This window comes from Pantoea sp. PNT03 (assembly GCF_014852515.1).
Classification (GTDB): domain Bacteria; phylum Pseudomonadota; class Gammaproteobacteria; order Enterobacterales; family Enterobacteriaceae; genus Pantoea; species Pantoea leporis.
Genome location: NZ_JACVBT010000004.1, coordinates 114,081 through 229,423 on the forward strand (window position 1 = coordinate 114,081; position 115,343 = coordinate 229,423).

General features: G+C 53.5%; 113 protein-coding genes, 1 tRNA gene and 1 riboswitch (2 of these 115 cut by a window edge). Of the genes, 75 read left to right on the top strand and 39 right to left on the bottom strand.

Annotation, left to right across the window (positions count from 1 at the left end; genetic code table 11):
* From IB226_RS15095 to IB226_RS15115, 5 genes are all read right to left on the bottom strand, one after another.
* Positions 1–299: the 5' portion of a DUF1090 domain-containing protein gene (locus IB226_RS15095; protein ID WP_146001298.1), read on the bottom strand. The gene continues 73 nt to the left of window position 1, outside the view; the window shows 299 of its 372 coding nt (coding positions 1–299); the start codon lies at positions 297–299; the stop codon falls past the left edge of the window.
* A gap of 174 nt (positions 300–473) precedes the next feature.
* Entirely contained in the window at positions 474–842 is a 369-nt protein-coding gene (mzrA, locus tag IB226_RS15100; protein ID WP_101762907.1) for an EnvZ/OmpR regulon moderator MzrA, read from the bottom strand.
* Complete coding sequence (locus IB226_RS15105) at positions 839–1,516, bottom strand: DedA family protein (protein ID WP_110867399.1); 678 nt, start codon at positions 1,514–1,516, stop codon at positions 839–841. The genes mzrA and IB226_RS15105 overlap by 4 nt, the downstream gene beginning before the upstream one ends.
* Before the next feature lie 334 nt (positions 1,517–1,850).
* Positions 1,851–2,624 carry a transcriptional regulator ExuR gene (gene exuR, locus IB226_RS15110; protein WP_008103503.1) on the bottom strand — a complete coding sequence of 258 codons (774 nt, stop codon included), beginning with the start codon at positions 2,622–2,624 and terminating at the stop codon, positions 1,851–1,853.
* A gap of 88 nt (positions 2,625–2,712) precedes the next feature.
* Positions 2,713–4,014, bottom strand: coding sequence for an MFS transporter (locus IB226_RS15115; RefSeq protein ID WP_101762910.1), 1,302 nt, complete (start codon positions 4,012–4,014; stop codon positions 2,713–2,715).
* A gap of 372 nt (positions 4,015–4,386) precedes the next feature.
* On the opposite strand from IB226_RS15115, the gene uxaC reads away from it, so the two are divergent.
* The 3 genes from uxaC to IB226_RS15130 are packed head-to-tail and all read left to right on the top strand — an operon-like array spanning position 4,387 to position 8,748.
* On the top strand, positions 4,387–5,802 hold the full coding sequence (gene uxaC / locus IB226_RS15120) for a glucuronate isomerase (RefSeq protein WP_192236172.1): 1,416 nt from the start codon (positions 4,387–4,389) through the stop codon (positions 5,800–5,802).
* A gap of 2 nt (positions 5,803–5,804) precedes the next feature.
* Positions 5,805–7,253, top strand: coding sequence for a tagaturonate reductase (locus IB226_RS15125; RefSeq protein WP_192236174.1), 1,449 nt, complete (start codon positions 5,805–5,807; stop codon positions 7,251–7,253).
* 4 nt (positions 7,254–7,257) lie between these two features.
* Positions 7,258–8,748 (top strand): UxaA family hydrolase, encoded by a 1,491-nt coding sequence (locus IB226_RS15130; protein ID WP_110867394.1) that lies wholly within the window; start codon positions 7,258–7,260, stop codon positions 8,746–8,748.
* A 44-nt stretch (positions 8,749–8,792) separates the two neighbouring features.
* Here the strand turns inward: IB226_RS15130 and sstT are convergent, their stop codons facing one another.
* The 3 genes from sstT to IB226_RS15145 all read right to left on the bottom strand — a co-directional run bounded on the left by sstT (position 8,793) and on the right by IB226_RS15145 (position 12,502).
* Entirely contained in the window at positions 8,793–10,040 is a 1,248-nt protein-coding gene (sstT, locus tag IB226_RS15135; protein ID WP_101762914.1) for a serine/threonine transporter SstT, read from the bottom strand.
* Between the two features lie 232 nt (positions 10,041–10,272).
* Positions 10,273–11,244, bottom strand: a complete 972-nt coding sequence (locus tag IB226_RS15140; RefSeq protein WP_008103489.1) for a TerC family protein — start codon at positions 11,242–11,244, stop codon at positions 10,273–10,275.
* A gap of 271 nt (positions 11,245–11,515) precedes the next feature.
* Positions 11,516–12,502: a Gfo/Idh/MocA family protein gene (locus tag IB226_RS15145; RefSeq protein WP_192236532.1), complete on the bottom strand. Its 987-nt coding sequence runs from the start codon at positions 12,500–12,502 to the stop codon at positions 11,516–11,518.
* A 139-nt stretch (positions 12,503–12,641) separates the two neighbouring features.
* Here IB226_RS15145 and IB226_RS15150 point away from each other — a divergent pair, with 139 nt between their 5' ends.
* Positions 12,642–14,330: a chloride channel protein gene (locus IB226_RS15150; RefSeq protein WP_137386575.1), complete on the top strand. Its 1,689-nt coding sequence runs from the start codon at positions 12,642–12,644 to the stop codon at positions 14,328–14,330.
* Here the strand turns inward: IB226_RS15150 and IB226_RS15155 are convergent.
* On the bottom strand, positions 14,327–14,827 hold the full coding sequence (locus IB226_RS15155) for a M48 family metallopeptidase (RefSeq protein ID WP_101762916.1): 501 nt from the start codon (positions 14,825–14,827) through the stop codon (positions 14,327–14,329). The genes IB226_RS15150 and IB226_RS15155 overlap by 4 nt on opposite strands.
* Positions 14,828–14,908: 81 nt before the next feature.
* Between IB226_RS15155 and rlmG the strand changes: the two genes are divergently transcribed.
* Entirely contained in the window at positions 14,909–16,027 is a 1,119-nt protein-coding gene (gene rlmG, locus IB226_RS15160; protein WP_110867387.1) for a 23S rRNA (guanine(1835)-N(2))-methyltransferase RlmG, read from the top strand.
* Here the strand turns inward: rlmG and IB226_RS15165 are convergent, their stop codons facing one another.
* From IB226_RS15165 to IB226_RS15175, 3 genes are all read right to left on the bottom strand, one after another.
* The gene (locus IB226_RS15165) at positions 16,028–18,031 is read right to left on the bottom strand and encodes an NADPH-dependent 2,4-dienoyl-CoA reductase (protein ID WP_192236176.1); all 2,004 of its coding nucleotides are present in this window, start codon (positions 18,029–18,031) and stop codon (positions 16,028–16,030) included.
* Positions 18,032–18,353: 322 nt separating this feature from the next.
* Positions 18,354–18,977 (bottom strand): response regulator transcription factor, encoded by a 624-nt coding sequence (locus IB226_RS15170; RefSeq protein WP_101762919.1) that lies wholly within the window; start codon positions 18,975–18,977, stop codon positions 18,354–18,356.
* Between the two features lie 99 nt (positions 18,978–19,076).
* Complete coding sequence (locus tag IB226_RS15175; RefSeq protein WP_192236178.1) at positions 19,077–22,709, bottom strand: ATP-binding protein; 3,633 nt, start codon at positions 22,707–22,709, stop codon at positions 19,077–19,079.
* 481 nt (positions 22,710–23,190) lie between these two features.
* Here IB226_RS15175 and IB226_RS15180 point away from each other — a divergent pair, with 481 nt between their 5' ends.
* From IB226_RS15180 to IB226_RS15195, 4 genes are all read left to right on the top strand, one after another.
* Positions 23,191–23,892 (top strand): response regulator transcription factor, encoded by a 702-nt coding sequence (locus tag IB226_RS15180; protein WP_101762921.1) that lies wholly within the window; start codon positions 23,191–23,193, stop codon positions 23,890–23,892.
* A gap of 170 nt (positions 23,893–24,062) precedes the next feature.
* On the top strand, positions 24,063–25,094 hold the full coding sequence (gene idnD, locus IB226_RS15185; protein ID WP_110867381.1) for an L-idonate 5-dehydrogenase: 1,032 nt from the start codon (positions 24,063–24,065) through the stop codon (positions 25,092–25,094).
* Between the two features lie 9 nt (positions 25,095–25,103).
* Positions 25,104–25,868 (top strand): gluconate 5-dehydrogenase, encoded by a 765-nt coding sequence (gene idnO, locus IB226_RS15190; RefSeq protein WP_192236180.1) that lies wholly within the window; start codon positions 25,104–25,106, stop codon positions 25,866–25,868.
* Between the two features lie 78 nt (positions 25,869–25,946).
* Positions 25,947–27,266 (top strand): gluconate:H+ symporter, encoded by a 1,320-nt coding sequence (locus IB226_RS15195; protein WP_008103467.1) that lies wholly within the window; start codon positions 25,947–25,949, stop codon positions 27,264–27,266.
* A 30-nt stretch (positions 27,267–27,296) separates the two neighbouring features.
* Here IB226_RS15195 and IB226_RS15200 read toward each other — a convergent pair whose 3' ends face one another.
* Positions 27,297–28,016, bottom strand: coding sequence for a polyphenol oxidase family protein (locus tag IB226_RS15200; RefSeq protein ID WP_101762924.1), 720 nt, complete (start codon positions 28,014–28,016; stop codon positions 27,297–27,299).
* A 109-nt stretch (positions 28,017–28,125) separates the two neighbouring features.
* Here IB226_RS15200 and IB226_RS15205 point away from each other — a divergent pair, with 109 nt between their 5' ends.
* Positions 28,126–28,935, top strand: coding sequence for a 5'-nucleotidase, lipoprotein e(P4) family (locus IB226_RS15205; protein ID WP_192236533.1), 810 nt, complete (start codon positions 28,126–28,128; stop codon positions 28,933–28,935).
* Positions 28,936–29,617: 682 nt separating this feature from the next.
* Entirely contained in the window at positions 29,618–31,093 is a 1,476-nt protein-coding gene (locus IB226_RS15210) for a SulP family inorganic anion transporter (RefSeq protein ID WP_192236182.1), read from the top strand.
* 129 nt (positions 31,094–31,222) lie between these two features.
* On the opposite strand, the gene IB226_RS15215 is transcribed toward IB226_RS15210, so the two are convergent.
* On the bottom strand, positions 31,223–31,480 hold the full coding sequence (locus IB226_RS15215; protein WP_192236547.1) for a hypothetical protein: 258 nt from the start codon (positions 31,478–31,480) through the stop codon (positions 31,223–31,225).
* On the opposite strand from IB226_RS15215, the gene IB226_RS15220 reads away from it, so the two are divergent.
* A complete protein-coding gene (locus tag IB226_RS15220) occupies positions 31,388–32,812 on the top strand; it encodes a GGDEF domain-containing protein (protein ID WP_192236190.1) in 1,425 nt (474 codons plus the stop codon). The genes IB226_RS15215 and IB226_RS15220 overlap by 93 nt on opposite strands.
* A 16-nt stretch (positions 32,813–32,828) precedes the next feature.
* Here IB226_RS15220 and ddlA read toward each other — a convergent pair whose 3' ends face one another.
* Complete coding sequence (gene ddlA, locus IB226_RS15225; RefSeq protein ID WP_192236192.1) at positions 32,829–33,923, bottom strand: D-alanine--D-alanine ligase; 1,095 nt, start codon at positions 33,921–33,923, stop codon at positions 32,829–32,831.
* A 266-nt stretch (positions 33,924–34,189) separates the two neighbouring features.
* Between ddlA and IB226_RS15230 the strand changes: the two genes are divergently transcribed.
* From IB226_RS15230 to IB226_RS15255, 6 genes are all read left to right on the top strand, one after another.
* Positions 34,190–36,490: a type I secretion system permease/ATPase gene (locus IB226_RS15230; RefSeq protein ID WP_192236194.1), complete on the top strand. Its 2,301-nt coding sequence runs from the start codon at positions 34,190–34,192 to the stop codon at positions 36,488–36,490.
* Positions 36,487–37,728 carry an HlyD family type I secretion periplasmic adaptor subunit gene (locus IB226_RS15235; RefSeq protein ID WP_137386563.1) on the top strand — a complete coding sequence of 414 codons (1,242 nt, stop codon included), beginning with the start codon at positions 36,487–36,489 and terminating at the stop codon, positions 37,726–37,728. Before IB226_RS15230 ends, IB226_RS15235 begins: the two co-directional genes overlap by 4 nt.
* A gap of 5 nt (positions 37,729–37,733) precedes the next feature.
* A complete protein-coding gene (locus tag IB226_RS15240) occupies positions 37,734–39,617 on the top strand; it encodes a TolC family protein (protein WP_192236196.1) in 1,884 nt (627 codons plus the stop codon).
* 341 nt (positions 39,618–39,958) lie between these two features.
* Entirely contained in the window at positions 39,959–40,663 is a 705-nt protein-coding gene (locus IB226_RS15245; protein ID WP_110867369.1) for an MgtC/SapB family protein, read from the top strand.
* A gap of 745 nt (positions 40,664–41,408) precedes the next feature.
* Positions 41,409–42,626, top strand: coding sequence for a hypothetical protein (locus tag IB226_RS15250; protein WP_192236198.1), 1,218 nt, complete (start codon positions 41,409–41,411; stop codon positions 42,624–42,626).
* The gene (locus tag IB226_RS15255) at positions 42,626–44,782 is read left to right on the top strand and encodes a hypothetical protein (RefSeq protein WP_192236200.1); all 2,157 of its coding nucleotides are present in this window, start codon (positions 42,626–42,628) and stop codon (positions 44,780–44,782) included. The genes IB226_RS15250 and IB226_RS15255 overlap by 1 nt, the downstream gene beginning before the upstream one ends.
* An 85-nt stretch (positions 44,783–44,867) precedes the next feature.
* On the opposite strand, the gene IB226_RS15260 is transcribed toward IB226_RS15255, so the two are convergent.
* Together IB226_RS15260 and IB226_RS15265 are read right to left on the bottom strand one after the other, a co-directional pair.
* On the bottom strand, positions 44,868–45,884 hold the full coding sequence (locus tag IB226_RS15260) for a tyrosine-type recombinase/integrase (protein ID WP_192236202.1): 1,017 nt from the start codon (positions 45,882–45,884) through the stop codon (positions 44,868–44,870).
* A gap of 9 nt (positions 45,885–45,893) precedes the next feature.
* Positions 45,894–46,499, bottom strand: a complete 606-nt coding sequence (locus IB226_RS15265) for a phage repressor protein CI (protein WP_192236204.1) — start codon at positions 46,497–46,499, stop codon at positions 45,894–45,896.
* 89 nt (positions 46,500–46,588) lie between these two features.
* Between IB226_RS15265 and IB226_RS15270 the strand changes: the two genes are divergently transcribed.
* The 12 genes from IB226_RS15270 to IB226_RS15325 all read left to right on the top strand — a co-directional run bounded on the left by IB226_RS15270 (position 46,589) and on the right by IB226_RS15325 (position 53,037).
* Positions 46,589–46,825 carry a hypothetical protein gene (locus tag IB226_RS15270; RefSeq protein WP_061720369.1) on the top strand — a complete coding sequence of 79 codons (237 nt, stop codon included), beginning with the start codon at positions 46,589–46,591 and terminating at the stop codon, positions 46,823–46,825.
* A gap of 34 nt (positions 46,826–46,859) precedes the next feature.
* Positions 46,860–47,369, top strand: a complete 510-nt coding sequence (locus tag IB226_RS15275; RefSeq protein WP_192236206.1) for a phage regulatory CII family protein — start codon at positions 46,860–46,862, stop codon at positions 47,367–47,369.
* A 2-nt stretch (positions 47,370–47,371) separates the two neighbouring features.
* Complete coding sequence (locus IB226_RS15280) at positions 47,372–47,563, top strand: phage filamentation protein Fil family protein (RefSeq protein WP_192236208.1); 192 nt, start codon at positions 47,372–47,374, stop codon at positions 47,561–47,563.
* Entirely contained in the window at positions 47,527–47,865 is a 339-nt protein-coding gene (locus IB226_RS15285) for a DUF5347 domain-containing protein (RefSeq protein WP_009127565.1), read from the top strand. Before IB226_RS15280 ends, IB226_RS15285 begins: the two co-directional genes overlap by 37 nt.
* 66 nt (positions 47,866–47,931) lie before the next feature.
* Positions 47,932–48,159: a DUF2732 family protein gene (locus tag IB226_RS15290; RefSeq protein ID WP_105088566.1), complete on the top strand. Its 228-nt coding sequence runs from the start codon at positions 47,932–47,934 to the stop codon at positions 48,157–48,159.
* A complete protein-coding gene (locus IB226_RS15295) occupies positions 48,159–48,386 on the top strand; it encodes a TraR/DksA family transcriptional regulator (RefSeq protein ID WP_105088565.1) in 228 nt (75 codons plus the stop codon). Before IB226_RS15290 ends, IB226_RS15295 begins: the two co-directional genes overlap by 1 nt.
* Entirely contained in the window at positions 48,383–48,700 is a 318-nt protein-coding gene (locus tag IB226_RS15300; protein ID WP_192236210.1) for a DUF5405 family protein, read from the top strand. The genes IB226_RS15295 and IB226_RS15300 overlap by 4 nt, the downstream gene beginning before the upstream one ends.
* Positions 48,693–50,702, top strand: a complete 2,010-nt coding sequence (locus tag IB226_RS15305; protein WP_192236212.1) for a replication endonuclease — start codon at positions 48,693–48,695, stop codon at positions 50,700–50,702. Before IB226_RS15300 ends, IB226_RS15305 begins: the two co-directional genes overlap by 8 nt.
* Positions 50,703–50,803: 101 nt before the next feature.
* Positions 50,804–50,992 (top strand): hypothetical protein, encoded by a 189-nt coding sequence (locus IB226_RS15310; protein WP_049850574.1) that lies wholly within the window; start codon positions 50,804–50,806, stop codon positions 50,990–50,992.
* A gap of 112 nt (positions 50,993–51,104) precedes the next feature.
* Positions 51,105–51,362 (top strand): hypothetical protein, encoded by a 258-nt coding sequence (locus IB226_RS15315; protein WP_061720362.1) that lies wholly within the window; start codon positions 51,105–51,107, stop codon positions 51,360–51,362.
* A 626-nt stretch (positions 51,363–51,988) separates the two neighbouring features.
* Positions 51,989–52,228 carry a hypothetical protein gene (locus IB226_RS15320; RefSeq protein WP_192236214.1) on the top strand — a complete coding sequence of 80 codons (240 nt, stop codon included), beginning with the start codon at positions 51,989–51,991 and terminating at the stop codon, positions 52,226–52,228.
* Positions 52,228–53,037: a hypothetical protein gene (locus IB226_RS15325; protein ID WP_192236215.1), complete on the top strand. Its 810-nt coding sequence runs from the start codon at positions 52,228–52,230 to the stop codon at positions 53,035–53,037. Before IB226_RS15320 ends, IB226_RS15325 begins: the two co-directional genes overlap by 1 nt.
* A 29-nt stretch (positions 53,038–53,066) precedes the next feature.
* On the opposite strand, the gene IB226_RS15330 is transcribed toward IB226_RS15325, so the two are convergent.
* Positions 53,067–54,107 (bottom strand): phage portal protein, encoded by a 1,041-nt coding sequence (locus IB226_RS15330; RefSeq protein ID WP_192236217.1) that lies wholly within the window; start codon positions 54,105–54,107, stop codon positions 53,067–53,069.
* The gene (locus IB226_RS15335; protein ID WP_049850579.1) at positions 54,108–55,874 is read right to left on the bottom strand and encodes a terminase ATPase subunit family protein; all 1,767 of its coding nucleotides are present in this window, start codon (positions 55,872–55,874) and stop codon (positions 54,108–54,110) included.
* 142 nt (positions 55,875–56,016) lie between these two features.
* Here IB226_RS15335 and IB226_RS15340 point away from each other — a divergent pair, with 142 nt between their 5' ends.
* The 11 genes from IB226_RS15340 to IB226_RS15385 all read left to right on the top strand — a co-directional run bounded on the left by IB226_RS15340 (position 56,017) and on the right by IB226_RS15385 (position 61,477).
* Entirely contained in the window at positions 56,017–56,847 is an 831-nt protein-coding gene (locus tag IB226_RS15340) for a GPO family capsid scaffolding protein (protein WP_192236219.1), read from the top strand.
* A 46-nt stretch (positions 56,848–56,893) separates the two neighbouring features.
* The gene (locus IB226_RS15345) at positions 56,894–57,955 is read left to right on the top strand and encodes a phage major capsid protein, P2 family (RefSeq protein ID WP_192236221.1); all 1,062 of its coding nucleotides are present in this window, start codon (positions 56,894–56,896) and stop codon (positions 57,953–57,955) included.
* 2 nt (positions 57,956–57,957) lie between these two features.
* A complete protein-coding gene (locus IB226_RS15350; protein WP_192236223.1) occupies positions 57,958–58,608 on the top strand; it encodes a terminase endonuclease subunit in 651 nt (216 codons plus the stop codon).
* 98 nt (positions 58,609–58,706) lie between these two features.
* On the top strand, positions 58,707–59,171 hold the full coding sequence (locus IB226_RS15355; RefSeq protein WP_192236225.1) for a head completion/stabilization protein: 465 nt from the start codon (positions 58,707–58,709) through the stop codon (positions 59,169–59,171).
* Positions 59,171–59,374, top strand: coding sequence for a tail protein X (locus IB226_RS15360; protein ID WP_192236227.1), 204 nt, complete (start codon positions 59,171–59,173; stop codon positions 59,372–59,374). The genes IB226_RS15355 and IB226_RS15360 overlap by 1 nt, the downstream gene beginning before the upstream one ends.
* A 3-nt stretch (positions 59,375–59,377) precedes the next feature.
* Positions 59,378–59,590, top strand: a complete 213-nt coding sequence (locus IB226_RS15365; protein ID WP_009127601.1) for an HP1 family phage holin — start codon at positions 59,378–59,380, stop codon at positions 59,588–59,590.
* Positions 59,571–60,086: a lysozyme gene (locus IB226_RS15370; protein ID WP_192236229.1), complete on the top strand. Its 516-nt coding sequence runs from the start codon at positions 59,571–59,573 to the stop codon at positions 60,084–60,086. Before IB226_RS15365 ends, IB226_RS15370 begins: the two co-directional genes overlap by 20 nt.
* Positions 60,083–60,511, top strand: a complete 429-nt coding sequence (gene lysB / locus IB226_RS15375; RefSeq protein WP_192236231.1) for an Rz-like lysis system protein LysB — start codon at positions 60,083–60,085, stop codon at positions 60,509–60,511. Before IB226_RS15370 ends, lysB begins: the two co-directional genes overlap by 4 nt.
* The gene (lysC, locus tag IB226_RS23270) at positions 60,402–60,644 is read left to right on the top strand and encodes an Rz1-like lysis system protein LysC (protein ID WP_255526500.1); all 243 of its coding nucleotides are present in this window, start codon (positions 60,402–60,404) and stop codon (positions 60,642–60,644) included. Before lysB ends, lysC begins: the two co-directional genes overlap by 110 nt.
* Positions 60,607–61,038: a phage tail protein gene (locus tag IB226_RS15380; protein WP_192236233.1), complete on the top strand. Its 432-nt coding sequence runs from the start codon at positions 60,607–60,609 to the stop codon at positions 61,036–61,038. The genes lysC and IB226_RS15380 overlap by 38 nt, the downstream gene beginning before the upstream one ends.
* On the top strand, positions 61,031–61,477 hold the full coding sequence (locus IB226_RS15385; protein WP_192236235.1) for a phage virion morphogenesis protein: 447 nt from the start codon (positions 61,031–61,033) through the stop codon (positions 61,475–61,477). The genes IB226_RS15380 and IB226_RS15385 overlap by 8 nt, the downstream gene beginning before the upstream one ends.
* 33 nt (positions 61,478–61,510) lie before the next feature.
* On the opposite strand, the gene IB226_RS15390 is transcribed toward IB226_RS15385, so the two are convergent.
* Positions 61,511–62,185: a DUF6216 family protein gene (locus IB226_RS15390; RefSeq protein ID WP_192236237.1), complete on the bottom strand. Its 675-nt coding sequence runs from the start codon at positions 62,183–62,185 to the stop codon at positions 61,511–61,513.
* Positions 62,186–62,266: 81 nt separating this feature from the next.
* Here IB226_RS15390 and IB226_RS15395 point away from each other — a divergent pair, with 81 nt between their 5' ends.
* Genes IB226_RS15395 through IB226_RS15420 form a run of 6 tightly spaced genes read left to right on the top strand, consistent with a single transcriptional unit; the run spans position 62,267 to position 66,572 of the window.
* Positions 62,267–62,845, top strand: a complete 579-nt coding sequence (locus tag IB226_RS15395; protein ID WP_192236239.1) for a phage baseplate assembly protein V — start codon at positions 62,267–62,269, stop codon at positions 62,843–62,845.
* The gene (locus IB226_RS15400; protein WP_192236534.1) at positions 62,845–63,198 is read left to right on the top strand and encodes a GPW/gp25 family protein; all 354 of its coding nucleotides are present in this window, start codon (positions 62,845–62,847) and stop codon (positions 63,196–63,198) included. Before IB226_RS15395 ends, IB226_RS15400 begins: the two co-directional genes overlap by 1 nt.
* Positions 63,185–64,099 (top strand): baseplate J/gp47 family protein, encoded by a 915-nt coding sequence (locus IB226_RS15405; RefSeq protein ID WP_192236241.1) that lies wholly within the window; start codon positions 63,185–63,187, stop codon positions 64,097–64,099. Before IB226_RS15400 ends, IB226_RS15405 begins: the two co-directional genes overlap by 14 nt.
* Complete coding sequence (locus IB226_RS15410) at positions 64,096–64,701, top strand: phage tail protein I (protein WP_192236243.1); 606 nt, start codon at positions 64,096–64,098, stop codon at positions 64,699–64,701. Before IB226_RS15405 ends, IB226_RS15410 begins: the two co-directional genes overlap by 4 nt.
* The gene (locus IB226_RS15415) at positions 64,698–66,155 is read left to right on the top strand and encodes a phage tail protein (RefSeq protein WP_192236245.1); all 1,458 of its coding nucleotides are present in this window, start codon (positions 64,698–64,700) and stop codon (positions 66,153–66,155) included. The genes IB226_RS15410 and IB226_RS15415 overlap by 4 nt, the downstream gene beginning before the upstream one ends.
* Before the next feature lie 9 nt (positions 66,156–66,164).
* The gene (locus IB226_RS15420; RefSeq protein WP_192236246.1) at positions 66,165–66,572 is read left to right on the top strand and encodes a tail fiber assembly protein; all 408 of its coding nucleotides are present in this window, start codon (positions 66,165–66,167) and stop codon (positions 66,570–66,572) included.
* A gap of 32 nt (positions 66,573–66,604) precedes the next feature.
* Here the strand turns inward: IB226_RS15420 and IB226_RS15425 are convergent, their stop codons facing one another.
* Entirely contained in the window at positions 66,605–67,195 is a 591-nt protein-coding gene (locus tag IB226_RS15425; protein WP_192236535.1) for a tail fiber assembly protein, read from the bottom strand.
* Positions 67,196–67,203: 8 nt separating this feature from the next.
* Positions 67,204–67,599, bottom strand: coding sequence for a hypothetical protein (locus tag IB226_RS15430; RefSeq protein WP_225608325.1), 396 nt, complete (start codon positions 67,597–67,599; stop codon positions 67,204–67,206).
* Between the two features lie 135 nt (positions 67,600–67,734).
* Here IB226_RS15430 and IB226_RS15435 point away from each other — a divergent pair, with 135 nt between their 5' ends.
* The 9 genes from IB226_RS15435 to IB226_RS15475 all read left to right on the top strand — a co-directional run bounded on the left by IB226_RS15435 (position 67,735) and on the right by IB226_RS15475 (position 75,586).
* On the top strand, positions 67,735–68,349 hold the full coding sequence (locus IB226_RS15435) for a recombinase family protein (protein WP_192236248.1): 615 nt from the start codon (positions 67,735–67,737) through the stop codon (positions 68,347–68,349).
* 45 nt (positions 68,350–68,394) lie between these two features.
* Entirely contained in the window at positions 68,395–69,564 is a 1,170-nt protein-coding gene (locus IB226_RS15440) for a phage tail sheath protein (protein WP_192236250.1), read from the top strand.
* Positions 69,565–69,576: 12 nt separating this feature from the next.
* Positions 69,577–70,092 carry a phage major tail tube protein gene (locus tag IB226_RS15445; RefSeq protein WP_049850600.1) on the top strand — a complete coding sequence of 172 codons (516 nt, stop codon included), beginning with the start codon at positions 69,577–69,579 and terminating at the stop codon, positions 70,090–70,092.
* Between the two features lie 54 nt (positions 70,093–70,146).
* Positions 70,147–70,449 (top strand): phage tail assembly protein, encoded by a 303-nt coding sequence (locus tag IB226_RS15450; RefSeq protein ID WP_009127631.1) that lies wholly within the window; start codon positions 70,147–70,149, stop codon positions 70,447–70,449.
* Positions 70,450–70,463: 14 nt separating this feature from the next.
* Positions 70,464–70,583: a GpE family phage tail protein gene (locus IB226_RS15455; protein WP_071531062.1), complete on the top strand. Its 120-nt coding sequence runs from the start codon at positions 70,464–70,466 to the stop codon at positions 70,581–70,583.
* On the top strand, positions 70,576–73,725 hold the full coding sequence (locus tag IB226_RS15460; RefSeq protein ID WP_192236252.1) for a phage tail tape measure protein: 3,150 nt from the start codon (positions 70,576–70,578) through the stop codon (positions 73,723–73,725). Before IB226_RS15455 ends, IB226_RS15460 begins: the two co-directional genes overlap by 8 nt.
* Positions 73,722–74,207, top strand: coding sequence for a phage tail protein (locus IB226_RS15465; RefSeq protein WP_192236254.1), 486 nt, complete (start codon positions 73,722–73,724; stop codon positions 74,205–74,207). The genes IB226_RS15460 and IB226_RS15465 overlap by 4 nt, the downstream gene beginning before the upstream one ends.
* Entirely contained in the window at positions 74,204–75,304 is a 1,101-nt protein-coding gene (locus IB226_RS15470; protein WP_192236256.1) for a phage late control D family protein, read from the top strand. The genes IB226_RS15465 and IB226_RS15470 overlap by 4 nt, the downstream gene beginning before the upstream one ends.
* 63 nt (positions 75,305–75,367) lie before the next feature.
* On the top strand, positions 75,368–75,586 hold the full coding sequence (locus tag IB226_RS15475) for an ogr/Delta-like zinc finger family protein (protein ID WP_013510553.1): 219 nt from the start codon (positions 75,368–75,370) through the stop codon (positions 75,584–75,586).
* A gap of 37 nt (positions 75,587–75,623) precedes the next feature.
* On the opposite strand, the gene IB226_RS15480 is transcribed toward IB226_RS15475, so the two are convergent.
* The 3 genes from IB226_RS15480 to IB226_RS15490 all read right to left on the bottom strand — a co-directional run bounded on the left by IB226_RS15480 (position 75,624) and on the right by IB226_RS15490 (position 77,331).
* Complete coding sequence (locus IB226_RS15480) at positions 75,624–76,109, bottom strand: hypothetical protein (protein ID WP_192236258.1); 486 nt, start codon at positions 76,107–76,109, stop codon at positions 75,624–75,626.
* A 176-nt stretch (positions 76,110–76,285) separates the two neighbouring features.
* Positions 76,286–76,361, bottom strand: a tRNA-Ile gene (locus IB226_RS15485).
* 187 nt (positions 76,362–76,548) lie between these two features.
* A complete protein-coding gene (locus IB226_RS15490; RefSeq protein ID WP_192236259.1) occupies positions 76,549–77,331 on the bottom strand; it encodes an SDR family oxidoreductase in 783 nt (260 codons plus the stop codon).
* A 134-nt stretch (positions 77,332–77,465) separates the two neighbouring features.
* On the opposite strand from IB226_RS15490, the gene IB226_RS15495 reads away from it, so the two are divergent.
* Together IB226_RS15495 and mug are read left to right on the top strand one after the other, a co-directional pair.
* The gene (locus IB226_RS15495; RefSeq protein WP_110867321.1) at positions 77,466–78,053 is read left to right on the top strand and encodes a TetR/AcrR family transcriptional regulator; all 588 of its coding nucleotides are present in this window, start codon (positions 77,466–77,468) and stop codon (positions 78,051–78,053) included.
* Positions 78,050–78,565, top strand: a complete 516-nt coding sequence (gene mug / locus IB226_RS15500) for a G/U mismatch-specific DNA glycosylase (protein WP_192236261.1) — start codon at positions 78,050–78,052, stop codon at positions 78,563–78,565. The genes IB226_RS15495 and mug overlap by 4 nt, the downstream gene beginning before the upstream one ends.
* 63 nt (positions 78,566–78,628) lie before the next feature.
* On the opposite strand, the gene rpoD is transcribed toward mug, so the two are convergent.
* The 3 genes from rpoD to rpsU all read right to left on the bottom strand — a co-directional run bounded on the left by rpoD (position 78,629) and on the right by rpsU (position 82,929).
* Positions 78,629–80,470 carry an RNA polymerase sigma factor RpoD gene (rpoD, locus tag IB226_RS15505; RefSeq protein ID WP_064738465.1) on the bottom strand — a complete coding sequence of 614 codons (1,842 nt, stop codon included), beginning with the start codon at positions 80,468–80,470 and terminating at the stop codon, positions 78,629–78,631.
* A gap of 379 nt (positions 80,471–80,849) precedes the next feature.
* The gene (gene dnaG / locus IB226_RS15510) at positions 80,850–82,595 is read right to left on the bottom strand and encodes a DNA primase (RefSeq protein ID WP_192236263.1); all 1,746 of its coding nucleotides are present in this window, start codon (positions 82,593–82,595) and stop codon (positions 80,850–80,852) included.
* 118 nt (positions 82,596–82,713) lie between these two features.
* Complete coding sequence (gene rpsU, locus IB226_RS15515) at positions 82,714–82,929, bottom strand: 30S ribosomal protein S21 (RefSeq protein WP_008103436.1); 216 nt, start codon at positions 82,927–82,929, stop codon at positions 82,714–82,716.
* 281 nt (positions 82,930–83,210) lie between these two features.
* Between rpsU and tsaD the strand changes: the two genes are divergently transcribed.
* Positions 83,211–84,224 (top strand): tRNA (adenosine(37)-N6)-threonylcarbamoyltransferase complex transferase subunit TsaD, encoded by a 1,014-nt coding sequence (gene tsaD, locus IB226_RS15520; protein WP_192236265.1) that lies wholly within the window; start codon positions 83,211–83,213, stop codon positions 84,222–84,224.
* 30 nt (positions 84,225–84,254) lie between these two features.
* Here the strand turns inward: tsaD and plsY are convergent, their stop codons facing one another.
* Positions 84,255–84,854 (bottom strand): glycerol-3-phosphate 1-O-acyltransferase PlsY, encoded by a 600-nt coding sequence (plsY, locus tag IB226_RS15525; protein ID WP_101762983.1) that lies wholly within the window; start codon positions 84,852–84,854, stop codon positions 84,255–84,257.
* Between the two features lie 107 nt (positions 84,855–84,961).
* Here plsY and folB point away from each other — a divergent pair, with 107 nt between their 5' ends.
* Both folB and bacA read left to right on the top strand, forming a co-directional pair.
* Positions 84,962–85,321, top strand: a complete 360-nt coding sequence (gene folB, locus IB226_RS15530; RefSeq protein ID WP_101762984.1) for a bifunctional dihydroneopterin aldolase/7,8-dihydroneopterin epimerase — start codon at positions 84,962–84,964, stop codon at positions 85,319–85,321.
* A gap of 191 nt (positions 85,322–85,512) precedes the next feature.
* Positions 85,513–86,331: an undecaprenyl-diphosphate phosphatase gene (gene bacA / locus IB226_RS15535; protein WP_101762986.1), complete on the top strand. Its 819-nt coding sequence runs from the start codon at positions 85,513–85,515 to the stop codon at positions 86,329–86,331.
* An 18-nt stretch (positions 86,332–86,349) separates the two neighbouring features.
* On the opposite strand, the gene IB226_RS15540 is transcribed toward bacA, so the two are convergent.
* Together IB226_RS15540 and IB226_RS15545 are read right to left on the bottom strand one after the other, a co-directional pair.
* Positions 86,350–87,582: a multifunctional CCA addition/repair protein gene (locus tag IB226_RS15540; protein WP_101762987.1), complete on the bottom strand. Its 1,233-nt coding sequence runs from the start codon at positions 87,580–87,582 to the stop codon at positions 86,350–86,352.
* A gap of 142 nt (positions 87,583–87,724) precedes the next feature.
* Positions 87,725–88,348, bottom strand: coding sequence for a TIGR04211 family SH3 domain-containing protein (locus IB226_RS15545; RefSeq protein WP_101762988.1), 624 nt, complete (start codon positions 88,346–88,348; stop codon positions 87,725–87,727).
* A gap of 204 nt (positions 88,349–88,552) precedes the next feature.
* Here IB226_RS15545 and IB226_RS15550 point away from each other — a divergent pair, with 204 nt between their 5' ends.
* From IB226_RS15550 to hldE, 3 genes are read left to right on the top strand one after another with little or no spacing between them, the layout of a single operon-like run.
* Complete coding sequence (locus IB226_RS15550) at positions 88,553–89,863, top strand: inorganic triphosphatase (RefSeq protein ID WP_192236267.1); 1,311 nt, start codon at positions 88,553–88,555, stop codon at positions 89,861–89,863.
* Between the two features lie 25 nt (positions 89,864–89,888).
* On the top strand, positions 89,889–92,747 hold the full coding sequence (gene glnE, locus IB226_RS15555; protein WP_192236269.1) for a bifunctional [glutamate--ammonia ligase]-adenylyl-L-tyrosine phosphorylase/[glutamate--ammonia-ligase] adenylyltransferase: 2,859 nt from the start codon (positions 89,889–89,891) through the stop codon (positions 92,745–92,747).
* A 59-nt stretch (positions 92,748–92,806) separates the two neighbouring features.
* Positions 92,807–94,231, top strand: coding sequence for a bifunctional D-glycero-beta-D-manno-heptose-7-phosphate kinase/D-glycero-beta-D-manno-heptose 1-phosphate adenylyltransferase HldE (gene hldE, locus IB226_RS15560; RefSeq protein ID WP_101762991.1), 1,425 nt, complete (start codon positions 92,807–92,809; stop codon positions 94,229–94,231).
* A 37-nt stretch (positions 94,232–94,268) separates the two neighbouring features.
* Here hldE and IB226_RS15565 read toward each other — a convergent pair whose 3' ends face one another.
* Positions 94,269–94,574, bottom strand: a complete 306-nt coding sequence (locus tag IB226_RS15565) for an accessory factor UbiK family protein (protein WP_008103418.1) — start codon at positions 94,572–94,574, stop codon at positions 94,269–94,271.
* 171 nt (positions 94,575–94,745) lie between these two features.
* Positions 94,746–94,895, top strand: a riboswitch (FMN riboswitch).
* A gap of 105 nt (positions 94,896–95,000) precedes the next feature.
* Here IB226_RS15565 and ribB point away from each other — a divergent pair.
* The gene (ribB, locus tag IB226_RS15570) at positions 95,001–95,657 is read left to right on the top strand and encodes a 3,4-dihydroxy-2-butanone-4-phosphate synthase (RefSeq protein ID WP_008103416.1); all 657 of its coding nucleotides are present in this window, start codon (positions 95,001–95,003) and stop codon (positions 95,655–95,657) included.
* Between the two features lie 59 nt (positions 95,658–95,716).
* Here the strand turns inward: ribB and IB226_RS15575 are convergent, their stop codons facing one another.
* A complete protein-coding gene (locus IB226_RS15575; RefSeq protein ID WP_110867311.1) occupies positions 95,717–96,100 on the bottom strand; it encodes a cell wall hydrolase in 384 nt (127 codons plus the stop codon).
* Positions 96,101–96,373: 273 nt separating this feature from the next.
* Between IB226_RS15575 and ygiD the strand changes: the two genes are divergently transcribed.
* On the top strand, positions 96,374–97,159 hold the full coding sequence (gene ygiD / locus IB226_RS15580) for a 4,5-DOPA dioxygenase extradiol (RefSeq protein WP_192236271.1): 786 nt from the start codon (positions 96,374–96,376) through the stop codon (positions 97,157–97,159).
* A gap of 38 nt (positions 97,160–97,197) precedes the next feature.
* Here ygiD and IB226_RS15585 read toward each other — a convergent pair whose 3' ends face one another.
* From IB226_RS15585 to tolC, 3 genes are all read right to left on the bottom strand, one after another.
* Positions 97,198–98,361, bottom strand: a complete 1,164-nt coding sequence (locus tag IB226_RS15585; protein WP_101762994.1) for a glutathionylspermidine synthase family protein — start codon at positions 98,359–98,361, stop codon at positions 97,198–97,200.
* A gap of 8 nt (positions 98,362–98,369) precedes the next feature.
* Positions 98,370–99,044, bottom strand: coding sequence for a DUF1190 family protein (locus tag IB226_RS15590; protein WP_061720467.1), 675 nt, complete (start codon positions 99,042–99,044; stop codon positions 98,370–98,372).
* Between the two features lie 140 nt (positions 99,045–99,184).
* Positions 99,185–100,657, bottom strand: a complete 1,473-nt coding sequence (gene tolC, locus IB226_RS15595) for an outer membrane channel protein TolC (protein WP_192236273.1) — start codon at positions 100,655–100,657, stop codon at positions 99,185–99,187.
* A 213-nt stretch (positions 100,658–100,870) separates the two neighbouring features.
* On the opposite strand from tolC, the gene nudF reads away from it, so the two are divergent.
* From nudF to parE, 5 genes are read left to right on the top strand one after another with little or no spacing between them, the layout of a single operon-like run.
* The gene (nudF, locus tag IB226_RS15600) at positions 100,871–101,506 is read left to right on the top strand and encodes an ADP-ribose diphosphatase (RefSeq protein WP_192236275.1); all 636 of its coding nucleotides are present in this window, start codon (positions 100,871–100,873) and stop codon (positions 101,504–101,506) included.
* Positions 101,503–101,928, top strand: coding sequence for a DUF1249 family protein (locus tag IB226_RS15605; RefSeq protein WP_192236277.1), 426 nt, complete (start codon positions 101,503–101,505; stop codon positions 101,926–101,928). Before nudF ends, IB226_RS15605 begins: the two co-directional genes overlap by 4 nt.
* A 44-nt stretch (positions 101,929–101,972) precedes the next feature.
* Positions 101,973–102,800: a 3',5'-cyclic-AMP phosphodiesterase gene (gene cpdA, locus IB226_RS15610; protein ID WP_192236279.1), complete on the top strand. Its 828-nt coding sequence runs from the start codon at positions 101,973–101,975 to the stop codon at positions 102,798–102,800.
* 3 nt (positions 102,801–102,803) lie between these two features.
* The gene (gene yqiA / locus IB226_RS15615; RefSeq protein ID WP_101762998.1) at positions 102,804–103,385 is read left to right on the top strand and encodes an esterase YqiA; all 582 of its coding nucleotides are present in this window, start codon (positions 102,804–102,806) and stop codon (positions 103,383–103,385) included.
* Between the two features lie 46 nt (positions 103,386–103,431).
* Entirely contained in the window at positions 103,432–105,327 is a 1,896-nt protein-coding gene (gene parE, locus IB226_RS15620; protein ID WP_110867305.1) for a DNA topoisomerase IV subunit B, read from the top strand.
* Between the two features lie 29 nt (positions 105,328–105,356).
* On the opposite strand, the gene IB226_RS15625 is transcribed toward parE, so the two are convergent.
* Complete coding sequence (locus IB226_RS15625) at positions 105,357–106,832, bottom strand: tetratricopeptide repeat protein (protein WP_192236281.1); 1,476 nt, start codon at positions 106,830–106,832, stop codon at positions 105,357–105,359.
* A 92-nt stretch (positions 106,833–106,924) separates the two neighbouring features.
* Here IB226_RS15625 and IB226_RS15630 point away from each other — a divergent pair, with 92 nt between their 5' ends.
* From IB226_RS15630 to IB226_RS15645, 4 genes are all read left to right on the top strand, one after another.
* A complete protein-coding gene (locus IB226_RS15630) occupies positions 106,925–107,824 on the top strand; it encodes a LysR substrate-binding domain-containing protein (protein WP_101763001.1) in 900 nt (299 codons plus the stop codon).
* 266 nt (positions 107,825–108,090) lie between these two features.
* Positions 108,091–110,295 carry an Ig-like domain-containing protein gene (locus IB226_RS15635; RefSeq protein WP_192236283.1) on the top strand — a complete coding sequence of 735 codons (2,205 nt, stop codon included), beginning with the start codon at positions 108,091–108,093 and terminating at the stop codon, positions 110,293–110,295.
* A gap of 67 nt (positions 110,296–110,362) precedes the next feature.
* Positions 110,363–111,235: an OmpA family protein gene (locus tag IB226_RS15640; protein WP_101763003.1), complete on the top strand. Its 873-nt coding sequence runs from the start codon at positions 110,363–110,365 to the stop codon at positions 111,233–111,235.
* Between the two features lie 239 nt (positions 111,236–111,474).
* Complete coding sequence (locus IB226_RS15645; RefSeq protein WP_225608326.1) at positions 111,475–114,576, top strand: Ig-like domain-containing protein; 3,102 nt, start codon at positions 111,475–111,477, stop codon at positions 114,574–114,576.
* A gap of 83 nt (positions 114,577–114,659) precedes the next feature.
* On the opposite strand, the gene IB226_RS15650 is transcribed toward IB226_RS15645, so the two are convergent.
* Complete coding sequence (locus IB226_RS15650) at positions 114,660–114,968, bottom strand: putative quinol monooxygenase (RefSeq protein ID WP_008103384.1); 309 nt, start codon at positions 114,966–114,968, stop codon at positions 114,660–114,662.
* A gap of 31 nt (positions 114,969–114,999) precedes the next feature.
* On the bottom strand, positions 115,000–115,343 hold the 3' portion of the coding sequence (locus IB226_RS15655) for an NAD(P)H-dependent oxidoreductase (RefSeq protein ID WP_008103382.1). It continues 235 nt past the right edge of the window; the window shows 344 of its 579 coding nt (coding positions 236–579); its start codon lies off the right edge, out of view; its stop codon occupies positions 115,000–115,002.

Sequence of the window (115,343 nt, forward strand, 5' to 3'; positions counted from 1 at the left end):
TTGTCCTTGTCGCCATCCTGACGCTCTTCTTTCAGCTCACGCTCACGTTCGGCGATTTTGTGCTTCTGCTCAGCGATGCGTTCGCTATGTGCAGATTTCAGCTTCTCATCGGTGCAGCCTGCGCGGACTTCGGTCAACGCGCGCTCCAGCCCGGTAACGCGGCGCTGGTTGTCGTGCTGTTTCGCCATATCGATCTCGCGTTGAATATCCTGCTCTTTTTGTTGGCAGAGCGATTCAGCCGCCAGCAGCGAACCCGAGAGTGAAAAAAGAATAGCACCTAGCAGTAATTGATGTTTCATCAGGTTGTGACCTTCCATTGTTGATGACCTGCCCGAGAGCAGACAGGAGAAGCTTCCCAGCATGTCTTAGGCTTACGCTATCTCTAAGGATAGACAGCAGACGAAAAAATTCAAAGAAGACGCGGGGATAGCGAGGATTAGCTCACCGCCTGGCTTAACGTCAGGCGGTGAAATTTAGCTAAAAATTGGGCGACTGGCGTCAGGATATTGCTGCGAAGCCTGCGGGCCAGCGGCGACGACAAAGCCTTGTGGCAACAGGCGCTTCAACACTTTTTGCGCCGCCAGGCTCTGTTCTTCATTCTCAAAATGAATTACCAGCGCATCGCCGGAGGGCGTAATACTTTTGATACGCACGCCCTGCGCAGAAAGTTGCTGATAAAGATAAAAACCATCGGGCAGATTGGTGCCGCTGTTGGCGACGCGGATCTGCACCACGGTTTCATGCTGCATCAAGGTCGGAACGAAACAGATCGCCAGCAGCGCCAACGCGCCACCCAGCGCCCAAGGCAGGAAACGCCTTGGGAATCCACGGAATGTGATCATGACTGTGAATTCCCGCTACGCGCTGACTGACGTTTACGCCAAATCACTACTAAAGAACCGACCAGGCCAATCACCAGCAGCACCAGCGGCAGCAGCATCAGGCACAACATCAGCTCATCTTCGTAACGACGGAAAATCGGTGTTTTACCCAGCGCGAAGCCCAGCACGGTAAGGATCAGCACCCACAGGAAGCCACTTACCCAGTTGAAGAACTGGAAGCGCGCATTACTCAGGCCAGAAAGCCCGGCGATGGTAGGGAGCAAGGTGCGAACGAAGGCAATAAAGCGACCCACCAGCAGTGCAGACAAGCCATGCCGATGGAACAGCCGATGGGCGCGTTGATGATATTGCGCGGGCAAGTGTGAAAGCCATTTTTGTACGGTAGGCGTATTACCGAGCCAGCGGCCCTGAATGTAGCTCACCCAGCAGCCGAGGCTGGCGCCTGTGGTCAGAATCAGCAGCGTCAACGGGAAACCCATGGTGCCTTTGGCAATCAAAACGCCGACCAAAATCAGTAAACTATCGCCCGGCAGAAAGGCGGCGGGCAGCAGTCCATTTTCCAGAAACAGAATCATGAACAACACGCCATAAATGGCCCAAACCAACGTCGGGTCGGAGAGCATTTCGTAATCCTGCTGCCATAAGGCATGCAGCAATGCTTGCAAAATATCCATCAATCATTCCTGAACATCATTGTTAAACGTGCCCGTGAGGGGCTTAGGCGCAGACTGGCGTTGGTTATACATTTTAGATAAGCAGCCTGAGCAGGAGTTTCCGGATCCTTCCAGAATTGATTGTTAAATCAGCGACTTTTTAAAGCCCTGTCGCAAAGGGTAATAAAAGGGCGATAACTGTAACAAAAATAACGTTATCCAGACAGGGGAAAGTGCCTGCCGCACAGGAGTTTTACCTTTAGACGCAGGTGGTCAAAAGGAGCTTTACATGAGCTGACACTATTGCAGACTAACTGACTTTTTCAGCAACAAAACGCCTGAAAAATAAGCAGGATCAGCGTGGGTTTTCGCTACCTTCAGGCAGGATGACCGGATTTTCAGCAAACATGTAACGATCAACGTTAAATTCGAAATCATCGGTGGTGGCGTTAAACAGCATCTGCTTAGTATTTTCCAGATGTTGCCACATTGCCAGCTTACTGGCGGCGGGATCTTTGCGGATCAGGGCTTTGAGAATCTGGTCGTGATCGTCACACCAGCTGGTGATATTTTTGGCATCAATATGTTCGTGCAGCTTTAACCAGTAAGGATTGTGCAGACGGTGCAGCCACATCTTCTCGACAATCGCTGCTAAGGCGCTGTTCTGCGTCGATTGCGCAATGCGCACGTGAAACTCCATATCCCACGCCGAATCGCGCGAATGATCTTCCTGACGCGCTTTCTCCTGAATTGCCATCAATGCCACGATATCCTGGCGTGTCACCTGCGTGGCGGCAAACTCAGCCACGTTGCTTTCAATCAACTGGCGCGCCTGCAATAACTCGAAGGGGCCGAAATTAGCGAACTCCAGCTGGCTGGACGTTACCACGCGGTTCTGCTGCTGGCTGCTGATGACGTGAATGCCGGAACCTTTCCGCACCTCCACGTAACCTTCCACTTCCAGCATGATGATCGCTTCACGCACCACGGTACGGCTCACCTGCATCTCTTCCGCAATCAGACGCTCGGCAGGCAGTTTGTCGCCGACCCGGTAGTCGGCAGCTTCAATGCGGCGTTTGAGTTCGCTGGCGAGCTGTTGATAAAGGCGTCGTGATTCGGTCAGGTCCATTGCGCGGTCCGCTGTGGGAGAAAGTTGAGTTGTTATACCACTTCAGCCGAACAGAGGAAATGGGCTGGCCGATGCCAGCCCGAGAAGGTTAGGTGCGTACTGCAGCGGACTGCACCGCAGGCTGATCGTCGAGTTCAGAAACCGGCTGGTTTTTCAGCACTGTCCAGATAACCACCGCGCCTAGCAGATCAAACACCGCCAGCGCCGCGAACAGCGGGCTGAAGCCCAGCGTATCGGCCAGCGCACCGACCACCAACGCAAACAGGGTGCTCGCTGTCCAGGCCGCCATGCCGGTTAAGCCATTGGCGGTAGCCACTTCGTTACGGCCAAATACATCCGAAGAGAGGGTGATCAGCGCGCCTGAAAGCGCCTGATGGGCAAAACCCCCGACGCACAACAACCCAATCGCCACATACGGGCTGGTAAACAACCCGATGGTGCCTGGCGCAATCATTAACACCGCGCCCATGGTCACCACCAGTTTGCGTGAGACGATGAGATTGACGCCAAACCAGCGCTGAAACAGCGGCGGCAAATAGCCACCGACGATGCAGCCGAGATCGGCGAACAACATCGGCATCCAGGCAAACATGGCGATCTCTTTCAAATTGAAGCCGTACACCTTAAACATAAACAACGGGATCCACGCGTTAAACGTTCCCCACGCGGGTTCGGCGAGGAAACGCGGCAGCGCAATGCCCCAGAACTGGCGATTGCGCAGGATCTGGCGTGCCGACATCTTCTTATTATTACCGGTTTGATGCTGCAACTCCTGGCCGGCAATGATGTAGTGACGCTCCTCATCGCTCAGCTTGGTTTGTTGTTTAGGATGCTTATAAAACACTAGCCAGCAGAGGGCCCACACCATGCTCAGCACGCCAGTAATAATGAACGCCATTTGCCAGCTGTGCGCCATGATCGCCCACACCACCAGCGGCGGAGCCAGCATTGCGCCAATTGACGAGCCCACGTTGAAATAGCCCACCGCCACCGAACGCTCTTTGGCAGGGAACCATTCGCTACTGGCTTTCAGGCCTGCGGGAATCATTGCTGCTTCGGCGGCACCCACCGCGCCGCGTGCTAGTGCAAAGCCGCCCCAACTGCCCGCCATCGCGGTTGCCGCACAGAAGATTGCCCACAGCACGGCAAACACCGCATAACCAATTTTGGTGCCGAGCATGTCCAGCACATAACCGGCTACCGGCTGCATGATGGTGTAGCACGCCGAATAGGCGGCGACGATATAAGAATATTGTTGCGTGGTGATACCCAACTGCGTTTCCAGCGTGGGCGCAGCGACGGCAATGGTATTGCGCGTCAGGTAACCGAGCACGGTGCCCAGCGTCACCAGCCCAATCATGTACCAGCGTAGCCCTTTGATCTTACGCATTATTAACCTCGTCCAGTCTGTCGTTGCGGTTTACCGCTGTAGTTATCTGGAGCGGGAAGACGTGAACAGTGCTGTTCACTCCCGCAGTTCCTTGCCTGTGCCATTAATCCCGTTAGCAACGGAGCGAGAGGTTAACTTGTTATACCGCTTTAAAAGTTGAATGCCATCACATAAACCTTGCGGCCAGTGTGTGTTAGGGCTAAAGATCGTTAAAACAGCCATTTAACGCATTATCCGCAACATAATCGTCCATATACCCACAGTGAAACTGTCATTATTGTGAGTCGGATCGCAAATAATTTTGCCGCCCGTTTAAATTGGTATGATAACTTTTAGTTAAAAGCCATCTGGCTACAAAATGAGGAAGCAGGTATGTCGCGTTTTATGAGTGAGGATTTTCTACTCGACACCGAGTTCGCCCGTCGTCTGTACCACGACTACGCTAAAGACCAGCCGATTTTCGACTATCACTGTCACTTACCGCCGCAGCAGATTGCCGATAATTACCGCTTCACCAACCTCTATGACATCTGGCTGAAAGGCGATCACTACAAATGGCGTGCGATGCGCGGTAACGGCGTGCCGGAAGCGTTATGCACCGGCGATGCCAGCGATCGTGAGAAATTTAACGCCTGGGCGCGTACCGTGCCGCATACCATCGGCAATCCGCTCTATCACTGGACGCACCTCGAATTGCGCCGCCCTTTTGGCATTACCGATGTGCTGCTGAATGAGCAGAGCGCAGATCGCATCTGGCAGCAGTGCAATGAACTGCTGGCGCAGGACGCCTTCAGCGCGCGCGGCATCATGCAGCAGATGAAGGTGAAAATGGTCGGCACCACCGACGATCCGCTCGACGACTTACAGCATCACCGCAAGCTGGCGCAGGACAGCAGCTTTGACGTCAAAGTGCTGCCGAGCTGGCGTCCAGACAAAGCCTTTAACATTGAGCTGGAGAGTTTCCTACCGTGGATTCAGCGCTTAGCGCAGGTCGCGGATGTTAACGTGCAGCGCTTTGACGATCTGCGCCGCGCCTTAAGCCAGCGACTCGATCACTTCGCCGCGCATGGCTGCAAAATTTCCGATCACGCGCTGGATGTGGTGGTGTTTGCGGAAGCGGATGACGCCACGCTGGATGGCATTCTGGCGCGCCGACTGCAAGGTGCAGCGCCTTCCGCTGAAGAGACGGCCCAGTTTAAAACCGCCGTGCTGGTGTGGCTCGGCAGCGAATATGCGCGTCGCGGCTGGGCGCAGCAGTATCACATTGGCGCGCTGCGCAACGCCAATCGCCGCCAGTTCGATATCCTCGGGCCGGATGTGGGCTTCGATTCGATTAACGATGCGCCGTTGGCGATTCCTCTGGCGCGTCTGCTGGATGCGCAGAACCGCAATAACGCGCTGCCCAAAACCATTCTTTACTGCCTCAACCCGCGCGACAACGAAGTGCTGGCGACCATGGCAGGCAATTTCCAGGGTGAAGGCGAACCCGGCAAGATGCAGTTTGGTTCGGCGTGGTGGTTTAACGATCAGCTGGATGGCATGCAGCGGCAGATGACGCAGCTGGCGCAAATCGGCCTGCTGAGCCGCTTTGTCGGCATGCTAACCGACAGCCGCAGCTTCCTCTCTTACACACGTCATGAATATTTCCGTCGTCTGCTGTGCCAGATGATCGGCAATTGGGTGGCGCGGGGCGAAGCGCCTGAAGACGAGGCGTTGTTAGGGCAGATGGTACAGAACATCAGTTTCAACAATGCGCGCGATTACTTCGGCATTGAGCTGGGAGCCTGATAATGCAGCGACTCAACCGTCACGATTTTCCTGGCGCACACTACAGCGAGCGCGTTATCCAGTTTGGTGAAGGCAACTTCCTCCGCGCCTTTATCGACTGGCAGCTCGACTGGCTTAATCAGCATCACAATACCGATGCGGGCGTGGTGGTGGTGCGGCCGCGCAACCGCGTGGTGGAAGAGACGCTGAATCAGCAAGATGGCTTATACACCACGCTGATTCGCGGACTCAATGCGGCGGGCGAACAGGTGAGTGAAGCCCGCCTGATCCGCAGCGTGAATCGTGAAATCCAGCCGTATCAGCAGTTTGATGCGTTTCTCGTGCTGGCACGCGCACCGCAGATGCGCTTTGTCTTCTCCAATACCACAGAAGCCGGCATTGCCTTTGCGGAGCAGGATCGGCTGGACGACACGCCCGCCTCATCCTTCCCCGGCAAGCTGACGCAGCTGCTGTGGGCGCGCTTCAACCATTTTGCCGGTGCCAGCGATAAAGGTTGGCTGGTGGTGCCCTGTGAATTGATCGATTACAACGGCGACACGCTGCGTGAGCTGGTGCTGCGCTACAGTCAGCATTGGCAGCTGCCGCCGGCGTTTGCCCGCTGGGTGCAGGATCACTGCGCGTTCTACAACACGCTGGTGGATCGCATTGTCACCGGTTATCCCGCGGATAGCGCGGCGATCGAAGCGTCATTAGGCTACGAAGATCGCTATCTGGTGGCGGGCGAAGTCTATTACCAGTTTGTGATTCAGGGACCAAATGCACTGGCGCAGGAGCTGCAGCTGCACGCGCTGGCACCAGAAGTGAAGCTGGTTGACGACATCACACCGTACAAAGCGCAAAAGGTGGCGATCCTTAACGGCGCGCACACCGCGCTGGTGCCGGTGGCATTTCAGGCCGGGCTGGAGAGCGTGGGAGAGGCGATGGATGATGCGCAGATGGCTGGCTTTGTCGATGCGCTGCTGCGCGATGAGGTCATCCCCACGCTGGATCTGCCGCGCGACGAGCTGCACGCCTTTGCCGACGCGGTGCAGCGTCGCTTCCGCAATCCCTTTATCCGCCATGCGTTGCTCTCCATCGCCCTTAACGGCATGACCAAATTCCGCACCCGTTTGCTGCCGCAATTGTTGTTGTCGCAGCAGCAAAACGGGCAATGGCCTGTGCGGCTGACCTTCGCCTTTGCCGCGCTGCTGGCCTTTTATCGTGGTGCAGAGGGCAAACGTCACTGGCCGCTGCAGGACGACGAACAGTGGCTGCAGCGTTTCGCTGAACTGTGGTCAGCAGTAAATAACGATAAACAGACTCCAGAACAGTTGGTGCGTGCGGTACTCAGCGACGCCAATCACTGGGGCGAAGATCTCACTCAGCAGCCCGGATTAGTGGCTGCGGTCAGCCAACACCTGCAAAACATCATCGTCCACGGGATGCGGACGGCGTTGACACAACTGAGATAACGCTATGCAAGATGCCATTAGAATCCATTCACGCGACAACGTTGCTGTGGCGTTGCGCGATTTGCCAGCCAATACCCAGGTCGAAATCAATCAACAGGCGATCATCTTGCAGCAGGAGGTTGGGCGCGGCCATAAGTTTGCGCTGCAGCCTTTAGCCACTGACGCGCTGGTGATCAAATACGGTTTGCCGATCGCGCACGCCACTCAACCGATCGCTGCCGGCGAAATCATTCACTCCAGCAATGCGCGCACCAACCTAAGCGACGTAGATGAGTATGACTATCAACCCGATTTTCTCGATCTGCCGCCGCAAGCTGGCGATCGCGACGTGCAGATCTATCGTCGCGCCAGCGGAGAAGTGGGCATCCGTAATGAGTTATGGATCCTGCCCACCGTGGGCTGCGTCAACGGCATCGCGCGGCAAATCCTGACGCGCTTTATGAAAGAGACCAATGACGCCGAAGGCATTGACGGCGTGCATCTGTTCAGCCATCCGTTTGGCTGTTCGCAGCTCGGGCAGGATCACGAGAACACCCGCACCATGTTGCAGAACATGGTGCGTCATCCCAATGCCGGCGCGGTGCTGGTGATTGGGCTTGGCTGCGAGAACAATCAGGTTGATGTGTTTCGTGAAACGCTTGGTGGCTTCGATAGCGATCGCGTGCAGTTCATGGAGTGCCAGAAGCAGGATGATGAAGTGGAAGCGGGGCTGGAACGTCTGCACGAACTCTATGGTGCCATGCGCGCGGATCAACGCCAGCCGGGCAAACTCAGCGAGCTGAAGTTTGGCCTGGAGTGCGGCGGTTCGGATGGTTTTTCCGGCATCACCGCCAATCCTATGCTGGGCTGTTTCTCTGACCAGATGATTGCCAACGGCGGCACCACGGTGCTGACCGAAGTGCCGGAGATGTTTGGCGCAGAGCGCATTTTGATGAGTCGCTGCCGCGATGAAGCCACCTTTGAAAAAACCGTGGCGATGATAAATGACTTCAAGCGCTACTTTATCGATCACCAGCAGCCGATTTATGAGAATCCATCACCCGGCAACAAAGCGGGCGGCATCACCACGCTGGAGGAGAAGTCGCTCGGCTGTACGCAGAAGGCCGGACAAAGTCAGGTGGTGGATGTGCTGAAGTACGGTGAGCGCCTGCATACACCGGGACTGAATCTGTTAAGTGCGCCGGGCAACGATGCGGTTGCAACCAGCGCGCTGGCGGGCGCTGGCTGTCATATGGTGCTGTTCACCACCGGACGCGGCACGCCGTACGGCGGTTTTGTGCCGACGGTGAAAATCGCCACCAATACGCAGCTCGCCGAGAAGAAGCCGCACTGGATCGATTTTAATGCCGGGCGTTTGCTTGAAGGAATGAGTATGGCGGAGATGCTGGCGGACTTCGTCGATATGATTGTGGCGATTGCCAATGGCCAACCCGCGCGCAACGAAACTAACGATTTTCGCGAGTTAGCCATCTTTAAAAGCGGTGTGACCTTGTAAAACCAGGTCGCCATGGATGGCGACCCATATTCAAAAACCTTACTTTACTCCGACTCTGACACCGTACGACGCGGTTGGCGCTCGGCTTCGGCCTGGCATACGGCCGCGGTAAACAGAATATCCGTCGAGGAGTTCAGCGCGGTCTCGGCGGAATCCTGCAGCACGCCAATAATAAAGCCCACCGCTACTACCTGCATCGCCAAATCATTTGGAATACCAAACATGTTGCAGGCTACCGGGATCAGCAGCAGCGAACCGCCGGCCACACCGGATGCGCCACAAGCACACAGTGACGCCACCAGACTCAACAGAATGGCGGTTGGAACATCCACCGCAATACCCAGCGTATGTACTGCCGCCAGCGTCAACACCGTGATGGTGATGGATGCGCCAGCCATGCTGATGGTGGCACCCAGCGGGATCGACACGGAATACGTGTCTTCATCCAGATTGAGACGTTTCGCCAGCGCCATATTGACCGGAATGTTAGCCGCTGAACTGCGGGTGAAGAACGCGGTGACGCCACTTTCACGCATGCAGGTAAACACCAGCGGATACGGGTTGCGGCGAATCTTCTGGAACACCAGCATTGGGTTGATTACCAGCGCCATAATCAGCATGCAGCCGAGCAGCAGCGCCAGCAGATTGGCGTATTCCCACAGCGCGTCAAAGCCGGTTGAGGCGAGAATAGAGGCCACCAGACCAAAAATTCCCAGCGGCGCACAGCGGATCACACAGCGCACGACCCAGGTCGCGGCATTGGACGCGTCATTAAGAAACGCTTTGCTGCTTGGGCTGGCATGACGAAACGCCAGCCCCAATCCCAGCGCCCACACCAAAATACCGATGTAGTTGGCGTTCATCAGTGCTTCAATCGGGTTCGACACCATGCTCATCAGCAAACCGTGCAGCACTTCGGTAATACCCGACGGCGGCGTAATTTGCGTGGCGCCGACGTTCATCGACAGCGTCTGAGGGAACAGATGGCTGAAGATCACCGCCACAACCGCAGCAAAGAACGTGCTGAGCAGATACAGCATGATAATCGGGCGGATATTGGTTTTCTGTCCCTGCTGATGGTTAGCAATCGAAGAGATCACCAGCACCAAAACCAGAAGCGGCGCGACGGCTTTTAGCGCACGCACGAACAGCTCACCCAGCAAGCCAACGGCCAGTGCGGCATCGCGTGAGAACCACGCCAGCGCCACGCCCGCCACCAGGCCGATCATGATTTGTTTTACCAGGCTTCCTGCGAACAGTGCGCCCAGACGTCCAATAAAGTTGTTTTGCATATCACAGTCTTTTTATATTCGCGGTCATGAGTATTGTGCGCGGTTCCACCACGCACAACGGTTTGCCCGGCGGAGTATAAGGAAAAGAGCTTATGAGGAAAGAGATAATTCTGTGCATGCGCAGCAGATCGGTTTTTTGATCTGCTGATGATGGGAAGTGTGACAGATATATAAAAGGTGAAGGTTGCCACTGGCGAAACAAAGCAGGGGCGATTAGCGCCCCTGCAGAAGATTATGGTGAGATCTTCTTCTGGTCGTTTCTGTGGTTTACCCAGGCGTTGATCAGCAGCGTACCGCCAAGAATTACACCCACCACCGTCAGCGAGATGCCGACGGGAATGTGATAGAACTCGACAATCAGCATTTTGATACCGATAAACACCAGCACAATTGCCAGGCCATATTTCAGCATCGAGAAACGCTCCGCGACGTTAGCCAGCAGGAAGTACATGGCGCGCAGGCCAAGAATCGCGAACAGGTTGGAAGTCAGCACAATGAACGGATCGGTGGTCACCGCGAAGATCGCGGGAATGCTGTCCACGGCGAAAATCACATCGCTCAGTTCAACCATGATCAGCACCAGCAGCAGCGGCGTAGCAAACAGCACACCGTTTTTGCGGGTGAAGAACTTTTCGCCGTCCAGACTATCGGTCATGCGCAGATGTTTGCGCAGCCAGCGCACCACCGGTTTGTCGCCCACCGTGCTGTCATCTTCCTCTTTCGCCAACGCCATTTTCAGGCCGGTGAACAGCAGGAAGGCGCCGAACACGTAAAGGATCCAGCTGAACTGAGTAACCAAATAGCTGCCAGCAAAGATCATGATGGTACGCAGCACAATTGCGCCCAATACGCCATAAATCAGCACGCGGCGCTGCAGGTTGGCTGGTACAGCGAAGTAACTAAACAGCATCAGCCAGACAAAGACGTTATCCACCGCCAGCGCTTTCTCTAAAACGTAGCCAGTGAGGAAGGCGAGGGTTTGCGCGGTGGCAACTTCGCGCCCGGCGGTGCCGTCGAGATACCACCAGAAGGCGGCGCTGAACAGCAGTGAAACTGACACCCAAATCAGCGACCAGACCGCTGCTTGTTTGAATGACATGGTTTGTGCGCCGCGTCGGCCCTGTAATAGCAGGTCGATCGCCAGCATGATGAGCACTACGACAGCGAAGCTGCCCCAAAGTAACGGTGTGCCAACTGAGTGCATAGTCGTATCCTTTTCCAGAAATAAAAAAGCGGCTGAAGTCAGAAGACGTCAGCCGCTTTGATCGTGCTGCAAGCAAACCTCGCCTTCCGGCAAGGTCTCACTTACAACTCAGAATAGATTCCGGGTTGCCTGACGACCGGATGCGTAACGCATATTGCGTGGCGCATCGTAATGACGATCAATCAGCGTAGAAGTTACTCCCCTTTGCAGCGCTAAACATACGGAGTTCGATAATCGCTTTCAAGAGGGCTCTGGAAATGTTTTGCAATATTTACACTTCAGCCTGATCCGCCGGGAATACCACGCCGGTCTGGCGACGGATTTCCGTGAGCAGTTGCGCCGTAATACGTGAGTTTTCTAACCCCGCATGCTCAACTTCACCGGCTTCCACCAATTTGGCGAAGGTTTCGGCTTCATACAGCATGGTATTGATGTGCTGCGGCTGCGTCAGGTTTTGGCTCTCGCCACCGCGCGGGATAAAGCGCAGTTGCTGGCACTCGGAGATCTTTTCAATCACCAGCGATCCCGCTTCGCCCTGAATTTCACTCGGGATCAGTGAATCGCTGACCTTTGAGTGCAGCAGCGTGACATCAAAATCGCCGTAGCCCAGCACCACCACGCCATGCGCATCAACGCCACTTTCCAGCAGGGAAGCTTGCGCCTTGACCTGCTGTGGCGCCCCCCACAAGGTGACAGCGGCGGCGAGGCAGTAAAAGCCGATATCCATCATCGAGCCATTCGACCAGCGAGGATTAAAGGTATTCGGGTTCTCACCATCCAGATAGCGCTGATAACGCGAGGAATACTGGCAGTAGTTGATCAAGGCTTTACGCAGTTTGCCCAATTGCGGCAGCGTTTTTTGCAGTTGCAGGAAGGTGGGCAGGCTGGCGGTTTTAAAGGCTTCGAACAGCACCACCTGATGCTGGCGCGCGCAGGCAATCATCGCCTCGGCTTCACGCAGGTTAGACGCCATCGGCTTCTCGCAAATCACATGCTTGCCATGCGACATAAACAGTATCGCCTGCTCACTGTGCAGCGCATTCGGACTGGCGATATACACCGCATCGATCTCACTGCTGGCGGCAAGCTCATCCAGAGAGGTGAAGGTCAGCTTACAGGGATAATCCACCACAAACGCGTCGGCCTGCTGCTGACTACGCGAATAGACGCCGCTCAGCTTCATCTTGCCGGTTTCATGCGCGGCGTCGATAAACTGGCGGGTAATCCAGTTGGTTCCCACGATGGCGAAACGAATCACGTGCTGCTCTCCTGCTAAAGTAAAACGGCAGAGTAACATGTTCATCTGAGCGCCAGGCAGGCGAAATTTGATCCTGAGATCCGCATTCCAATATGATGATGCCGCACAACTTTTTAACCGACTTAGCGGGGACGCGCGGGTGAGTGGAAGTAAACATGCTCTGAACTGGACCACATTACTGATCGCCATCCCCGTTGGATGTGTGGCCTCGCTGGTGACGCTGGCCTTTCGCGGCGTAATTGAATTGATCAACCATCTGCTGTTCAACAGTGACAGTGAAATCACCGTGGCGATGCATGTCTGGCCGTGGATCTTCTGGCCGCTGCTGGTGGGCGCGGGCGGCGTATTGGCCGGTTTTTTCCTGCGCTATGCGGTGGCGATTGAGAAACAGGAAACGGTGCAGACCGATTATCTGGAGGTGATCAACGCGCGGCTCGATGCGGTACCAACCAAAACCTCGCTGTTCCGTGCGCTGTCATCGATGGCCAGCATCGGCAGCGGCGCGTCGATAGGTAAAGAGGGGCCGATGGTGCAGCTATCGGCGCTGAGCGGCAGTTTAATCGGGCGCTGGCTGCCGAAATCGCTGAATCTGCGTAACAGCGATATCGTGGCGATGGCCGCTGCTGCCGGGCTTTCATCGGTGTATCACGCCCCGTTGGCGTCGGCGATATTTGTCGCGGAGATCGCTTTTGGCATCTCGGCGCTACAACGCTTGATTCCGCTAATTGTCTCGTCGGCGGTGGCGGTGATGACCATGTGGTCGCTGGGTTTTCGCAGCGCGCTATATCCGTTATCCGAAGCGCTATTCCAGATGGATATCAGCAGTTTGCTGATGACGTTGCTGATTGGTTTTGTCGCCGGTATCGCCGGCTGGCTGCTGATCAAACTGATTGCGCGCAGCAAGGCGCTGTTTGGCCGCGTGCGTTCGCTGCCGCTGCGGCTCGGCGCCGGTGGATTAGCAGTGGGCTTTTTGGCGCTGATCTCCACCGATATTCTCGGTAACGGTTACGAAGTGATCGTGAAAATCATTGATGGCCAATATCTACTGATGGGATTACTGGGATTGCTGGTGCTAAAAACGCTGGCGACCACGCTGTCGGTGGGTTCCAACGCGGTGGGCGGGCTGTTTACCCCTTCCTTATTGATCGGCGCACTGCTCGGCGTGGCGCTGGCGCAGATGGGTGTGATGCTGCATTTACCGGTCGGCAATACTTTGCTGTATGCGGCCATCGGCATGGCGGCGGTGCTGGCGGCGGTCAGCCAGGCACCGTTAATGGCGATGCTGATGGTGCTTGAGATGACGCTGAATAGCAGCCTGCTATTCCCGATTATGATCGCGTCAGTGCTGGCCTCGATGGTGGTGTATCGCCTGCAATCGTCCAGCACTTATCCGGTGGTGAGCAGCCATTTCAGTCGTTCCGAAGCCAAGTATGATTTCGATAACATGCGTGTCGATCAGTTGATCATTCCCGGCGCGGCGTTGCAGCCAGAAGAGTCAGTAGGGCAGGCGCTGGCGGTGAGCTCGCTCAAGCGGGAACGTTATGTCTATGTGATTAATAGTGAAGGGCAATTTCTCGGCGTGGTGTCGATACACGATATCTCACGCAAGGTGTTGTCGCAGGAGATCACGCTGCATTCGCCAGTCAGTAGCGTGATGGACAATAACTTTCCCTGCATTTATCAGAATCAAAGCATGCGCGAAGGCTGGGAAGCCTTTGCCCGCGTCACGCTTGAACGCCTGCCGGTGCTAAATAATCCGCAGGAGCGCCGTTTTATGGGCGCACTGACCAAAACCAGCCTGATCCAAAAAGCGCAGGAGTTTCTTTAAGCCGCGTTGCCGCGCATCGCCTGATCGGTCATCCACAAGCGTGCGTCAAATTCGAGCTGATGATAATCCGGTTCCATGTGGCAGCAGAGTTGGTAAAACGCTTTGTCGTGCTCTTTCTCTTTCAGGTGCGCCAGCTCGTGCACCACGATCATGCGCAAAAACGCTTCCGGTGCGAGGCGGAAGAAAGTGGAGATGCGAATCTCCGCTTTGGCTTTTAGATTGCCGCCTTGCACGCGCGAAATCGCCGTGTGCAGTCCCAACGCGTGCTTCATCACCTTGATCTTATTGTCCCAAATCACTTTGCTCACTGGAGGCGCGCTGCGCATATAGCGGTTTTTCAGCGCCTGTGTGTAATCATAGAGCGCGCGGTCGCTGACGATATTGTGCGTATCGGGATAGCGTTGCTGGAGAAAGGCACCTAAGCGCTCATGTTCGATCAGCGTCTGAACCTGCTCGAGGATGTTTTCAGGGTAGCCCTGCAGATAGATTAATGACATTGGGATTCCCGGCGAAAGACAGTATACTGCGCCCCCTTTTTAGGGCGAAAATCGCGCAAAGTGTACCACGCCGGAGATTCCATGAGCCAACTTGAACTGACCAATCGCACGCTGACGCTGCACCGCTTCCCGCCAATGCGTGAGGAAAGCCCGCTACAGGCGTGGGATTCCGCCGATGAATACCTGTTGCAGCAAGCGCTGCCTGAGGGACCGGTTTTGGTGTTCAACGACAGCTTTGGCGCGCTGACTTGCGGGTTGGGTGCACGTCCGGTGTGGCACGTCAGCGATTCACTGCTGAGCGAACAGGCGGCAAAACAGAACCTGCGACTCAATGAGATGGATGAAGATCAGGTGCATTTTCTCGATAGCCTGGCGCCATTGCCGGCCGCACCGGCGGTGGTGATGATCAAAATCCCCAAAGCGCTGGCGCTGCTCGAGCATCAACTGCGTGCACTGCGCGAAGTGGTCACGCCGGACACGCTGATTCTGGCGGCGGCGAAGGCCAAAGATATTCACAACTCCACGCTGCAACTGTTCGAGCGCATCCTCGGCGAGAGCAAAACCTCGCTGGCGTGGAAAAAAGCGCGTCTGATTTACAGCCGCTTCACTGCGCCGCAATTAGCGGATCAGCCCGCCACCACCGTTTGGCCGCTGGATGATTCTGAGTACCAGATCCACAATCACGCCAACGTGTTTTCCCGCGCGTCGCTGGATGTGGGCGCACGCTTCTTTATGCAGCATCTGCCTTTTGACATTGAAGGTGAGATTCTCGACCTGGGTTGTGGCAACGGCGTGATTGGCTTGCTGGCACTGGAACAGAACCCAAACGCGGACGTGCTGTTTTATGATGAATCCTACATGGCGGTGGCATCAAGCAAACTGAACGTGGAAGTGAACCGTCCGCAGGATATGGCGCGCTGTCAGTTTCGCGTTAACAACGTGCTGAGTGGCTTCCCGTCCGATCGCCTGCACGCGGTGCTGTGCAATCCGCCATTCCATCAGCAGCACGCGGTAACCGATCATCTGGCATGGCAAATGCTGCGTGATGCGAAACGCTGCCTGCAGTATGGCGGCGAGTTGCGCATCGTCGGCAACCGCCACCTCGGTTATCACGTCAAAATGAAAAAGCTGTTTGGCAACTGCGAGCTGGTGGCGTCCAACGCCAAGTTCGTGGTACTGCGTTCGGTCAAACTGCGCTAATTACACACTCAGCGCCAGTTCGGTCGCCTGAGCGATGGCGCGGCGAGCATCCAGCTCCTGCGCCACATCCGCACCCCCAATCACACGTACGGATTTGCCACGCGCGCTGAGCTGATCCGCCAGCAGGCGCAGCGGTTCCTGTCCGGCACAAATCACCACGTTATCCACCGCCAGCGTCATCGCTTCGCCCTGATGACGCAGATGCAGTCCTGCATCATCAATCTGCAAATATTCGACATCGCCCCACATCTGCACGCCGTGCGCCTGCAAGCTGGCGCGGTGGATCCAGCCGGTGGTTTTCGCTAAGCCTGCGCCCGGCTTGCCGGATTTACGTTGCAGCAGCCAGATTTGCCGATCGGCGGGCTGTAGCTGTGGCGCCATCAAACCACCTCGCGCCTGCAGGCTGCGATCGATGCCCCAGCTTTGGTAAAAATCGTCATGGCTGGTTTGATGCAGCAGAAACTCGGCGGTATCAAAACCAATGCCGCCCGCGCCGATAATCGCCACGCGTTTTCCCACCGGTTTTTTATCGCGTATCACATCGAGATAGCTCAGCACGCTGGGATGATCGATGCCAGGAATCGTCAGCTGGCGCGGCAAGATACCGGTTGCGATGATCACTTCGTCAGCGGCTGCCAGTTCGTCAGCGCTGACGCGATGTTCCGTTTTAATCGTTACGCCTGCGGCAGAAAGTTGGTGACGGAAATAGCGCAGCGTTTCACTGAATTCGGCTTTGCCGGGAATCTGCCGGGCGATATTAAATTGTCCGCCAATTTGCGCATCGGCTTCGTAAAGCGTGACCTGATGGCCGCGCTGCGCCGCCTGCAGCGCGAACGCCATACCCGCGGGTCCCGCGCCCACCACCGCCAGCTGTTTCGGTTGCTTGGTGGCGATCACCGGCATCAGCGTTTCGTGGCAGGCGCGCGGATTCATCAGACAAGAGGTGATTTTGCCAACAAAGATTTGATCGAGGCAGGCCTGATTACAGGCAATGCAGGTGTTGATGGCATCGGGCTGGCCGGTTTCTGCTTTACGGACAAAAGCCGCATCGGCGAGGAAAGGGCGCGCCATCGAGACCATATCAGCGATGCCATCACGCAAAAGCTGTTCAGCTACATCGGGATGGTTGATGCGATTGGTGGCGATGACCGGCACCGATACGCGCTCGCGCAGGTGCTGCGTGACCCAGGCAAAACCAGCACGCGGCACGCAGGTGGCGATGGTGGGAATGCGCGCTTCATGCCAGCCAATGCCGCTGTTAAACAGCGTAACGCCGCACTGCTCCAGCGCTTGCGCCAGTGAAAGCGTCTCTTCCAGCGAGCTGCCGTTATTGACCAAATCGAGCATCGACAGGCGGAAGATAATGATGAAGTCGCTGCCGACGGCATCACGCACCGCTTGCGTCACCGCTAATGCAAAGCGCTGGCGTCGCGTCACATCGCCGCCCCAGTCATCCTCGCGCTGATTGGTGTGCGCCACCAGAAACTGGTTAATCAGATAACCTTCCGAGCCCATGATCTCCACGCCGTCATAGCCGGCCTGTTGCGCCAGTTTGGCGCAGTGCGCGAAGTCCTGAATGGTTTGCTGAATATCCGCATCGCTGAGCGCTTGGGGCGTAAAAGGATTGATCGGCGCCTGTAATGCCGATGGGGCAACCAGGTCACGCTGATAGCTGTAGCGCCCGGCATGCAGTATTTGCAGCGCGATTTTGCCGCCTTCTGCATGCACCGCATCGGTGATGATACGGTGCCAGTTGCACTGACTTTCCTGGTTGAGGATCGCTCCGCCTTGTGCCACCACGCCTTGCGGATTGGGCGCGATACCGCCAGTGACAATCAGCGCCACGCCTTCACGCGCGCGCTCAGCGTAAAAAGCGGCCAGGCGCTCTGCGCCCTCGGCGTGTTCTTCCAGTCCGGTATGCATCGAACCCATCAGAAAACGATTTTTAAGCTGGGTGAAACCCAAATCCAGCGGGGCGAACAGGTGGGCATAATGTTCAGACATAATCACATACTCAGAGAGTGGTCGGATGAGTGAACTCTAGCGGGATTTTGCAGGGAAGGAAGTGTGTGGCGTTCAGCCTGTGAGAAGTATCAAAAAAAAGCAGGGCGGTAAGTCGCAGACGAAAGTATCGGACTTCTTTCGGCAGGCACGGGAAGAAACCTACTCGCCCTGTAATAGCATGAAGAAGGGGCTAATAAATTAGCTCTGTGGTTATTAATTCCTTTATAACTCAATCTTTTTAAAAACTGTCCGGGGTTAGGACAAGGCATATCATGCCACGCCATAACGTTATTAATCAGCAAGACTAGTCTTGATTTTTCTTTCAACAAGCCCCATTGCGACGTGCAAGTTCGATGATATCAACCAGGTTTTTTGACTCAAGTTTTTGGAATATCTTTGTTTTATAAGTGCTGATTGTTTTATTATTTAATCCCAATTCGCAAGCGATGGTTTTATTGGACTTCCCCTGTGCGAGCTGTCGCAAAATTAAATTTTCACGGTCAGTCAGGCGAGAAAGCATATCTTGCTCATTTGCATAACGCTGACGTTTGTCCAGAATGTCGCCCGGTAGATAATTCACATTATTAGAAACGCAGCCAATGGCGGCGATCAGTGTTTGAATGGGATCGTAAGTTGACACGAACCCGTTCGCGCCCTGGCTAAGTGACTGTATTGAAAGATGGTTGTTGCTATCCCGACTAATCAATATGACTTTCATCCACGTCTTTGATTTGACGATATCGCGTAGAAATGCGATGCCATTTTTTTCTTTAAAGTCAGGGTCTAATATTAGTATGTCGATGTGTTGATGAATGATATCATCAATACCATCGTTAATTGTGTGCGCAGTAGTGACACAATTAAAGCCATTCATTAATAATAAAGCCTGCACGCCGGCGGCAACCAAACGATGCTCATCAACGATGAGAATTTTTGCATTAAACATATCTCTCCCTTTAACGGCACCGTAATGATGACGTTGACGGCCATTATGTCCGGCAGATTAATAGGGCGAACCGAGAAATGTCTCGATAAGATTATGATTCTATAAATCTTGATGTTTTTTCAGGCGATGTTTCTCAAATTCTTGCAAGGACTCATTAACACGTTTCATTTCCTCGACAATCTGCTGAATTAACACTTGCGGATCGAGGGCTTCCTCGCGGTGTTTCTCCAACTTGCGGCCCAGTTCAGTCAAGGTTGGAGCATTTAGCATTGCTGCTCCTCCTTTTAATTTATGACCCAGCTGTGACAGGGCGCTGGCATCATCGGTTTGCTGAAGTGATACCAACAACTCTTCGTGGCTGGTTCGTATGCTGTTGAGTAACACCAGACAACCTTCACTATCCTGTTCGGCCAGTTGTGTTAACAGCTGTGGGAAAGAGGAGATACTCGCTGCCGGCGGGGCCTGGATTTCGGGTTTTATGGCGCTGCGCCGGGTACAACGTGCAACCTGAGCAAGTAAGCTCTCTAAATCCAGCGGCTTGAAAAGACAATCGTTCATTCCCGCCTGAAGGCAGCGTTGCATAATATGCTGCTCAGCCGATGCAGTCAGGCCGAAGAGCATGATCGGTGTTAACTGATGCTCATGCTCGTATAGACGCAGCGCTTCAGCGAACTCAAAGCCGTTCATGCCCGGCATATTACAGTCTGTGATGATGAGGTCGAAACGTAATGGATCCTGCTGCCATAACGTCAGTGCTTCTGCCGCACTTTCACTCACCATGACTTGATGGCCGGCCAGTTCAAGCTGTTTCCCAAGCAGTAATCGGTTGGGTGCGTGATCGTCGATGATCATCACGGAGAGCTTGTCGGAGATCAGCGGCTGCGACAAATGAGGCTGTGTTTGATCCTGCGGTTCACCGGGCAAGGCACGGAAATAAAAAGAGAACACCGCGCCTTCCCCTGGCGCACTTTCCACAATCAGCTCACCATCCAGTAGATGCGCCAGATTACGACAAATGCTTAATCCTAATCCGGTGCCAATTTGCTGCTGCTGACGATCGCCCACCTGCACAAAAGGTTCGAAGATGGCGTGCTGTTGGTCCTCCGTCATGCCACAACCTTGATCGCTAACTTCGATCACGAATTCACAACCGTCCTCCTCCTGCGCAATGCCCTGCATGAGCACGACAGTGACAGTACCGTAATCGGAAAACTTAATGGCGTTGCTCAATAGGTTGGAGAGAATTTGATTCAGCATCAATGGGTCTGTCTTCACCCAGTAAGCAGCAATATCCATCTCTACCCGCAGTTCAAGTCCCTTATTCTCTGCTTTATTACGAAATAGCGTAACCGCTTGATCGAGAACATCAGGAAGGTAGACCGTTTCTAACGTTGGTTGATAAAGGCCGGACTCGATTTTCGACAAATCGAGAATATCGCCAATCAATGACAGCAACGCGCGTGCCGAATGGTACGCAACACGGATGTTCTCTGAGAGTGAATCAGCCGGTTGCAAGCGAGTTTCGAGCTCCAGTAAGCCAATCATGGCATGCAGTGGCGTGCGGATTTCATGGCTCATGCTGGCAAGAAATTCACTTTTGGAGCGGTTGGCTTTATCAGCCACATCTTTGGCGAGTTGTAACTCCTGCAGCAGCGCATTGCGTTCAGTGACATCCAGCCAGCCCCCAATAACACCTGCGACATCACCGTGCCGATCGCGAAACGGCAGTATCCAGTGATAAAGCTGGAATGTCCGCTGTTCAAAATCCATGTGTATATCGCGCATGACGGCTTCGCCATCCAGTAAGGTTTTTTGATAGCCATCTTCAATACTGTGAATACTGGCGTTATTGCCAGTGAGAACGTCCGACAGTCGTTTACCGATGACATCTTCTCGCTGGAAATCCATAAAACGTAGGTAGGCATTGTTGCAATCCACTAATCGGGTTTGTTTATCGCGGATATACATGGCAACGGGCGAGTCATTGAAGAGTGTATGAGTGAAATTGAGCTGATTTTTCAATGCATTTTCAGCCTGAATACGCTGCTGAATAACCTTCCGCAGATGACGGTTCCACAGCAAAATAAGGGCTATCAATCCGGCCGAGACGGACACGATCAGCAAGATAACTTGTTTGTAACTCTGCCATGAAGCACTGAGGAACGGCATCTCTGACTGACGCCAATGTGCCAGCAACTTGAACATGGTTTCGGGAGGAATCGCGATCAAGGCTTTATTGAGAATGCTAATCAGCGTTTCATTACCGGGTTCAACACGCATAACAAAACGTGCCGGGTCTGCACCCAACGTGGTTTCAATAATCAGGTCATCTGCATAATGGTTGTGGAGCAGATAATCCACAAAAATTTTTGGCAGCACTACCGCATCGATTTCATGCGCCTGCAGTTCGCGCAAGGCCTGCAAAGGATCGTTGATATAGGCGAGGTTCAGATGGGGATAATGCAGAAGCATCCAATCCTTCATCTGCCGATTGTTCAGCATGAGAGCCGAGCCAAAGGGAAAAGGATCCCGAGCCATAATATTCCGAGGGCGTTTATGGCGAATAATGACCCAGTGTGAAACCAGCCATGGGCGGGTTATTAACTGAGGTGGCATATCCGGGGTAAGCATCTCAAGCGCATACAGATGTGGAAAATGCTTATCGGTTTGGTTACGTCCACTTTCTTCCTGAACTTCTGAATTAAATGTAATGCCACTTTGGTTGGCTATCAGATCTAAAACATCAATGATCATGCCGCGAAACGGCATGCTTCCGTTGCGACTGCTGAGTGGAGCGAGGGTTTGCGGTAGTGCGGTGTTAATACGCGGGTGTGCCTGTAGCCATTTCTCCTCTTCATGCTTGAGTGCAAGCGGATTACGCTGCAGCACATGGTACGTATCCAGTTGCCAGCGCTTCGCTATCTGCATGCGAATAGAGAGAGGAATTTGTGTTAAGGAAAAATTAATCGCTTCGGCAAGTTGTGGATAACGCGGGCTAATGCCAAAGCTGAAATTCATTGGAATAGCGTGGTCATCTTTGGTTATATCCAGCGCATTTGCGAACATGAAGCGATTAAGGTGCGTAAGTGTGGCGGCATTGCCCCATACACGCTCTGTTTGGCCAAATACTGTTGCTGCGACAGCATCGTAGTAACCAGGAAAGCGAACTAAAAGGTCGCTCTTAAAAGTCTCTTCTAAATGTGCACGCATCAACGCTGAACCAGACCAGGCCATGCGATTGGGTTCATCAATTTTTAATGGAGCGTTCTGCCCAGACTTAAAACCGATCGCTGCATAATCCAGCATCCAGGGGTCGCTGGCGATCAAGGTTTGCGGCTTTGATACTGAGGGGGGTTCCACATAGATCGCTAATAGTTGCATTTCTCCGCTGGTTACGGCTTCCTGGGCCGCGCTATGGCTGGCGTAATAATGGATTTCTATTGTGGTATCCAGCATATTCTGAATCAGAGAGAGATAATCCGCACTCACGCCTTCGAATCGTCGCGTATCTATATCCATAAAAAGGGGCGGTTGTGGTTGCCCAGCGACAGCAACTTTGAGAACGTGATGACGAAACTCTGAAGAGATAGGTTCAGCCAGTTGTAAAGCAGGTTGAGCTACATCATATCGCGCCAGTAATTGCAGTTTTTTCTCTGATGCTATTAATGAACATGAAACTAAAGCCAGAAAAAATAATGCCAACAAGCGAAAAGTATTAAGATTAATTAGCACGCTGCCTTCTTAAGGTATCCATTAATATCTATTAGGACCAGGGATTATAAAGATATTATTATCTTTCGCTCGTTCTATTCTTTTACTGTTAAAATTTTGCGACCATTCTCAAATATTTGATTTTTAGCGAAAGAGAGAGGGTGATGACGATGTCACTATATGATGTTCATTTCTTAGCTTATTCAGTTAGTTAGATTGCTCCTTTTCTTTCAAGACAATTCTTATGTGGTCTTGTTAAGGAGTTAAGTCAGACTTTTCCCACTTTTACGTGAGCAGGCAAGTAAGAATCTATCACGGAAAAATATAAACCTAAAAGGGGTATATAAAAATGACCGCTATTAGGGTGACGCTATCGATTTAGAATTCTGATGTTGTGAAGGCTATTTTTTCACAGCTGTTGTAATCGACACCATTTATTTATTGAAGCGGGTGTGACAGTCAGAATTGGACAAAGTTAATGCTGTAATAAAGGAATAAACAAATGGTATATGCACACAATAAACAAGTGCGTGTGGCTGTCCTTGATGATCACCCCATGGTCCGTACCGTTTTCGAGTTGTGTTTGAAACATGAGCCCGATATTCATTTGGTGGGTACCTGGGCTTCAAGTAATGAATTATTTAATCAGCTGAGAAGTACCGTAGTCGATGTGCTGGTACTGGATTTCCTGCTGGGTGAACGTGAACTGGATGGTTTGGCGCTGGTGAAGCAACTGCGTAATCACCATCCCCAGCAAAAAATTCTGATCTCTTCTTCAATGGAGAGTCCGGCCATCGTCAAAATGGTGCTAAGTGCAGGCGTGAAAGGCTTTATTGGCAAAAGCCACAATATGCAGGAAATTACCCATGCGATTCGTCAGGTGGCGCAGGGACGTTTGTTCTTGTCTAAAGAAGTCGCCTACGAGGTTGAAAATCTCTATGTCATGAGCGAAGAGTCGCTGGATGACAGCCTCGATTTCAGCAGCAAAGGCAATATGTATGAGAAGGTGAAAACCCTCAGCCCGCGTGAAGTTGAAGTGGTGCGTTGTTTTCTCGATGGTTTGAGCGTGTCACAAATTGCCGTGAAGTTTAAGCGCAGTCGTAAAACCGTGAGCGGGCAGAAACAATCGGCGCTGAAAAAGCTCGGTTTACGTTCGGATTCTGAGCTGTTCAAATACAGCCACGACCTGATGTCAGGCTATTAATTCTCTTCACGGGCGGCCACTTACGGCCGCTTGTTTCCTCTTCGGCATCGCAGACTTCACGTTCCAGGTAACAGCTTTCCGTAACATGTTTTTAGGTGATGTTCATCACAGTTTTAAGCCGCATAACCCGGTCTGATGGCCCCCATTGCTACAGCTCTTATGGGGACGTTATGAATATCGAAACGCAATCCGGCGTAATCACTGGAAAAAAACAAGTCAGCGTTGCGCAGCAGCAGGTGAAATGGGACGGCAAGGGTACGCTGGTGCGTATCACGCGTGGCGGCATTTGTGGTTCCGATCTGCATTACTATCAGGAAGGCAAGGTCGGCAGTTTCGAGATCAAAATGCCGATGATCCTGGGCCACGAAGTGATTGGTTATGTGGTGGAGAGCGACAATCCAGCACTCAAACCCCAACAAAAAGTCGCGGTAAATCCCTCTAAGCCTTGCGGCGCGTGCAAATATTGCCAGCGCGATCAGGAAAACCAGTGCACCACCATGCGCTTCTTCGGCAGCGCCATGTATGTGCCGCACGTTGACGGCGGTTTTACCCAATACAAAGTGGTGGATAGCGCGCAATGCGTGCCGTTCCCGCAGGATGCTGATGAAACGGTCATGGTGTTCGCTGAGCCGCTGGCGGTGTGTATTCACGCCACGCAGCAGGCAGGTGATCTCACCGGCAAGCACGTGTTTATCTCAGGCGTGGGTCCGATTGGGTGCCTGATTGCGGCGGCGGCCAAAGCGCGCGGCGCGGCCTCCATTGTGTGCAGCGATATCAGCGAGCGTTCACTGGAGATGGCGCAGCAGATGGGCGCAAGCGAGGTGATTCATGCCGCCGACGGCGATTTCGCGCCCTATCTTGCCGACAAAGGCTATTTCGATGTGGCGTTTGAAGCCTCCGGCCATCCTTCTTCGCTGCAGCGCTGCCTCGATGTGGTATGCGCCAAAGGTACGCTGGTGCAGGTTGGCATGGGCGGCACCATTCCCAATTTCCCGATCATGGCGCTGATTGCCAAAGAGATTAATCTGGTTGGTTCCTTCCGCTTTACTCATGAATTCAACACCGCCGTCGAATGGCTGGCTACCGGCGTGGTAAACCCGTTGCCGCTGTTCAGCGGTGAGTATGCCTTGCAGGATATCGATGCCGCGCTGCAGTTTGCCGGCGATAAAACCCGTGCCGCTAAAGTCCAGTTAACCTTTTAAGGAGCAGTGATGAGCCAGTTATTTTCCCTCGAAGGCAAGCGTGTGCTGCTGACCGGTTCGGCGCGCGGCATTGGATATCTGCTGGCGCGCGGCCTGGCGGAAGCCGGTGCTGAAGTGATCATCAACGCCACCACGCACGAAGGCGCAGAGAAGGGCGCGGCGCAGCTGCGTGAGTTGGGCTTACGCGCGCACGCCAAAGCGTTTGATGTCACGCAATCGGCGCAGGTAAAACAGGCGGTAGATGAGATCGAAGCGGAGTGGGGCGCGATTGATGTGCTGGTGAATAATGCTGGCATCCAGCGTCGTCGGCCGTTCCTTGAATTCCCGGAGCAGGACTGGAATGACGTTATCGCGGTCAACCAGACCGCCGTATTCCTGGTTTCGCAAACTGTGGCGAAAAAAATGGTCGAGCGTCAGCAGGGTAAAATCATCAATATCGGTTCGATGCAGAGCGAATTAGGGCGCGACACCATCACGCCTTACGCGGCCTCCAAAGGCGCGGTGACTATGCTGACGCGCGGCATGTGCGTGGAGCTGGCGCGTCACAATATTCAGGTGAACGCCATTGCGCCGGGCTATTTCGTCACGGAGATGACTCAGGCGCTGGCTGACGATCCTGCCTTCACCGGCTGGCTAACCAAGCGCACGCCAGCCGCTCGCTGGGGCAAACCGGAAGAGCTGATTGGCGCGGCAGTGTTCCTTGCTTCCAATGCATCGAACTTCGTTAACGGGCATCTGCTGTTCGTTGACGGTGGCATGCGCGTCGCCGTGTGATGACCGGGCGCGGCTGGCATTATCATCGGGCCGCGCCTAAACCTTAATCACCCCTCTGTATTCCTAAGGATAATAAAAATGCCAATAACCATCATTGTGCTGGGTGTGATACTGCTGCTGGTGTTGATGATTGTATTTAAGGTCAATGGCTTCATTGCTTTGGTGTTTGTCTCGGCGGTGGTCGGTATTGCCGAAGGCATGACGCCACTGAATGTAATGGCCTCGATCCAGAAAGGTATCGGCTCGACGCTGGGCGGATTAGCCATGATCCTCGGCTTCGGCGCTATGCTCGGGCGGCTGGTTTCCGATACCGGTGCCGCACAACGTGTTGCTACCACGCTGATCGCCGCTTTTGGTAAAGAGCGGCTGCAATGGGCGCTGGTGGTAACCGGACTGATCGTCGGCCTGGCGATGTTCTATGAAGTTGGCTTCGTGCTGTTGCTGCCGCTGGTGTTCACTATCGTGGCGGCTGCCGGGTTGCCGCTGCTGTACGTCGGCGTGCCGATGGTCGCCGCGCTCTCGGTCACTCACTGCTTCCTGCCGCCGCATCCCGGCCCAACGGCGATTGCCACCATCTTTGGTGCCAATCTCGGTACCACACTGCTCTACGGCATGATCATCACCATTCCAACGGTGATTATTGCCGGACCGGTTTTCTCGAAGTTCCTTAAAAGCTTTGAGAAGTCACCGCCGGAAGGGCTCTACAACCCAAAAATCTTCACGGAAGAGGAGATGCCAGGCTTCGGCATCAGTATTTTTGCCGCAGTGATTCCGGTGGTGCTGATGGCGATTGCCGCCGTCTTCGAGTTGACCACGCCGAAAGAGAACGCGCTGCGTCAGTTCTTCGAATTCATCGGTAATCCGGCAGTGGCGCTGTTTATCGCGGTGGTGATAGCGGTGCTGACGTTGGGGCTGCGCAATGGCCGTAAGATGGAAGAAGTGATGGATATGTGCGGCGAGTCGATTGCCGCCATCGCCATGATCATCTTTATCATCGCGGGCGGCGGTGCATTTAAACAGGTGCTGGTGGATAGCGGCGTAGGTAACTACATCGCCGATATGATGAAGGGATCGTCACTGTCACCGCTGCTGATGTGCTGGACGGTTGCGGCAATGCTGCGCGTGGCGCTGGGTTCAGCCACGGTGGCGGCGATCACCACCGCCGGTATTGTGACGCCAATTATCGCGGCCACGCATGCCGATCCGGCCTTGATGGTACTGGCGGTGGGTTCCGGCAGCGTGATCGCTTCACACGTGAACGATCCCGGCTTCTGGCTATTTAAGGGCTACTTCAACCTGAGCGTGGTGGAAACCCTGAAAACCTGGACGGTGATGGAAACGTTAATATCGATTCTCGGTTTAGCCGGCGTGTTGGCGCTCAATGCCATAATTCACTGATCGATAAAGCTTCACAAGGACGTGAAGCTCTTAACCGCGCGTGCGGATCCACGAGAAACGTGACTGATAGCCGCTGTCAAAATGGGTGTTGTAGCGATAGCTGGAACCCGCTTCCGCCATGCAGTAGGTACAGACGTTCAGCACTTCAATATGTTCCGCCACCACTCCCCGCTGTAACAACAAGCCTCGCGCCAGGTTAGGCAGATCAAACCAGATTCCATCCTGCTGGGCCCGCGCCTGCGGACGGATCGCTTGTGCGTTGTGCGGCTGCTGGGTGGAGTAGGGTAACGGCGGAAGATCGTGACGATCCTGCATATGTGTCACCAGATCGTTACCCAGTTCATAGCAGCACGGCCCGATCGCTGGACCGATTACCACACGCAGCGTTTCACGGCTGGCGCCGCGCTCCAGCAGACGATCAATCGCGTTGTTCAATACTCCACCGAGCGTGCCTTTTAATCCGGCGTGCACCGCCGCAACCTGCTGTTGTTGCGGATCGGCAAATAACACCGGCAGACAGTCGGCGGTATACACCGCGACCGGCAGATGATCTTCGCCAATCAAGCCATCCGATTCGCAACGCTTAGGCGGGATGTTTTGGCTTGCCAGCAACACATTGGCGCTGTGACGCTGTTGACCATAAGCCGCCTCTGCCGGAACGGGCTGGCCAGCCGGCTGAAAGGCGTATTCCAGCCAGGAAAAGTCATCCAATAGTCTTGATCGTGGACCGCTGTGGGGGTGCTGTACCATAAGTGTCTCCTCTCACCAAACCGCTGCTTTCTGCTGCCCACAGCTTACGTTAACTGCTACATTTTTAAAGCTTTACAAAAACTGACCCTAATCACTTAAGGATGAAATGATGAAGAAAACCACCTTGCTGGCGGCATCCGGCTTAATGGCGCTGGCATTAACCGGTTGTGCGCAGCCTTCTAAACAGCAGGCTCAGCAGCAGCTCGGCCTGCAATCGGTGCTGGCAGTAAACTGGTTCCAGCAATCCGGCGAATATCAGGCATTGAGTTGGCAGGCATTTAACAGCGCGCGCATGGCCTTCGATCAGGCGCCATCGCTGGCGGGTAAACCGAAAGCGGTTATCGTCGATTTAGATGAAACGATGATTGATAACAGCGCCTACAGCGCGTGGCAGGCGAAAAACGGCCAGCCCTTCTCGGGTAAAACCTGGTCAGCGTGGACGCAGGCGCGTCAGGCAACGGCCGTTCCGGGCGCAGTGGAGTTTGCCAACTACGTCAACAGCCACGGCGGCACTATGTTCTATATCTCCAACCGCGACCAAAAAGATTTTGCCGCAACGGTGGAGAACCTGAATAAGCTGGGCTTCAGCGGCGTGAGCGAGAAAACGGTGCGCTTGAGCACCGGCAATTCTAATAAGCAAGAGCGCTTCGACGCGGTGAAGAATGCCGGTTACAACGTGGTGCTGTATGTGGGCGACAACCTGAATGACTTTGGCGGTTCAACCTGGCATCAGGGAAATGCGCAGCGTCAGCAGTTCGTTAGCCTTAATCATCAGCGTTTTGGCACCCAATTCATCGTGTTACCGAACCCGCTGTATGGCGACTGGGAAAGTGGCATGGCGGAAAACTACAACAAACTCACGCCTGAGCAGCAACTGCAGGTGCGTGAAGCGCGTATGAAAGCGTGGAACGGTAAATAATTTGTCAGGTAAAATAGCGTCTGCTTAGGCAGGCGCATTCATGTCCTTTTCAGGTCCATCAATATTTACATAACTCCGTAACTATTATTCCCCTCACTGTTTTCCTGATCTCTTACTAAATTCATGGCAACTGAATAGCGAAATATCTCGTCTTATTTGCTGAATGGCAGTGAATCGCACTAATCATAAATTTTTTAATTAGGAATTCTTCCAGCTCATAAGGATTAAATTATAGCGTCGCTAAAATGGCATATAATTTTTGCGTGTATTGTTTTGTAATTGCACCGAAAATATCACATTTAAAATAGCTATTATTTAATTGTTAATAATGCTTTTTATCGATCCTGCTCATCATTCCGCTCCTTGCATAAACTTACCTGATTCATACGTTTATTGAAGTTTTGTTTACAAAAAGAGTCGTTTTGTCGACGTCAGAAATATTCATGATGCAAGGTAATGCTTAAGCGTCTATAAACTATTTTTGTGAGGAAGTTCTGCTTTCATCCTCAATGGTTCTTCATAGCCGCGTTTAATGACGTCGCTATCTGCCTGAAAGCGATCTTTTTAAATGTTGAGAGAAGATTATTGTGATGACCCTGAAACCCTTATTAGTGATAAATCGTACTCTGGCTTTGCGGCGCCGCGCGCGGTTAATTCAGCTATCTGCAGAGGAATCAACGCCATGAATTTAAGCACGCTTCGTCAGGATATTCCGGCTGGTTTGGTGGTGTTTCTGGTCGCGCTGCCGCTCTGTCTTGGCATCGCGCAGGCGAGTGGATTACCGCCCTTTGCGGGTCTGCTCACCGGCGTGATTGGTGGGTTGCTGGTGACTGCGCTGAGCCCCTCGCGTTTTGCGGTTAGTGGTCCGGCGGCGGGATTGGTAACGATTGTGGTCGCGTCGATCGCCACGCTAGGCAGCTTTTCCGCCTTTCTCACCGCGCTGATTCTGGCGGGTGCGTTGCAGTGCCTGTTAGGCTTACTGCGTGCAGGACGTTTTATCGCCTTAGTCCCGAGCAGCGTGATTAAAGGCATGCTGGCGGCGATTGGTATTTTACTGATTATGCAGCAAATTCCGGTAGCATTCGGCGCGGCGGGCGATGTTGAGCTTTTGTCGCTGGTAAACGGGGAATTTCACTTTTCCAGCAGCGCGATGCTGGTTGCTGGCGTGGGATTGGCTATTTTATGGCTGTGGACCACGCCGCTGATCAAGTCAGTTAAAGTGCTGAGCTGGATGCCCGGTCCGCTGGTAGCGGTGCTGGTAGGCTGTGCGGCGACGGTGTTTGGCGATCGCCTGTTTCCAGCGTTAGCTGAAGGCTTGCCGCGTATCGCGCTGCCCGCGTTCGACAGCATGTCGGCGCTGGTGGCTGAACTTGAAACGCCAGACTGGCAAGCGTGGCAGAATCCTGCGGTATGGATGGTGGCGATCACGCTGGCGCTGGTCGCGAGCCTTGAAACGCTGCTCAGCCAGGAAGCGCTGAAGAAACTGCGTCCGCAACATCCTGCACCTTCACCCAACAAAGAGATGTTTGCGCAGGGCATTGGTAATCTGACCGCCGGTTTCCTTGGCGCGATGCCGATTACTGCAGTGATTGTGCGCAGTTCGGTGAACGTCAGCGTTGGCGCGCAAACCAAACTGTCGATTCTGATTCATGGTGTGCTGCTGTTAATCTGCGGCCTGTGGTTCAGTAATCTGCTTAACGCGATTCCCCTTGCCAGCCTTGCGGCGGTGCTGCTTTATACCGGCTATAAGCTGGCCACGCCGCGCCTGTTCATTGAGCAGATGCGCATGGGACCGCAGCAATATGTGCCATTCCTTGCCACCATCGGCGGCATTATTGTGTTTGGCATGCTGGCCGGCATCGGAATTGGCATCGCTACGCAAATCCTCTACAGCATCTATAAAAGCCATCGCAACGCCTTGCAGCTCACGCGACATGACGATCACTACGTTTTACGCCTGCAGCAAAATCTGACCTTTATGCACAATCCAAAGCTGCAGGGATTGCTGGCAGAGATCCCGGAAAACAGCGTGGTGATTGCTGAGCACGGCAATGCCCAATATATGGATCCCGACGTTAAAGCGGTGCTAAAAGACTTTGGTGAAAACGCACGTAAACGTGGCATTCGTCTGAGTCAATGGCCTGTTGCGGTGAAATAGCCATAAGTCTGTGCTGGAACAACCGCTTTAAAACTAAAAAATCGGATATCTCGGATAGCCGATTTTTTTATTTACAGGGCATAATTGCCACAAGTTTTATCCTTTGTCTCTGGCGTTTCCACAATGCCATTAGGCGCGACGCTGCTTTTTATGGCAGGTGAGCGCCGCCCAGCCGCAGAGTAGGATGGCGAACACTTGCTTAATTACCGAATCATCGCACGGGTATTTCCGGTTTAATGCTTGCTGATGCTTAGGGTTGATGCAGGCACTTTCCAGGTTACAGGGTTCAGACGTATGCGCGTTATGCTGTTTGAAGAGAATAATTTTAAAAAGAATGCCCTCACGCTGTTCTTCATTACGCTGTTTTTCTGCTTTATCGGCAGCCATTTACGCATCCCTGAAGAGTTCTCACTATTCTGGCCGGTGAATGCGCTGGTGGCGGGATTAATAGTGAGGAATCCGTTTTTGCACACTACCTCCAGCTATCTGGTGTGCTTCAGTGCGATGATTTTTAACGACACGGTATTTTCCGGCTGGGCGCTGCCAGCGTTTACCGTCAATTTTGCCAACATTCTGTTTATCCTCGTCGCGGTCAGCATGCTGATCAAACATCTGCAACGTCCTTCCGCCCACAGCCAGGTGTTCAATGCCATGCGCATTTTTCCCGCCTGTTTTCTTGGCGCGGCGGCTTGTGCAACTTGGGGCGCGTGGGCACAGGATATTGATTTCAATGCGCGCTTTATTGTGGCGTGGAGCGACTGGTTCAGCGAACAGTTCTCTACTTCGCTGATGCTGCTGCCGGTGATGCTGGCGCGCCCGCTGCGTACGGTTTCACCGCACACCTTGCTGCATCCCGGCAAACTACTGCCGCTGGCGGCGGTCATCCTGTCGCTGATCGTTGGGGCATTGATTGGCGGGGCCGGCAGCCTGACATTCCCGGTTCCGGCGCTGATCTGGTGCGCCATCGTGTTGCCGATTCCATTGACCAGCTTAGTGATCCTGATAACCGGTATCACGGAGATTGTGCTGGTGTCGCATGGTGTGATGAACATCCAGGGAGACGATGCACTGCTGCCGATTAGCCATCTCACCTCGGCACGGCTTGGCGTCGCCACCGTTGCGCTCAGCCCGCTGCTGGTGGCGGTGAGCATGGATGCGATCCGCCAGTTAAATCATCGCCTTGCACTCCGCGCTAATTTTGATTTTCTCACCCAGTTGCTGTCCCGTTCCGGTCTGTATGAAAGCTTAAGAAATGAACCTTTCTCGCTACAACGGGAAGCTGGCGTTATTATGCTTGATGTCGACTATTTCAAAGCCATTAACGACAATTTTGGCCACGATGCCGGTGATTGCGTGCTGGAAGAGATTGCGCGGCGCATTCAGCGCGTGGTTGGCAATCGTGGCATGGTGTGTCGCTTTGGTGGCGAAGAGTTTGTGATGGTGATGTTCGATTGTAACCATAGCCAGCTTTACCAACTCGCCGAAACGGTACGTCAGGCGATGGTCAAAGAGAAGTTCTGGATTCAGGGCAACACGGTGACGGTAACTGCCAGTTTAGGTCTGGCGCGCGGCAGTGCGCAGAACGAACGTGAATGGCCAAGCGTGATCAATCGCTTAGTGTCAGCGGCGGATAAGAATCTTTATCTTTCCAAACGCAATGGCCGTAATCAAACCTCACCGGCGATGGAGCCGCGCAGCATGATGAATGACGTGGCCTGAGCCACGTCATGGCGATTCAAACGCTACTTTTGAGTTGGCTGGTTTGCTGGTGACGCTGCTGAGCCAGCTCAATCAGACGGGAAATCAGATCGCTGTAGCTCAAACCCGCTGCCTGCCATAACTTCGGATACATGCTGATATTGGTAAAACCTGGCAAGGTATTCACTTCATTGACAATGATCTCGCCGCTTTCCGTCAGGAACACGTCAACACGCGCCATGCCAAAACACTCCAGCGCCTGAAACGCAGTAATTGCCACCTGACGAATTGCCTCGCTGGCTTCATCGCTGATTGCCGCTGGCACCACCACTTGCGCACCGCTTTCGCTGATGTATTTGGTGTCGTATGAGTAGAAGGCATCATGCACCACCACTTCGCCGCACGGGCTGGCTTCTGGCGCATCGTTGCCCAGCACGGCACATTCAATCTCGCGCCCCTTAATCCCTTGCTCGATCAAGACTTTGCGATCAAACGTAAAGGCGAGATCCAGCGCGGCATCGAACGCTTCAGGGCTGTCGACTTTGCTCACGCCAACGGACGATCCCTGGTTAGCCGGTTTGATAAACAGCGGCAGGCCAAAGCGTGCAATCACGGCCTCAGCATCAATGTTCGCTCGCTGTGCCTGCGTCACGCTCAGCCAGGGGGCAACGTTCAGTCCAGCATCACGCAGCAGTCGCTTGGTAAAATCTTTGTCCATGCTGACGGCAGACCCGAGCACGTCAGAGCCGACAAACGGCAGATTCGCCATACGCAATAAGCCCTGTAGCGAACCATCTTCACCCAGCGTGCCGTGCACGATGGGAAAAATGACATCCAGCTGTGACAACGGCTGCGCCTGCTGACGGGTAATCAGCTGCTGGGAAGAACTGCCCGGAACCAGCGCGACATTTTCACCTGAACGATTAAGCGCAATCAGCTTCGGGTTCTCTGCGTTGAGCAAGAATCCCGAAGCATCATTGAGATGCCATTCACCCTGTTTATCAATTCCCAGCAACACCACCTCGTACTTGCTCTTATCGATGGCTTCGAGGATGTTTTTGGCCGATTGTAATGACACTTCATGCTCGGCCGATTTGCCGCCAAACACGATCCCTACGCGCTGTTTTATCATTGCTATTTGTCCGATTGCGATAAAGCGAGCCAGTAAGATAACACGCCCAGGACGAGCATCAACAGCCTTGCATTTTTCTGCGCCAGGCAGTGCAAAAAGCCCGCCTCCGTGCCTGCAATCACGAGTTTAAACAATTATTCCTAACCGTTTGAGACAAGTCTTGGACTGCTCAAAACCTGCCTTCTGTCAGAATTTTCCCAATTCAAACAGGTGCAACGGTGGGCAATGTGCTCACCGTTTTTTGTCAGGTTTACAGGAGTCGGGAAATGGTCGACCAGAAGCAGGATGCTGTGGAGCAGGATGCGCGTTCTGTTGCTCGTATTGAAACCACGGTAGATGACACGCTGTTAAAAAGCGTGGCTTGGATCTGCAAACACTACAAACGCGAGAAAAGTGAAGAAGCGCTGGTGGCAGGTTTGCCAAAAGCGACATTGCTCTCACCATCACAGGCCATGACAGCGCTCGAAAACGCCGGCATTACCGGCGGCATGGTTGAGCGTCGTCTGCAGGATCTGCCGGAGCAGTTGATGCCGATGATTCTGCTGCGCAAAGGGGGCGGCGGTTGCATTGTGCTGTCGCGCCGCATTCACACTAATGAGGAAAATCAACGCGAATTGCGCTTCCAGCTGGTGATGCCAGAAGTCAGCGCTTCAGCCGTTGAGATGAATCTGGCCGAGCTGAATGAGATCTACGCGGGCTTCGCCGTCATGGCGAAACCCACTGCTGTGGTCGATGAGCGCGCCAGTGAAATGCTGCCGGAAGTAAAAGGCCATTGGCTGTTCACCACTCTGTGGCGCTATCGCCGCTATTACCGCAGTGCCGCGATTGCGGCGGTATTGATCAACGTTCTCGGTCTTTCCAGCATCTTCTTCACCATGAACGTCTATGACCGTGTGGTGCCGAACCAGGCATTCGTGACACTGTGGTCACTGGCGATTGGCGTGACCATTGCGATGATCTTCGAAGCCGTTACCCGCTTCGTACGCGCGCATCTGCTGGATATGGCGGGTAAAAAGGCCGATTTAGTGCTCGGCAGTATGCTGTTCCGTCAGGCACTTTCTATCCAGATGGAACACAAACCCGCTTCCTCCGGTACCTTCGCCAACCAGATTCGTGAGTATGAATCGGTACGTGACTTCGTGGCATCTGCCACGCTGGCGGCGATTTCCGATCTTCCTTTCATTCTGATGTTTGTGGGTGTGATCTTCTTTATCAGCGGTCCGCTGGCGATCATTCCACTGATGATGATCCCATTGATCATCATCGTCAGTGCCGCGATCCAGTGGCCGCTGGCGCGCATTATGAAAGAGAACTTGCGTGACACCTCACTCAAACAAGGCGTGCTGATTGAATCAGTTGAAGGTATGGAAACGCTGAAAGCAGTGGGCGGTGAAGCACACATGCAGCGTCGCTGGGAAAACTTCAGCGCACTGCAATCCGCTAACTCGATGAAATCAAAACGCTACTCAACGCTGGCAACCGGCGTGGTGACGTTCCTGCAGCAGTTTCAGACGGTGATGTTGGTGGTGGCCGGTGTTTATCTGATCAATGCAGGCACGTTCACCATGGGTGCGATGATCGCCACCGTGATGCTTGCCAGCCGCGCGACTGGCCCGCTCGGTCAGGTTATTGGCCTGGCTGTACGTTATCAGCAGGCAAAAGCGGCGCTAACGTCACTCAACAAGCTGATGGAGATGCCTATTGATCGTGACAGCAGCAAAACCTATCTCACCGATCCGCCGTTGAGTGGTGAGATCACGCTGACCAACGTCAACTTCTCCTATCCGGCACCGCCAATGAAGCCCAACCCGGAAATCCTCAAAGATATCTCGTTGAGCATTAAAGCCGGGGAACGCGTCGCGATTCTTGGCCGCATCGGTAGCGGTAAATCCACCTTATTACGTGTGATGGCGCGCCTTTACCAACCGGTGAAAGGTCAGCTTTCGGCCGATGGTCTGGATGTTAACCAGATTGATCCGGCGGACTGGCGCAAGGCTGTTGGCTTTGTCGGTCAGGATGCGCGTCTGTTCTACGGCACGCTGCGCGAAAACGTAATGATTGGGCGCCCGGACGCCACCGCCAATGAGCTGCTGCGCGTGCTAAATCTGACCGGTTTGGACCACGTTGCGGCACGCCATCCAAGTGGTATCAATTTAACGGTTGGCGAGGGCGGCGAAGGCTTGTCTGGCGGTCAGCGTCAGCTGGTTTCTCTGGCGCGAACGCTGCTCACCCGTCCTAAAGTGCTGCTGATGGATGAGCCAACCAGCGCCATGGATAGCATGACGGAAAACCAATTCCTCGCGCATTTACGTCGCGCCAGTGAAGGACACACGCTGATTGTGGTGACGCATCGTCCATCCATTCTGGCATTGGTCGATCGCATCATCGTGGTGGAAGAAGGCAAAGTGGTGGCGGATGGCCCGAAAGATCAGGTGCTTGCCGCTTTAGAAGGAAAAAATAAAGCCCGCAAACAGCCGCGTCAGGCGGTTGAACCGGCGGTACGTGCGCCAGCTCCCGCTAACGATTCAGCGCCGACGCAAGCAGCAGCAGAGGAGGCCGCAGTATGAGCAAGTTAATGTCATGGCGTAAGAGCGAGAAAGGTATGTCTGCTGCTGATGCCGAATTTATGAATGACGTGCAGGCTTCTCTGCTGTCGCAGACCACGCCGGGTTCCAAGCTAGTGATGTGGATCATCATCGCGGTGTTAGTTGGTGGTCTTACCTGGGCCAATTACGCACGAGTGGAAGAGATCACTAAAGGCGATGGCAAGGTCATCTCACGCAGCCGTGAACAGGTTATTCAAAGCCTGGAAGGCGGCATTCTGGCAGAGATGAATGTGCGTGAAGGTACGGTTGTAGATCGCGGTGATGTGCTACTGAAAATTGACCCAACGCGTGCGCAATCCAGCTATCGCGAAGTACTGAGTAAAGTGGTGGGTCTGAAGGGCAGCATTGCACGCTTACGTGCTGAAGCTTATTCATTGCCACTGGCGTTTGATGAGCAGGTACAGAGCGATCCCGCCGTTGTGGCGCAGGAAACTAAAGCTTATGAATCGCGCAAACGTGCGCTAAGTGACAGCATCAACTCATTGCAACGCAGTTACGCACTTTCGATGCGCGAGATTCATCTGGCTGAGCCGTTAGCGGCCAAAGGTCTCTTGTCGGAAGTCGAACTACTGCGTATGCAGCGTCAGGCCAATGACATTCAGGCGCAAATCGTCGAACGTCGTAACCGCTATCAATCAGATGCCCACACCGAGCTGGGACGTCTGGAATTAGAACTGAGCCAGGTTAGCGAAAACCTGATTGGTCGTGCCGATATTGTTGATCGTACCACGATCGTCGCACCGGTGCGCGGCACGGTGAAAAACGTACGCGTTAACACCATTGGCGGGGTTATTCAGCCGGGTGAGCATATTCTCGAAATCGTTCCGCTGGAAGAGCAGTTGCTGGTGGAGGGAAAAATCCGTCCGTCGGATGTCGCCTTCCTGCGTCCAGGCTTACCGGCCAAGGTGAAAATCACCGCCTATGACTTTGCCATTTACGGCGGGCTTGATGGGCACGTGGAGTATATCAGTCCGGATACCTTAAAAGACGATCAGAAAGCCGCCAGTGGACGCCCGGATGATACCTACTATCGCGTACTGATCCTGACGGATAAAAGCACGCTGCACGCAGGTAACAAAGATCTGCCGATCATTCCCGGCATGATCGCTACCGTCGAGGTGCGCACGGGTGAGAAAACCATTCTCGATTACCTGCTGAAGCCGGTCCTGAAAGCTAAAGAAGCATTCCGCGAGCGTTAATAATCATGAAAAATAATAACAAGATGCGCCATGCACAGGCGCGTCATCTCTCTCTGCTTGCCGTTTGTATTGCCGTTGTGATGGCGCCCGCGGTTAACGTGATGGCGGATTCCACCAGTGAGTTGATGATGTTTGCGGAAATGAGCGGCCAGCGTCCTGTCGCTCCTGCGGCAGCGCCGGTGCGAACGCAACGTTTGCAAGGTTCTACGGCGCCTGCATCTGCTCCAACGACACCTGCGGCAAAGGTTGCGCAACCAACGTTCACTGCGCCAGCGCCGCTGTTTGTTGAAAGACAGATACCGGAGGTCGCGATTACTCCGCGGGTTCAGCCGCCAGTTGCGCCAATCGTACCGGCCCCAATAGCAGAAGCGCCGCACCAGCGCGAAGCCGCCGAACGTCCTGCACAGATCAGCGCGAAAACCAGCCAGCATGCTGAAATTCAGGGCGGAGGTTTCCTGACGGAGGATCAGCGTCGCCCTGAACCACAGCCGTTTAACCCGATGCAATCGTCGCGAAATGTGGGTCAGCAGCAGGCTGCAGCAACGAAAACCTATGCTCCAGCTGAAAGCGCTAAGGCAGATTTTAGTTATGTTAGCCCTCCAGCAGCGACTACAGCGGCAGAAACGACTTCACCCGTTACGTTAAGCGGCGGAGTTAATGAAACAGTTGCCGAGAGTGAAATACGGCAAAAGTTTCTCTCAGCTGCGCGTATCACCTGGCGAATCAGCCCGGCGCTGAAGTCCTATATCGCTCAGGGTGATGCGGCTGAAGCCAGCGTAGATGAAGCGAAAGGCCAGCGCTGGCCACAAGTTGATGTAAGCGCCGCTTCGGCAACCAAAGAGTTTGGTGGTGGAACTAAAAATTATGAATACCAGGGGAATATGCCGTCTTTAGGTGTTTCAGTAGCGACTAATCTAATCGACTTTGGCCAAACCAGTAGCACCATTGAAAGTCGCGAAGAGCGCGTTAAGTCAGCCTTACAGTCGGTGCAGGCACAGCGAGAAGATTTGGCGATGCAGGTAAGTAACGCCTTGATTGAGTGGAATAAACAGCAGCACGTCATCGCCATCAGTAAGCAGTATTTGGCGCGTATGGCAGAGCTGACCAAAATGCTCAGCGGTATTGTTCAGTCAGATACTGGACGTCGCAGTGAACTGACGCAGGCAAAAGGGCGCTTACTGCAAGCGCAAAGCTACCTGGAAAATGCCGAGTCTCGCGCGCGGGATGTTGAAATCACTCTGAATCGCCTGATGGGCAACAACCGCGTGACGTTACCAGCCAGCGATAAGTGGGCGCTTTCCTTTGGTGATTTAAACCGCCAACTGACGAGTTTGGATGTCCATCCTCTGATCTTGCGCGCCAGCGCTGAGGAGCGAGCAGCCTTTAAAGAGGCGGAGGCAATCAAAGCTTCTGGCCTGCCAAAGCTCAACTGGACGGTAAGCAAAAACACCCGTGAAGATCAGCTCGGACGCCAACAGGCATGGCAAACCGGCCTGAACGTTAGCTGGGGCTTATTCCGCGGCGGTTCAACCAACGCCCAGGAAATTGCGGCGATTAAACGTGCCGAAGCGAGTCGTCAGCAGGTGCAGGAGCAACGCCGCGATCTGGAAAATCGTGTGCGTGCTGCCAACCAGAATGCCCACTCAACAGCGGAACGCGCCGTGCTTTACAAAAACCTGATTGTGGAATCCGATCGGATTCGTAAGGACTTCTTTGATCAGTGGTATCACTTAGGCCGCCGTTCATTGCTGGATGTATTGAGCGCAGAAAGCGATCTGTACAACAACCAGGTTAGTGAAGTCAGCAACCGTTTCGATAGCTATGCCGCCATTATCAGCGGATATGCTAACTCGGGCACGCTAAGTCGTTGGCTAACGACGGGGCGATAACAATTCCATACACCCGCTTCGGCGGGTTTTTTGTTTTAACCCAACGTAAACGAACAGGCTATTTGAGTTGGCAACGCTGCGTAAGTCACTTTAGAATCGCGGCGGATTTTTACCCGAGAGGAGAACAGAATTGGACACAAGTCCCAAACGATTACAGCAGGACCTCGCGGTAAGATAGCCTTCACGCTGTCTTAACTGCGCGTTAAGACGGTGAATTTCCTTCCAGAATCACCCCTTTTCATAAGCACAATGCGGCTGGTTCCCAGCGGTATTCGCACTGTCTGTAATCCATTTATTAATCTTTTGTTCCGCAAACAGAAAGCTGCGGATTGAGGTCTATCATGGATTGGAAAATCTTTTTACTGCGCGTCACCGTCGCGCTGGTTTTGGGTGCGCTGATCGGCAGTGAGCGCCAACTACGTCAACGCATGACTGGATTACGCACCAATGCGTTGGTGAGCACCGGCGCTTGTCTCTTCGTTCTGATGACACAAAGCGTGCCCGGCATCGCTACGGATGCGTCACGCGTTGCGGCTTATGTGGTTTCCGGTATCGGTTTCCTCGGCGGCGGAGTGATCATGCGCGATGGCTTGAACATCCGCGGATTGAATACCGCCGCCACCTTGTGGTGCACCGCCGCCATTGGCGTGCTGTGCAGCATGGGATTGCTGCTGGAGGCGGCCCTCGGCTGCATGGTGATCCTGTGCGCGAATATACTGCTGCGTGAACTGGCTTTGGGTATCAACCGCCAAACCATCGTCTCAGCAGCCGAAGCGATGCAACACTACAAAGTACAAATCATCTGCCTCGCGCAGGATGAGGTTCAGGTTCGCAGCCTAATGCTGCACACGCTGGGCGGCAGCGGATTGCGTCTGCAATCACTGCACAGTGAAGATTTGGATCCGCCGCATCGCATGGAGGTGAATGCTGAGGTGATTGGCAATCCCACGTTAACCGATCAGCTGGAAAGCCTGGTGAGCCGCATCAGTCTGGAGAAGGGCGTAAGTTCGGTGCGTTGGCAGGTGAATGAGTTGGAGCGTGATTGATATTTAGATGTGCTTTAGAAAACGTATCGCCATTTGATCGCCACTATGAATGACAAACAAAAAAGCCACCTTGAAAAAGGTGGGTTAACAGTATGATTTACATTACTAAAATTAGTGGCGCTGCTGGATTTGAACCAGCGACCAAGCGATTATGAGTCCCAATTTGAAACGAATGAAATCAGTAACTTACTGATTTTAATGTTTTCTTCAGGCCGAATAGTGATGAAAAGTGGCACATAGCGTTGCGCTCTGCTGCCACTTTGCTGCCAATTTATCCGGAAAAAACGGACTTTAAGGCGTTTACTCGTACAAAACTGATGAATACAGTTCATCCGCACGTGCAGGTATTCTATTTACGCACGAATAGGCCTAACTTAATGATTTTTTTGAAAAAGTATTTAATTTGATTTGAGTATGGTTATTCAAAGTTTCTATAGAGTACATCATAGTCTATTTGCTACACATTTTAGTCCCACTATTTATAATGATATAACTTAAATCAAACCGATTAGGGATTTTTATGAAATTTCAAAAACATAATCGAATGACTGAAGATTCATTTCATGACTGAAAATGGTCGAATTGCTTAAAAAAATCATCACTGCCTCACGTTTCGTCGGAGCTAAGGTTTTCATTAATAATTCTGTTGAATTTTTAATATACTATAACGTAATCTATCCTTGTGCATCATTCGCTTCTTCTTGATTTATATAAAATTGATTTTTTAGTTTAAAAGGAGGTTAACATGTTGGAATTACCTGCAACATTAACTATAGAAAAACTTGAAGAATTTATTGAGAAAGTTAACTCTTCGGGTGCAGTTCAGCCATTAAATTTACCCATAGGTAAGAAAAATATAGCTTTTGGTGCAATAGCAATGGCGGTTCAGGCAGTAAATACCTGGGCTAATGTTAGCACTAACAAGAAAATATTATTAACTCGACCATCAAAGAATGAAGCCCATTACTTACCAAGCCTAGTTGAAGTTCCTTATAAATTCGCTGCTGCTATGATGTCAAAAGATATATTTTATTCAAACGACTTGGCTATAAATGTGAGGCGTGAAATAAATAATTTAGCAAGTGAGGCTATTGATGATCAGTCCAACGAGTTATTTGGACAGAATCATGGCAGGCTTTGTTGGTATTCTTTTATAGATCACAGCACTAAAGGTTTTGATAGTAATTTTTACTTAACATCTTCTTTGGATCATGCAGAGCCTAGAGGTCTAGAACAAATACGAAGCATTGTAAGTTCAATGGTTGACCGCTCCTCAAGTGTTGCTGGAGGTAGTGTTAAACTTGATGATTCTAGTACTGACGAATTAGGACGTATTTTCTATGAGTTATTCATCAATACACATGAGCATGGCAGTAGAGATATAAATAGAAGTAAATGGTTAAGGCCGGGTAACAGGATGATATATACTTATGGTATAAATTTATCTGATTCTGCAGTAAAAAACTCGCAATTGAATAATAAAGTTTTAAAGGAGTATATTAATGGATTGAAAGCATCGGATAAATCAACACGAAGATTTATTGAACTGAGTATTATCGATTCTGGGCTTGGTTTTTATGGTAGATGGTTAGCTGATCATCCTGAAGAATATTCAATAAAAAATGCAGATATAAAAAGAGAGTACGAAATCATTAAGAAATGCTTAAAGTTTCGTAGTTCGTCTACCAAGAATGAAATTAAAGGGAATGGCTTACCCTCTGTTATGGCATCTTTGACAAGATTAAATGGCTTCATGAAAATCAGGAGCAATAGAACCTCAATTTATCGAGATTTTAATTTAGAACCTTATAAGTTTAATCTCGAAGATGACTGTGTTTTTATGGACTGGGCAACTCAAAAAAACTGTAATGATTTTATTACCGAGTGTCCAAATGCACGTGGAGTATCAATTACAATTTTAATTCCACTGTCCGATAGAAATGATCTCAAGGAAGAAAACTAATGAGCGATATTTTTATTTATAGATTTGAGAAGCCCGAAAGTAAAAAATCTCAGTCTATGGCAGTTTTTTTCTTTTCTTCAATTAATAACAATCTCCTTATTAAAAAAATAAAAGAGGATGTGAGTTTAAACCTGGTGCCAAATGATGTGGTTATATTTGGCTTTGGGGTTGATAAAATACAAGCTGAAAAATTACTTTCCGACGATATTTTTTTAAATGAATTTGATTCTTATATTGGTAATCCGAATGAAAAGATTTCATTTTTCAATATTGATGAGAGTGGTTTTTTTAAAGATGTATTTAGTGGTGCTGGAATTAGTTTTAAAGAGTCTCTGTTACAAGCTGGTTCAAATGAAATATTCAAAAGTAGAAAAGGTGTAATATCTTCTTCAATGAACTATCATTTTATAAAGCCATCAGGTGATCATTGTGATAAGTTTATAAGAGCATCTAATTTATTTACTTCAGGTGTTGAGGTTTCATTTCTTGCGATTGGATTGCTGGAACACATTAAGCCTGATTTAAATAGAGTTTATGTCGATACATCTTCAATTTCCTTTTTAGTAAGTACTGCGCTACACCTGTCAAAAAAATATAATGATGAAATGCCTGTTATCGAGAGTTTTGAATCATACACTGGTTTAGAACAACCGTTTGAGTTTATAAATTCCAATAGCATGGTTGTCATATCTGCAACAACGAGTGGCAGTCTCGCAAGCCATTTGGAAAAATCTAAAAAAATTAATGTCAATTCTATAGTTACTCTATTTTATTCGGAACTTTCAGTTGGTCAGAAAGGGGTCTATGATATTTCAGAGGCTATTGGTGGTGATATATATTCTGAGGCTGAAGATAAGTGTCAATTATGTTCCCTTGGTTCAAGGGTAATTAAAATTGAAGGTGAACAATTTATCCCGGAAACGCCAAAGCATGAAATTCTAGTTATCAAGAAAAGTGATTTCAATAAAAGTCGGCAAGATTTTTTTAGGGAGTTGGCAGCAAAGGATGTTTTAAAATTAAATGTTATGATAAATGGAACACAAGATGATTTCTTTGATATTGATGTAGTGAAAGTTCTGAATTCTGAATTTCCTTCATTCTCAGGTTTGATGCAGAGGAAGTTAAATAAACATTTCTCTAGAGATACCAAGAAAATTATAAGTTTAGATGATGAAGGTTCTTTTAGCCTAGCTCATAAGATAAAAGAATTAATTTCAGATGAATCTATAGAATTAGTTAAATTTAGTGATGTTGAGGAAAAGGATTTCATTGGTAGTTCATCTGTTTTAGTTGTGGCAGGAGCGATCACTTCCGGCCGTAAGTTGTTATCGGTATCGAGGAAGCTTAGAGGCATAAAGAGCAGTGCATCAATATGTTATTTTGTTGGAGTATCTAAATTACCGAGCAAAAAAGATTTAGAACAACTGAGAAGTGATTTATGTATGGGGGGGCATGAACTGATAACTCTACGAGACTGTTATCTGCCAAGAATAAATGAAAAATCTAAAACGTTATGGGATCTTGAAAAAGAGAAACTATCTAAATTTGATGAAATATCTGACCCTTTTAGTAGTCATGGCGCACAAGTAAAACTACCTAAAACTCTAAATAAAAGATTGAAGCTTCTGAATGAAAGCTTAAAAAATGGGCAGGTTTTTCTTAATACAGTAAAAGATAAGCCTCTTAAGTTAAGGGGAACTTTTGTTTTTTGGAGCGATTTAGATATTAAATATAAAAAATCTTCCCAAGCGGATGTTTTTTGGACAATTCAAGCTCTACTGCATGATTTAAGAATGCAAAATGGTAAGGGGCTGTCAACAACTTATCATTATACTCTTATAAGTCCTGTATGTTTCGATAGGTTTAACGATGGGGTTATTCAAGCATGCCTACTAAGAGCAGCAAAGCCGTCTGAGCTAAACTATATGGTAGATGAAGTTTTTAGCAGACAAATGGCTGATATTATCCATTCTGTTGTTAGGAATTGGGATAACGAACAAGGCGAAGGATGTTTAGAGTTTTTATTTGCAATTTGGACTCAACACTTAAGATTGTTAAATAAGCATCTTTTAGATGTTGTTAGTTTAAGTGATGGTTCAATGCCAGAAGTGATTCAGTTCTTGCTAGGGGAGATTAAGAGGGAGATATTAAAATAGTAATTTTAAACAAAGGTCAGTCTTTGACTGACCTTTGTTTTAGCCAGCATAATCCAACTTTAATTATGAAAATTTAGTGCTCATATCATTTTAAATTACTCAAGGGGTTGAGTAACATTGCCTCTGACAAATGGTCCGGCGCAAAGTGCGCATAACGCATCGTTACCTTTATATCTGTATGCCCCAATATTCTTTGAAGCACAAGAATATTACCTCCATTCATCATGAAATGAGACGCGAAGGTGTGTCGCAAAACATGCGTAAGTTGACCTGCAGGCGTCTCGATGCCAGCACGTTGCATAGCTTTTCTAAAAGCTGAGTAGCATGGTTTAAAGAGCACCTGCGCTTTCCTGCTGGATGGCAGTTCAGCCTGTAATTTTTCAGTTATCGGCACCGCGCGGTTTTTCTTGCCTTTAGTTTTCACGTAGATGATCTGACCGGCGCGGATTTGGTTGCCCTTTAAGCCCTCGGCTTCACTCCAACGTGCGCCCGTTGCCAGGCAGATTTTCACAATGGTAGTTAAATCTTTAGAACGGCTGTTCTCACACTCGGCGAGGAGGGTTCTAATTTCCTCAAGGGTGAGATACGCCATCTCCGATTCACTGATTTTAAACTCGCGCACGTTCTCTAACGGATTTGGGGCGGTCCATTCATCTAACCGGCGCAGTTCGTTAAACATCGCCCTGAAATACGCCAGCTCTAAATTGACTGTGCGAGGCGTAACTGTCTTTACTCGAGTGGAGCGTGTGATCTTTCCGCTTAAACGCTGCTCGCGATATGACGCAAAAATTTTCGCGCTAAACTCGGTTGCGAGTGGGTTTCCCATCGCCTCGCAGGCGAACGCCATTGTGGTTCGCCGCTTCTCACCATCCGCTAACGTAATGCCATGCGTGTTGAACCACAATTCAACCAGCTCAATTACCCGCCGCTTATCTGCTTTCTCTCCCAGCCAGGGCTTATCTTGAGCCTGTTCTTTTACGAACTTCTCATAGGATTGTGCTTCGCCCTTCGTCACAAACTGGCGGCGAATCCTTTTGCCATCACGGCCGTTTGGGAAAACCTGTGCCTGCCATTTCCCGTTGGGTAATTTGTTTATCGCCATGCTTCGCCTTTAAAGGTACTCAGTGCGGGCAACGACTTTGCCCAAAACCTTGATGTCGTCTGCCTTGCATTCAAATGAGGCTTTGCCATTCTCAACGCGGATGCGCCCGCCGGGAAAACGGTACAGCTCTTTAACGCTAATGAGCTTATCAATCTCGATGAGCCATAGCCCGTCGGTGATTTCTGCGGCGGTCATATCAACTAGGTAATTCTGTTTCTCGAAATGTACTAACAGTGGGGCTTTAACATCACTTGGTAAGAGCTGAGCGTCATATTCAACCCAATCAGATGATGAGAAATTCCCATTTGTGATTTTTCTGAGTTCGATTTTGGTTGATGGCTGATCTTGATTTGTGATGTTCGAATCACCGTGTCCATATGTCAGCCACTCAAGGGAAGTGCCGGTTTCCATCGAGCAAATCAGAACCCAATCAGCAGGAAAGTTCCCACGCATTATGCGGTTAGCCATAGTGCTTTGAGACACATCTAAGTGCCTACACAGCGCCTGTCGAGATGAAAAACCGTATGCCTGAACGATGCGCTCAATGGGATCTTTACCACCCTCTGGTAAAGTTGGAGCTTTACGACTCGTAAAATCTTTCGTTGACCTTTCCAATTTGTGATCCTAATATTCACTCGTCGTATCAAGACGTGTTTAATAGTGATGAATAGAGTTGGCTAGAACTCAACAGAGGATAGTGCATCATGACCCGTAAACTTTCAATGCGCCCATCAATCAATCTCGTGATTTCAGAACCGTACATTACCGTAGAGGAGTTCTGTCGCCGCACGGGTTACAAGAAAGGCACTGTTCGCCAGATGTACCGCGAAAACCGCCTACCTATCAGGAATAAGGATGGGGTTAACGGCCTCATCGAAATCAACATGCTTGCCCTAATTATCGAAGCAGCAGCCGGTCATGAAATCACAATGCAGGCTTGATGCATCCATATTGGGATAACGTGAGGTATTAAGCATGTTTGATTTCAGTGTCTCCACACAAAGCCATTTTGATGAAGCGTGCCGCGCGTTTTCCGCAAAGCACAACATCATCCAGCTGGCTAAAAAGGCGGGGCTTAATCCGCAAACCATCCGTAACAAGCTAAACCCGGATCAGGTCCATCAGCTTACCGTTCGTGAAATGCTGATCCTGACCGACCTGACGGAAGATTCAACGCTGGTTGATGGCGCATTGGCTCAACTGCAATGCCTGCCATGCGTGCCGGTAAACGAAATCGCTCAGGAGAACTTACCGGCTTATGTCCTCAAAGCTACCGCCGAAGTCGGGCAGTTGGCTGCTGACGTAGTCAGTCAGAAGAAATTTACCTCGGCTTGCCGGCGCGGATTTGTGCAGAACGTTAACGCTGGCATTCGTTGCCTGACGTTAGCTGCGATAGCTGTTCAAACACGCGTGCATTCAAACCCTGCATTGGCTGGCACTGCAGATGTGTTAAGCGGGATCGGCGCATCGATAGGGGTTGTTTAGTTATGGCGTTTTCAGTGGCGCCGCTTCTAAAACGGCAAAGCCCTTCACACGCATTCGGTCATGGCTGGATTACAGCTGAAAATGGCAGGCGCTGGCACCCGGCAAACTCTCAAGCCGAATTGCTGGCAGGTTTAACTGGCAACAGGAAAAAAGCGACATGGCTTACAAAGCTGAAAGCATCACTGTTCAAATGAGCGCCGGGCAGCGAGTTAGCGCGCTTAATCATATTGCCGCACTTCGCACCATGATGTACGGCGATTGCGGTAATGAGCTAAAGCGGTTCATCAGTGATATGCGTAATACTCGTGATCCACAGTACGAACAAAATAACCGGGCGATGAGCGCCATTTTCTTTCTGGCAAACATCAATAAAGAACGTCACAACGTTGAATACAGTGAATTGACGAGTGACGAAATTACCGCGCTGATAGGTGCAATGAATCACTTTCGCGCAGTCGTGAGTTTATTTCCCAAGAAGCTAACGCTTCCTAATTAACCCGAAAAAAAATAAATGGCGTAAACCCGCCGGGCATTTTTTTGCCCAAATTCTGGAGAAAGTTAAATGCGAAATATTGAAACCCGAAATTTTGAAGCCGATGCAGAAGTGCTAAACGCGATGCTGAGTAAGGCCAAAAGTGAGCAGAGATCAGATGATGCGCTGGCCGTATCCGTTCGCCTGGCTGCATTAGCAATTCATGCAAGAAACAAAGAAATGTCAGCTGCTGAAATTATCGAACTGCTGGATAAAGAATCCGTTCGTTTCGAGAACCAATCACGGGAGCTGCACTAATGGCCGACTCAATGGATTTGGTTCAGCAGCGCGTCCAGGAAGAACTGGCGCGCAACCTGGCAACGGCTATTCACCGTCCTGCAGGAGCGAGCGAGTTTTTCTGCCTGTCATGCGATGCAGCTATCCCAGAAGCGCGTCGCCGAGCGTTGCCGGGTGTCGAGCTGTGCGTTACCTGCAAAGAGATTAGCGAACTGAAAAGCGTGCATTACAAAGGGGCCGCGCTTTGAGAGTCCCGGTTGATGAACGCTATGCAGTGCGCGCGTTGAAATCCAGTGAGCCGGGCAAGCCGCAACAGTTGGTGCTGGAGAAATTTGGCTGGCTTGAGATTGATGGCGTCCGTCAACGCGTGCCGCAAACCATGGCCGTATATGAGTCGGCAGTGCTCCTCATGCGCGATTTGGCTGCTGATGTCATCGGTCGCCATGTTTTGCACGGCCAGATGAAAACAACTGCGACCTTTATGGCGGAAACTCGCCGCATTGCTGAGTTGGTCGAGGCTGCAGTGCAAGAGCTGGCTGAACTTCAGGCCGCACATGTCTGAAAGCCTTCCTGATCTCCTTACTGGTGAATATCACGCCGTAAATCAACAGCGGCGTGAAGTCTTTGGCATGTCCGCTCCGGCGGATATGTCCCTTTCTGAGCGCCGTCTCTGGAATGTGAATCCAGAGGACCACAATTGGCGCAGCCAGTATCTGCAAAACATGCCGGATTATCTGGCCGGTTACTTTGCCGATCGCTACAGCAAAATCCTCTCAGCAAATAATGGCCGCCGTCGGGCCAATGCGTTTCTGCGCCAGACTATCGGTCAGAACGTATTGCCACGCCTTCAGCTGGTTCGCAGTCGCTATCGTCTTGATGAAGCCGCTCAACATGAACTGCCGTTCATAAAGCAGCTTGATCGTCTGCCCACGCTTGACCGGCAGGACGTGCGCGATCTGGCTTATAAAGTTGCATCCTATCTTTCGCTCAGTCTGGCTGAGTTTGTCGATAAAACCTCAATGCCGCAGGAAGCGGACGAGCAGACCATAACCTGCATTGCTTATCGCTACGTCGCTGAGCTGGCCGCATTGACCGGCACGCAGCCGCCATATTGGGCGGAGTTCAAAGCCTGCAAAAGTGAGCTGAATCTCCGCAAGGCGCAATCTGGTTTATTGCGCATGATGGCACCTGAATGGTGGCGCGGCCGTCTTAAGCAGATGCGCGATCTCCAGCGCGAGCACATGGCAATCGCTGTTGGGCAGGTGCAAAAATCTGCTTCACCTTACGTCTCACGCGGCACACTGGCGGAATGGGTTGAGCAGAAGAAACGCAACCGCGAGTTCTTCAAACGATACGACCTGATGAACAAAGAAACCGGTGATCGTGTCGCGATGGATGAGATGGTCAACCGCAGCACCGCGAACCCGGCCATGCGACGCCGCGAGTTGATGACCAGAATGCGCGGCTTTGAAGACATCGCCAATGAAGGCGGCTGCGTAGGGGACTTTTATACGATCACCGCGCCGTCGCGTTATCACTCCGTTTATAGCCAGGGCGGTTTCATCACCAAATGGAACGGCTCAAGCCCGCGCGATACGCAGCGCTATCTATGCCGAGTTTGGGCGCGTATCCGCGCCGCAATGTCACGCGAAGAAATCCATGTTTTCGGTTTCCGTGTCGTTGAGCCTCATCACGACGGCACGCCACATTGGCACATGCTGCTGTTTATGCTGCCGGAACATCGCGAGCGTGTGCAGCAGATCATGCGTGAGCACGCCAGCAAAGAAGACGCGGACGAACTGAGCACGCCGCAGGCGCGCAAAGCGCGTTTTCACGCTGAGCCTATCGATCCCACAAAAGGCAGCGCCACGGGTTACATCGCTAAATACATCTCCAAAAATATCGACGGCTTCGCAATGGACGGCGAAAAGGATGATGAAACCGGCTCAAATATGCGTGATATGGCGAAAGCCGTTTGCGCGTGGGCGTCTCGCTGGCGCATTCGCCAGTTTCAGCAGATTGGCGGCGCGCCGGTCACTGTTTGGCGCGAGTTGCGCCGTCTCGGCGATACGCGCCTACCAAACGAGAAGATGGACGCTGTGCTGGCGTCTGCTTCCGTTGCCAGCTGCTGGGCGTCTTACACCATGGCGCAGGGTGGCCCGCTGGTCGCGCGTGATGACTTAGTGATCCGTCTTTGTTACGAGATCACCGAAATGGGCAACGAGTACGCGGAGGACGTGCAGCGCGTTCAGGGCATCTACTCGCCTCACTATCAAAATTCTGAAGTATTCACGCGTCTGGTGAAGTGGGAAGCCGTTGCCAAATTAGCCGACGCATCAGCGGAGGCTGGTCCTTCTGGCGGCATCGCCGCCCCTTGGAGTTCTGTCAATAACTGTACGGGGCCGGAGCGCCGGCGGTTAGAGCTGGAACTAAAAGCCCGTGGTTTTGAGGGGCATGAGGAGGAAATTAGCCTCCTTTCCCGAGGATGCAGCATAAATTCAGGCGCGCGAATGCGGCTGTTTTACCGAAACGGCAGACTTCAGGAACAAAAGATAACCATCTGATTAGTCCAGAGGATTTCTCACGGAAGGTAAAAAAACATTTCACATTTCGAAACTCATAATATACTGTACGTATAACCAGTTGTTCATTGTGCGGAGGGAATATGCAGGATTATTTTTTGGAGTCGATGAAGCTCCAGCGTATTGATTTATTTATGAAACTTGTTGCTGCTAGTGATTGCACGGATGACGAGAAGCAGCTTGCCATTCAGTGGGTCTCTGAACTGACCGATGAGCTGATGCGGAAAGTCAGAAGCCACGAATATTCGCGCATGATGCACGCTTCAGATTAGTTTTTTCAGATGTCACGCGTAGCAAGATGTGATCGGATGGAAGCTACATATCACGCCGGGATGCTTACGGAAGGTGAGTCCGAACATAACGAGAGTTGCGAGGCGTTAAGCCATGGCTAAAAATCCCGAAAAATTCCAGATCGTTTACCGAGGTGAGGTACTCACTTACTACAAGCCAGGTGAATGGGTGTTTTTCCAACGGCCGAAAGAGTGCGGCGGGGGTTACTGGCTCGGTAAAACCTACGACTTCGTTTTCATGCTTGAGATTCCATATCCCATTTCTTTACGGCAGGGGATGGATTTTCTGAACGAAGCAGAAGGAATTGGCATCCATAAATCAGCTTCTGTGGACGACTTCAAACTGGAGTGAAGAGTGCATGACTATGCCGCATGAATTCGCATGATCCGAAAAGGATCGCTTTACCCTCGGCCCGCTAGTTCTGGCGGGCTTTCGTTTCTGTCATGCAGGTGCATGAAAACCGCATCGTAAAGCGGGCAGGCGTGGCGGGGGTACGAGCGCGCGCTGTGGTGTGCAATAGGTCAAATCAAGGTGCAATTTTGGGAGTGCGTGGATATTAAGCAGAAGACTGGAGTTCATCGGGCAAGCTTTGTTTCAGCTCGCCGTATGAAGTTGGAGAAGCTTATGAAGGAGTTGTTACAATACAAATAGCCCCTAATAAATGTGGCTAGCTTCTTAGTAACAATGAAACAGAACTTTAAGCAGTAAATTTTATCGTATTGGGCACATTTTGAGCTTGATTAAATGGCTGACGACAACTTAAGTTAAGGTAGTTTCAAAGACAAAGTGATGCGAATCACTGCCAAAACGTAGTCAACTTAAGATGGAACTATGATGGATAAGTTCTGTCCAATTTGCACAGAAAAAGCACTTCGTGCCTTAGACCATCTGTGATAGACTTCGCCGCCCCTCGGGGCAGTACCTGTAAACCGTTAAGAACTGAAGCGATTTACGTGGGAAGGTTAAGGAGATTTTTTATGCAAGAATTAGTGATGAAAATTTTCGGCTTGAATGGTTATGTGACAGGCGGTAAAGCCATGGCTGACCGTTTGCAAAAATCGGGAGTTAAAGACATCAGCGTAGATGGCCGTGGCTCTGTGATTGTTCGCAATGAGAATGGCGGTAAGATGTCTCATTATCGTGAAGCCGCTAAGCGATTTGTGGAACAGGATGCTCAGGCTGTTGCTGCTGGGAGTAAGGACAATGATAACGACTAATGTTTGCACTTCTCTTGATTCCATTGCTCGCTAGCGGGCAGATAATAATTTCCTCGCCCTACAGAATTAAAACCTACTTTCGATTACATCGATACGATGGCCAACTTCTATATATGAAGGTGGCCACTTATGGTATTTGGTGTCTGATTGCATCTATCTGTGCAGCTTATTTTATGAAGTGGTTCGTTCCTGGATTCACCTTAGCAACTTGGCTAACCACTTGGATTGACTTAAGCAACGACCCAAAAGAGAATCGTTTAGCATCATGGCTAATCCTCTTGTCTTTAAGCATGGTGATCTTCGCTGTGGCTTGGACTCAGGCGGCAAGATTTAGCGTTCATCTTGCCGCGAATATTTTAAGTGGTTTTAAAAATGATAATGGTCAGGTTGCTTTCTTCAAGCAGGTAATCAGACTGTGGGCGCTTAAAGAATTGCTTTCTAACGGTTCGTTGGGCCAGCTATTTTTCGATTCAGCAACTAACGATAAACCAGTGCTAATAAGCCTAAAGAGCAGAAAAGTTTACGTTGGCACTGTGAACATGATTAGCGAGCCTAATGAGAAACAAGGCCCAAATCTTGAGGTGTCAATAAACCCGATAATGTCTGGTTACAGAGAGAAAGACAGTTTGCGAGTTCTTTTCTCAAATGATTACAGCGAGTTGGGTGATGTAGATACAAGCGTTATTTTTCCTATGAGTGAAGTCGCGCAAGCCTCTTGGTTTGATATGGACACGCATGAGAAGGTTGATAACAATCGAGAGCAAAAGCCCGTATCTAATAGAAAAAGCAAGCGTCAGCATAGACGCTAAATAAGCCCGGCTTAGCCGGGTTTATATATTTACTCTTCTTTGTCCAGCGTGTAAGGCGCAAAGCGAATTACCTCTTCACCCACCCAAGCGTTTAGTTCTTCAAGCCTTTTCTGTAATGGTATCAGTTCGTTTCGCACGAACACGCGGCTGGCTTTCTCAACATCACCAAACCCTCCAACATTATTCGGCATAATCCCCATCATCTGCGGTGGCACGCGGTGCGCGGCCATCATGTCATCACGGCTCACGTTCTTGATATTCAGAAACTCATCCTTAGCCGCCACCTCCGACAGCGGTATGATCTGAATGCCGTCCTTCTTACCGTTAGGCGAGTACATAAACAAATTGCGGAAGTTGCCCGGCCCCTTGGCGCTTTTCATTGCCTGACGGATGTTGTTCACGTCTTCCTGATTCTGCGCGGCGTCGGTCATGTACATGATGAAACCGGCGTGGCTGCCGTTAAGGTAGTATTTGCGGCGAAACAGCGTTGCCGACTCGTTTAGCAGGGTGGACGGAATTGCCGAAAGATACTCCGGCAGGCCGTAAACCTCCTGATTTAAATCCGGCTCCATTAGGTGAAACACGCTGTCTTTCGTGAACTCGTAGGGCTGCATATTCATGCCGTACTGCACGAACCAGTAGGTGTCTAAATCGGTGCCGCGTCGCGTGAATTTTGCCAGTGCCGGCTCAAGCGCGAGCACGCCGCCGAGCCTGTTGGTGCGCTTCTCCAGATAGGCGTTGCCGAACACCAGATAGTCCTGCACAAACCGGCTGAACGCCTGCTGACTCAGCAGCGGGTGCGGGATTAAGGTGCTGGTCAGAATGTTGCGTTTTACGTTGATCGGCGAACTGTGGTGCACGGCGGCGCGGAACGTGCGCGCCAGCCCGTCAAAGCTCACCGGCGGTTCGTACCATTTATCCATGACCACGCATTCCACGTAGTCCAGCAGCTCGCGGCGGTCCAGAACCGGCACAGGGTCGCCAAAGGTGAACGCTTCTGCCGCCGGGCCTCCGGTCATCTGTTGCTGCTGCACGGGCTGCGTGCGCATGCGGTTCCTGCGTTTGCTCATTTAAAAAATCTCCATAATGTTGCCGGTGTGGGCGGCTTCGCCCTGTAGCGGTTCGTTTGCCAGTGCATGCATGGTCGCCCACGCCAAATCGGCGTGGCTGGCTTCCTCGCTGCGGCTGGCTTCGTAGGTCGGGCGGTTGCCGCTGGCCGTGGTGGCGCGGCGGATTGCCATAAATGACTGCGCGATGTCGAGATGTCCGGCGTCGAACTCCAGACGCCCGCTGCTGATGATGTCGAACGCCTTCAGCACCAGGGCGTTTTTCACGTTCGGGTTGTAAACAAACTCCTTCACCGCCGGATAAAACATCTTCACGTTCTCGTATACGCCGAGGCCGACGCCGGTGGAGTCGATGCCGATATAGGTCACGTTGTACTGCTGCGTCAGCTTTTTGATGGACTCGGCCTGCGCGCGGAAGTCCATGCCGCGCCACTGATGGCGCTCCAGAATGCGGAACTTACCGCCTGGCACGGCAGGAGGAGCAATCACCACGCACCCGGCACTGTCGCCGTTCTGCGTACCTTTTGCCGGGTCGTAACCGATCCACACTTCGCGCCAGCCGAACGGGCGCAGCGCCAGCGCTTCGAAGTCGCTCCAGATTTCCCAGCTGTCCACCATGCACTTCTGCAGCAGCTGCAGCGGGAACACGGACGCCAGATCGTCCACGAATTCGCACATCAGCAGGTTTTGGTATTCCGGCGGGCTGTATTCGAGGCGCAGCTGATCGAGGTCAAACAGGTTACAGCCACCGCGCACGGCGTCCTCCACGGTGACAATCTGGCGGAACTGGCCGTCATCGCAGAAGCGGCCCGGCGACAGGTTCATGTGCGACAGGTCGATGTCCACGCGGTCCGCCTTGGCGCGGCCCCGGTTGAACAGGCCGCCGGACCAGAACGGATAGGCGCTGTGCGTGAGGCTGGACGGAGTGGAAAAATAGGTCTGGCGCCACTTCTTGTGCAGCGCCATGCCGGACGCTACCTTGCGCAGCTCCTGAAATTTCGGGATCCAGAAGTATTCATCCAGGTACAGATTGCCGTGATAGCTCTGCGCGGTGCGGGCGTTGGTGCCGAGGAAATACAGGCACGCGCCGTTGCTGAGCGTCATCGGGTCGCCTTTCAGCTCTACATCCACCTCTTTAGCGAACTCAATGATGTACTGCTTGAAAACGTGCGCCTGCGCCTTACTCGCTGAGAGGAAAATCTGGTTGCGTCCGGTGGTCAGTGCATCCAGAAGCGCCTCACGCGCAAAATAGTAGGTGGCGCCAATCTGGCGTGACTTCAGCACGTTGCGGATGCGGTGCTTGTTACCCGCGTCCCACCACTGGCGCTGGTAACCGAACATGGAGCCGTGGAAAATCTCCTGTAATTTCTCCACCTGCTCGTCGGTAAATACGTTCTTTTCCGGCGGCTTGCGTGGCCCGCTGTTACGGTTAGCTACGTTCGGATTGAGATCCGCCTCGTTGCCGCCGTTGCTGAACTTGCCAATGCGGGCATGGCGCTCGGACTGACGCGCCAGCAGGTCAATCTCCTTGAAGTCTCTCCCTTCTTTTGTCTCCTTCATGATCAGCTGGCAGTAGCGCGCGGCGGTGGTCAGCTGCATCTGGTCAAGCGGGCCGTAGTCGCCCCACTTGTCGCGCTTCTTCCAGCTGTGAACGGTTGCGGGTTTCTCTCCCAGCATTTCAGCAATGCGGGCGATGCGGTATCCCTGAAAGTACAGCAGCATGGCCTGCCTGCGGGGATCGAGGTCTTCGGGGGCGAGTGTCGTTGTCATGGCCCCAAAATACGGCCCCGCCGGTCCCTTTTCTGCCGTCTCCCGTTGTGTGGCTGCCCGCACAACGTGCCCGCGTTGTTTCGCCCCCCTCTGAACCGCAAACATAAGGCTTCAAAGCGATTTACCCAACGGAGCCTGATCTATGGCAGTTAAAGCAAAGCGTTTTCGTATCGGGGTGGAAGGTGCCACCACGGACGGACGCGAAATTTCCCGCGAATGGCTGGTGCAGATGGCCGCCACCTACAACCCAGCGGTTTACACCGCGACCATCAATCTGGAGCACATCAAATCGTACTCACCGGACAGCACCTTTAACCGCTATGGCACGGTAAGCGCGCTGGGGACGGAGGAGATCACCGACGGTCCGCTGGCCGGAAAGCTGGCGTTGTATGCCGACATCCTGCCGACGGATTCACTTGTGGCGCTGGTGAAGCAGGGCCAGAAGCTTTTCACCTCTATGGAAGTCAGTACCAAGTTTGCCGACACCGGCAAAGCCTACTTGGTTGGCCTGGCTGCTACTGACGATCCGGCAAGCCTTGGCACCGAAATGCTGGCCTTCAGCGCCAACGCACAACACAACCCGCTGGCGAACCGCAAACAGCACCCGGAAAACCTGTTCACCGCCGCCACCGAAACCGAGATCGAGCTTGAAGAGGTGGAGGACAAGCCAGCGCTGTTTACCCGCATCACCGCGCTATTCAGCAAAAAGCAGCTATCCGACGACGCACGAATTTCTGACGTGCACAAGGCGGTGGAACTGGTTGCCACTGAACACCAGGACTACGGCGCCCGCACCGACAAGACGTTGGATGAACAGGAGAAACGCCTGAGCCAGCTGGAATCCCTGCTGGAAACGCAGGTGAATGATTTTACCGAACTGAAGCAGCAGCTGGGCCGCGAAGACAGCCGCGCCGATTATCGCCAGCGTGCGCCGGGCGGTAGTGGCGCCAGTGAAAACCTGACCGACTGCTGATACAGGTCGCTCCACATTACCTAACCGATTTCAGAGAAACTGAACGATGAAAAAAACGACCCGATTCAAATTCAATGCTTTCCTCACCCAGCTCGCGAAGCTTAACGATGTGGCCGTGCCGGACATCAGCGCGAAATTCACCGTCGAGCCGTCCGTTGCGCAGAAGCTTGAAAGCAAAATTCAGGAGTCCGCCGCATTCCTGCAGATGATCAATATCATCCCGGTAGATGAGCAGTCCGGCGAAGTGCTGGGGCTTGGCGTGGGTTCGACCATTGCAGGCACCACGGATACCTCTTCGCAGGAGCGCCAGCCGACCGATCCGACTTATATCGATGGCACAGGATACAAGTGCACCCAGACCAATTTCGATACCGCGTTACCTTATGCGAAGCTGGATTTGTGGGCGAAGTTCCAGGACTTTCAGACCCGCATCCGTGACGCCATCATCCAGCGTCAAGCGCTGGACCGCATCATGATCGGCTTCAACGGCGTGAAGCGTGAGAAAACCTCAAACCGCGTAGAAAACCCGCTGTTGCAGGACGTCAACATTGGCTGGCTGGAGAAAATCCGCCAGGAATCACCGGTGCATGTCATTAAGGGCATTCCGCAGGATGACGGCAGCCTGTCTTCTTCCGTTCGCGTCGGTAAAAACGGTGACTTTGCGAATCTGGACGCGCTGGTGATGGATGCGGTTAACCGCAAAATTGGCGTTCAGTATCAGGACGACACCGATCTGGTGGTGGTTTGTGGTCGCGGTCTGCTGGCCGATAAATATTTCCCACTGGTCAATCAGCAGCAGCCAAACACTGAGGCTCTCGCCGCTGATCTCATTATCAGCCAGAAACGTATGGGCGGCTTACAGGCCGTGCGCGCGCCTTACTTCCCGGTAGATGCCTTGCTGATCACCCGCCTCGACAATCTCTCTATTTACTGGCAGGACGAGAGCCGCCGCCGTGCCGTTATCGACAACCCTAAACGCGATCGTGTTGAGAATTTCGAGTCCGTCAACGAGGCGTACGTGGTTGAAGATTACGAATGCGTTTGCCTGGTGGAGAACATTGAAATGGGCGAATTCGCCGCAGCGGCGGCCAGCGGCGCAGAGGCATAAGCATGGCGATGAGTCCTTTTCAGCGGCACACGCAATATGTTCTGGCACAGGAGGCCGCCCGCAAGGGCGGCAATGGCAGCCACTTAAAAGGCTATGACCTGATGCTGATGCAGCTCGGCGAGGACCGCCGCCGCCTCAAGGGCATTCAGTCCACCGTGAAGAAGGCAGAAATCAAGGTAGAAGTCCTGCCGAAATACGTGCAGTGGGTGAACGGCGTGCTGGCCGCCGACGGCGCGCAGCAGGATGACGTGCTGATGTACGTGATGCTCTGGCGCGTTGATGCCGGTGATTATGCCGGTGCGCTCACCATTGGCCGCCATGCCATCCGCCACGGCTGGTCAATGCCGCAGGGCTTTAACCGCAACGTGCAGACGCTGCTGGCCGAGGAGATGGCCGACGCCGCCAAAAACGCCCTTGTGGCAAAAACCGACTTTGACCCCGACCTGCTGATGCAGACGCTCGACATGATCGGCGATCTGGATATGCCCGATCAGTCGCGCGCCCGTCTGCACAAGTCACTTGGCTGGGTGCTACGCGAAAGCCAGCCGGTTTCTGCGCTTAACCATCTGCAACAGGCCATGCAGCTCGACGAGCGCTGCGGGGTGAAAAAAGACATTGAGCAGCTGGAGCGGAAAATCCGCAACGCCAGCTGATAACCGGACGTGCCCACGCGCGGGGCGGCACGGGGTGGCGACAGGCAGCACCGCATCAAAACCCCGTCCACCGCCCACCTATTCAGGAGAAATAAGGCATGCAATTTGTAGCGCCGGAAAAGGCGACGGGAACGCCGGAAATTATCCCCAACAACTCATTCTGGCCGGACATCGATCTGGCGACGTTTCGCAGCGTCATGCGCGTTGACGGCACCGTGACGCCGCAGCGCCTGAAGCAGGTGGTGCTCACCGCAATGGCGGAGGTCAACGCCGAGTTGTACCCGTGGCGCGAACATCAGGAGCTGCGCGGCTTTAACGGTCTGGCCGACTTACCGGCAGAGCAGCTTAACGGGCGCAGCGTGCGCCTGCATCATTACGAAAATGCGGTGTGGTGCTGGGCGCGCGCGGTGCTGAACGAGCGCTATCAGGACTATGACGCCACTGCTGCCGCGACCAAGCGTGGTGAGGAACTGGCAGACGCCACCGGCGACCTGTGGCGCGACGCGCGCTGGGCAGTCAGCCGCGTGCAGAACGCGCCGCACTGCACCGTCGAGCTTATCTGATGAAAGTGCGCGCGCAGCAGGGCGACACGGTGGACGAAATCTGCTGGCGTCACTACGGGCGCACCCAGGGCATGACGGAGCAGGTATTGCAGGCGAATCCGGGGCTGGCGGAGCACGGCCCCTGTTTACCGCACGGGCTGGAGGTGGAGCTGCCGGACGTGACGACGGCAGCCACCGTGCAGGCCGTCCAGCTTTGGGACTGAATTATGTGGGAAAGAATCCGCGCCGGGATCGTCTGGTTTATTGCTGTCGGTATGGCATGGCTGGGCGACATGTCGCTGAAAGACGTTTCAACCGTGGCCGGGGTTTTAATCGGCCTGCTGATGGCGATCATCAGCTGGTACTACAAGCGCAAAACCTATCAGCTGCTGGCCGCTGGGCGTATCACGCGGGAGGAATATGAATCTGCAAACCGCTAAGCGCTGTACCGTTGGCGCGGTGCTGGCCATTGCGGCGACGCTGCCGGGTTTCCCGCAGCTGCACACCTCCGTCGAAGGGCTGAAGCTAATCGCCGATTATGAGGGCTGCCGTCTGAAGCCATACCTGTGCGACGCGGGCAAGTGGACAGACGGCATAGGTAACACCGTCGGCGTAGTACCGGGCCGGACCATCACCGAGCGGCAGGCGGCGGGCAACTTCATCACCAACGTGTTGCGCGTTGAGGCGGCACTGGCGCGCTGTGCTGCGGTTTCGATGCCGCAGCCGGTCTACGACGCGCTGGTGTCGCTGGCGTTTAACGTCGGCACCGGCAACGCCTGCGGTTCAACCATGGTGGCGCTCATCAAACAGGAACGCTGGCGCGATGCGTGCTATCAGCTGCCGCGCTGGGTGTACGTAAAGGGCGTATTCAATCAGGGGCTGGATAACCGGCGTCAGCGCGAGCTGGCGTGGTGCTTTAAAGGAGTGAAAGCATGATGCGCACGCTGGCGGCGGCGGTGCTTGTTCTGATTGCCGCGCTTGGCGTGCAGTCGTGGAGGCTCAGCACCGCCCACAACAAAATCGACGCGCAGGTGAAGGATTTAGCCGCGCAGGGTAAAAAGCTGTCGCAGAAAAACGGCCAGCTGATTGCCCTCAATATTCTGACGCAGACCAGCAGCCGGGCGCAGACGCAGCTTTACGCCGCCGCCGAGCAGAACGGCACGCTGCTGCGTGACCGGCAGCGCACCATTGAGGAACTGAAACGTGAAAATGACGAGCTTCGCCGCTGGGCTGATGCCGATTTGCCTGAACCTGTTATCCGGCTGCGCCAGCGTCCGGCCCTCACCGGAGGTCAGTCTTACCGTGAGTGGCTGTCCGCGAATCACCCCGTGCCGCCTGGACGCAGCCGCACCGCGCCGTAACGGCGATCTGCTGGCGCAGCTGGACGACACCGAGGCCGCCTGGGCGGCCTGCGCCGATAAGGTAGACACCATCATCAGCTGTCAGGATAAAGACGATGAACAAGCCGCAGTCCTTGCGAAACGCCCTGAATAAAGCCGTGCCCTACGTAGCCGACAATCCGGACCGCCTTCACCTGTTCGTAGATAACGGCGCGGTGGTTGCCACGTCCGCCACGTCGATTTCATGGGAGTACCGCTACACCCTGAACGTGGTGGTGACGGACTTCACCGGCGACCAGAATCTGCTGATGGCGCCCGTTTTATTCTGGCTCGGCGTCAACCAGCCGGACGCCCTGCAGAACGCCAGCGACCGGGAGCGACTTTTCACCTTTGAGGCGGACATTCTCGGCAATGACCGCTGCGACATCAGCATGAATCTGAAGCTAACGGAGCGTGTGATTGCGAAGGAAGTGGACGGCGTGATGTCGGTTGAGGCCGTGCCGGAGCCGGAAGCGCCGGACGAGTTTTGGGCAAGTAATCATGGCTGAACTACACGAGATTGATGCCTGGCTGAATGCGTTACTGGCGCAGCTGGAACCCGCAGCCAGAACCAAGATGCTGCGCGAGGTGGCGCGCGATGTTCGGCGGATCCAGCAGAACAACATCACGCTGCAGCGTAGCCCGGACGGCACCGCATGGGAGCCGCGACGCGTCACCGCCCGGACCAAGCCAGGCCGCATTCGCCGCAAGATGTTTGCGAAGTTGAAAACCGCGAAATATCTCAAAGCGCAGGCAAACGCAAATCAGGCGGAAATTGCGTTTGTACCCGGCGTGCAGAAGTTGGTCCGCGTGCACCATTACGGCCTGCGGGATCGGGTAAACCGGCGCGGCACTGTAGTTAAGTATGCGGAGCGACCGCTGCTAGGGATCAGCAGCGAAGTGGAGAACTTGATACAGGAAACGCTGCTGCGCTGGCTTGAGGGCTAATTGTTGTCATGCTCATTTGATCAACAAATAAAATTAATTCATTTTGTATCGCGCTACTTTATTGTGAATGTTAATGTCAGTTAGTAATCCAACAAGAACATAGAGCATAAATAATATAAATGAAAAACAAATAAACAATGATATTTGTTTGTCTGTTTGTGTGGCCTTTATCCTTTTTTCGATTCCATCCTTTTCATTACGCAATCCAATTCTACTACAAATGGAATGGACTAGATAAGACGATATTTTTCTTTCTGCTGCAAGGTTGTCGTATAAATCAGAGTAGCAATCATCAGTTGTTAATTTCCAGTTTTTTTCACCGGGAAAATTCACTGCTTCATCATAACTTAAGAGGAATTTTTCTTTTGTTTTGATCAGGACTAATGCGGCGTTATTATCTGGTTGTTTTTTTATGGTATCAGAGCCTAAGTATGCACATCCTCCTATGGTAAGGAATAAGATTAAAATAATGATGTAATAAACAGTTTTATGTTTTTTATCCAATGCATTAGTTTTCCAAAAATCGAACCTTGTAAAGCTTAGTTTCAACTCGTAAGGCTTAACACCCGCCTTAGAAAAATAACCACCGTCATTGTCTGGTTTCTTGTGCAACCATTTATACAATAATGCTATTGCACTCAATAAGTATGGAATAAGAGCGGTGAAGAAACTTGTGTTTAATACGCTAAGAAAACCAATACTATTCAAAATGAACTCCATGTCTTTGTGTGAATGCTCAAACAATCATATTTGTTTATAAAAATGTTTTAAATAGATCAAGCTACATCTATGAATGCACAACTCACCGAAATTATGCGCCTTATCACCAACCTGATCCGCACCGGCACCGTGTCCGATGTGGACACGGTCAACTGGCTGTGCCGGGTGAAAACGGGCGATCTGGAAACCAACTGGATTAACTGGCTCACCTGCCGTGCCGGTAATACCCGCACGTGGTGGCAACCCTCCATCGGCGAGCAGGTTGTACTGCTGAGCCTCGGCGGCAATCTCGAAACCGCCTTTGCGCTGCCGGCCATTTATTCCGACGCCTTCCCGCCACCCGATTATTCAGAGAACGGCAGCACAACCGTGTTCAACGACGGCGGCTGGTTCCAGTACGAGCCGGACACCGGCCAGTTGCTGATTAAGAACATCAAAAGCGTGCGCATTGAGGCCGCCGACGGCATCCAGCTGATCACCGACCAGCTGGGCGTTGATGCCAGGCGGACGCTGATTAACAGCCAGACCGTGATTAACGGCGACGTGACGCAGGGCGGCGGCAAGATGAGTTCTAACGGCGTAGTAGCAGATGCTCACGCCCATGACGGTGTGAAATCCGGCGGCGATATGTCAGGAGGTCCACATTGATGTATCTCGGCATGAACCGCGACACGGGCCAAGCCATTACCGACACCGAGCACATCCGCCAGAGCGTGCGCGACATCCTGATCACGCCGGAGGGCAGCCGCATCGGGCGACGGGAATACGGCTCGCTGCTGTCGGTGCTTATTGACCAGCCGCAGAATGACGTGGTGCGCCTTCAGGTGATGGCGGCAGCATACACGGCGCTGAGCCGCTGGGAGCCACGTATACGCCTCAGCTCTTTGAACATAACCAGCGCATTTGATGGCTCCATGGTGGTTGAGCTGACCGGCCAGCGCGCCGATGGCTCACCGCTGGCAATGTCCGTTTCAACGGGGGTGAACAGTGGCAGTAATTGACCTTTCGCAGCTGCCCGCACCGGAAGTGATTGAGGTGCCGGACTTTGAAACGCTGCTGGCCGAGCGCAAGGAAGCGCTGATTGCGCTCTATCCAACGGACGAGCAGGATGCCATGCGCCGCGTGCTGGCGCTGGAGTCCGATCCAGTCGTTAAGTGCCTGCAGGAAAACGTCTATCGGGAAATCCTGCTGCGCCAGCGCATCAACGAGGCGGCGCAGGCCGTCATGGTGGCTTACGCGCTCGGCAGCGACCTCGACCAGCTGGCCGCGCGCAGTAACGTGCAGCGCCTGACCGTTACACCGGCCAACCCGGACGCCGTGCCGCCGGTGGACGCGGTGATGGAATCCGACGACGCGCTGCGCGTGCGCGTGCCGGAGGCGTTTGAGGGGTTATCGGTTGCCGGTCCGACGGCGGCCTACGAGTTTCACGCCCGCAGCGCGGACGGGCGGGTGCAGGACGTGTCCGCCATCAGCCCGTCTCCGGCGACGGTGCTTGTTACCGTGCTGAGCCGCGAGGGCAACGGCGCGGCGCCCGATGATTTACTGAGTACAGTGGACAAAGCGCTGAATGACGACAGCGTGCGCCCGGTGGCGGACCGCGTCACCGTGCAGGCTGCAACCATTAACGACTATCGCGTGCAGGCGAAGCTGCACCTGTTTGACGGCGTGGCCGCCGCGCCCTGTCTGGAGGCGGCAAACGCGCGGCTGGCCGCTTACCTCACCGAGCAGAAAAAGCTGGGCCGCAGCGTACGCCGAGAGTCTTACGGGGCGGTGCTGCGCGTGGCCGGTGTGGACTGGGTGGACATCACCGAACCGGCAGAGGACATCATCATGGACCGCACGCAGGCGGGCAACTGCACCCGCACGGACATCAGCGTGGCGGATGACGGGGTGATGGCATGAACAGCCTGTTACCGCCCGGTTCATCCGCGCTTGAGCGACGTCTCGCGCAGGCGTGCGCCGGAATCTCCGGCCTGAACGTGCCGCTGCGCGACCTGTGGAACCCGGACAGCTGCCCGGTAAGTTTCCTTCCCTATCTAGCCTGGGCGTTTTCGGTGGACCGCTGGGACGAAAGCTGGGCGGAAAGCGTGAAGCGTAAGGTGGTGACGGACGCGTTTTACATCCATCAGCACAAGGGCACCATCAGCGCGATCCGGCGCGTGGTGGAGCCGTTCGGATTTCTGATCCGCGTGATTGAGTGGTGGAAGAACGGGGAAGCGCCCGGCACGTTTCGCCTGGACATCGGCGTGCAGGATGAGGGCATTACGGAGGAAACCTATCAGGAGCTGGAGCGGCTAATCAGCGACGCCAAGCCGTGCAGCCGCCATCTGATCGGGATGTCCATCAACCTGCAGACCAGCGGCCCCTATTTTGTCGGCGCAGGCACCTACATCGGCGAAGAAATCACGGTTTATCCCTACATCAACGAAACCATTATTTCCGGCGGCACCGCGTACGAAGGCGGGGCGCTGCACATTATTGACACAGTGAGAGTGAACCCATGAGCGCAAAATTTTACACCCTGCTGACGGACATTGGCGCGGCAAAGCTTGCCAGCGCTGCCGCCCTCGGCGTGCCGCTGAAAATTACGCAGATGGCCGTCGGCGACGGCGGCGGCGTGCTGCCCACGCCGAGCGCGCAGCAGACGAAGCTGATTGCGGAAAAGCGCCGCGCTGACCTGAACATGCTGTATATCGACCCGCAGAACAGCAGCCAGATAATTGCCGAGCAGGTTATCCCGGAAACCGAGGGCGGATGGTGGATCCGTGAGGTCGGCCTGTTCGACGACACGGGCGCGCTGATTGCCGTCGGCAACTGCCCGGAGAGCTACAAGCCGCAGCTGGCCGAAGGCAGCGGGCGCACGCAGACTGTGCGCATGGTGCTGATTACCAGCAGCACCGACACCATCACGCTGAAAATCGACCCGGCGGTGGTGCTGGCGACCCGTAAATACGTTGATGACAAAGTACTGGAACTGAAGGTGTACGTGGACGACCTGATGGTGAAGCACCTCGCCGCCGCCGACCCGCACACGCAGTACGCGCCAAAGGAAAGCCCGACGCTTACCGGCACGCCGAAAACGCCAACGGCAGCAGCGGGCAATAACTCGCAGCAGATTGCCAATACCGCTTTTGTGATGGCGGCGCTTCAGGTGCTGACCTCCGGCGCGCCGGGTACGCTGGACACGTTCAAAGAACTGGCGGCGGCCATCAATAACGATCCGAACTTTGCCACCACCATCGCTAATGCGCTGGCGCTGAAAGCCCCGCTTGCAAGCCCCGCGCTGACCGGCACGCCAACCGCGCCGACGGCGGCGCAGTCGGTGAATAACACGCAACTGGCGACCACGGCGTTTGTGAAATCAGCCATTTCTGCGCTGGTAGCGTCCTCACCAGCGGCGCTGGACACGCTGAACGAGCTGGCGGCGGCGCTCGGCAACGATCCGAACTTTGCCACTACGATGACCACAGCACTCGCCGGAAAGATGGACATCAGCAAGAACGGCAGCGATATCGCGAACGTCCCGGCGTTTCTCGCAAACCTTGATTTAGGCGAAGCAGCAAAGCGCGGGGTTGCAGCTGCGGTATCCGACATGGTTGCAGGCGGAAATAAGCTTCCTACCGTTGACGCCGTCATGAGTATGTTTAGCAAGCGCGCATTTGCAGCTAATGACTATATCCGCATCCCGGATGTTCCCGGTGGGCTGATTATTCAGTGGGGTTCTATATCCATGTCTAACGGAGCAGGTCAGGTCACTTTCCCGGTAGCGTTTACTAAAGCCTTTCTCAGGGCATGGGCTGGGGACGCTAGTACCACTTCGTGGAGTTCCACTAACTTTACCGTGCATGGCCCGGCTAATCCTACCCTGACGGGCGTGGGGATCCGGGCGGTGACACTGAGCGGCACAACATTCATACAGGGCGTAACAGGCTGCCAGTGGCTGGCAATTGGATATTAAGAGGCAATCATGGCGAAATTTTACAGTGCAGCGACCGGCGGGTTTTATTCCTCAGAAATCCACGGAAGCGACATGCCGGCCGATGTGGTCAGCATTACCGATGAAGCCTGGCAAAAACTGTGCGACGGGCAGGCAAACGGGAAAGTGATTACCGCGACGGCAAACGGAAAACCCAGACTTTCCGATCCGCCCGCACCAACGGAGCAGGAGCTGATTGTGCAGGCTGAAGACAAAAAAAACGGGTTAAGAGCGGACGCAGATTATGTTATTCAGCCCTTGCAGGATGCGGTCGAACTGGATATTGCCACGGAGAGTGAAAAAACGCTGCTGAGCGAGTGGAAAACTTACCGGGTGCAGCTGAACCGCGTCGATACCTCGGCCCCGTCAGATATTATCTGGCCTCAAAAGCCTGCTTGAAAATTAAGCCCGCGCGATTGCGGGCTTTTTCATTACTGCGGTTTCTGCGGCCAGTTAATAGTCGGTGCCTCCTGAACATTAACCGCCTGTACGGCCTGAATATATTTCATCCATTCAGTTAACGAGGCTTTGTCTTCGTCCGTAATAATCCCTAGCAGTAGCTGCGTCTGCCATGCCTGAGTTACGCCGTTAGCCTCGCTGATGAGCGCAGATTTTTGCCCGGCGGCGCTCTTCACATCGGCAGCCTGCTGCGCATCCGCATCAGTTACCCATTTTTCCCCGTCCCACTTATCCCATACGGTTGCAGGCTCAATCAGCGTAACGCCCGCCGGATAATCGCCTAACTCTGCTATTTCTATTGCCGAGCCATCAGAAACGGAGTAGACCGTTTCGCCTCGATGGTCGTCTTTCTGCAGCCAGCTGCCATCGATATAAACGCATACTTTGCCGGATTCTGAGACGGGCGGCGCGTCGCTTGTAGAATTAGCCGGAATGCCGACACCCTGCGTCAGATACTCGTACGATGAGCCCGTACACAGGCCGGTTTCAGGATCATAGCTGTAAACCGTCATCATTCCTGATTCTGCTGCCAGTCCGTTGTTGTCCAGCGTGACTCTTTTCACTGCGGTCATTATGCGGCCCTCACGATATAGTTAAACGCGATGTTTCGCGGGCGAACCTTGCGGTAAGTCGTGCCAAGGGACGTCTGTGTAGTCTGCGCGGTATATACGGCATAGCTTGGATGGACTTTACCAGTTTCAAAATCCTCGATATCAATACCGTTATAACCACTAAACCCTCCGAGCGTGACGGCAACCCCCGTTGCCTCCTGAGAGGAGAGCAGCCCCCTTGCGCTATCCACACCGCGCCCGTCATCCCAGCCACGAATAAATTCGCCTCGAAGATCTGCAAGTTTTAAACCCGGATAAGCCAGCGCCAGCTTCGGGTATAGCGTGCTGCTGAAGCTTGCACCGTTACTTTTTAAAAACACCATGCCAGACATTGATTCAAACAGTTCATTGGGCATTTTCGTGTGAGGCCATGGGAATGGCGATCCGATGACGGGCGAGCCTTCGCCTAAACCAAGGTTTTTGAGAAAGATACTCCTGGCACTTATTGGCGGCCTGCTGGCACACTTCGCGGCTTTTAACGGAATGAGTCCATGCTGATTGGCTATATCAGGGTATCAACAAATGAGCAGAATACGGATTTACAGCGCAACGCGCTGAAAAGCGCAAATTGCGACCTGATTCTGGAGGATAAAATTAGCGGGAAATCCCGCGACAGGCCGGGACTTAAGAAGGCGCTGCGCACGCTGGGACAGGGCGACACGCTCATAGTGTGGAAGCTCGACCGGCTGGGGCGCAGCATGCAGCATCTGGTTATGCTGACCGAGGAGCTACGCGAGCGGGGCGTTAACTTTCGCAGCCTGACGGACAGCATTGATACCAGCACGCCCATGGGGCGATTCTTTTTCCACGTGATGGGCGCGCTTGCCGAAATGGAGCGTGAGCTAATCGTGGAACGAACCCGCGCCGGTCTGGCAGCCGCCCGCGAGAAAGGTCGCATTGGTGGCAGGCGGCGGCTAATGACGCCGGAAATCACGGAGCGCGCCCGGCGAATGCTGGCGCAGGGGGCCACGCTTCTCCAGGTGTCACTGGTGATCGGCGTATCGGTTAAAACGCTATATCGCTACATTCCCGCCTCAGAGCAACGGGCGCTGCGCTCGTCCGTTGTGTCATTACCCATACAACAGCAAATCAGTGCCCCGAAGTGACATAGCGCCGACCATAGCGGAACCCCTTCACAGGAGAACCGCCATATGGCACAGGATTATCACCACGGCGTGCGCGTTGAGGAAATCAACGAGGGCACCCGAACCATCACCACCATCAGCACGGCGATTGTCGGCATGGTCTGCACCGGCGATGACGCCGACGCGGCCACGTTCCCGCTTAATCGTCCGGTACTGCTGACCGACGTCCTCACCGCGAGCGGCAAGGCGGGCGAGTCCGGCACGCTGGCGCGATCGCTGGACGCCATCGCCGACCAGGCGAAACCCGTCACCGTCGTCGTGCGCGTGCCGCAGGGCGAAACGGAAGCCGAAACCACCGCCAACATCATCGGCGGCGTGACCGACGGCCAGCGCACCGGCATGAAGGCCCTGCTGGCCGCGCAGGCGGTGTGCGGCGTCAAGCCCCGCATCCTCGGCGTGCCGGGCCATGACACGCAGGCCGTTGCAACCGAGCTGCTGAGCGTGGCGCAGAGCCTGCGCGGCTTTGCCTACCTGTCGGCGTACGGCTGTAAAAGCGTGGAAGAGGCGATTGCCTACCGCGCGAACTTCAGCCAGCGCGAGGGCATGCTCATCTGGCCTGACTTCATCAACTTTGACACCGTGCTGAAGGCGGACGCGACGGCCTTCGCCACCGCCCGTGCGCTCGGCCTGCGCGCCAAAATCGACGAGCAGACCGGCTGGCACAAATCCCTGTCGAACGTCGGCGTGAACGGCGTCACCGGCATCTCAAAAGACGTGTTCTGGGACCTGCAGGATCCGGCCACCGACTCCGGGCTGCTGAACCAGAACGACATCACCACGCTTATTCGTAAAGACGGCTTCCGCTTCTGGGGTTCGCGCTGCCTGAGCGACGACCCGCTGTTTGCGTTTGAGTGCTACACCCGCACCGCGCAGGTGCTGGCCGACACCATGGCCGAGGCGCACATGTGGGCGGTGGACGGCCCGCTGAACCCGTCGCTGGCCCGCGACATTATCGAGGGCATCCGCGCCAAGCTGCGCAGCCTCGTGAGCCAGGGCTATCTCATCGGCGCGGACTGCTGGCTTGACGAGAGCGTGAACGACAAGGACACGCTCAAGGCGGGCAAGCTGCTGATTGACTACGACTACACGCCGGTGCCGCCGCTGGAAAACCTGCTGCTGCGCCAGCGCATCACCGATCAGTATCTGGTCGACTTCAGCAACCGCGTGAGCGCATAAGGAGACTGAACCATGGCATTACCCCGCAAGCTCAAGCACCTGAACCTGTTCAACGCAGGCAACAACTGGCAGGGGCTGATCGAGTCCGTGACGCTGCCAAAAATCACCCGCAAGTTCGAGAAGTATCGCGGCGGGGGCATGGCCGGTGCGGTGGACATCGACATGGGCCTGGACGACGGCGCGCTGGACACGGAATTTACCTGCGGCGGCGTTGAGGCGCTGCTGTTCAAACAGATGGGCACCCAAACCGTGGACGGCGTGCAGCTGCGCTTTACCGGCTCCATTCAGCGCGACGACACCGGCGAGGTGCAGGCGGTGGAGCTGGTGACGCGTGGCCGCCACAAGGAGCTGGACTCCGGCGAGTGGAAAACCGGTGAATCCAGCACCACCAAGGTGTCCGGCACCAACAGCTACGCCAAGCTGACCATCAACGGCGAAGTGCTCTACGAGATTGACCTGGTGAACATGGTTCACATCGTGGACGGCACGGACCTGATGGAAGCGCACCGCAACGCGCTCGGCCTGTAATTAATCCGGCAGGGCAAACCCTGCCGCCTTTTACCCTTTTAGCGAGACGTCATCATGACCGACAAAACCACCGAAAAAACCGTTGAGCTGGACACCCCGATTTTGCGCGGGAAAACCGAGATTAAGAGCGTCATCGTGCGCAAGCCGCAGTCCGGCGCGCTGCGCGGCACGCGCCTGCAGGCGCTGATGGACATGGACGTGAACGCCATGATCACCGTGCTGCCGCGCGTCACCACCCCGGCACTGACCGTGCAGGAAATCACCGAGATGGACCCCGCCGATCTGGTGAGCCTGTCGGTTGAGGTGGTCACTTTTTTACTGAAGAAGTCGGTGCTGTCGGATTTAGCGACGGCCTGACGGTTGACGATCTGGTGGCGGACATCGCCACCGTCTTTCACTGGCCGCCGTCCGTTACCGAGTTCATGACGCTGACCGAGGTACTGGAGTGGCGGCATAAGGCGATAATGCGACACGGGACCAGCGATGAGTGATAAAGACTTGCGCCTGCAGGTTGTTCTTAACGCGGTAGACAAACTGACCCGCCCCTTCCGTTCTGCAAAGGCCAGCACCCGCGAGCTGGCCGATTCCCTGCGCACCGCGCGCGCCAGCCTGAAGGATTTAGACGCGCAGGCCGCGCGCATCGACGGCTTCCGCAAAGCCCGCTCACAGCTTGCCATCACCGCAAACAATCTTAAGGGCGCGCGCGAAGAGGCGGCGAAGCTGGCGACGCAGTTCAGTGAGACCAACCGGCCCACCGCCGCGCAGGCGAGGGTGCTGGAGCAGGCGAAGAACCGCGTGCGCGAGCTGCAGCAGAGCTATAACGGCCTGCTGGGATCGGTGCAGCGCCAGCGTGCGGCGCTCACCGGGTCCGGCGTTGATACAAAAAAATTAAGCCAGGCACAGCGTGACCTGAAGGTCCGCGCCGACGACGCGCGCGCGGCGATCGACCGCCAGCAGAAGTCGCTGAAGCGGCTCGGCGAGCAGCAGGCAAAGCTCAACGCGGTGCGGGAGCGCCACGCCCGCTCGCTTGAGGTGCGCGACAAAATTGCCGGTGCCGGTGCGGCGACCACCGTCGCCGGGCTGGCGATGGGCGCGCCGGTGATGGCCGCCGTGAAAGCGTCGGCGGACATGGAAGACGCGATGAAGGGCGTGGCGAAGCAGGTTAACGGCCTGCGCGACAACGACGGCAACCGCACGGCGCAGTTCTACGACATGCAGGCCGCCATCAAGGCCGCCAGCGAGCAGCTGCCGATGGACAACGGCGCGATTGACTACGCCGCGCTGGTCGAGGGCGGGGCGCGCATGGGCGTGACCAACCAGAACGATTCCTATGAGGACCAGAAGCGCGATCTGCTGGCGTTTGCCACCACGGCGGCAAAGGCGTCCACCGCGTTTGAGCTGCCCGCCGGGGAGCTGGCCGAGGGGCTGGGCAAGATTGCGCAGCTCTACAAAATACCGACCCGCAACATTGAGCAGCTGGGTGACGCGCTCAACTACCTGGACGACAACGCGATGTCCAAGGGATCGGACATTATCGACGTGCTGCAGCGCATGGGCGGCGTGGCGGACAGGCTGGACTACCGCAAGGCCGCCGCGCTCGGCTCCACGTTCCTCAGCCTCGGCGCGACGGCGGAAACCGCCGCCAGCGCGGCGAACGCCATGGTGCGCGAACTCTCCGTTGCCACCATGCAGGGCAAGTCCTTTATGGGCGGCATGGCGCTGCTGAAGCTCGATCCGAAACAGATTGAGAAGCAGATGACCACGGACGCCATGGGCACCATTCAGCGCGTGCTGGAAAAGGTGAACAACCTGCCCGCCGACAAGCGTCTTACCGCAATGACCATGGTATTTGGCAAGGAGTTCGGCAAGGACGCGGCGAAGCTCGCCAACAACATGCCGGAGCTGCGACGCCAGCTGCTGCTGACGCAGGGCAACGCGGCCAGCGGCTCCATGCAGAAAGAGTCCGACATCAACAAGGACTCGCTGTCCGCGCAGTGGCTGCTGGTGAAAACCGGCGCGGCCAACACGCTGAGCAGCCTCGGCGACACGCTGCGCAAGCCGCTGCTGGAAATCATGGACGCGGTGAAGCGCGTCACCGGCACTATGCGCCGCTGGGTGGAGTCGAACCCGGAGCTGGTCGGCAGGCTGATGAAAATCGCCGCCGTGGTGGCAACGGTTACGCTGGCGCTCGGCACGCTTGCCGTGGGCATGGCCGCCGTGCTGGGACCGATACTGATGCTGCGCTTCGGATTAAACATGCTCGGCCTGAAGGGGCTGGCGACGCTCTCGCCGCTGCTGGGCGGGCTGGGCAAGGCATTCGCAAAACTGGCACCCGGTCTGGCGTCGTCCGGCGACGGCATCAAAAAGCTGTTCTCACTGTTCAGCGGCGGCGAGGCCGGGGAATCGGTGAACTGGCTGGAGAAAATCCGCGACGCGCTGGCGTCCCTGCGCGGCGGTGAAGATGACGACGAGGGCGGCGGCATTCTCAACGCCTTCCGCGAGGGGGCGCTGGAGAAAATCAAGGAGAAGGCGCAGGACGCCGGGCAGACGCTGGTTGCCTCCTTCCGTAACCCGATGGCCGGTGTGCGAGCGCTCGGCGCGCAGGTGCGCAGTCTGGCCGGTGCCGCTCTTGCCCCGCTGGCCGCCTCGGTGCGCGGCGCCGGTGGCGCGCTGATGTGGCTGGTGAAGTCGCCGCTGGCGCTGCTGCGCACGGTGCTGACCGGCGTAATCTGGGCGCTCGGCGCGCTGCTGAGTCCCGTCGGGCTTGCCGTCGCCGCGCTTGCCGGTGTGGCGCTGGTTATCTGGAAATACTGGGCACCGATTAAGGCCTTTTTAGGCGGCGTGGTGGACGGCTTCAGGGCCGCCGCCGGTCCCATCAGCGAGGCGTTTTCACCGCTGCAGCCGGTTTTCCAGTGGATCGGCGATAAGGTTCAGGCGCTTTTCGGCTGGTTTAAAGACCTGCTGACGCCGGTGCAGTCCACGGCGGCCGAACTGGACAGCGCCGCCGCGAAGGGCAAAGCGTTCGGGCAGGCGCTGGCCGACGGGCTGAACATGGTGATGCACCCGCTTGACTCTCTTAAGGCCGGGATCGGCGAGCTGCTGGACAAGTTCGGCCTCGTCAGCAAGGCGGCGGCTGGCACAAAGCTGCCGCAACCGCCGAAAGCGGCCAGCGTCAGCGCTGGCGGGGTAACGCTGCCCACGGGTGGCTTCCCGGCGTTTGCGGGCATGTACGACACCGGCGGCAACATTCCGACGGGCCAGTTTGGCGTCGTCGGTGAGAACGGGCCGGAAATCGTCGGCGGGCCGGTGAGCGTAACGAGTCGTAAACGCACCGCGCAGCTGGCGGCCATGGCGGCGATGACGCTCGGCATTGCGTCCGGAACGGCCGAGGCGAAGCCGCTGCACCCGCTGAGCCTGCCCGCGCAGGCGTACCGGCAGGACGCACCGCGCCAGCAGTCCGGCATGAGCGCCGCGCCCGTGAGCATTCACGCGCCGATCACCATCGTGCAGCAGCCGGGCCAGAACGCGCAGGACGTGGTGGACGAGGTGATGCGCAGGCTGGAAGCAAAAGAGCGGCAGGCGCAGTCCCGCGCCCGCAGCAGCTACCGTGACCGTGGAGGGTTTGAATCATGATGATGACGCTGGGCCTGTTTGTTTTCATGCTCAAGACGGTGCCGTATCAGGAGCTGCAGCTCCAGCGCAGCTGGCGCTTCCCGTCGAACAGCCGCGTGGGCGTGCGCCCGGCGCTGCAGTTCCTCGGCCCGGATAACGACACCATTACGCTTTCGGGCGTGCTGCTGCCGGAAATTACCGGCGGCAGGCTGTCGCTGTTTGCGCTCGAGCAGATTGCCGAGCTGGGGCGCGCGTGGCCGCTGATTGAGGGCAGCGGCACGATATACGGCATGTTCGTGATCGAGAGCCTGAGCCAGACCAAAGCGGAGTTCTTCAGCAACGGCGTGTGCCGCCGCATTGAGTTCACGCTCACGCTGAAGCGCACCGACGAATCGCTGGATGAGATGTTCGGCAGCCTCAGCGATCAGCTGTCGGCCATGCAGGGCGCGGCCACCGACGCCGCCGGTAAAGTCGGTGCGGCAGTGGGCGGGCTGTTCTCATGATGGCGGGCAGCTGGATTAACGGGCAGGCGAACGCGCCCGCGTTTCGCCTGACGCTTGCCGGAGCGGACGTCACGCAGAAGATAGAGCAGCGGCTTATCAGCCTGACGCTTACCGATAACCGCGGATTTGAGGCTGACCAGCTGGACATCGAGCTGGACGACGCGGACGGCCAGTTGTTGATGCCGCGCCGGGGCGTTGAGCTGTCGCTGGCGCTGGGCTGGAAAGGGGAGGCGCTTTTCCCTAAAGGCACCTACACCGTGGACGAAATCGAGCACAGCGGCACGCCGGACCGGCTGACCCTGCGCGCGCGCAGCGCGGACTTCCGCCAGACGCTGAACACGAAGCGCGAGAAGTCGTGGCACCAGACCAGCGTCGGCGAGGTGGTGAAAGAGATTGCCGGGCGCCACAAGCTCAAAACGGCGATGGGCGACGACGTGGCGAAAATGGCACTCGATCACATCGATCAGACCAACGAGTCAGACGCCAGCTTTTTGATGCGCCTGGCGAAACAGTGCGGCGCGGTGGCGTGCATCAAGGACGGCAACCTGCTGTTTATCCGGCAGGGACAGGGTAAAACGGCCAGCGGTAAAGTGCTGCCCGCCATCACCCTCGTGCGCAAAGACGGCGACGGCCATCGCTTTACCCTGGCTGACCGTGACGCCTACACCGGCGTAATCGCAAGCTGGCTGCACACCCGCGAGCCAGACAAAAAGCCGGAAGCGACGGTGAAGCGGAAGCGGCGCAAACCCGCCGCGCAGAAGAAGGAGTCGGAGGCAAAGCAGGGCGACTATCTGATCGGCACGGATGAAAACGTCCTGGTGCTGAGCCGCACCTATGCGAACCGGGCCAACGCCGAGCGCGCCGCCAAAATGCAGTGGGAACGGCTGCAGCGCGGGGTGGCAACGTTCTCTATTCAGCTGGCACGTGGCCGGGCCGATCTCTACACGGAAATGCCGGTGAAGGTCAGCGGGTTCAAACAACAGATTGATGCGGGGGAGTGGATTATCACGACGCTAACGCACGGACTGAGCGCGGAGAACGGTTATACGACAAGTATTGAACTTGAAGTGAAAATAGATTTACTTGAAATGGAATGAGTGCTATCCCAAAAGAGATAAATTGAGTAATATTCATCTCAATTGGGGTTTGGAGACGACATTATGATGAATTGCCCTTTGTGCGGGAATGCCGCACATACCCGCAGCAGCTTTCAAGTATCAGCAACAACTAAAGAGCGCTATAACCAGTGTCAGAATATTAATTGCAGCTGCACGTTTAAATCTCATGAAACTGTATCTGAGATCATTATGAAACCGGGCAGCGTTAAACCTGTGCCTCCGCATCCAGGAAGAAATCAGCAGCAACCACTGTGGTTATGATTGCTGCCATTATTAGATAGCCTGCTAATGTGGGCTATTACGCTTCAGGAATTTCACCCGTTTTCAAAAAATCCCCGAATTGATTTTCATCAATTATTACAACACCTTTCATACGGGCAGACGTTACTTTTGTTGGCCCAGCATTATATCCACAGCAAAGTAATTGAAGATTCTGTGTAATAGAGCTTCTTACTGTCATGCCATTGGCAGTAGCGCATTCTATTAATCGATCTTTATCTGCTTTTTTAAAGCCAGTAAAGCAAACGTCAAAAGTTACCTTTTGAACTTTAGGCCTGCTCAATTGAATGTGAGAGTAATCACTCTCTTTCACCGTCATGAGAAATGCAGAAGCTGCGTCCGCTGTTTCGACAAGTTTAATTACTCTGTCTTTGCGAAAGGTTCTTAATTGTTTGATGACGTTGCAGATGCCTTGCACATGCTCGGCACTGTGGCTGACATTAAAAATCGATTGGGCGCTAACTTGCCCTTTTGCATTGATATAGACGAAGTGCATTTCTTCCATGTGATCACCTTCAGAGGCTGTGGGGACGAACGAAAAAATAGCCGTCAAACATGAAGGGCAGGGCAACAGAAGAAAACGGGAAAAAATCTGCTGCCATTTTGCTGCCAATCAGTTTTTTGGCTACAAAAAAAGCCGCTGAAAAAGCGGCTTAAGTGCATGATTTTAATCACTAAATTTGGTGGCCCCTGCTGGGTTTGAACCAGCGACCAAGCGATTATGAGTCGCCTGCTCTAACCACTGAGCTAAGGGGCCAGCGGAGCGGGGATTATAGAGTATCTTGTTAGGGTGATCCAGAGTTCGCCATTTGGATGGTGAAAATTACAGCAATAGCTGACTCATTGATCTCAAAAGAAAATTCTATCGTCCCACGCTCTACGCTTATTAAGCGCCCAACCAGCATTGGTTTTTGAGACCAGGCTCATTCGAAAGTTTGCTTATGCTACAAATAGCGTGATGCAGGCTTGTTAAGCGAGATGAACGGCAATATGGCGATGCGTGCTTCTTCGTAACTCTGCCAAAGCTGCACATCTTCAACGGATGGTATTGTTATTAGTTCGCCGGCATCAAGTCCACGTAGCGCAGCCGAGACTAAATCATCCACTTCCATCAGCATCTCAGCGGGAAGTTCGTTAATGGATTTTCCTGCGCGCTCGAAAATCTCAGTGCGCGTTAAGCCTGGCAACACCGCCTGCATACGCACACCGCTTTCGGCTAATTCACGATGCAAATTACGGGTCAGGGAAAGCACATACGCTTTGCTGGCGTTGTACGCGCCATTCGCCGATTCGCTCACTAGCGCTAGCACTGAAGCAATATTCACTATCGTACCATTGCGACGTGCACGAAACGCCTGCGCAGCAGTGTGGGCCAGCTGTGTCAGCGCCACGATATTTAACGTCAGCATTGTTTGAATTTTCGCGATGTCACCGTCGATGAATTCACCTTCAACCGTCATGCCCGCATTGTTTACCAACAGAGTAATCGCTTTATTTTGCTGGATTTCGTGATCGACTCTTTGCAAATCATCATGGTTGGTGAGATCGGCCGCTAACACGCTGACTTCAACGCCATGTGACTCACGCAAAGATTGCGCCAACAGATTGAGCCTGGCTGCATCGCGCGCCACCAGAATCAAGTTTGTGCCGCGTGCTGCCAGCTGTTTTGCATAGGTCGCGCCAATTCCGCTTGATGCGCCGGTGATCAAAGCCAGGTGTTGTGACATGGTGTATTCCTCTAAATGATGGTTATCATATTTACGAGGTTTAATATGACGACCATAATATTTGTCGTCAAGCTAGAATATGATGGTTGTAATAATTACACTGATTGCTATCAACGATATCGGAGTCAATGAAGATGGAAAAGCTGAGCCATAAAGCGCGTACGCGACAGCGCATTCTGGATGAAGCCTCTGTGGTAATGCGCGAGAACGGCACGGAAAGCATTGGTGTCGCGGCGCTGATGAAGCGCGTGGGCTTAACGCACGGCGGCTTTTATGCCCACTTCGCCTCGCGCGAAGATTTAGTGCAAGCGGTGATCGCTGAGATGTTTGCCGATTCGGCGCGCCGCTTTGCTGATATCACCTCAATTAACGATCCCGCTGAACGACTGAGTCAGTTAATCGATAGCTATTTATCCGAGCATCATTGCAACACGCCGGGTGAAGGCTGTCCGCTGCCTGCGCTGGTGAGTGAAATGGCACATTTACCGGTTGAGGCGCGCACACTATTTTCCCAGCGGCGAGAAGCGATGCGGCAGCGCCTGGCGTTGACGCTACATGAACTTAACCATCCGCATGCGGATGACGCCGCGACCACCATGTTGGCTGAAATGGTTGGCGCGGTGGCAATGGCACGTGCTTGTCCGGACGACGAGGAAGCACGTACGATGCTGGCGAGCAGTCGTCGGTCGGTAAAACAACGCGCCGGACTGGAGATGGCATGAGCGAGCACGATATCCGCGACATTATTGCGCCTGATTTACAGGTGCTGTTTTGTGGCATCAATCCGGGCAAATCGTCGGCGCACACCGGATTTCACTTTGCGCATCCCGGTAATCGCTTTTGGAAGGTGATTTACCAGGCCGGCTTTACGCGCGAGTTACTTAAGCCCGAGCAGGAGCAGCGGCTGCTGGAAACTGGCTGTGGCATCACCATGCTGGTGGAGCGTCCAACGGTGCAGGCTAACGAGTTGGACGGCGATGAATTACGCGACGGTGGTTCACGCCTGCAGCAAAAAATTCTGCACTATCAGCCGCGTGCGTTGGCGGTGTTGGGCAAGGATGCTTTTCAGAAAGCGTTTCGTCAGCGCAAAGTTGAGTGGGGCGAGCAGCCGCAAACGCTGGGTGAAACGCGTTTGTGGGTGCTGCCTAATCCAAGCGGGTTAAATCGTGCGACGCTGGAAGAGATGACCGCATCCTATCGCCAACTGCATGATTGGCTGCAGAGCAACGCGTGAAAGAGCTATTCTTCAGGCAATAAAAAACCCCGGCAAACCGGGGTTTTTTCGTCTCGACAACGATTAATCGTCGAGGAAGCTACGCAGTACTTCTGAGCGGCTTGGGTGACGCAGTTTACGCAGCGCCTTGGCTTCGATCTGACGAATACGTTCACGCGTTACATCAAACTGTTTGCCAACCTCTTCCAGCGTGTGGTCGGTGTTCATATCGATACCGAAACGCATACGCAAAACTTTCGCTTCGCGCGCGGTCAGGCCAGCCAACACGTCGTGGGTCGCTGAGCGCAGGCTTTCCGAGGTTGCGGAATCCAGCGGCAGCTCCAGCGTGGTGTCTTCGATAAAATCGCCCAGATGCGAATCTTCATCATCACCAATCGGCGTCTCCATAGAGATCGGCTCTTTAGCGATTTTCAGCACTTTGCGGATCTTATCTTCAGGCATCAGCATACGTTCAGCCAGCTCTTCCGGCGTCGGTTCGCGACCCATCTCCTGCAGCATCTGACGCGAAATACGGTTGAGTTTGTTGATGGTCTCAATCATATGCACCGGAATACGGATGGTGCGCGCCTGGTCAGCGATAGAGCGGGTGATAGCCTGACGGATCCACCATGTGGCGTAAGTTGAGAACTTATAACCACGACGATATTCAAACTTATCAACGGCTTTCATCAGACCGATGTTGCCTTCCTGAATCAAATCGAGGAACTGCAGACCACGGTTGGTGTATTTCTTGGCGATAGAGATAACCAGACGTAAGTTTGCTTCAACCATCTCTTTCTTCGCACGGCGCGCTTTCGCTTCGCCGATAGACATGCGACGGTTAATGTCCTTCACCTGCTCGATGGTCAAGCCGGTTTCTTCTTCGATCTGCTGCAGTTTGTATAGCGAACGATTCACATCATCTTCAACTTCCAGCAGCTTCTCAGACCATGGTTTGTTCATTGCCAGCGCGGCTTTGAACCAGCTTGGGTTGGTTTCGTTGCCGGTGAACAGCGTGATGAAGTTTTTCTTCGGCATCTTGCACAGTTCAATACACAGCTTCATGATCAGGCGCTCTTGTGTACGCACGCGCTCCATCATTTCACGCATATTGTTTACCAGGTAGTCGAACTGCTTCGGTACCAGGCGGAACTGCTTGAACACTTCAGAGAGATTCTGGATTTCGGCTACGGCGTCAGCATGGCTGCGACCTTTCGCTTTGATGACGGTACGCGTGGTTTCATACTGCGTACGCAGGTCGCCAAACTTCTCGCGAGCCAGTTCTGGATCGATAGAATTATCGTCGTCAGAGCTGTCGTCATCCTCTTCATCTTCTTCTTCATCGTCGTTACGATCCTCCTGAGATAACTCAGAACCCACGTGCGTGGCGGTCGGCGCGATATCTTCTTCCGCGTTAGGATCGATGAAGCCGATGATCAAGTCAGACAGGCGATAGTCGCCCGCTTCAACGCGATCATACTGATCGAGTAGATAGGTGATCGCTTCCGGATATTCGGCTACAGAGCATTGGACCTGGTTGATACCGTCTTCGATGCGCTTAGCGATGTCAATTTCGCCTTCGCGCGTCAGCAGTTCAACGGTACCCATTTCGCGCATGTACATGCGCACCGGGTCGGTGGTACGGCCAATTTCAGATTCAACACTGGATAAAACCTGAGCGGCGGCTTCTGCGGCATCTTCGTCAGTATCGGAGCTGTTTTCATTCAGTATCAGATCATCAGCATCAGGCGCTTCTTCAACAACCTGAATACCCATGTCATTAATCATCTGGATGATGTCTTCGATCTGATCGGAGTCGACGATATCTTCCGGCAGATGGTCATTGACCTCAGCATAGGTCAAATAGCCTTGCTCCTTACCACGGGTGACAAGTAGCTTAAGCTGTGACTGCGGGTTTTGCTCCATAAGACGGTATCCACACTTCTGTTAATTAGATTGGTGTCGGTCGGCGCGAGCCAACTATAACAGTGAAGGCGTTGTGTTTTTGCCGCTGCCTACATCGCGGCCAGGGCTGAAGCCCATCTATAATCGGCACTTAAGCCGCTTGTGTTCTTTCCGAGGCTAACTTACTTGCCATTTTCAGTGCTGGCAGTGCTCGCAATCCTCACGTACTTCAGTACGCTCCGGTTGCTGTGCGCTGGCAGCACTGAAACTGGCTGCGACGTTGACGCCTCTAAATTTGTGCTGTGTGTTTCCGGCTTCGCTTATCGCGTCTATCATCCCGGAAATCACTGAACCAGAATGCTGTTTTTAACGTACTTGCAGTTCTGATCCCGTTAAAATCTTATTTTTTCGCTAATGCCTGGCTTAAAGCCCAGAATTCACGGCGTTCGACGGCGCTTAGGCCTTCAGTTCGCTCGCGCGCGATCAGCGCTTCAAGGCGCTGTTCGAGTGCGGAATCGTAAATGCTCGCCAGTGAATCCTGGAACACTTCTTCCGCCTCTTCATCCACTATCATGTGGTTCCAGGTGGCCAGTGTTTCAAGGGGCTGGCTAAAATTTGTTCCGCGATATAACTCTAGTAGCTGTCCGGTGGTCAGGCCAGGATTCTCTGTACAACGGCTGACTAACTCCACAAATAGCGTTAAACCCGCCATTTTTGACTGCTCCAGTCCATCCAGTGTAGGCACGATGGAGGCAAATTGCGGATTCTGCACTAATAACGCGATCAATACGCGCATGGTGGTGCGCTTCAACGGTGGGGCAGTTGGCAGCACTCCGCTTTCTGCTAGCTTCGGCATCAGCTTGTCTAACTGGTTATCGTCAAGAATCCCGAGTTTATTACCCATGGTTTGACGCATATAAATGCGCAGCGTTTCACCGGGAATTTGACTAATCAGCGGTAACGCCAAGGTCGCCAGCTTGGTCTTGCCATCGCGTGTACTCAAATCCACTTGCGGCATCAGGCTGTCGAACAAAAATGTGGAGAGCGGTGTAGCCTGCTCCATCCGCGCTTCAAAGGCTGCTTTGCCCTCTTTGCGTACCAGCGTGTCCGGATCCTCGCCATCGGGCAAAAACATAAAGCGTAGCTGACGACCATCATTCATGTAAGGCAATGCGGTTTCGAGCGTACGCCATGCCGCTTCACGTCCGGCGCGATCGCCGTCGTAACAGCAAATCACGGTATCCGTTGAGCGGTAAAGCAGCTGAACGTGTTCAGCGGTGGTCGAAGTGCCCAACGAAGCTACGGCATAATCGATGCCAAACTGCGCCAGCGCCACCACGTCCATATAACCTTCGACAACCAGCAAACGCGTGGGTTGCGGATGATTTTTTTGCGCTTCATAAAGTCCGTATAACTGGCGGCCTTTATGGAAAATCGGTGTTTCCGGTGAGTTCAGATACTTCGGCGTATCGTTGCCCAGCACGCGGCCACCAAAACCAATCACGCGGCCACGCTTATCGCGAATAGGGAACATCACACGATCGCGGAAGCGATCGTAGGTGCGGCCTGAGTCATTACTGACCAACATGCCTGCTTCCATCAGCGATTCGCGATCGTCTTTCTGCTGCCCAAAGCGCTTCAGAGCATTATCCCAACCCGCAGGCGCATAGCCGATAGCGAAGTGATCGATCACTTCCTGACTAAGACCGCGCGTGGCGAGATAGTTCTGTGCAGATTGCGCTTGTGGATTACGCAGGCTCTGTTGATAGAAGCCGTTCAGGCCATCCAGCAACTGATAAAGACTTTGACGTTGATGGCGCTCCATCTGGCTAGGACCGTTGCCCGCTTCATACGGCACTTCTAAGCCATGAAGCGTGGCGAGCTCCTCAACACTCTCAACAAATTCCAGACGATCGTGATTCATCAGGAAGTCGATGGCGTTGCCTTTGGCGCCACAGCCGAAGCAGTAATAGAACTGCTTCTCACCGCTTACGGTGAAAGAGGGGGTTTTCTCGTTATGAAAAGGACAGCACGCGTGATAGTTCTTACCCTGCTTTTTCAGCTTAACGCGGGCATCGATAATATCCACGATGTCCGTGCGGGCAAGTAAGTCGTTGATAAATATGCGTGGAATTCGTCCAGCCATAAGCCCCGATTTTTCAGCTCATAAACGACAACAAGCCGCGCTTCCTTTCGGAAAGCACGGCCTTTTACTTGACTCTGTCTGCGTTTATCACGCGGCGGAAGCAAGCTTCCGCAAGAAATTAGTACAGACGAGTGCGGCGTGCGTTTTCGCGAGCCAGTTTCTTGGCATGACGCTTAACTGCAGATGCTTTAGCGCGCTTACGCTCAGTGGTAGGCTTCTCGTAGAACTCACGGCTACGAACTTCTGCCAAAACACCTGCTTTCTCGCATGAACGCTTAAAGCGACGCAGTGCTACGTCGAACGGCTCGTTTTCACGTACTTTAATTACCGGCATGTAACTCTTACCTCGATAAAATTCGGTTTTTGCTGCTGACTGCGGCGCCAGCACATTTCAAAATGGTGCAGCATTTTACTCCAGCCGCGGCCGACTTGTAAAGCACCATGTATAATTTAGAACCAACAGGGGCATATGCCATCGCGGCTGCCGGTTTTTTCAGGCCGTGGAGTATAGCGCACTCTTTGTGCGACAGAAAAACACTTTTTCAGGGGCAAAGTCTCTGGCGTGAGAATTGCCTGTGTTACACTGCGCGCCGCACGAAGAGGGTGATAAAAGCTATGCGAGTTCTGGGTATTGAAACGTCCTGCGATGAAACCGGCATCGCGATTTACGACGATGCGTCCGGTCTGCTGGCAAATCAACTATATAGCCAGGTGAAACTGCATGCCGATTACGGCGGCGTGGTGCCGGAACTGGCATCGCGTGACCACGTCCGTAAAACCGTGCCGCTGATTCAGGCGGCACTGAAAGAAGCGGGCCTTGAGCCACAACAGATTGACGGCGTCGCCTACACCGCCGGGCCCGGATTGGTGGGGGCGCTGCTGGTTGGCGCCACCATTGGCCGAGCGTTGGCATTCGCCTGGAATGTGCCGGCGGTGCCGGTGCATCATATGGAAGGGCATCTTCTGGCGCCGATGCTGGAAGAGAATCCGCCGGAATTCCCGTTTGTCGCGCTGCTGGTTTCCGGCGGGCATACGCAATTGATCAGCGTGACCGGCATTGGTGAATACACCTTATTGGGCGAATCGATTGACGATGCGGCTGGCGAAGCGTTCGATAAAACCGCCAAGCTGCTGGGGCTGGATTATCCCGGCGGACCGATGCTGTCGCGTATGGCGCAGCAAGGCACGCCAAACCGTTTCCGCTTCCCGCGGCCAATGACCGATCGTCCGGGGCTGGATTTCAGCTTCTCCGGCCTGAAAACCTTTGCGGCGAATACCATTCGCGAGCATCAGGGCGACGAGCAAGCTCGCGCGGATATTGCTCGCGCATTTGAAGATGCGGTGGTTGATACCTTAATGATTAAGTGCAAACGCGCGCTTGAGCAAACTGGCTTTAAACGTTTGGTGATTGCGGGTGGCGTCAGCGCCAACCGCACGTTGCGTGAGCGCATGGCCGAGATGATGCAAAAGCGTGGCGGCGAGGTGTTTTACGCACGCCCTGAGTTTTGCACCGATAACGGCGCGATGATTGCTTACGCGGGCATGGTGCGCCTCAAAGGCGGCACCAGCGGTGACCTCAGCGTCAGCGTGCGGCCGCGCTGGCCGCTGGCAGAATTGCCCGCCATCTAAAATAAAAAACCGGCCTTGCGCCGGTTTTTTTTATTTCTTTTTATTCCGTTTCCAGATCTTATTTTCCTGGCCGCGCCACAGGCGCTGGATGTTGTCGTGGTGCCGCAACAGAATCAGACACGAGAGCATCGAAACGGGGAAAGTGAATTGCGGTTTGAACCACCACACGTAAAAGGGTGCGATCAGCGCGCTGACAATCGCGCCAAGTGACGAATAGCCGCTTAGCAGCACCGTCAGCAGCCAGGTGCCGGTCATCAATCCCGTCAAATCCCAGCCAATCGGCGCAATCGCACCAAAGGCCGTCGCCACGCCTTTACCGCCGCGAAAACGAAAGAACACCGGATAGATGTGGCCCAGACAGGCGGCAATCGCCGTGAGGCCAAGATAGAGCGGGGCAACGTGCAGCAGATAAGCAATCCACACCGGCAGCATGCCTTTTGCCACGTCGAAAATCAGCACCGCCGCAGCGGCGGCTTTGCCACCAATGCGCAAAACGTTGGTCGCGCCAGGATTGCCTGAGCCTTGCGAGCGCGGATCGGGTAAACCAGCCAGTTTACAGACCAATATCGCACTGGAAATCGAGCCGCAAAGATACGCGAAAATAATCATACCAAGCGCGATAGCACTCATAGCGTCGTACCGTTCCTTTTGGGTCGTTTTGTTCTCGATAAGCGTGGATAATACGCATAATCCGCCGGAAGTGGTATCCGGCTTAGCCAAAAACAGAGACTGACATCATGGATATCGTATTTATCGAGCAGCTTACCGTGTTCACAACTATTGGCGTTTACGACTGGGAACAGGGCATGCAGCAGAAGCTGGTACTCGATGTCGAAATGGCGTGGGACAACCGTCACGCCGCCGCCAGCGACGATGTGAATGATTGTCTGAGCTACGCCGATGTCACGGAAGTGATCCTCAATCATCTGCAAGGCCAGCGTTTTGCCCTGGTCGAAAGGGTAGCAGAAGAAATCGCCGATCTGTTGATGAATCGTTTCAAAACCCCTGGAGTACGCATAAAGGTAGGCAAACCGGGCGCTGTAGCGCAGGCGGCCAGCGTTGGCGTACGTATTGAGCGCGGGACTATTCCGAAATAAATCTTCCGTGATTGCCATCACAATGAAACCAAACCAAATTATGGTGTGTCTCACTTGAGACCGTTGCGCTAACCAGCAGGAAGTGACCGAATTTCTTAAGGTTTCCTTCAGCGTGACGCAGGCATAATTTCAGGCGGTAGCCCTTTGCGACCGCCTTTTTACTGTTTAAAACGGATAGAGGAAATATTTTGATGGCAGACATTCACCAGCTTTGGGTAGCTGCAATCCTGGGGGTTGTAGAAGGCCTCACGGAATTCCTGCCGGTCTCTTCCACGGGCCACATGATTATTGTTGGCCATCTGTTGGGTTTTGAAGGCCAGACCGCTGAAACCTTCGAAGTGGTGATTCAGCTCGGTTCAATTCTGGCTGTGGTCGTGATGTTCTGGCGCCGCTTGTTTGGTTTGATCGGCATTCACTTCGGTGAGGTCAAACATGAAGGCGTGGGTACGGGCAAATTAACCCTGATTCATATTCTGTTGGGTATGGTGCCTGCGGTGGTGATTGGTTTGCTGCTGCACGACCAAATCAAAACGCTGTTTAACCCGATCAACGTGATGTATGCGCTGGTGGTCGGCGGTGTGCTGCTGCTGGTGGCGGAATACTTCAAGCCGAAGCAGCCGAAAGCGGTTGGCGTTGACGATATCACCTACCGTCAGGCATTTATGATTGGCTGCTTCCAGTGTCTGGCGCTGTGGCCGGGCTTCTCGCGCTCAGGTGCGACGATTTCTGGCGGTATGCTGATGGGCGTGAGCCGTTATGCGGCGTCAGAGTTCTCGTTCATTCTGGCGGTACCGATGATGATTGGCGCCACCGGACTGGATCTCTACAAGAGCCTCGGCTTCCTGACGATGCAGGATTTCCCAATGTTTGCCGTCGGGTTTGTAACGGCTTTCGTCGTGGCGCTGCTGGCGATCAAGGTGTTCCTTGAGCTGATCAAGCGTATCTCGTTCGTCTCTTTCGCTATCTACCGCTTCATTGTTGCGGCCGTGGTTTACGCCATCTTTATGTAAGTTGCCCCGCGCGGCTGGTTACACTGGCCGCGCGTTAATCAATTGCGCCTGCAGCACCGCCACACGCCGACGCGTCAACTCTTCCCGCACTTCCGCCCCTTTAAAACCTGCTGCCACCACATCTTTAGTTGGCACCGCTTGCGCCAGCGCAAACGCCTGACGCAAATAGTCGCCTTGCGGATAAGCCATGCTTTCCAGACCCGCACGCCCGCGCGCATCCGCTTCGCTGGTCAGCGCCATCTTCTCCACACGATCGGGCTTGCGCCAGGCATCAATTCGATCAAAAAGCGCGATTAACGCGTCAGCTGGCTGGCGTTCAATGGTGTGCACCACGTCATGGAATTCGGTCACCACTAACGCCAAATCACGCACCTGATTCGGCACGCGCAGGCGCTGGCACAGCGCTTCAACAATCGGCACGCCCGCGAGGCCATGACCATGATGGCTCGGCCATTTTTCTGCTGGCGTCAGCGCCTTACCGACATCGTGGAACAGCGTAGCGAAACGCACATCAAGCTGATCCGAGAGCGCAGCGGACATCGCCAGCGTCATCAGCGCATGGATGCCGGTATCAATCTCGGGATGCCATTTGATCGGGGCCGGAATGCCATAAAGATTATCGATTTCCGGGAACAGCACCTGCAGCGCGCCGCAATCACGTAATACCTGGAAATAGACCTGTGGATTGCGCGTCAGCAGCGCTTTTTCCGTCTCTTTCCACACCCGTTCTGCGGTGAGATGCGCCAGTTCGCCGCTGACCGCCATTTCGCGCATCAGCGCCTGGGTTTCATCAGCAATACGGAAATTCAGATGGGCAAAGCGGGCGGCGAAACGCGCCACGCGCAGTACACGCAGCGGATCTTCGTTAAAGGCGGTGGAAACATGGCGCAGCTGGCGTTTCGCCAGGTCGCGCTGACCGCCATACGGATCAATCAGCTCACCGCTGTCGCTTTGGGCGATGGCATTGATGGTGAGATCGCGGCGCTGCAAATCTTGCTCGAGCGTGACATCCGGCGCGAACTGCGTCACAAAGCCGGTGTAACCGTTGCCGCTTTTGCGTTCCGTACGCGCCAGCGCATACTCTTCACGGCTTCGCGGATGCAAAAAAACCGGAAAATCCCGGCCAACCTGCTGATAACCTTCCGCCAGCATCGCATCTGGCGTCGCGCCTACAACAACCCAATCTCTATCTTTTACCGGCAAACGCAGTAAGGCATCGCGCACTGCGCCACCGACCAGAAACGTCTTCACTCAACCACTCCAGAGGCAGATCAAAAATTGCGTGCTGAACACGCTTGTTACTTTATTGTTGCATACTTTGGCTAAATATCGGGCACGCCAAAAAGGGCATCTTACGATCCCCTTAAATAAAAGAACAAATCTGCGTGGCGCGTTAGTTCATCCAGCGATCGTTTTTCTTACGACGCGGTACCATATGCGGCAGCAACAGACCCAACAGCAGACCAACGCCCAGCACGCCGCCGCCATACATAAACCACTGCATGATGATGGTGCGCTGCTTGTCATCCAGTTGCACATTGGCGGCGCTGACTTTCTTCTGCGCGACAATCAGCTCATTTTTCAGCTTCTGATTCTCCGCTTTCAGGCCATCAATGGTGCCGTCGCTGTTGGCGACTTTGTTCTGCATCTCAGAAGTGCGCTGATTCCAGCTGTTGTCAATATTCGCTAGCTTGGCCGTCAGATCTTTAACCTGCTGCTCCAGTTGCGGTACGCGGGTACGCAGGCTAGGACTGGCGCTCAGTTGCGACAGTGGAATCCAGTTAGTTTTGCCTTCTGCATCACGAATCTGACCATATTGAGAGTCGTTATTGGTCTGCAGTAAGGTCACTTCCTCTCCGGCGTTCAGCTTACCGATCAGGCGATATTGATCGCCCGGACCGCTGCGCACCCAAGTGGATAATTCATCGGAGATGTAGCGTTTTTCGTCAGCAGCATGAGCAGGTGTGATGGCGCTGAAAGCCAGCAAAGAAAGGGCAGCAAGTGTGATTTTTTTCATTCGATGTCGTTTTTTCTTAATGGCGTAAAATTACCGGCACAGTCTGGAGACGCTTCTCAAAAATCTGAATGAGAACTATCCTGGTCTCAATCCGGTGCGAAAAGGGTCGTAAAAGCACAAGAAAGCGGAGACAGCGGGCTTCCGGTGCATTACTCTTCGCCAGATTAAACTCGTAAGTGCCAGCAGCGTATTGAATAAAAAATTATGACCATCGAAATCGAATTAAAGTTCATTGCTACACCGCAAGCCGCCGAAAAACTGGCGGAAAAGCTTGCCGCGTGGCCACATCAGCACTTCGCCGCGCGCGAGCTGACCAATATCTATTATGAAACCGACGACAACCAACTGCGTCGCTGGGACATGGGCCTGCGCATTCGTGGCGTTGATCAACGCTATGAAATGACGCTGAAAGCGGCCGGTAAAACCGTTGGCGGTCTGCATCAGCGTCCGGAATACAATGTTGATCTCACGGAGCCGCAGCTGGATATCGCGCGCCTGCCAGCCGAGATTTGGCCGCAGGGCACCGATATTGCTGCACTGCAATCGCGCCTACAGCCGCTGTTCAGCACTCATTTCCAGCGCGAAGCCTGGTTGGTGCAATTTGGCGACAGCGAAATTGAAGTGGCGTTTGACCGCGGCGAAGTCGCTGCCGGTGAATTCAGCGAACCGCTTTATGAAGTCGAGCTGGAGCTTAAAAGTGGTCAACGCGATGACATGCTGAAGTTCGCTGAAGCGCTGGTTACGATGGGCGGATTACGTCTCGGCAGCCTGAGCAAAGCCGCGCGCGGCTATCAGTTGGCGCAGGGTAACTTACCGCGCCCCATCCGTACGTTGCCATTGCAGAAAATCGCCGCGAAAGCGTCGGTTGAGCAGGGCATGATCAACGCAATGACTGCGGCACTGAATCATTGGCAATATCACGAAGAAGTGTGGCTGCGTGGTAATAAAGATGCCAAAGCAGCGGTAATTGATGCGCTGGAAACGCTGCGTCAGGCGTTCTCACTGTTTGGTGCGTTGGTGCCACGCAAAGCCAGCAGCGATCTGCGCCAGAAATTAACCCGTCAGGAAGAGTTGCTGGCCGATGATGAGAACAATGCTGAAGCTACCTGCTTTTCGTTAACTTCGGTTGAGGCTCAGTTAGCACTTACTCACTGGCTGGTCGGGTCGCAGTGGCAAAAATGGCTCGACGACAAGAGCAAAAGCAAGCTGCAGGGATCGTTCAAGCGCTTCAGCGATATTATGCTAAGTCGTATTGCCGCCGATCTCAGAGAAACATTCGTTGATGTACAACTGTTTAATGAGTTCCAGGATAAAGCGACGCGCCTGAATCGCCAGCTGTTGGCGGTGAACCTGCTGGCGGGTGCTTATCCGGCCGAAGAGGTGAATGTTTGGCTGGACGGTTGGCTGGAGTTACAGCATGCGATTCGAGAGAAGCAGGAACGTGGCTTAATGCATCTGGTTAACCTGGCCGTGCGCCCCGCACCTTTCTGGCTCAATAGCGGAATCAAACGCTAACGAAAAATCCAATCAGGGAGAGAAGATGTTGTTACCGTTACCGGCGCTCATGCAGGCGCAGTTAGCTAATGTGGCAGAGCGACTTAATTTGCCATCCTCAGCGTTCACGCCAGAACAGGCGGGTGCGCTGACCTTTAGTGACTTTATCCTCGATAACCTGCAGCAGCATCCCGAATGGTGGCAGCATCTGCAACAGCAAGCGCCTGAGCCAGATGAGTGGCAGCACTATGCCCGCTGGCTGAATGACGTGCTGCACTCGGTTGAAAATGAAACCTCCCTGATGCGTGAACTGCGTTTGTTCCGTCGTCATATGCTGGTGCGCATCGCCTGGATGCAGGCGCTGCAACACGCCACTACCGAACAAAGTTTGCAGCAACTCAGCACGCTGGCGGAAATCCTCATCGCTGCCGCGCGCGACTGGGTTTGGCAGGATTGCAGCCGCGACTTTGGTACGCCATGCAATGAAGCTGGTGAAGCCCAGCCGATGCTGATTCTCGGCATGGGTAAACTCGGCGGCTGTGAACTCAACTTCTCTTCTGATATCGATCTGATTTTTGCCTGGCCGGAAAACGGCGTAACCCAAGGTGGACGGCGCGAGCTCGACAATGCGCAATTCTTCACGCGCATGGGGCAGCGGCTGATCAAAGTGCTCGATCAACCAACGGTGGATGGATTTGTCTATCGCGTGGACATGCGTCTGCGTCCGTTTGGTGATAGCGGTCCGCTGGTGCTGAGTTTCGCGGCACTGGAAGATTATTATCAGGAGCAAGGCCGCGACTGGGAACGCTATGCGATGGTCAAAGCCCGGCTGATGGGCGACGATCATGGCCACTGGAGCCAGGAATTGCAGCAAATGCTGCGGCCGTTCGTCTATCGCCGCTATATCGATTTCAGCGTGATTCAATCGCTGCGTAACATGAAGGGCATGATCGCGCGCGAGGTGCGTCGACGCGGCTTGAAAGACAATATTAAGCTCGGCGCCGGTGGCATTCGTGAAACGGAATTCATTGTGCAGGTGTTCCAGCTGATTCGCGGTGGACGTGAGCGCTCACTACAATTGCGCTCCTTGCTCCCTACGCTCAAAGCGATTGGTGAGCTGGCTTTGTTAAGTCAGAAACAGGTCGATCATCTACGTGAAGCCTATTTGTTCCTGCGTCGGCTGGAAAACCTGCTGCAAAGCATTAATGACGAGCAAACGCAAACGCTGCCAGAGAACGAGCTCGACCGCCAGCGCTTAGCCTGGGCGATGGGCGCGGCAGACTGGAACGCACTGATGGCGCAGCTTGAGCTGCAAATGGCCGGTGTGCGCGCCATCTTTGACGAGCTGATTGGCGACGATGCACCGGATGTCGACGATCAGCCGCAGTTGGCTGAGTTTGCCGGGCTGTGGCAGGACGCGCTGGAAGAGGGCGATCTCATCCCGGTGGTACCGCAATTGGACGATGCGCAGCGTCACGCGCTTTACATCGCGTTGAACAACTTCCGCCAGGATGTGAGCCGCCGTACTATTGGTCCGCGCGGTCGTCTGGCGCTCGACCAGTTGATGCCGCGTCTGCTCTGTGAAGTTTGTCCGCGCGAAGATGCCGATGTGCTGCTGAATCGTCTGACGCCGTTGTTGCTGGGCGTGCTGACGCGCAGCACTTATCTGGAATTACTCACCGAATATCATGGCGCGCTGCGTCATCTGATTCGTCTGTGTGCCGCGTCACCAATGGTTGCCAGCCAATTGGCGCGCTATCCGCTGCTGCTGGATGAGTTACTCGATCCCGCAACGCTGTATCAACCTACCGCAACCGACGCTTACCGCGACGAACTGCGCCAATATCTGCTGCGTATTCCCACCGATGACGAAGAGCAGCAGTTGGAAGCATTGCGCCAGTTTAAACAGGCGCAGCATTTGCGCATCGCCGCTGCCGATATTGCTGAAACGCTACCCGTAATGAAAGTGAGCGATCACTTAACCTGGCTGGCAGAAGCGATTATTGAATCCGTGGTGCAGCAAGCCTGGCAGATGATGGTGCAGCGATATGGTCGTCCATCGCATTTGACTAGCGACAGTGAGCGCGGTTTTGCGGTTGTCGGTTATGGCAAGCTGGGTGGTTGGGAGCTGGGTTACAGCTCTGACCTTGATTTGGTGTTCCTGCATGATTGTCCGGATGATGCGGAAACCGATGGCGAGCGCGTCATTGATGGTCGCCAGTTCTATCTGCGCCTGGCGCAGCGTGTAATGCATCTGTTTAGCACGCGCACGTCGTCCGGCATTTTGTATGAAGTGGATGCGCGTCTGCGTCCTTCTGGTGCGGCGGGCATGCTGGTCAGTACTTTTTCCGCTTTCAACGAATACCAGCGCAGCGAAGCATGGACCTGGGAACATCAGGCGCTGGTGCGCGCGCGCATCGTGTTTGGCGAACCTGCGCTCTGTGAACGCTTTGATGAAATCCGCCGTAACGTTCTTTGCCTGCCGCGAGACGTTGAGACGTTGCAAAAAGAAGTGCGTGAAATGCGCGAAAAAATGCGGGCGCATCTCAGCAACAAACAGAAAGGTCGCTGGGAAATTAAGACCGATGAGGGCGGTATCACCGACATTGAATTCATCGCGCAATACCTTGTCTTAAGCTACGCGGCCGATCAGCCAGCGTTGACGCGTTGGTCGGATAATGTCCGCATTTTCGAATTGATGGCGCGTCATGGCATTATGCCGGATGAAGAGGCGCAGGCTTTGACGCATGCGTACGTCACGCTGCGTGATGCGCTGCACCATCTGGCATTGCAGGAATTACCGGGCCATGTGGCGCCTGAAGCCTTTGTCGCTGAACGCGCGGTGGTCAACAACAGTTGGCAGCGTTGGTTAAGCGGTATCCAATCTGACAGCGCGGAACAGTGAGCCTGATGGCTTATGTGGTAATATCCCGCGCATTATTTTGACCGTGTTGGAGTCTCTGAATGAAAGTAACACTGCCCACTTTTGGCAAGGCCACTGTGCTGGTCGTCGGCGATGTGATGTTAGATCGCTATTGGTATGGCCCAACCAGCCGTATTTCCCCGGAAGCGCCGGTGCCGGTGGTGAAAGTGGATACCATTGAAGAGCGTCCAGGCGGCGCGGCAAACGTCGCCATGAACATTGCTGCGCTCGGTGCAGCATCACGGCTGATTGGCTTGACCGGCGCCGATGATGCCGCGCGCGTGTTGAGCGAAACCCTGCAAAAGGTCAACGTCGACTGTGATTTTGTGGCGGTACAAAGCCATCCAACCATCACCAAATTGCGCGTGCTTTCGCGCAATCAGCAGCTGATTCGCCTCGATTTCGAAGAGGGTTTTGAGGAGATTGATCCGCAGCCGATTCACGATCGTATGCGTCAATCGCTGACGCAAGCGGGTGCGCTGGTGCTGTCTGACTACGCCAAAGGCGCGCTGAACAGCGTGCAGACCATGATTCAATTAGCGCGTGAAGCTAATGTGCCGGTGTTGATTGATCCTAAAGGCACGGATTTTGAACGTTATCGCGGTGCAACGCTGCTGACGCCGAATTTGTCTGAATTCGAAGCGGTTGTGGGTAAATGCAAAAGCGTGGAAGAGATTGTCAGTCGTGGCATGCAGTTAATCGCTGATTATGAGCTTTCCGCGCTGCTGGTAACCCGTTCTGAAAACGGTATGACGCTGCTGCAGCCGGGCAAAGCGCCGCTGCATCTGCCTACGCAGGCGCAGGAAGTGTATGACGTGACCGGTGCGGGCGATACGGTGATTGGCGTGCTAGCCGCAGTGCTGGCGGCTGGCGACAGCCTGGAAGAAGCCTGTTTCCTGGCGAATGCTGCGGCTGGCGTCGTCGTCGGGAAGCTCGGTACTTCCACTGTCAGCACTGTTGAGCTGGAAAATGCCATTCACGCCCGTCCGGAAACGGGATTTGGTGTGATGACCGAAGCGGAGCTGAAAGCCGCTGTTGCGCTGGCGCGTCAGCGTGGTGAGAAAGTGGTAATGACCAACGGCGTGTTCGACATCCTGCACGCTGGCCATGTTTCTTATCTGGCGAATGCGCGCAAGCTGGGCGATCGCCTGATTGTGGCCGTTAATAGTGATGCCTCGACGAAGCGTCTGAAAGGCGAAACGCGTCCGGTCAATCCGCAAGAAAACCGTATGATTGTGCTGGGTGCGCTGGAAGCGGTGGATTGGGTGGTGCTGTTTGAAGAGGATACGCCACAGCGTCTGATTGCGGGAGTGCTGCCAGATCTGCTGGTAAAAGGCGGCGACTACAAGCCGGAAGATATCGCGGGTAGCAAAGAAGTGTGGGCGAACGGTGGTGACGTGCGCGTATTGAACTTCGAAGATGGCATCTCAACCAGCAACATCATCAAAACGATTCGCAGTCATTAAGTGTGAATGGGCGGGAGGAAAACTCCCGCCCATTAGCTTACTGCGGAGTATCAATTTTCCCAGCGGGATCTGGCGTGATGATCGCCGGCGCGGGTGCCGCTGGACTTTCACTTTCTAACTTCGCCAGGCGCTGTTCCAGCGCAGCTAATTTCTCGCGCGTGCGCAGCAGTACCTGCGTCTGCACATCAAACTCTTCACGATTAACCAGGTCCATGCGCGTCAACTGCGCCTGCAATACCTGACGGATTTTCTTTTCGACATCATCGCCAAAATCGCGAATCCCTTTCGGCATCGCTTCATGTACCTGGCGAGCCAGTTGTTCAATTTTTTTCGTGTCGATCATGATTATTTCCTGGTTACGGTGGCCGATAGCTGCGCGTGTTCGGACTCAATAGCTATTAAGTGTAATGCCTGAAACGAAAAGGTTAAACCTGAAATCCGCAACGCAGGAAATGCAAAAGCATTTGCACTTTTGTCGATTGCCCGACCAGATGATTGGCGTTATAGTTTGTTCGCTTATTCTCAGGGCGGGGCGAAATTCCCCACCGGCGGTAAATCAGCTCTCGCTGAAAGCCCGCGAGCGCTCTCACAGTAATGTGAGAGGTCAGCAGATCCGGTGTAATTCCGGAGCCGACGGTTAGAGTCCGGATGGGAGAGGGTAACGACATCAGCCGGGCTTTGCCCGCGTCACGTTTTTGCCATGTGTTTTGTACGCACTCCTAAGCACGCCCTGGTTCTGGTAACTCATATTTTATAAGGTTTTTTTACCATGAATCAGACGCTTCTTTCTGAATTTGGCACGCCTGAACAGCGTGTAGAGCGCGCCATTGATGCGCTGCGCAACGGCCGCGGTGTAATGGTGCTCGACGATGAAAATCGTGAAAACGAAGGTGACATGATCTTCCCGGCAGAAACCATGACCGTTGAACAGATGGCATTAACCATCCGTCACGGCAGCGGTATTGTGTGCCTCTGCATCACCGAAGAGCGCCGTCAGCAGCTTGAGCTGCCAATGATGGTGGAAACTAACACCAGCGCTTACGGCACCGGTTTCACGGTGACAATTGAAGCTGCAAGCGGTGTGACCACCGGCGTTTCTGCTGCCGATCGCATCACCACGATTCGCGCTGCGGTGGCTGATGGCGCGAAGCCTTCAGACCTTAACCGTCCGGGCCATGTGTTTCCGCTGCGTGCGCGTGAAGGCGGCGTTCTGTCGCGTGGTGGACACACCGAAGCGACTATCGATCTGGTGACGCTGGCGGGATTTAAACCTGCAGGGGTATTGTGCGAATTGACCAATGATGATGGCAGCATGGCGCACGCGCCAGAAGCGATCGTGTTTGCAAAGCAACACGATATGCCGGTCGTCACCATTGAAGATTTGGTGGCATATCGCCGTCAGCGAGAAACGCGTCACGCCAGTTAACTGAATTAATACAGAAGAAAGAGGCCGGATAGATATCTATCTGGCCTCTTTTTTTTGTTTTAACGATTGGCGTAAAACACGTGATTGCCAATTACTACTGTACGCTGAAAGGTATGACGCCAGGCCGGTTTAGCATGATGTGCATGGAAAAAGGTCGCGCCTTTCGTTACGTCCTGTAATTCCCCTTCAACAATCTTCTGTGCCAGCTTTCTGGCGCGTTGCCAGCTTTTATCTTCATGTGGTGGATAACGATAAGGATGCTTTTTGAGAGACGTCCAGGAGAACTGCTTAGGTGCATACACCACAGGACAGATCTCTTTGACATCCCAATTGGCCCGGTTCATGGTCACCGTACCAACGGCTATTTGTCCTTTAATCGGTTCGCCACGCGCTTCATGGTAGATATTCATCGCCAGGCACAATATTGCTCCCTGAATTAACATAAATTCCAACTCATCTTTCTAAAACCGAGGGGAGTTTAAGAAGTAGATTGATTGGATGTAACAAGACTGGTCTCGCTCGGTCTTAGGTGCGGGCTATATCACTGATATCTAAAAGGCTCGCGTGCAATATTAAGACCTAACCTGTGTCGAATTTATCCGCCCTATATCATTCAAATTATCTGACAGAGACCATCATACTTATCAGCGTTAATCCCCTGGTGAAAGCGCGTATCGTAGCGGTTAACAAAGCGACACTCCGTCAGAGGATTAATCATGAGCACTACACGCATGCCTGCGCTGTTCCTTGGTCACGGCAGCCCGATGAACGTACTGGAAGATAATCGTTATACCCAAACCTGGCAGCAATTGGGCGCAACCTTGCCGCGTCCACGTGCGATTCTCGCGGTTTCGGCGCACTGGTACACACGCGGCACGGCGGTGACGGCGATGAATAATCCGCGCACTATCCATGATTTTGGTGGTTTTCCGCAGGCGCTATTTGATGTGCGCTATCCCGCGCCGGGATCGCCAGAACTGGCTCAGCAAGTGATGAATTTACTGGATCCGATCGGCGTTCATGCCGATCAGGAGTGGGGTTTTGATCATGGTTCCTGGGGCGTGCTGGCAAAAATGTATCCCGATGCCGACATCCCAGTGGTGCAACTGAGTATCGACGGCACTAAACCTGCTGAATGGCACTACGCCTTGGGGCAAAAGCTGGCGTCATTACGAGATGAGGATGTGATGATCGTGGCCAGCGGTAACGTGGTGCACAATCTGCGTATGCTGCGCTGGCAAGGCGCAGAAACTGCGTATCCGTGGGCGGAGAGCTTTAATCAGTTTGTACGTGAGAATCTGGATTTCCACGGTGAGGCAGCAGATCACCCATTGGTGAACTTTATGCAGCATCCGGATGCACAGCTTTCGAACCCAACGCCTGAACACTATCTACCGCTGCTCTATATTCTTGGCGCGCGTGCCGCTGATGAAGCGATCAGCATTCCTGTGGAAGGGATGGAGTTGGGGGCGATCAGCATGATGTCAGTGCAGATTGGCTAATGCGCAAGGCCGCCCGAAGAGTGCGGGCGGCACAGCTTTTATTCGATGAAGGTATGCGGATAGAAGCGCGACAGATCCTGCGTGATCAAGGCACGATCTTCGCGTAAGCCGATGCCCGCAGGTTGATCGTCAATCAGCCAGCTACCGATCAAGGTATAGCTATCACCGAATTTCGGTAGCTGATAGAACTGCTGGATAATCATGCCTTCTTCGCCATACGGACCATCGGCGCGGGCGATCTCCTGACCGTTTTCAATGATACGAATATTGGCACCTTCGCGCGAAAACAGCGGTTTCACCACGTACTTATCCAGCTGCGGCGCGTTCTTATCATCGGCAAAGTAAGCGGGCAGCAAATTGGGATGATTAGGGAACATTTCCCACAGCAGCGGTAACAGCGCTTTATTGGAAATGATGCTTTTCCAGGCCGGCTCCAGCCAACGCACGCCCGCATCCGCCAGCTTGGTAGAGAACACTTCGCGCAGCATGAATTCCCACGGATAGAGCTTAAACAGATTGCTGATGACCTGATCGTTTACGTCGGTAAACTGGCCTCTTTCACCCAATCCAATCTCGTCAATATAGAGAAATTCGCTCGGCAATCCGGCTTCAGTGGCGCAGTCCTGCAGATATTGCACCGTGGCGCGATCTTCCTCAGTATCACGGCAGCAGGAGAAGTGTAGCCAGTTGAAACCGAACTGCTGATGCAGCGTGGCGAAGCGCTCAATCAGCTTCTCTTGCAGGCTGTTGAACTGGTCGCTGCCTTGCGGCAGATTGCCCGCTTTGACCTGGTCTTCCAGCCAAATCCACTGAAAGAAGGCGGCTTCATACAGTGAGGTTGGTGTATCCGCGTTGTTTTCCAGCAGCTTAGCGTCACCTTTGCCATCCCATGCCAGATCGAGGCGCGAATAGAGCGAAGGCTGGCGCAATTTCCAGGAATCACGCACAAAGTCCCAGGTGTGCTTAGGAATACAGAAACGGGTGAGCAGCTCGTCACTGTTCACCACTTTTTCCACCGCCTGCAAACACATCTGGTGCAGTTCGGCGGTGGTATCCTCAAGCTGTTCAACCTGCGCTAGCGTGAATTGGTAGTACGCATCTTCACACCAGTAAGGTTCGCCATACATGGTGTGAAACTGGAAACCATACTCCGCGGCTTTTTCACGCCAGTCTGGACGTTCGGGGATTGCAATACGTTGCATGCTGCGGCTTAGCCTCCCAGCGAGCGGCTGCCGGTGCCAGAAGCACTGCTGCGCTGCATGGTGTTTTGTTTTGCCACGCTGTCACCAAAGCCGCCACGCGTAATGGTGGAAGTGGTCGCGGGTTTCGGCGCCATTGCTGTTTTCGGCACGTTGATGGTGCGGCCCGATGTGGCATTACCGTAGTTTTTACCCGCAGCATCAACAAATTTACCGTTTGCCGGGCTGTTCGGATTTTTTGGCGAGAATAGGGGCTGCTGGGCAAACCCTGCACCGCCGCTCATCATACGTCCCATCATGTAACCGGCCATCAACGGCATCCAGAAGCTACCGCTTTGCTGAGCTTCAGCATTGTTTGCGGTGGTGCCTACACCCGCTTGTGCAGGCGTTTGCTGGCATTGGTTTTCACCAAACTCAGCCACACAATCTTCGCGCGTAGCGTATTTTGGCGCGGTACGTTCGGCTTCTTTCTGTGCGTTGTTATACGCAGTGGTACATTGCGCGCTCTGGCCTGGATTGGCTTTGGCGCAATCATCCGCGTTTTGATAGAGCGACACCGTTTCGTCACTCTGCTCGCAGCCTGCCAGCATAAACACTGCGCTAACGGCAAAGGCGACTGGCGTTAAGTGGCGTGCCTGCCAGCTTTTACGAAAAGCGGCATGGCGAATATTTTTCGTCCGTTTCATTATTTTCATCCTGTGCCCAAAGGTGGGGTAAGGATAGGGGATGAGCGGTGGAAAATGAAGCGCGAAGCCAGATGGGGAAAGGATCTTTACGTAGCTATACGATTGAATGCGAAAGGGGCCGCATACGGCCCCCTGGGGAATTAATTACCGAATGGATTTCCGCTGCTGCGTGCGGCAGCTGGACGGGCTTGTGCGGCGGCTGAAGGCGATGAAGCTTTCGGACCGTTATCCACACGCGCGGCCTGCTGGTTATTCTCCGGCGCCACCACTTCAGGAGTCGTGGTGATCTCTTTGCCCAGCGTGCTGTTCAGCTGCTGCAGATCCTGCTCGTTCAGCGTACCCAGCGCATATTTGATATTCAGCTGGTTGATCAGATAGCTGTAACGCGCATCTGAAAGCTGCTGTTTAGCATTGAACAGCGTGGTTGTCGCATCCAGCACATCAACGATGGTACGCGTACCGACCTGATACCCGGCTTCCATCGCATCCAGTGAACTTTGTGCAGAGACAACGGCCTGCTTATAAGCATCAATGCTGCTGATAGAGGCATTCACGTTATTGAATGATGAACGTACCGTCTGAACCGCACTACGATGCGCGCCTTCCAGCTGTTCGCTGGCCGCGACATAGTTGTACTGCGCTTGTTTCACCTGCGAGGTGACCGAGCCGCCGCTGTAAAGTGGCATGGTGAAGCTCAAGCCAACCTGGTTAGAACCTGTGATGGAATCGGTGCTGCCAGCGCTCTGATTGGCGCGACTGCCGCCATATTTGCTATTCGACATACCGGTTGAGGCGGTCAAATCCAGCGTTGGCATGTGGCCGGTTTCGGCTGAACGAATCTGTTCACGCGCCAGATCCTGGCTCAGACGCGCAGACAGCAAGGTCAGGTTGCGGCTTTCCGCTTCTTTCAGCAGGCTGGCCACAGCATCTGGACGCGCGGTTTTGAAACGATCGATATTCAATGAAGCCAGCGACAGATAATCCATGCCGGTAATCTGACGCAGCGATTCCACCGCATTATCGAGGTTGTTACGTGCGGTCACTTCGTTAGCCAGCACGGTGTCATACTGTGCACGGGCGTTTTGCACGTCAGTAATCGCGACCAAACCCACGTTAAAGCGCTGAGTGGTTTGATCCAGTTCGCGATAGATAGATTGTTTCTGTGCTTCGGTGTAAGAAAGCGTGTCGATTGCCTTTAACACGTTAAAATAGGCAGTCGCCGTGTTAAGAATCAGGTCTTGCTGAGCAACCTGATAGGTAACATCCTGAATACCAGCCTGTTTTTCCTGCAGCGACAGCGCACGCCATTTCGACATATCGAAAATAGTTTGAGTTAATTGCAGAGAGGCGCTGGTCGTGTTGGAATGAAGTCCGCTGCTGTCACGGTAGCCATTGTTATAAGTGTAATCTGCGCCCAAGCCTAACTGCGGCAATAAAGGACTACGCGCTTCATTGATTTTCTCAAATGCAGCGTCGCGGTTAGCGGCTGAAGATCGCAGATCGGGGTTGCTAAGGCGCGCCTGCTGATAGACCTGCAACAGGTTTTCTGCCTGGCTGGCAAGGCTGAATCCGCCCAGAGTCAGCCCAATAAAAAGTGGGAGCAGTTTTTTCATTTGCATTCCTTTTGTTGCAGCAAAATGCACTGGTAGTGCTGCAGGTAAGCCAAAAAAATAATCGCCGATTCTACAGAGGCGGCGTCAGAGATAAGTTGGCTGAACGTGCCTTCTTCCCCTAATTTACGTAAATAATTCAAAAAGAACCACTCGGACGGAGCGGTAGACTTGGCTTTTCTTTGCTCCATCCCAATCTGCATAAGGAATCAGACGATGGCGAGTGAAAAAAAATCCCCTGTGACTTTCACAAAAAACGATGTAGAAATTATTGCACGCGAAACGCGTTACGATGGTTTTTTTTCCATCGTCAGCTACCGTTTCCGCCACCGTTGTTTTAATGGCGAAATGAGTGGTGAAGTGGTGCGCGAAGTTTTTGAGCGCGGACACGCCGCCGTGCTGCTACCCTATGATCCCTTGCGTGATGAAGTGGTACTGATCGAACAGATCCGCATACCCGCTTTCGATTCCAGCCCAACGCCCTGGCTGCTGGAAATGGTGGCTGGCATCATCGAACCTGGCGAAACACCAGAAGATGTCGCACGACGTGAGGCGGTAGAAGAGGCGGGCCTTAAGGTTGGCCGCGTCAAACCGATAGTGAATTACTTAGCCAGCCCCGGCGGAACGTCTGAACGTTTATCGGTGCTGGTGGGCGAAGTGGATGCCAGCCTGGCAGAGGGAAATCACGGGCTGGAGGAAGAGAATGAGGATATTCTTGTCCATGTGGTGAGCCGCGAACAGGCTTATCGCTGGGTGGAAGAGGGGATTATTGATAACGCGGCATCTGTCATCGCCTTGCAATGGCTGGCGTTGCACCATGAAAAACTACGACAAGAGTGGAAGCTAAAATGAAACAGCGCTATACCCCTGACTTTCCCGAAATGATGCGCCTGTGCGAAACCAATTTCGCCCAGCTGCGTCGCCTGCTGCCGCGTAAAGACGAGGCAGGCGCATCGGTGATTTATCAGGTGAATGGCGCCAGCTATCAGCTCACCATTGAGGAATCAACGCGTTACACCACGCTGGTGGAAGTGCGTCAGGTGGCGCCCGCAGTGAGTTACTGGAGCCTGCCTTCTATGTCGGTGCGGCTCTACCATGATGCGATGGTCGCTGAAGTGTGTTCCACTAAACAGATCTACCGATTTAAAGCGCGCTATGATTATCCTAATAAAAAACTGCATCAGCGCGATGAAAAACATCAGATTAACCAGTTCCTTGCGGATTGGTTGCGTTACTGCTTAGCGCACGGCGCTGTGGCAGTACCGGTTTGCTGATAGCGTAAAAAACGCAACGATGGCGTGGAGATTAAGGAAACGCTTTGGATAGCCTGCTAACTCTTCCTGCGCAAGATGGGTCTGATATCAGGATTTTACAAATCACGGATACCCATCTTTTCGCCGGAAAACATCAATCGCTGCTTGGGGTAAATACCTGGTCGAGTTTTGATGCGGTACTGGATGCTATTGAAGTACAACAGCGTCAGTATGATCTGATTATCGCCACTGGCGATCTCGCTCAGGATCACACCGTCGAAGCTTACCAACACTTTGTAGCAGGCATTAATCGTCTGCCAAAACCTTGCGTCTGGCTGCCGGGGAATCACGATTTTCAGCCGGCAATGGTGGATACGCTGGCCGACGCGGGCATCAAATCTGACAAGCACGTTCTTTTGGGCGATCACTGGCAACTGGTGCTGCTCGATAGCCAGGTATTTGGTGTGCCACACGGCATGTTGAGCGAATACCAGCTGGAGTGGCTACACACCGCACTCAGCAAATACCCAGAACGCCACACTTTGGTACTGCTGCATCATCATCCGCTGGCTTCCGGATGTACCTGGTTAGATCAGCACAGCTTGCGCAATCCGCATCAGCTGGAAGCGGTACTGCAGCACTTCCCGCGCGCGCGTAATCTGGTGTGCGGCCATATTCATCAGGAGCTCGATCTCGACTGGCATGGTCGCCGCGTGATGGCTTCACCATCAACCTGCGTCCAGTTCAAACCGCATTGCACTAACTTCACCATTGATACGCTGGCGCCGGGCTGGCGTTGGCTTACCTTGCAGCCCGACGGCTCGCTGCAGACCGAAGTTAACCGCCTGCAAAGTGACATGTTCCGCCCCGATCTTGATTCCGAGGGCTACTAAGCAATGGCGGCGCTGATCTATCTGCATGGCTTCAACAGTTCCCCGCAATCGGCGAAAGCCACGCAGCTGCAGCAGTGGCTCAACGAACAGCATCCGCATATTAATGTGATGGTGCCGCAACTACCGACGTTTCCGTCTGAAGCCGCCAGCATGCTGGAAGATCTGGTGATGCAATATGCCGGTGAACCGCTGGGATTGGTGGGATCGTCGCTGGGCGGCTATTTTGCTACCTGGCTGTCGCAGTGTTTTATGTTGCCAGCGGTGGTGGTTAATCCCGCCGTACGGCCGTTTGAGCTGCTGGTGGATTACCTCGGCGAAAACCGTAATCCCTACACCGGCCAGCAATATGTGTTAGAGTCTCGCCACATTTACGATCTGAAAGTAATGCAGATTGACCCTCTTGAAGCGCCCGATTTACTCTGGCTGCTGCAACAAACCGGCGATGAAATACTCGATTATCGCCAGGCGCTGGAGTATTACAGCGCATGCCGCCAGACGGTTGAAGAGGGCGGCAATCATGCCTATATCGGATTCGAACGCCATTTCGCACAGATCGTTGATTTTCTGGGATTAAACGCCCAGTGACCTTGCGAAGTGGGGCCATTTTCCTATTGCTAATCAGACATTTACGATGAGCCAATCAAGCTATAATGCCGATGCCATTGAGGTCCTGACCGGCCTTGAACCGGTGCGTCGTCGTCCGGGGATGTACACCGATACCACGCGCCCGAACCACCTGGGCCAGGAGGTGATCGATAACAGCGTCGATGAGGCGCTGGCCGGTCACGCTAAACGCGTGGAAGTCATTCTTCATGCCGACCAGTCGCTGGAAGTTATTGATGATGGTCGTGGCATGCCAGTGGATATCCATCCGGAAGAAGGCGTGCCAGCGGTTGAGCTGATTCTTTGTCGCCTGCATGCGGGCGGCAAATTCTCCAACAAAAACTATCAGTTCTCAGGCGGCTTGCACGGCGTCGGGATCTCGGTGGTTAACGCCTTGTCGAAGCGTGTGGAAGTTACCGTGCGACGTAACGGCGAAATCTACCAGATTGCCTTCGAAAATGGCGACAAGGTGCAGGATCTTACGGTTACCGGCACCGTCGGTAAACGCAATACCGGTACCAGCGTGCACTTCTGGCCAGATGAAAGCTTCTTTGATAGCCCGCGTTTCTCGGTTTCTCGTTTATCACATCTGTTAAAAGCCAAAGCCGTGCTGTGTCCGGGCGTTGAAATTGTTTTTAAAGACAAGGTCAATGACACCGAACAAACCTGGATGTATCAGGATGGCCTGACCGATTACCTGTGTGAAGCGGTTGACGGCTTACCCACGCTGCCGGAAAAACCCTTTGTGGGCAGTTTTGCTGGCGATGTGGAAGCGGTGGATTGGGCGCTGCTATGGCTGCCGGAAGGCGGAGAGCTGCTAACAGAAAGCTACGTTAACCTGATCCCAACCATGCAAGGCGGTACGCACGTTAACGGCTTGCGTCAGGGCTTGCTGGATGCCATGCGCGAGTTTTGCGAATACCGCAATATTTTGCCGCGCGGCGTGAAGCTGTCGGCAGAAGATATCTGGGATCGCTGCGCGTACGTGCTGTCGGTGAAGATGCAGGATCCACAGTTTGCCGGGCAGACTAAAGAGCGCCTGTCGTCGCGTCAGTGTGCGGCATTCGTCTCAGCGGTGGTCAAAGATGCCTTCAGCCTGTGGCTGAATCAAAACGTGCAGGCGGCTGAAATGCTGGCCGAGCTGGCAATCTCCAGCGCGCAGCGCCGCATGCGCGCCGCGAAGAAAGTAGTGCGTAAAAAACTCACCAGCGGCCCGGCGCTGCCGGGCAAACTGGCTGACTGCACCGCACAAGATTTGAACAAAACCGAGCTGTTCCTCGTCGAAGGGGATTCTGCGGGCGGATCCGCCAAGCAAGCGCGCGATCGTGATTATCAGGCGATCATGCCGCTGAAAGGTAAGATCCTTAATACCTGGGAAGTCTCTTCGGACGAAGTGCTGGCCTCACAGGAAGTGCATGATATTTCAGTGGCGATCGGTATCGATCCTGACAGCGAAGATCTGAGCCAGCTGCGTTACGGCAAAATCTGTATCCTCGCGGATGCGGACTCCGATGGTCTGCACATTGCCACGCTGCTGTGCGCGCTGTTTGTGAAGCATTTCCGTACGTTGGTGCAACACGGCCATGTTTATGTGGCGATGCCGCCGCTTTATCGCATCGATCTTGGCAAAGAAGTCTACTATGCCCTGGATGAAGACGAGAAAGAGGGCGTGCTGGAGCAGTTGAAGCGCAAGAAAGGTAAGCCGAACGTGCAGCGTTTTAAGGGCTTGGGTGAAATGAATCCGCTGCAGCTGCGCGAAACCACGCTTGATCCGAATACGCGTCGTCTGGTGCAATTGACGATCAGCGATGAGGATGTCGATCAAACCCTACGCGTGATGGACATGCTGCTGGCGAAGAAACGCTCGGAAGACCGCCGCAACTGGCTGCAAGAGAAAGGCGATTTAGCCGACCTCGAAGTGTAAAAAAACAGGGACGCCGCGGCGTCCCTGTTTTATTGCTGCTGTAATGCCTGCTTAACCCGCGTAATAACCATGCTCCACGCTTCATCCTGACCGCGCCCAAACAATCTCATTTGCGGATACCACGGCGATTCATCGCGATTTTCCAACCAGCGCCAGTCTCGCGCCCAGGCGGGAAGTAATACCCAGCAAGGTATCCCCATCGCCCCTGCTAAGTGGATCACCGACGTATCTACACCAATCACCAAATCCAGTTGTGAAATGACCGCGGCGGTATCCTGATAATCAGTGAATTGGGCACCAAGCGGCTGTATGTGTGGAAAGTCAGCGATTTCCTCTTCACCTGCACCTTTTTGCAAGCTAATCCAGTTGATATCAGGCAGGTCAAATAAAGGTGCAAACTGTGAAAGGTGCGCAAGCGATCGTTGGCTATCATTCTTATGCCCGCTAGAGCCTTTCCATACGATACCAATTTTTTTCGCGTTCCCCTCAATCGGCCACCTCGCCTGTTGTTCTGCAGAGCTAAACAGATAGGGATGATGCGCGCTAAAGGGCTGTGTTGAGTTGAGGAAGTGCTGCGGTAAATCCAGTAGAGAGCACCAGTAATCTGCCGGTGGCAACGTGTGTTGTACATCTTCCCGTGTCAGATAATTATCGAGGTGCGGCAGCGTAACCATCAATGATTTTAAGGACTTGCTACCCAGCATGATCACTTTTACCGCATGCTTTTCAGTTTTAACGCGTGTGAGATAACGACAGAATTGAATTTCGTCCCCCATGCCTTGCTCGGTCCTTACCAACAGCGTTTTACCGCGCAGATCCTCTCCTTGCCAGTAGCGAATAGGGAGTTTCGGTAAGGTAAAGAAGCGATCGGGATTATCGGACGCATAACGCGCCTGATAGTTAGACCAGCCAGCAGCGAAGTTGCCTTGTTGTAGCTGAACCATGCCGAGCGAATTTCGGCAACGTTGATCGGCGTCACGCACTTGCAGCACTTGCTGCATCTGACTTTCTGCTTCTTGTAGCTGGCCCATGTGCGCTAGCAACGTACTTATGCCATAGCGGGCTTCGGTATAATCAGGCTGGCTTTGCAGCGCCAATCGATACTGATTTAAAGCAAGGTGATAGCGCTGCTGTTTATGCAGCAAAATAGCGTAGTTATTGTGACAGGCGGCATAGCCCATATGTGATTGCAGCGCAGCCTGATAGCAGGCTTCCGCCTCGCTCCAGCACCCGGCGTCATAATGGGTTAGGCCAAGACCGTTGAGTAATCCCGCATCTGTTGGCGCAAGTTTTAGCGCCCGCTGATAATAGCGCTGCGCCGTATCCAGATCGCCGTTGCGCCGTGCAAGCCGTGCGGCTTCATGAAGGAACCAGCCATCGTAGGGAGCAAGCGTCAGGTGCGCCCGAATCTTACGCCTGGCTTCTTCCTGTCGCCCTTGCTGCAGCAACTGGGTTACCGCTTGTTGCTGACGTAAATCGTTAGCCATCCGAGGTTTATGGCGCATTGTGATATCCTGCCGCTAATAAAGTGGCGTAATTTAAGCCAAAAGTGTCAGAAACCGCGCTAAGACAGGTCTCGATCTTTGAGGATGGGAATTTGAAAATAACACTGGAAGAGTTACGTGCCTGGGTTGCGGTGGTGGATACCGGATCAATCACATCAGCCGCGGAGCAGTTAGATCAAACCAGCTCTGGCGTAAGCCGTGCGCTTAGCCGGCTGGAAGGTAAGCTGCAAACCACCTTAATGCATCGCACCACGCGTCGCCTGGCATTGACCGAAGAGGGGCTGATTTTTCTCGATCATGCGCGGCAGATTCTGGCGTCGGTTGAACAGGCGGAAGAACTGATCGCGCAGCGCCGGGACATTCCTTCTGGACGCTTACGCGTCAATGCCAATACGCCATTTACCCTGCACGTCATTGTGCCGCTGGTGGCGGAGTTTCGTCAGCGCTACCCGCTGATTCAGCTGGAATTAAACACCGACGATATTGTGATCGATCTGCTGGAGCAGCAAACGGACATCGCCATTCGCATCGGCGAACTGCGCGATTCGACGCTGCGTGCGCGTGTGCTCGGAAGCAGCGCTATACGCCTGTTAGCCAGCCCGGATTATCTTGAAAAGTTTGGTGTACCGGAAAACGTTGATGCACTGGCGAACCATCAGCTGTTGGGGTTCAGTCAGCTTGATGTACACAACGTCTGGCCGGTTTGGCAGCGCGAAGGCGAGTTCCTGCGCATCAAACCTACGCTGTCCGCCTCCAGTGGTGAAACATTGCGTCAACTGGCTTTAGCTGGGCAAGGTATCGTACGTTTATCCGATTTTGTCAGCCGTGAAGATCGCGAGAGTGGGCGTTTGGTACAGGTTTTGGCAACGGAAACCCGTGAACAGCGTTTACCCATCCACGCGGTCTATTATCGCAATCAATCCCTTACCTCGCGCATTACCTGTTTTCTGAGTTTTTTACGCGAAAAAATTCAGGAAAATCATCTGTTATAGTCTTGTTCCTGCTCGATTATTTACCCTTCATCTTCATATCTTTATTCATAAAAACGCATTAATTCATATTGTTAATTAACTAATAACTTTTCTGTCAATGTTGGGAAATTTTTTCTTTCCTAACGGGACGTTTCTTATGTCTCGGAAATCTCTCTTTCCCGATTATGTCGCTCACTTTGAGCCCGCACAGGTGGGTTAAGCCAGGGAGATTGTTGCGCTTGTACACAATCGCACAATCAAAATCTAATGTACGGAAGGGATTAAACATGAACGTTTCGCCCGTGAGTGTTGCGGTTATTGATAAAAAAACAATAACGAAAGCGGAAGCATTGCGTGTAGGTAAAGACGGTAAGGCTGCAAAAATTCAGGCTATTACCAACGGCAAATATTTGCTGACCCAAGGTAATGACGGCGTTGCACCAGAAAACATTACCGTTAAGCGTGTCGGGAAAGATCTGCTGGTGATGCTGGAAGGATCCGACGCCAGCGAACCAGATCTGATTATCGAAGACTTTTTTGCTAAATCAGGTGCTTTAGTCGGTAAGGCTGAAGATGGCGCCATGCATGAATACGTCGCCACCGATGGTGATGCCGATCACGATGCTGCCGCATTGGCTGATGGCGAAACCACCGCATTAGCGCTTGGAGAGAGCACGGTTGATACCGATTCTGGTTTCATGCTGGCCTCAGGATTTGAATGGTCCCCGGCGTTGATCGCTTTAGGCGGATTGGCGGCTATCGCTGCGGCCGCCGGCCTGGGCTACGTGGCAGCCAAAGAGCAGTATCAGGATAAAAACGCTCACAAAAACGGCAGCAGCGATCAAAATGGTGGGGACAACGGGAAGGGCGGTGATGGCGGCGGTGATGGCGGCGGTAAAGGTGGCGGCGACAGCGGCGGCGGCAATGTAAACGTCCCGGTAGTTAACGGCCTGTATGACGACGTGGGCAGCATTACCGGATTGATCGCGAAAGGCGGCCGTACCGACGACACCACGCCGACACTGAACGGCACGGGCACCAAAGGGAATGTCATTGAAATTTGGGATGGCAGCACAAAAATTGGTGAAACCACGGTTGGTGAAAACGGCACATGGTCCTTTACACCTGGTAAAGCATTGGGCGCCGGTAGCCACAGCATCACCACACGTGAACGTAATGAAAGTGGCGTAGTAGGCGATTCAAGCGAGGCCTGGAGCTTCGTTATCGATCTGACCGCCCCTGCCAAGGGCACCATTGGTAGCATGGTGGACGACAGCGTGAATCCGCCGAAAGAGATCGTGAAAGATGGCATCACCAAAGACAACACGCCGACGCTGGCGGGTAAAGCCGAAGCGGGCGCTACCGTTGAAATCTGGAAAGATGGCCAGTTGCTGGGCACTGCCAAAGTAGACAGCGAGGGTAACTGGACCTACACCAGCCCGACGCTGGCAGAGGGTAAACATGATTTCAGCATCGTCGTCGTGGATGAAGTCGGGAATAAATCGCTACCTTCCGAAGCCTGGATTATCGAGGTTGATACCGTAGCACCAGAAAATAAAGGCATTGGTGCCATCGCTGATGATGAAGGTAAGTTGATTGAAAATGGTGGCGAAACGCAAGACAGCACGCCAACCTTCTCTGGCGTCGGTGAAAAAGGCGACATCATTAAAATCATTGATAACGGCCAGGTTATCGGCAGCACCGTTGTAGACGACGAAGGAAAGTGGCAATTCACCCCAGAAAAAGCCATTGGTAATGGCGATCACGAATTCCAGATTATTGAAATGGATCCAGCAGGTAATGAATCTGCGCCTTCAGAAAAAGTCATTATCGAAATTAACGATCCGAATAACCCTATTGATCCCGGCAAGGAAGTGATTCCGAATCCCGATGTACCGGTAACTGGCGCGGTTGACGACGTGTATCGTGATGAAATGTTGGATAACGGCGAAAAGTATTTCATCGGTAAACAGCCTATTGCTAACGGCGATGCGGTGAATGATTCAACGATTTTTGTAGGTGGATCCGGCAACGCGGGCGATATCGTTTATATTTGGCTCAGTGGAAGCAATAACCATTATTACCTCTCCTCTGTCGTAGATGAGAACGGGAAGTGGAGTATCGCCACGCCAGAGTTATCTGATGATGTTTACAAGATTGAAGCGGCATTTAAAAATGCTGAGGGCGTAGTAACAGCCAAAACTGAAGCTTTCGAAGTTGAGATCGATACGATTCCACCAGAACCCATCGATCCGGGCGATCTCTTCCCTGATCTACTCAGCCATGTTGAATTATCTGAGCTGCTCTCGGCAAACGGTGACACGTTATTCAATGAAGCGCAGGAAGAATCTGCATCACTCAATAATATTGATGAAAGCATTTTAAGTAATATGGTTTTTGATGCGGATATTAAGAGTTCTGCAGTGGACGGCGTAATGTCTCTCGATATTACAGCTTTGAAGGATTTAGATATTCATTATTTATCTGAATAATTATCACATCATTGCGATTAATAGAATAAAAACAGGCGTCGTCTGGCGCCTGTTTTCTGGAGTTATAATGAAACTTAAAAAATATGCTATTGCCACGGTGCTTGCGTCATTGTCCATCAGCGCAACTCTCCAAGCGCAATCGAATTTTGGCAAAGCCTGGCAATCCATGCCTGCAGCGGCCTCAGAGCAAACCCGCATCGTTTATTATCGAGCTACAGACGATAATAATAATAAAGCAGCACACATCTATGTTGATGGCGAATTCCAAACGGCATTATTAACCGGTGGCTACACGGTGTTTTGCCTGAAACCGGGTGTACATTCATTGGGGAGCTATATCGATGATGCGCCGGGTTATCAGGGCAAGCAGCAACAGCCATGGCGCGATAATCTGGCGGCGGGCAAAACCTATTATATTATTGCCAGCCTTGACGGTTCTGGCCGTCCTCTGGTGATGGATAGCGAACAGGCTCAGCAGCAATTAGTAGGAACACGTCAGCAAACTCACTTGCTTTCCCGCGCGTCAGCGGTGGTGCCGTGCCAGCCTGGAACTACACAGTCTTATGATAATTATGAGTTTTCATCGGATTTATTGTTTAATTTTGGTAGTGCGAGCAGTGCCGATATCTCCGCTCAGGGTCACAGCGCCATTCAACAATTTGCGACCTTGTTGAAAAGCAAAAATAAAGCCGAACAGCGCATTATAGTCACCGGCTTTACCGATCCGATTGGGGAGGAGGAAAGCAACATCAAGTTAGGCCAACGCCGCGCGGATGCAATCAAGAAATTATTGGTTAATAACGGGCTCGCGAGCGAGCATATTCATTCGCAAAGTATGGGTGAAAGCCAGGTCACGGCGCAGTGCACCGGCTCCCTGAAGCAGCAAAAAGCATGCTATCAAGGCGAACGTCGTGTAATTATCAGTGTGGAGAATAAATAGTTTTATCACTTTCTGAAAATTAACCAATGGTCTGATTTTTTAAAATTTAGACCATTTTTTTCGGCCACCGGTTTTTATTAGTGACTTCGTTAAAAGACCATTAATTAAGACATGTCCTGTGTTGGTTATTTCACTAACTGGTCGAGAATGCTTGCGTTCCGGGAGGGAACCGGAACACGAATCTAAATATTTAAAGGAATATATTCATGGCGAATAACAGTATTAATGAAATTAAAGAAATGAAAATCAGTACTATTACCGACAGAAATTTTGGTTGGAAAGATATACAAGTCGATCTCAAAGATGCCGGTGGTCGTGTTGAAATTCTTATTGATGGTGTGGTTTACAAAGCACCTATCGATGAAAATGGTAAGTGGTCTTTCACACCGCCAGCGGGCTGGGACGAAGGCTTACATACCGTGCAGTTGATCACCATCGATAAAGCGGGTAACCGCTCACCAGCAAATTCAAATTCCTATATTGTTAATCTGGATACCCAAGCCCCAGAAGCGCCGGAAATCTGGCGTGTGGTAGACAACACTGGCAGCAATAAAGGTAATTTGAACCCGGGCGAAATCACCGATGAACACAAACCTGTCATTTCAGGTGTTGCGGAGCCAAACTCGATCGTTTACCTGTATGACAACGGCGGAAAAGATCCGATTGCGTCAGTCAAAACCAATAGCATGGGTGCATGGACCATCACTCCAGAATTGGCTGATGGCGAACATAGCCTGACCGTAGTGGCAAAAGATGCCGGCAAACATGAAAGCCCAGCCTCTGAGCCATTCGTGGTCGTGGTTGAAGCGGGTGCGGTGGTGAAAGCCGAAGGCCCAACTACTGAGTTGCAGCAATCCGAAGAGCCAGTAGTTGGCACGCAAGATTTCGGCACATTCAAAAATGGCTGGGAGGGATATACCAAAAAGAACTACATTGAGCAATCCGGTACAGGTGAAGCGAATGCGGAAATTCAAATTACCTTGAACAATGAAGTGTATGTCATTCGTGCTAATGATAAAGGTGAATGGAAATTCAAATCTGATGAGTTGCCAGATGGCACCTATTTCTATCAGCATCGCGTTCGTGACAAAGCTCATAACTGGGGTGCTCCAACTCAAGTCATTCTGCATGTTGAAGCCGAAGCACCTGAAGCGCCGCAAATCCTGCGCGTCATTGACGATGAAGGGAATGTTGACCACTTAACTTCGGGTCAATACACCGACGATAAAAACCCAACGCTGTCTGGCGTGGCTAAACCAGGCTCGCTGGTCTTCATTTACGGTGCGGATTCAGCACCGATCGGCAGCGTGACAGCAGGTGGCGATGGTCGTTGGACCTTCACACCGGAACTGACCACGGATGACACCTATATCTTCAACGTGGCGTATCAGGATCGCTACGGTCGTATGAGTCCAAAATCAGACAACTTCATCCTGAGACTGGATGCTACTGCACCTGAAGCGCCTTCACTGGAAGGTGTTTACGATGACGTAGGCCGCGTAACCGGTGAGCTGAAATCAGGCGATACCACTGACGACACCACCCTGTCGCTGTCGGGTAAAGCGGATGCCGGTTCCATTGTACGTATCTGGGATGGTGAAAAAGTAGTTGCAACCGTTATTGCCAACTCACGTGGTGAATGGTCTTACGAACTGGATGTCGCCGAGGGCAAACATGCACTGCGCGTAGATTCCGTCTCCAAAGGTGGGGCTGCTTCTGCTCCATCAGAAGAGTTCATTGTGATTGTTGATACCCAAACGCTGCCTCCGGCACAGATCGAAGAGATCGTCGCCAACAATGGTGCTGAAGAGCGTCCGCTGGTGAGCGGTGATGCTACCAACGATGACACCCCAGTGCTGCGCGGTTCAGGTGAAGAGGGTGAAATTGTTTATGTTTACGATAAAGACAAAGTCATTGGTTCAGCTACCGTAGGCAAAGATGGCAAATGGGAAATCGAGCTTGATCCACTGGAAGAAGGTTCGCATGAGCTGAAGATCAAAATCGAAGATCCAAAAACCGGCAAAAGTTCAGACTTCTCAGATCCGGTCACCATCGTGGTGGATTTGACCGCACCTGAAAAACCGGTTGCTCCGGGCATTGTCGATAACACCGGTGATGAGCAGGGCATCATCCAGCCAGGCACGCCAACCGACGAAACCCAGCCGGAGTTCACCGGTGGCGGTGCTACGCCGGGCGACGTTGTGGAAATCATCATCATTGATAAAGACGGAAAAGAGCAGGTCATTGGTAGCGGCGTAGTCGACGAGAAAGGTGATTGGACCGTCACCCCAACCGATCCAATCGGTGATGGTGAGTACGACGTGGTGGTTGAAATTACCGATCCGGCGGGCAACACCTCCGATCGTTCCGATCCAATTGAACTGATTATCGATACCAAAATGCCGGGCGAAATCAAGGACTTCGAATTGTGGGATGACGTAGGTGCAATTACCGGTCAGATCCTCGATGGCGGCGTAACTGATGATAAATCGCCAACCGTGCGCGGTACCGGTGAAAACGGGTCTAAAGTCATTATCTATGATGGCGATAAGCAGATCGGTTCAGCAACAGTGGTTGATGGGAAATGGAGTTTTGATCTGCCTGCTCTGACGGAAGGTGCGCACAATATCCGCGTTCAACCTGTCAGCGCTTCAGGTGTGAAAGGCCCGATCAATGAAGGCATCAACTTTGATGTGGATCTGACCGCGCCTCAGGCTGGTACATACACCGGTGGTACGTTCATTGACGTTGATGGCTATCCTCGTCCAATTGTTCCTGATATCAACGGTCAGGTCATGAAGCTGAACGGTACCGGTAAAGAAGATGGCACCGTGGTAGTGGTCTATGGCGATGCGGCGCGTACCGAAATCATCGGCAGCGCGGTGGTGACCAACGGCAAATGGACACTGGATACCAAAGAACTGGCTGAAGGTAGCTACCATATCTCCTTCGGTTACCGTGACGCGGCGGGTAATGAAGTGGCCGGTGAAGAATCGTTCGATGTAAACGTCGACGTTACTCCACCAGAGCCTATCGATCCAGGCGACCTGTTCCCAGACTCATTCAACGAAGCGCTGATGAGCATGTCACTGACGGATATTCTGTCCATGAGCGATGACTCGTTATTCATCGACAACGGTAAAACGCAGTTGATGATTTCGGATTCTGCGCAGGAAGTGACCTTGCAAGACATCCTGCCGGAAGGTGAAGACGTGAATAACTGGAGCCAGGCAAATGGCACCGTAACCGTGGCAGGCGTTGAATATAACGTTTACCAGAACAACGGTGGTGATGCTGAAGTGATGGTTCCACAGCACCTGCTGCAGGAACAACAGCACTAATTTCTGATTAGCTGCGAAACAAAAGCCCCGATCGTAAGACCGGGGCTTTTTCTATGCATGATGATGAACGAGAAAAAATCGGCTTACTTAGCCGCTTCCAGCACCAGGATCTTGACATCGACTACTTCATCTTTAATCAACGCGCGATGCGCATCCATGTGTGGCATCTGCTGATGCTGCTCCAGATGACGCAGTGATTCCCATAGCTCCAGCATGAAAATGGAATCGGGTGAATTCTGTTTCCACGGCACTTGCGCCTGATGATCAACTAATGCGTCATATTGATGGCAGCCATCTTCTTCCAGCACGGTAGGAATCAGCTGGTTAATCGCATCCAAAACCACCTGGCGACGGCCCGGTTTGACACAAATCTCTGCAACGACGGTTAACATAGTGCTTCCTCTTTTCCCTGGGTGCTTACAGTTAAGCAAAGATCTGGCTGAGATGAGTCCGATAACGTTCGATATCGCGCGGTACGTCCGGCATTTTAATCACATCGTTACAGATAAAGGTCGGCAAACCTTCCATACCGAGGAACTGGTTGGCCTTGTGGAAGTGCAGATACAAACCGTCCACGCCCACGCCTTCAAAGAATTGCTCAGGATCGTTAAAGGCTTCCAGCGGCGCGTTCCAGGTCAATGACAGCATGTATTTCTTACCCTGAATCAGGCCGCCGGAGCCGTATTTTTTACCGGCATCGCTGCGTGTGCGGCCATCGCTGGCATACAGTGAACCGTGACCTTCGGTGAAGACATCATCGATATACT

Coding starts and splice junctions, on each gene's coding strand:
- IB226_RS15180 (WP_101762921.1), top strand. CDS start 23,191: ATGGTATATGCACACAATAAACAAGTGCGTGTGGCTGTCCTTGATGAT.
- IB226_RS15275 (WP_192236206.1), top strand. CDS start 46,860: ATGTTTGATTTCAGTGTCTCCACACAAAGCCATTTTGATGAAGCGTGC.
- IB226_RS15495 (WP_110867321.1), top strand. CDS start 77,466: ATGGAAAAGCTGAGCCATAAAGCGCGTACGCGACAGCGCATTCTGGAT.
- IB226_RS15285 (WP_009127565.1), top strand. CDS start 47,527: ATGGCTTACAAAGCTGAAAGCATCACTGTTCAAATGAGCGCCGGGCAG.
- IB226_RS15640 (WP_101763003.1), top strand. CDS start 110,363: ATGAAACTTAAAAAATATGCTATTGCCACGGTGCTTGCGTCATTGTCC.
- IB226_RS15255 (WP_192236200.1), top strand. CDS start 42,626: ATGAGCGATATTTTTATTTATAGATTTGAGAAGCCCGAAAGTAAAAAA.
- IB226_RS15360 (WP_192236227.1), top strand. CDS start 59,171: ATGAAAGTGCGCGCGCAGCAGGGCGACACGGTGGACGAAATCTGCTGG.
- IB226_RS15475 (WP_013510553.1), top strand. CDS start 75,368: ATGATGAATTGCCCTTTGTGCGGGAATGCCGCACATACCCGCAGCAGC.
- IB226_RS15270 (WP_061720369.1), top strand. CDS start 46,589: ATGACCCGTAAACTTTCAATGCGCCCATCAATCAATCTCGTGATTTCA.
- IB226_RS15155 (WP_101762916.1), bottom strand. CDS start 14,827: ATGTCATTAATCTATCTGCAGGGCTACCCTGAAAACATCCTCGAGCAG.
- IB226_RS15165 (WP_192236176.1), bottom strand. CDS start 18,031: ATGTCTGAACATTATGCCCACCTGTTCGCCCCGCTGGATTTGGGTTTC.
- IB226_RS15380 (WP_192236233.1), top strand. CDS start 60,607: ATGAACAAGCCGCAGTCCTTGCGAAACGCCCTGAATAAAGCCGTGCCC.
- nudF (WP_192236275.1), top strand. CDS start 100,871: ATGGCGAGTGAAAAAAAATCCCCTGTGACTTTCACAAAAAACGATGTA.
- mug (WP_192236261.1), top strand. CDS start 78,050: ATGAGCGAGCACGATATCCGCGACATTATTGCGCCTGATTTACAGGTG.
- bacA (WP_101762986.1), top strand. CDS start 85,513: ATGGCAGACATTCACCAGCTTTGGGTAGCTGCAATCCTGGGGGTTGTA.
- IB226_RS15240 (WP_192236196.1), top strand. CDS start 37,734: ATGAAAAATAATAACAAGATGCGCCATGCACAGGCGCGTCATCTCTCT.
- IB226_RS15210 (WP_192236182.1), top strand. CDS start 29,618: ATGAATTTAAGCACGCTTCGTCAGGATATTCCGGCTGGTTTGGTGGTG.
- IB226_RS15125 (WP_192236174.1), top strand. CDS start 5,805: ATGCAGCGACTCAACCGTCACGATTTTCCTGGCGCACACTACAGCGAG.
- IB226_RS15235 (WP_137386563.1), top strand. CDS start 36,487: ATGAGCAAGTTAATGTCATGGCGTAAGAGCGAGAAAGGTATGTCTGCT.
- lysB (WP_192236231.1), top strand. CDS start 60,083: ATGATGCGCACGCTGGCGGCGGCGGTGCTTGTTCTGATTGCCGCGCTT.
- IB226_RS15625 (WP_192236281.1), bottom strand. CDS start 106,832: ATGCGCCATAAACCTCGGATGGCTAACGATTTACGTCAGCAACAAGCG.
- IB226_RS15130 (WP_110867394.1), top strand. CDS start 7,258: ATGCAAGATGCCATTAGAATCCATTCACGCGACAACGTTGCTGTGGCG.
- IB226_RS15115 (WP_101762910.1), bottom strand. CDS start 4,014: ATGCGTAAGATCAAAGGGCTACGCTGGTACATGATTGGGCTGGTGACG.
- IB226_RS15490 (WP_192236259.1), bottom strand. CDS start 77,331: ATGTCACAACACCTGGCTTTGATCACCGGCGCATCAAGCGGAATTGGC.
- IB226_RS15435 (WP_192236248.1), top strand. CDS start 67,735: ATGCTGATTGGCTATATCAGGGTATCAACAAATGAGCAGAATACGGAT.
- IB226_RS15445 (WP_049850600.1), top strand. CDS start 69,577: ATGGCATTACCCCGCAAGCTCAAGCACCTGAACCTGTTCAACGCAGGC.
- IB226_RS15205 (WP_192236533.1), top strand. CDS start 28,126: ATGAAGAAAACCACCTTGCTGGCGGCATCCGGCTTAATGGCGCTGGCA.
- IB226_RS15410 (WP_192236243.1), top strand. CDS start 64,096: ATGAACAGCCTGTTACCGCCCGGTTCATCCGCGCTTGAGCGACGTCTC.
- tolC (WP_192236273.1), bottom strand. CDS start 100,657: ATGAAAAAACTGCTCCCACTTTTTATTGGGCTGACTCTGGGCGGATTC.
- IB226_RS15650 (WP_008103384.1), bottom strand. CDS start 114,968: ATGTTAACCGTCGTTGCAGAGATTTGTGTCAAACCGGGCCGTCGCCAG.
- IB226_RS15420 (WP_192236246.1), top strand. CDS start 66,165: ATGGCGAAATTTTACAGTGCAGCGACCGGCGGGTTTTATTCCTCAGAA.
- IB226_RS15605 (WP_192236277.1), top strand. CDS start 101,503: ATGAAACAGCGCTATACCCCTGACTTTCCCGAAATGATGCGCCTGTGC.
- IB226_RS15550 (WP_192236267.1), top strand. CDS start 88,553: ATGACCATCGAAATCGAATTAAAGTTCATTGCTACACCGCAAGCCGCC.
- IB226_RS15200 (WP_101762924.1), bottom strand. CDS start 28,016: ATGGTACAGCACCCCCACAGCGGTCCACGATCAAGACTATTGGATGAC.
- IB226_RS15635 (WP_192236283.1), top strand. CDS start 108,091: ATGAACGTTTCGCCCGTGAGTGTTGCGGTTATTGATAAAAAAACAATA.
- sstT (WP_101762914.1), bottom strand. CDS start 10,040: ATGCAAAACAACTTTATTGGACGTCTGGGCGCACTGTTCGCAGGAAGC.
- uxaC (WP_192236172.1), top strand. CDS start 4,387: ATGTCGCGTTTTATGAGTGAGGATTTTCTACTCGACACCGAGTTCGCC.
- tsaD (WP_192236265.1), top strand. CDS start 83,211: ATGCGAGTTCTGGGTATTGAAACGTCCTGCGATGAAACCGGCATCGCG.
- IB226_RS15220 (WP_192236190.1), top strand. CDS start 31,388: ATGCGCGTTATGCTGTTTGAAGAGAATAATTTTAAAAAGAATGCCCTC.
- rpsU (WP_008103436.1), bottom strand. CDS start 82,929: ATGCCGGTAATTAAAGTACGTGAAAACGAGCCGTTCGACGTAGCACTG.
- IB226_RS15250 (WP_192236198.1), top strand. CDS start 41,409: ATGTTGGAATTACCTGCAACATTAACTATAGAAAAACTTGAAGAATTT.
- IB226_RS15440 (WP_192236250.1), top strand. CDS start 68,395: ATGGCACAGGATTATCACCACGGCGTGCGCGTTGAGGAAATCAACGAG.
- IB226_RS15335 (WP_049850579.1), bottom strand. CDS start 55,874: ATGACAACGACACTCGCCCCCGAAGACCTCGATCCCCGCAGGCAGGCC.
- IB226_RS15430 (WP_225608325.1), bottom strand. CDS start 67,599: ATGCCCAATGAACTGTTTGAATCAATGTCTGGCATGGTGTTTTTAAAA.
- glnE (WP_192236269.1), top strand. CDS start 89,889: ATGTTGTTACCGTTACCGGCGCTCATGCAGGCGCAGTTAGCTAATGTG.
- IB226_RS15585 (WP_101762994.1), bottom strand. CDS start 98,361: ATGCAACGTATTGCAATCCCCGAACGTCCAGACTGGCGTGAAAAAGCC.
- ddlA (WP_192236192.1), bottom strand. CDS start 33,923: ATGATAAAACAGCGCGTAGGGATCGTGTTTGGCGGCAAATCGGCCGAG.
- IB226_RS15230 (WP_192236194.1), top strand. CDS start 34,190: ATGGTCGACCAGAAGCAGGATGCTGTGGAGCAGGATGCGCGTTCTGTT.
- plsY (WP_101762983.1), bottom strand. CDS start 84,854: ATGAGTGCTATCGCGCTTGGTATGATTATTTTCGCGTATCTTTGCGGC.
- IB226_RS15460 (WP_192236252.1), top strand. CDS start 70,576: ATGAGTGATAAAGACTTGCGCCTGCAGGTTGTTCTTAACGCGGTAGAC.
- IB226_RS15480 (WP_192236258.1), bottom strand. CDS start 76,109: ATGGAAGAAATGCACTTCGTCTATATCAATGCAAAAGGGCAAGTTAGC.
- IB226_RS15645 (WP_225608326.1), top strand. CDS start 111,475: ATGAAAATCAGTACTATTACCGACAGAAATTTTGGTTGGAAAGATATA.
- IB226_RS15450 (WP_009127631.1), top strand. CDS start 70,147: ATGACCGACAAAACCACCGAAAAAACCGTTGAGCTGGACACCCCGATT.
- IB226_RS15295 (WP_105088565.1), top strand. CDS start 48,159: ATGGCCGACTCAATGGATTTGGTTCAGCAGCGCGTCCAGGAAGAACTG.
- IB226_RS15345 (WP_192236221.1), top strand. CDS start 56,894: ATGAAAAAAACGACCCGATTCAAATTCAATGCTTTCCTCACCCAGCTC.
- IB226_RS15330 (WP_192236217.1), bottom strand. CDS start 54,107: ATGAGCAAACGCAGGAACCGCATGCGCACGCAGCCCGTGCAGCAGCAA.
- parE (WP_110867305.1), top strand. CDS start 103,432: ATGAGCCAATCAAGCTATAATGCCGATGCCATTGAGGTCCTGACCGGC.
- IB226_RS15290 (WP_105088566.1), top strand. CDS start 47,932: ATGCGAAATATTGAAACCCGAAATTTTGAAGCCGATGCAGAAGTGCTA.
- ygiD (WP_192236271.1), top strand. CDS start 96,374: ATGAGCACTACACGCATGCCTGCGCTGTTCCTTGGTCACGGCAGCCCG.
- IB226_RS15590 (WP_061720467.1), bottom strand. CDS start 99,044: ATGAAACGGACGAAAAATATTCGCCATGCCGCTTTTCGTAAAAGCTGG.
- IB226_RS15370 (WP_192236229.1), top strand. CDS start 59,571: ATGAATCTGCAAACCGCTAAGCGCTGTACCGTTGGCGCGGTGCTGGCC.
- IB226_RS15105 (WP_110867399.1), bottom strand. CDS start 1,516: ATGGATATTTTGCAAGCATTGCTGCATGCCTTATGGCAGCAGGATTAC.
- IB226_RS15470 (WP_192236256.1), top strand. CDS start 74,204: ATGATGGCGGGCAGCTGGATTAACGGGCAGGCGAACGCGCCCGCGTTT.
- IB226_RS15340 (WP_192236219.1), top strand. CDS start 56,017: ATGGCAGTTAAAGCAAAGCGTTTTCGTATCGGGGTGGAAGGTGCCACC.
- IB226_RS15400 (WP_192236534.1), top strand. CDS start 62,845: ATGTATCTCGGCATGAACCGCGACACGGGCCAAGCCATTACCGACACC.
- IB226_RS15395 (WP_192236239.1), top strand. CDS start 62,267: ATGAATGCACAACTCACCGAAATTATGCGCCTTATCACCAACCTGATC.
- IB226_RS15260 (WP_192236202.1), bottom strand. CDS start 45,884: ATGGCGATAAACAAATTACCCAACGGGAAATGGCAGGCACAGGTTTTC.
- IB226_RS15350 (WP_192236223.1), top strand. CDS start 57,958: ATGGCGATGAGTCCTTTTCAGCGGCACACGCAATATGTTCTGGCACAG.
- IB226_RS15305 (WP_192236212.1), top strand. CDS start 48,693: ATGTCTGAAAGCCTTCCTGATCTCCTTACTGGTGAATATCACGCCGTA.
- rlmG (WP_110867387.1), top strand. CDS start 14,909: ATGAGCCAACTTGAACTGACCAATCGCACGCTGACGCTGCACCGCTTC.
- IB226_RS15245 (WP_110867369.1), top strand. CDS start 39,959: ATGGATTGGAAAATCTTTTTACTGCGCGTCACCGTCGCGCTGGTTTTG.
- IB226_RS15310 (WP_049850574.1), top strand. CDS start 50,804: ATGCAGGATTATTTTTTGGAGTCGATGAAGCTCCAGCGTATTGATTTA.
- IB226_RS15565 (WP_008103418.1), bottom strand. CDS start 94,574: ATGATCGACACGAAAAAAATTGAACAACTGGCTCGCCAGGTACATGAA.
- idnO (WP_192236180.1), top strand. CDS start 25,104: ATGAGCCAGTTATTTTCCCTCGAAGGCAAGCGTGTGCTGCTGACCGGT.
- rpoD (WP_064738465.1), bottom strand. CDS start 80,470: ATGGAGCAAAACCCGCAGTCACAGCTTAAGCTACTTGTCACCCGTGGT.
- IB226_RS15195 (WP_008103467.1), top strand. CDS start 25,947: ATGCCAATAACCATCATTGTGCTGGGTGTGATACTGCTGCTGGTGTTG.
- IB226_RS15465 (WP_192236254.1), top strand. CDS start 73,722: ATGATGATGACGCTGGGCCTGTTTGTTTTCATGCTCAAGACGGTGCCG.
- IB226_RS15365 (WP_009127601.1), top strand. CDS start 59,378: ATGTGGGAAAGAATCCGCGCCGGGATCGTCTGGTTTATTGCTGTCGGT.
- idnD (WP_110867381.1), top strand. CDS start 24,063: ATGAATATCGAAACGCAATCCGGCGTAATCACTGGAAAAAAACAAGTC.
- mzrA (WP_101762907.1), bottom strand. CDS start 842: ATGATCACATTCCGTGGATTCCCAAGGCGTTTCCTGCCTTGGGCGCTG.
- IB226_RS15325 (WP_192236215.1), top strand. CDS start 52,228: ATGTTTGCACTTCTCTTGATTCCATTGCTCGCTAGCGGGCAGATAATA.
- ribB (WP_008103416.1), top strand. CDS start 95,001: ATGAATCAGACGCTTCTTTCTGAATTTGGCACGCCTGAACAGCGTGTA.
- IB226_RS15415 (WP_192236245.1), top strand. CDS start 64,698: ATGAGCGCAAAATTTTACACCCTGCTGACGGACATTGGCGCGGCAAAG.
- IB226_RS15140 (WP_008103489.1), bottom strand. CDS start 11,244: ATGCACTCAGTTGGCACACCGTTACTTTGGGGCAGCTTCGCTGTCGTA.
- IB226_RS15215 (WP_192236547.1), bottom strand. CDS start 31,480: ATGGCTGCCGATAAAGCAGAAAAACAGCGTAATGAAGAACAGCGTGAG.
- IB226_RS15575 (WP_110867311.1), bottom strand. CDS start 96,100: ATGTTAATTCAGGGAGCAATATTGTGCCTGGCGATGAATATCTACCAT.
- IB226_RS15355 (WP_192236225.1), top strand. CDS start 58,707: ATGCAATTTGTAGCGCCGGAAAAGGCGACGGGAACGCCGGAAATTATC.
- IB226_RS15280 (WP_192236208.1), top strand. CDS start 47,372: ATGGCGTTTTCAGTGGCGCCGCTTCTAAAACGGCAAAGCCCTTCACAC.
- yqiA (WP_101762998.1), top strand. CDS start 102,804: ATGGCGGCGCTGATCTATCTGCATGGCTTCAACAGTTCCCCGCAATCG.
- IB226_RS15320 (WP_192236214.1), top strand. CDS start 51,989: ATGCAAGAATTAGTGATGAAAATTTTCGGCTTGAATGGTTATGTGACA.
- folB (WP_101762984.1), top strand. CDS start 84,962: ATGGATATCGTATTTATCGAGCAGCTTACCGTGTTCACAACTATTGGC.
- dnaG (WP_192236263.1), bottom strand. CDS start 82,595: ATGGCTGGACGAATTCCACGCATATTTATCAACGACTTACTTGCCCGC.
- IB226_RS15385 (WP_192236235.1), top strand. CDS start 61,031: ATGGCTGAACTACACGAGATTGATGCCTGGCTGAATGCGTTACTGGCG.
- IB226_RS15545 (WP_101762988.1), bottom strand. CDS start 88,348: ATGAAAAAAATCACACTTGCTGCCCTTTCTTTGCTGGCTTTCAGCGCC.
- hldE (WP_101762991.1), top strand. CDS start 92,807: ATGAAAGTAACACTGCCCACTTTTGGCAAGGCCACTGTGCTGGTCGTC.
- IB226_RS15315 (WP_061720362.1), top strand. CDS start 51,105: ATGGCTAAAAATCCCGAAAAATTCCAGATCGTTTACCGAGGTGAGGTA.
- exuR (WP_008103503.1), bottom strand. CDS start 2,624: ATGGACCTGACCGAATCACGACGCCTTTATCAACAGCTCGCCAGCGAA.
- IB226_RS15170 (WP_101762919.1), bottom strand. CDS start 18,977: ATGTTTAATGCAAAAATTCTCATCGTTGATGAGCATCGTTTGGTTGCC.